This is a genomic window from Pseudomonas sp. NY15374, assembly GCF_048068255.1.
Taxonomy (GTDB): Bacteria; Pseudomonadota; Gammaproteobacteria; order Pseudomonadales; family Pseudomonadaceae; genus Aquipseudomonas; species Aquipseudomonas machongensis.
The window spans coordinates 668,403-781,536 of the sequence record NZ_JBLUPZ010000001.1; the positions used below are offsets into that span (position 1 = coordinate 668,403).

Consider the following 113,134-nt stretch of genomic DNA (forward strand, 5'->3'; position numbering starts at 1 on the left):
CAGGGTGGGGGTGCCGGCCCCGGCGTCAAAGTAGTAATAGCGATTTCGGTTGTGTTCGAAGAACGCCATGTTCCCTCCCGATTCATACCTCGTGCATATCAAGATAACTTAACGTTAAGATACTTGGAAGGTGCCGGGGGGCGGCAGGGATGTGGCCCTTGGGGAGTTCAGGGTGAACGGACGGTTATGCCAATGAAAGATCATGTCGATTTCGTCGTCGCGCAATGGGCGCAGGCGATGCCCTCCGTGGATGCTTCGTCCATGGAGGTCTTCGGGCGCATGGCGCGCCTGCAGAAACACCTCGAGCGCCGCCGTTGCGCGGTGCTCGAGCAGTACGGTTTCAAGGAGGGGGAGTTCGATGTCATGGCGACCTTGCGCCGCTCCGGTGCACCGTACCAGTTGACCCCGACCGAGCTGTACAACTCGTTGTTGATCACCTCCGGGGCGATGACCAATCGTCTGAGCCGCCTCAAGGAGGCGGGCATGGTCGAGCAGATCCACGACCCTGCCGACAAGCGCAGCTACAAGGTGGCGCTGACCGCAGCAGGTCTTGCGGCTATCGAGAAAGCGGTTTTCAGCCACACCGATCTGCAGAACCAGTTCCTCGCTCCGCTGCGGATCGAGGAACGCGAAGCTCTCGCGCAGATGCTCAAGTTGATGCTGGCCAAGCTTCCCGAAGACGTCGATCCCATCCCATGAACATGATGACCCAGGAGGGGCCTGCATGCTTCACAGCAATTATCTGAAGCAGCTGGACCTGCAAGACATCGTGGTGTTTCTCAACTTGCTGGAATATCGCAGTGCCAAGCGCACCGCCGAACTGATGAACGTCAGCCAGCCCACGGTGAGCTACTGCCTCAAACGCCTGCGCGGCTGTTTCGACGACACCCTGTTCGCCTCCTCGCAGGGTTTGTTGCAGCCAACCGCCAAGGCGGAAAAGATCGCACCCTACCTGCGCGTGGTGATCGAGTCGGTCAACCGCTGCGCCGAGGATGCCCCCTCCGGCGATGGCGTCGCTGCCCCGAGGATCTGGCGCCTGTGCGCGCCGGAATACTTCGAGCTGGCCTTTCTGCCCCAGGCCCTGGCGACCTTGTCGAGCAATCACCCCAATACCTCCCTGCACCTCGATCGGCTAAGCCGCGACTTGCCGGTGGACCGGCTGATTTCCGGCGATATCGACCTGGCCATCGGCTTCGGCCCGAGTTACCACCAATTGCACCCCGAGCTGCAATGGCAGCCGGTGCTCAGCGATGGTTTCGTCTGCCTGACCAGCCAGCGTGGGCTTGCGCTGGACGGGGCGATGAGCCTGGATGAGTTCTGTGCTTCGGCGCATGTCTTTCCTACGCCGTGGATCTCGGAGAAGAACATGGTCGATAGCTGGCTGGAGAAAATAGGCCGCACGCGCAATGTGCTGGTGCGGGCGAACGGCTACCAGGCCTGCGTCAACATCCTGGCCGCCGTTCCCTCGACCTTGGCCTTGCCGGCGCGCTTGCTGCCACACCTGCGTATCCCCGAGGGGGTGAGGGTGTGTCAGCCACCGATGGGGTTTCCGGTGTTCACGGTAGATATGATCTGGTCGCGTGATCGAGGGCTGGGTGCGGATGTCTCCAGTTTGCGCAGGTTGATCCAGGACGTGGCGGGGGACCTGCTCCGCGCAGGGTGACACAGGTTTTTGACACGGATTGCAGGCGCTCAGGATGAGTGAACATTCAGTGGTTACAGAGCCATTTGCGGCCTCTTCGCGCAAAGCCATGCCTATCGGCAGCGCTTGCTCGGGTGCGATGTTTCGTGCCCAGACAAACTTTCCCCCCTGTGCGTTCCGTCGCACGGCCGCACTTTTAATTTTTCATCACGGCTTTAGGTTTCTTAAAACCAGCACCTACGACATTTCCCCTAACGTGTTTTCGTCAGGCGGCGGACGGCCTGCCTGTCTGTAATCCATTTCCCAAGGAAGATGTCAGATGTTGGCCCACACTCAAGCTAAAGCTTTACCTTTCTATCGTCATCCCACGCCGTGCTACGGCTTCGAATGTGTCTATGCCGTCGAACCGGGACTGCGCGTCTTCGACTCGATGGACACTGCGGCGCTCTATGAAGACCTGGCCCATAGCGGCGCGGTGATCTACCGCGACTTCAGCGACTCGCTCGAAGACTTCAACGATTTCGTCAGCGCGCATTCCTCCCGGGTCACCTTCGATCCCGCGCGCAAGGCCGCCACGGCCAATACCGCCGAGATCGAAGCAGGCGTTCACGAGATGGGGCTGCACCGGGAGAACGGCAATTTGCCGTTCAACCCGGACCTGCAGTGGTTCTACTGCCTGGAAGCGGCGTCGGTCGGCTCCGAGACCACGTTGTGTGATGGCGAGCGAGTGCTGTTCGACCTCTCCCCGAAAACCCGTAAGAGCTTCGAATCCCGTGCCATCCGCTATGCGCGGCGCATTCCCTGGCACAACGTGCGGCGCTTCCTGAGCATCGAGCTGCAATTGCCGATCGACAGCGTCACCGACGAGCACTTGCAGCAGGTCAACGACCAGGTGGCCGGCCAGACCTACCGTCGCATCGACCAGAACCTGATCGCCTCCGAGTTGGTGATCAGCGCGGTGGAGACCAGCTGCTTCAGCGGTCGCAAGGCCTTCTGCAATTCGATGCTCGGCCCTAGCGTCAACTACGAGCCGCCACGCATCACCTGGGCCGACGGCGAGGAGATCGCCCTTGAAATCTGGGACGAGATCAAGGAAGTCACCGCCCGTAACACCTACAGCCACTTCTGGAAGAAGGGCGACATCGTGGTCATCGACAACACCCGCGTGATGCACGGTCGCCGTCGCCTCGACGATATCAGCCGACGCATCTTCGGTGCCCAGAGCTACCGCATCGGGGGTAACGGCCAATGATCAGCCAGAAAATGCAGCACTACCTGACCACCAGCACTGACCGCGTGGTGATCCGCGAAATGCACGGGCGCGACTACACCCTGCATGGCCTGCGCGATGACGTCGAACGCCTGGCCCAGGCCCTGCAGGCTCGGGTCGGCAACTGCGAGCGCAAGGTGTTCGGTATTGCGATGCGCTCATGCTACGAGTGGGTGTACACCCTGTTGGCAATCCAGAAGGTCGGTGGTGTGTTGCTGCCGGTGCCCATCGAGTTTTCCGACGATCAGATCGGTAGCCTGCTCGGCAAGGCCGCCGCCGTGTTCGTCAGCGATGAGCCGACCGCCCGGCGCCTGCACCGCATCCTGCCGGACAAGCCCAGCTTCATCCCCCGGCAACTGATGATCCAGTCCACTGACACGCCCTGGGCCCAGGACGACGAACTGATCCCCGCCGGTATCGTCTCGGTGATCCACACCTCGGGTACCACCTCCAAGCCCAAGGGCGTGATGATTCGCGACGCGGCCGTGGGGCTGCTGGTCGACAACGTGATGAAGCGCTTGCCGCAGCAGCCGCTGCACTACTTTTCGATCGTGCCGATGAGCCTGCTGATCGAGCAGGTGCTGGGCGTGTTCATTCCGATCCTGTCCGGTGGCACCCTGACCCTGATGCCCGAGGGCGTCACCGAGTACGGCGCGGCCAGTGGCAATGCCCGTCATTACCTGGAGTTGATCGCACCCAATCACCCCAACTTCCTCTACCTGCCGCCCAAGCTGCTGGAGGAGGCCAACCTGCTGCTTGAGCAGGGTGCGAGTGTCGAGGACCTGTTCGGCCCCGCCAATCCGCACATCATCACCGGCGGCGCGAAGATCCCGGCCACGGTGCTCCAGGCCCTGGATGCCAGCGGTGTGCAAGTGTTCGAGGCCTATGGGCTGAGCGAGAACTCCTCGATCATCTCGCTGAACTCGCCTGCAGAGCGGCGCATCGGCTCGGCCGGCAAGCTGCTCGACGGCATCGAGCCCAAGCTGGTCGACGGCGAGTTGCTGGTGAAGACGCCGACCCTCTGCGCGGGTTACTACAACGCCGACGACACGGCCTGCGACCTGTCCGACGGCTACCTGCACACCGGCGATATCGCCGAGTTCCGTGACGGTTTCCTGTACATCACCGGGCGCAAGAAGCACGTGATCATCCTCTCGACGGCACGCAACATTTCGCCTGAGTGGGTGGAGAACGTCTACAAGGAGAGCCCGCTGGTCGACGACATGATCGTCATGGGCGAAGGGCGCGACGAGCCGTGCGCCATCATCCTCAGCACTGCGAGCCCGGCCAGCGTGCAGGACGAGATGGCGCGCCTGGAGCACCGCCTTGCGGACTTCGCACGGGTGCGACGCATGCAGGTCGTCGGCGACATCGCAGGGTTTCGTGACCAGTTCTACACGGTCACCGGACGACCGCGGCGCGCCGAGATCGAAGCGCGGTTCATCGATCAACTGTACGCCTAGGACGGGACGTCGCCCATGTACATCGTGCGCAATTTCTACAAGGGTCGCCCCGGCTACCGCTGCCTGCAGGAGGCGGTACGGGGTCATTACCTCAAGCACTACGAGGCAACGCCCGTGCCGCAGCCTGACCTGTTCGTCTGCCTGACCGGCTCCACCGGCGGGGCGCCAGGCTACGCCTGTGCCGGCATCAGCTACGGCGACTCCGGCAAACTGTTCAGTGAGTACTACCTGGACCAAACGCTGGATGAACGCTACGCCATCGACCGCGCGCGTATCGCGGAGATTGGTGCTTTCGCCTCGTTCCAGAGCGGCAGCGGTGCTGGCAAGTACCTGCTCGACAACGTCATCCGCACCCTGGCCCTGCGCAACTTCGGCCTGGTGGTGCTGACCGCGACGCCGCAGGTCCAGCAACTGCTGGCAGCGATTGTCGACAACCTCGACGACCTGGGCCAGGCCGATCCACGCCGGGTCAAGGACCCCAGTGTCAACTGGGGGACCTACTACGACCAGGCACCGCGCGTACTGGTTTCGCGCCTGTCCTCGCCCAGTGCCTGGCTCAAGGCGCCGACACCTTCCATCCCGCCACCGCAGTTCGCCCACCAGGCGTCTGTCTGACCCATGTGCGTGCCGGGCGCTTCGCTGCCCGGCACGCCGGAGATCCTATGCACGCCAACACGCGTTATGAAAACTTCATCGTCTTCCTGGCCCCTCTGGTCAACAGCCTGGGGGGCATCGCCATCGACCTGTATGCGCCGAGCCTGCCGTCCATCGGGCGCGAACTCGGGGCGGGGCCTGCGCTGATGCAGAACACCATTACCATCACGCTGCTGTTCTATGCCCTGGGGCAGCTGTTCTTCGGCGTGATGGCCGACGCGCGCGGGCGGCGACCTGCCGTACTGCTGGGCCTGGGTGTGTTCGTGGTCGGCAGCCTGCTGGCGACCGCCGCGACGTCCATCGAGATGCTGCTGCTGGCGCGTGCGCTGCAGGGCTTTGCCATTGGCGCCTGCCAGGTCGTTGCCCGTGCTGTGCTGGTCGACGTCGTCAAAGGCCCGCGCTTCTACGTCGCGATCATCTACCTCAGCCTGGCGTTCGGCCTGGGGCCCGTCATCGCGCCCTATATCGGTGGGCTGATCGAGGTGCATTTCGGCTGGCGCTACAACTTCGTGCTGTATGCCGCCTATGCCGTCATGGTCCTGGCTTTCGTCGTTGCCGGGCTCAAGGAGTCGCTGCCGGCCAGTGCCCGCCGCGGCGCCTTGCAGACAGTGGTCGGCTATCGGTTCATTCTGGCCGACAGACGCTTCCGTGCTTCGGTGGTGGTACTCGGCGCGAGCTTTTCCGCGTTCTTGCTGTGGAACGTGTTCGGGCCGCATATCGTCCAGGATGTGCTCGGCCATGACGCGCATTACTTCGGCACCACGGCGCTGGGGGTGGGGTGCTGCTATCTGGTCGGCACGCTGACCAACCGTGCGCTGGTGCGCATCGTCTCACCCGATACCCTGATGTGGAGTGGGTTGGCGCTGTTTCTGCTCGGGGTGCTGTGCATCGCGGCGGCTGCCGACACCTTGAGCCTGGTGAACATTCTTGCTGGCATCATGCTGATCGCCTTCGGCCAGGGCTTTATCTTCTCCAATGCCATGGCCCGCTCGATGGCACTGTTTCCCGACCGCGCCGGGGTGGCTGCGAGCTTGCAGGGCTGCTTGATGCTGGTGTTCGGTTCGATTGCCTCGGCGACGGTCAGCGGCTTCGGGTTGGAGTCGAACCTGCCGATCGCCGGGGTGTTCGCGGTACTGATGCTGGTATCTTTTTCCGGGATGCTGGGGGCACGGGTGGCGCGCCAGGCGTCCTTGGCCTAGGGGCTTGCACGAGTCGTATAGCGCGCCCGATCAATCCAGTGGCCGGGCCAGCAGACGGTCCAGCTACTGGGCATAGGCCGCAAGCGCTGCCAGCCTCGCGCAACCGTCACCCCAGTGCTTCGTGCTCTTGCTTGTACAGTTGCAGGCCACGGGCCTGATAGTTGGCCAGAGCGGCGGGGTGGTCGAGGCTGCAGGTGTGCACCCAGACCCGCTGCGTGCCGGGCCACTCCCAGGCGCTGCGGATGGCTTGGCTGAGCAGCGGGCCGCCGAAGCCCTTGTCAAGAAACTGCGGGGCGAGGCCGAAGTAGCGGATCTCGGCGTTCTCGCCGTCGGGGCGGTGCAGTTCGTAGTAGCCGGCGATGGCGCCACGGTAGTAGGCGACCCAGGTGCGGTGGCAGTCCTGGCCGACAACCGCCAGCCACTGCTCGTCGCTCCAGCTGTTCAGGTCGTTCCAGCCCCAGGCCTTGCCCACCAGTTGGTAGAGGAAACGGTTGAGCTGCGGTTGGACGACTTCGCACTCGACGATCGTCAGGCCATCGGGGACAGGCTTGCTGCGCAGGGCGTGCGCAGAGGTCATTTCCAGGTAGTAGGTGGTCAGCGTGGTGGTCACCGGCGGGGCTCCAGGTCGGGGGCAAGCCCGCTAGCGTACCTGCCAGGACGTGAGGATCAAAGCCTGTCGGCCTTTACTCAAGCCGATGTAGGCGGGATATCGGCGGGTGTATCGATATCGCGCAGGATGCCGGGGTCGTCGAGATCCAGCACAAGACAGGCGTGAGGGTTGGCTTCGATGACCGGTCGCCCACCCTGGTCACCGTGCAGGCGGGTGAGGGCCGCCCAGAAATGGCGCCCGAAGATGACCGGATGGCCACGTCGGCCTTGGTAGCACGGCAGGAGGATACGCTCGGCAGCGAGGTGACCGAGCAGGTGTTCGAAGGTGCGTGGTGCGATCCACGGCATATCGCCAAGCAGCACGGCCACGGCCGGGGCATCGATGCTGGCCAGGGCCGTGATGCCGACCGCGAGGCTCGCTCCCATGCCATCAGCTGCCTGTGCGGCGCGTACGATGTGGACTTGCGCATCGATGCCCAGGGTTTGCGGATCATCGTCGCAGCGCACCACCACATACACCGGGTCGAAACAGGCTTGTACCTGTTTCAAGGTGCTGGCCAGTAGTCCCTGTCCGTCCGCGAGCACGGCCTTGCGCTTGTCGCTGCCAAAGCGCGTGCCGCGTCCGGCGGCGAGCACAAGGGCGGCGCAGCGAGCTCTGGCTTGGGGTTCGGTCATGGTGGGTTGTCCGAGTGTGACGGCATGGAAAGCTCGCAAGCATACCGCAGGGTCAGGTGGCAGGCAGTGTCTGTTCCCGCGCCTGCTTGGCCTTGGTGACGTTCACTGCACCAGGCAGTTCGACGCCGTTCTTGGCGGCGAGGATCTCGGCCATCACACTCACGGCAATTTCGGCTGGGGTCTTGCTGCCGATGTAGATGCCGATGGGGCCGTGCAGGCGCGCAAGGCTGGCATCGGACTCACCGAAGTGCTCGATCAGCCGCGCGCGACGCTGCTGGCTGTTGCGCCGCGAGCCGATGGCACCGATATAGAAAGCCGGGCCATGCAGCGCTTCGAGCAGGGCCAGGTCGTCGAGCTTGGGGTCGTGGCTGACCGCGACGATGCAGGTGCGCACGTCCGGGGCGAAGTCGCGCACGACATCGTCGGGCATGCCGACCAGGCACTCGACACCGGCCACGTTCCAGCCGTCGATGTACTCGGGCCGAGGGTCGCAGACCGAAACACGAAAACCATTGAACAGGGCCATGGTCGCCAGGTATTCGGCCAGGGCGCCCGCGCCGATCAGCAGCAGTCGATAACCTGGACCCAGGGTGCTTGCCATGTGCTCGCCATCAACGCTGAACTGCTCTGGGGCAGCACTGGGGAGGAGGGTGGCCGCGCCACTGTGCAGGTCGAGCTGACGGCGCACCAGTTGGCCGCTGTCGAGCTGCTCAAGCAGTTGGGCCAGCGACTGCCACGATGGCGAAAACTCCAGAATCAGCTCAAGCGTGCCGCCACAGGGCAGCCCGAAGCGATGGGCCTCGTCGGCGGTAACGCCGTAGCGCACCCGCTGTGGGGTGCTGTCAGGCAGGCCGGGGCCACCGTAGGCGGTGGTGTAGCGGTGGATCAGGTCGTCTTCGATGCAGCCGCCGGAGACGCTGCCGACCACACGCCCGTCGCTGCGCAAGGCCATCATCGAGCCGACCGGGCGTGGTGACGAACCCCAGGTACGGGCGACGGTGGCCAGTAGCACGCGGTGGCCGGCTTGCAGCCAGTCCCGAGCGGTACGCAGGACCAGCAGGTCGATACTTTCCATGGGCGCTCCTTCAACGCATATGCAGCACGATCGGGCTGCTGCTGGCAGGGTCGGTATGTTCACGCAGCTTGGCCACTGCCTTTGCATCGACCGCACCACCGGTATTACCCCAGGTCGTACGGACGAAGCTCAGCACTTCGGCGATTTCCTGGTCTGACATCTGTTCACGCAGCGCGGGCATGCGGTAGGCATCCGGCACCCCGGCGGCGACGATACGCTGCGAGCCGTTGAGGGTGATATTGATTGCCGAGGCGTTTTCCTTGGCCAGCATCGAGGTCGCGCCGGCCAGTGGCGGAATCCACTCGGCCTGGCCCTGGCCGTCAAGGCCATGGCACGACGCGCAGCGGGTCACGTAGCTGTGTGCGCCCGGGGCATCGAGGCGGGTAGCCGCCGACACGGCCTGATACTGCCAGGGGGCGCCGTCGCGCTGGGGGTCGCCCGGCAGCGACTTCAGGTAGCGGGCAATCGCGCCCAGGTCTTCGTCGCTCATGAACTGCGTGGAGTTGTTGAACGCCTCGGTCATCGAACCGTACACCACCGCATGTTTGTTGCGACCGGTCTTGAGGAACTGCACGATCTCGGGTTCGCTCCAGCGCCCAAGCCCGGTGTTGTGGTCCTGACGCAGGCTCGGCGCGTACCAGCCGTCGAGCAGGGCTCCGGCGAGAAACGCCTTGCCGGAGTCGTCCAGCGCCTTTTCGTTGAAGGCAAGGCCACGTGGCGTATGGCAACTGCCGCAGTGGCCTGGGCCCTGGACGATATAGGCGCCGCGGTTCCACAGGGGGTCTTCGGTGGGCTTTTCAGCGTAGGGCTTGTCGGCGGCGAACAGGCCGTTCCACAAGGCGATCGGCCAGCGCAGGTTCAGCGGCCAGGGAATATCGCTGGGGATATTGGCCTGGTCTGACGGCTGCACGCCCTTCATGAAGAAGGCATAGAGCGCCCTCATGTCGTCATCGCTGAGTTTGGCGTAGGACGGGTAGGGCATGGCCGGGTACAGCCGGCGCCCGCCCGGCGCAACGCCGTGGCGCACGGCGCGGTCGAAGTCGGCGAGGCTGTAGCTGCCGATACCGTTGTTGCGGTCCGGGGTGATGTTGGTGGCATGGATCGCGCCCAAGGGCGTAGCCATTTCCAGGCCGCCGGCGAACGGCGCCTTGCCCGGCAGGCTGTGGCACGCCACGCAGTCGCTCAGGCGCGCGACGTATTCGCCGCGGGCGATCAGCGCCTGGTCGGGGCTTGGGGTTTCCTGCTCGAAGGGCGAGGTGACCTCGCGGGTGACATACCAGGCCAGCAGGCCTGCCGCGACAAGGCACGGCAGCGCGAGCCAGCGGGTGGTGGTTACCAGTCGGCTGTTTTTCATGAGGGCTTCCGTGTCAGGCAAAGGTATGGCGGCTCAGGGGCAGGCTGCGCGCGCGTTGGCCGGTCAGCCGCGCCACGGCGTTGGCCACCGCTGGTGCCACCGCCGGCAGCGGCGGCTCGCCGATGCCACCCATCTTCGCCCCGCTCTCGACGATGCGCACATGCACCCGGGCCATGCGCGATGGCGGCAGGATCGGGTACAGGTCGTAATTGCGCGCACGCGGCATGCCGTTGACCCACACCGCTTCCTCCACCAGCGTCTGCGACAGGCCGAGCGCCACGGCGCCGTTGACCTGATGCTCGACGATCGCCGGGTTGACGATGCTGCCCGGGTCGATCGCCTGCCAGATGTCGTGCACCTTGACCTGGCCGTTCTCGATCGACACTTCGGCAATCACCGCCGCCTCCGAACCGAACGGCGAAGCCATGGCCACGCCGCGGGCACGCTTGGTGCCATCCTCGGCGGTAAATGGCCCGCGTTTCCAGCCACCGGACAATTCGCCGACCGCCTGCAGCAGGGTGGTCAGGCGTTGATTGTCGCGCAACAGGTGCAGGCGCAGCTCGAACGGGTCGTGCCCGCCTTTGTCGGCCAGTTCATCAAGGAACGACTCATAGAAGAAGTCGTTCAGCGAATTACCGACCGAACGCCAGTAGCCCAGCATGGCCGGGCCCTTGACATAGATTTGCGCGATGCGTTTGTTGGCAATGGCATAGGACTTGCCCGCCAGGCCTTCCACGGCAGTGGGGTCGATCTTCTCGCCCTGTTTGCCGGCGATTGCCTCGGTCGGGCCCTCGGTGGCGCTGACCGCTTCGATGGCAACCGGCAGGCCCTTCTCGTCGAGCCCGGCGCGGAACTTGACCACTGCCACGGGCCGCAGCACGTCACGTACGAACTCTTCCTCGCGGGTCCAGATCAGCTTGACCGGGCGCCCGACCGCCTTGGCCAGGGCAATGGCCTGTGGGTAGGGGTTGGCCGAGTCGTACAGGAAGTGGCGCCCGAAGAAGCCGCCCAGGAGCGGCGAATGCAGGATGATCTGCTCCTTGGCAAGGCCGGTGCGCTTGGCGATGTCGTCGCGGAACATGTCCGGGGCCTGGTTGGGCAGCCAGACTTCGAGCGATCCATCGGGATTGAAGCGCGCGAGCGCCGACGGTGGTTCGAGCTGGCCGTGGTTGAGGTACTGGTTGTGGTAGGTGGCTTCCACCTGGGTCTTGGCCCCCTTGAGCGCAGCCGCCACATCGCCTTCGTTCTCGTCATCGCGCGCCGGGCCGGTTTGCGCGGCCAGGTGATCGCGATAGGCATCGCTGGAGAAGTCGGCTGGCATCGTGCGCACCTTCGAATCGGCGCCCGGCTCCTGCCAGTCGACCTGTACCGCCTCCACGGCACGCTTGGCATGCCACCAGCGTTCGGCGACCACCGCCACGGCACCCGGCAGTACGTGCACCGAATGCACGCCCTTCATCGCCTTGACCTGCGCTTCGTTGCGCAGGCCGCCCACGGTCATGCCCAGCCGTGGCGCGTGCTGTACCGCCGCGTGGAGCATGTCGTCGACCTTGAGGTCGATACTGTACAGGGCCTTGCCGGTGGACTTGTCATAGGCATCGACACGGCGTACCGGCTTGCCGATCCAACGGAACTGGCTGGGATCGCGCAGCTTGATGCTGGCCGGATCCGGGACTGGCAGGTCCATGGCGCGCTCGGCCAGGTCGCCATAAGCGACCGAGCGGCCGGAGGCAGCATGCACCACCTTGCCCGGCTCGGTGCTCAGCTCACTGACCGGCACCTTCAGGGTGTCGGCACCGGCCTGCAGCAGCATCGCCCTGGCCAGCGCGCCAAGGCGGCGCATGGTCGGGTAGCTCATGCGCACCGACATGCTGCCGCCGGTGATGCGCAGGCCATTTTCCATCACCACGTAGGCTTCGCCGGGCGGAGCGGCATCGATCAGGAAGCTGGCCGGGTCCATATCCAGTTCTTCGCCGACGATCTGCGCCATAGCGGTGAATGTGCCCTGGCCACCTTCCATGAAGGGGCAGAGCAGGCGCACGGTGCCGTCAGGGCGGATTTCCAGGAATGCCGGCACCTGCGTGCCGCGTTCTGCGGCCACCGCGGTGGCGGCCTGCACCCGGGCCGAGCCAAGCGGCAAGCCAAAGCCGATCACCAGCGCACCGATGGCGCTACCCGCGAGAAAGCGCCGGCGCGAAAGATTGACTGGCTGATCCAGTTTCAGGTCGCGCAGTTCGGACGGGATGTCGAGGGGCGAGTTCATCAGACGCTCTCCTTGGCGGCAGGCTGGCCGGCGAGCTCATGCACCGCGGCGTGGATCGCGTTGTAGGTGCCGCAGCGACACAGGTTGACCATTGCGGCACTGATCTGCTCGTCGCTCGGCGCCGGCGTGTGCTTGAGCAGCGCGGTAGCGGCCATCACCTGGCCAGACTGGCAGTAACCACACTGGGCGACCTGATGCTCGACCCAGGCCGCGACCACTCGCTTGCCCACCGGGTCGGCCTCGATCGCTTCGATGGTGGTCACTTCACGGCCAACCACACCGGCCACCGGCGTGACACAGGCACGTACCACGTTGCCGTCCACCAGCACCGAGCAGGCGCCACATTGGGCCAGGCCGCAGCCATATTTCGTGCCGGTCATGCCCAGGTCATCGCGGATCACCCACAGCAGTGGGGTATCGGCGTCGGCGTCGACCTGATAGGTCTTCTGGTTGATGCGTAGTTCCATGGCGTTCACCCGCTGATCATCGGTTGGTGTTTCGTCGTTATAGGCAGGGCGGTGCGTCGAGGCAGTGCCCTGGGAGGAACGCCGCGCGCGCGCAGGGCGGGTTTCCGATCTGAAAACTCTAGACCTTGGCGGACAGCTTTCCTATCCATCGGGCAGCATGTTCAGAGAATCAGGCAAGAAATCAAGTGGATTGCGCTAGTGGCAGGATCGGGCGGGGGCGTCGCAGCGGAGCTGTCACGCCCACGCTGGAGGGAAAATGCCGGCATTGATATCGGATGTCGGCATCCAGGCCAGTTGAACCAGGGGTTGTTGATGAACCGCCCGCGTGGTTATCGGCGCGCCACGGCGTGCTGGACGCACTGTTCGTAGTAGGTCTGCTTGATGGCCTTCGGCGGCAGGCGTGAGCTGCTGTTGTAGGTTTGCTCGGTGATGCCGAACGCTGTCATGCGCATCCAGGGTTTGGCGAAGCGCCGCACTTGCAGCTTCTTGCGCGCTGCATAAAGCGTCACCCCGGAGAGCTTGGCGTGCTGCGCCTCCGAGGCGATCTGCGCGCCCCAGCCGCACACGCTGCGATCGTTCTGGCTCAGCGGCCTGGCCTGGGCGCCGAATGCGGTGGCCGCCAACACGCAGCTGGCCAGGGTTGCTAGAAATACCCGCATGTTGCTGTCCTAAGCGTCTGAAGGAAAAGGGAGTTTGCCTTCGCTTTCAGCGCCTGGGGGCCAGCAATTTGCCGTCAGGCGACGGGCAGCTTCGCCTGGCCCGAGACAGGCTGACGCAACGAGTACCACGCCAGCCCGGCTATCCAGAGCACCGCCACGCCGTAGTTGATTCGTTGATAGAGGCCGAAGAGCTGGCCTGTTTCGGCTGCCCTTGCCATCAACGCCACCGTGCCGATGGAGACCACCGCACAGAGCAGGGAGCCGCTGGCCAGCAGCCGTGAGTCAGTCATGCGCAATGCCAGCCAGACCCACAGCAGGCTGGCCAGGGTCAGCGACAGGAACATCAGCAGGCCGCTGAGGTTATGCATGTGCTGGGAGAACGACGGCTCGATGGGGGTGCAACCCGGATCGCAGGCGAATGCCCCAGTCCCAAGGCTCGCAACGCCGTGCAACAACACCAGCAGCGCACTCGCCAGGGCGACGTTCGAATGACGCCAACGGCGGGCCAGCCCCCAGGCGAACAAGGCAAACAGCAGTGCCAAAGGGAAGTTGTTGACCCAGGGCGAAAATGCCGCGGTCGGTGCGCCTGTCGCCCCGAGTTGGCTCATGGCCTGCTGCAGGTGCTGGTAACCGGGGTAAGCCTGGGCGGTAAACCAAACCCCCAGTAGCAACCAGGGTGGGATGAACAGGCCGGTGGTGAGTAGGGCTCGGTCGAGTGTCGTCATAGAATGCCTTCCTTGGGCCGTGCCGCGTCATCTGGCGGCACGTAAACCCGCACACTACAGGCCTCGACGGGCGATTCGCCACTCGTTTCGCATCAGAGGCCGGTCACCAGCATCACCACCAGCACGCAGGCCAGCAGTGCCAGATAGGCCCGCGCATGCAGGGTATCGCTCAGGCGGCCCAGCAGCGGCGCAGCCAGGTGCATGCCGAGCCAGGCGCCTGCGGCCATTGCCAGTGCCGCACGCAGATCGATATAGCCCAGCAGCCCGACACCCAGGTTCGCTCCTGGCGCCGGCACCAGGGCATACACCAGGGTGGCGGCCAGCGCCATGGGCAATGACAGCGGGTTGGCCATGGCGGTGGCGGTGCCCATGCTGGCGCCGCGCCTGCGCATCAGCGGCACGGTCATCACGCTGCCGCCGACCCCCAGCAGCGCTGCCAGTGCGCCGATCGGCAGGCCGACCAAGGCAGCCGCAGCCTTGCCCAGCGGCACCGGACCTTGGTTGCCAACGCGCATGAAACCTGGACGCAGCCACGCATCGAGCAGGCTCAGCAGCAAGTAGCCGATAAACAGCCAACGCAGCCAGGTGCTGTCCAGGTACAGGGCGGCCCAGGCGCCAGCCATTGCCCCGAGGGCGATGGCCGGAGCCAGTGGGCGCACCAGGTCCCAGCGCAACGTGCCGGCGCGCTGGTGCCGCCAGGTGGCCAGGGCGCTGCTGAAGATCATCAGCATGGCCGAGGTGGCCACAGCGATCTGCATGGCGTGCAGCGCCACCGGGGAGCCCGCCGCATGGCGGGTGAGCAGCAACGCATAGAGCAAGGGTACGGCGAAGAAACCGCCGCCGAAGCCGAACAGCAGCGTGGTGACGCCAGCACACAGGCCGAAGACACCGAGCAAGGGGTACAGCATGATCGCCAGCCTTTGTCAGGGGAGTGGAGATGCAGGGTAGGGAGACGAGGGCTGGCCAGCATTCGAGCATTGGCCAATAATCCGTGCGTTTCAGCCACGGAGATCCCCATGCGCAATGTGCCGCTGTGCCAGGTCGATGCCACGCCACGTCCGGTGCTGGCGATCGCTACCGATTATCCGCCTGGCACGCTATTGCCACGCCACGTGCACCGGCGTGCGCAGTTCCTCTATGGCATGAGCGGTTTGATGGAAGTACTGACTGACGATGGCGCCTGGGTCGTTCCACCCTACAGCGGTGTGTGGATTCCGTCGGGCAAGCCCCACCAGGTACTGATGCGAGGGGTGAGCACGCGCAGCTTGTACATCGAGGCCGTTGCGGCTCCGAGGTTGGGACAGGCCTGCGAGGCGCTGCTGGTCACGCCGCTGCTGCATCAGTTGCTGCTGGCCAGTGCCGAACTGCCCGCGTTGTATGACCCTCAAGGGCGCGACGGCCAACTGGTCGGCCTGATCCTGCATGAACTGCGCAGCGCCGAATGCCTGCCGCTGTTCGCGCCGATGCCAGGGGAGCCGCGCCTGGCGCTCTTGTGCCAGGCGTTTCTCGCGGCGCCTTCGATCAGTACGACGGCCGAGGCCTGGGCGATGCACCTGAACTGGAGCCCGCGGACATTCAGCCGGCGCTTTCGCGAACAGACCGGGTTGTCGTTCGGACAATGGCGTCAGCAAGCCTGCCTGATGGCAGCCGTCACGCGATTGGCAGCGGGTGAGGCGGTCACCCGGGTTGCCCTCGACTTGGGGTATGACAGCCCCAGTGCGTTTTCCAGCATGTACCGCAGGGTCATGGGCGAGGCGCCCTCGGCGGTTCGGCACAGGGCTTTGGCGGCGAGATGAAAACCCTGGCGGATGTATGTGATCGTACAACTGCATGAGCTATGATGACGGCTGTCTTTTCACGATGAAACGTACAGGGCATGACAGAGCAGCAGCTACAGGCACGGACCCGACGCAAACCGCGCAGTCTGGCGCAGGAACTGGTCACGGTGCTGACCGAACGTATTCGCAGCGGCCAACTCAAGCGTGGCGACAAACTGCCGACCGAATCGCAGATCATGGTCGAGGAGGGCGTCAGCCGCACGGTGGTGCGCGAGGCGATCTCGCGGCTGCAGGCCGCCGGCCAGGTGGAGACCCGCCACGGCATCGGCACCTTCGTGCTCGACGCGCCGAGCACCGGCGGTTTCCGTATCGACCCGGCGACCATCGTCACCCTGCGCGAGGTGCTGGCGGTGCTGGAGTTGCGCATCGCCCTGGAGATCGAGTCGGCCGGGCTCGCCGCCCAGCGCCGTAGCGACGAACAACTGACCGGCATGCGTGCTGCGCTCGACGAAATCAACGAAGGCGCCGCGCATGCCTCCGATGCGGTCTCGGCGGATTTCCAGTTCCACCTGCGCATCGCCCAGGCCAGCGGCAATCATTATTTCGCTGACATCATCAATCACCTGGGTACCAGCATCATTCCCCGCACCCGGCTCAATTCGGCGCGCCTGGCCCATGATGACCAGGCCCATTACATGAGCCGCCTGAGCCATGAGCACGAGGCCATCTATGAAGCCATTGCCCGACGCGACAGCGAAGGAGCGAAAATGGCCATGCGCCTGCACCTGAGCAACAGCCGCGAGCGGCTGCGCCAGGCGCATGAGGCGGCAGAAGCACAGGGCGTCTGACAGGCTTCAATACGCTAAACCCGCTCTCATCGGTGCGTTTGTGGGCGGGGAAAGGCTTACGACTGTTTCTTCGAGAGAAATAATCAATTGCCACCCGCAGTGATTCTAAGTGTCGGGCGAATGAGTAAGGATTGATACACCCTCACTCAACCGTTCAGGTGCCACCATGAACCAGCCTCCGTCGGACCTCAAGCCCTCTCCCTGGCACGACGGCGAGCTTACGCTGCAACGCAGCGTCGGTGCGGTCGAGCGCATGGTGGGGATTGGCAAGGTGCAGATGTCGCGTGACTTCATGCCCGACCAGCACCGCGAGTTCTATGCCCAACTGCTTTTCGTGGTGCTCGGCAGCGTCGACCCGCACGGCGATCCGTGGGCAACGCTGCGCACCGGCCAGCCCGGCTTCATGCAATCCCCCGATCCGCGCCGGCTGCTCCTGGACCTGCCCCGTGAGCCAGCCGATCCTGCGGATGCCGGGCTGGAGGACGGTGACGGCGTCGGCATGCTCGGCATCGAGTTGCACACCCGCCGACGCAATCGCCTGAACGGCTTCGTGCGCCGGGCAGACGACAGCGGTTTTACCATCGAGCCGACCCAGTCCTATGGCAACTGCCCGCGCTATATCAATCTGCGCCGCTATGTCTTCGATGACAGCGCGCCCGGCGAGCCCAGCGAGTCGAGCGAGCTGAACGCAGCGGACCGCGCGATGGTGGCCGCCGCCGACTCCTTCTACGTTGCCTCGTACGTGGTGCGCGATGGCGTGCGCCAGGTGGACGTCTCGCACCGTGGCGGCAAGCCTGGCTTCGTCCACATCGACGCCGACGGCACGCTGAGCGTGCCTGATTTCAATGGCAACCTGTTCTTCAATACTTTGGGCAACATGCTGCTCAACCCCCGTGCCGGGCTGGTGTTCGTCGACATGCGCAGCGGCGACCTGCTGCAGATGACCGGGCGCACCGAAGTGATCGTCGACGATCCACAGACACTCGCCTTCATCGGCGCCGAGCGCATGTGGCGGTTCTACCCCGAACGGATCGTGCGCCGACCGGGAGGGCTGGCGCTGCGCTGGGTCGACATGGATGACGGCATCTCGCCCAATGTGTTGATGACCGGCAGTTGGGAAGACATGCAGGCGCGCCTGAAGGCCGCGGCGTTGCAGCAAAGTTGGCGTCCGTACCGGGTAACGCAGATCGTCGACGAGAGCGAGCACATCCGTTCGTTCCACCTGGCGCCCGACGATGGCCTGGGCTTGCCGGTGCGCCAGGCGGGGCAGCACCTGCCGATCCGGGTACGGTTGCCTGGGGAGGAGGCGCCATTGGTGCGCACCTACACCCTGTCTGGCGCGCCGGCCGATGATGCACTGCGCATCAGCGTCAAGCGCGAAGGTGTGGTCTCTCGGCACCTGCATGAGCAGGTCAGGATCGGCGACCTGATCGAGGCGCGTGCGCCGGCCGGAGCCTTCACCCTCGATGCTACGGTGCGCCGTCCGGTAGTCTTGCTGGCCGCGGGCGTAGGGGTGACCCCCGTCTTGGCCATGGCCAGGCACCTGGTCAATGAGGGGCGGCGTACACGCTACGCCCGACCGGCCTGGGTGTTTCAATCGGCCTCGACCCGGGCGCAACTGGCCTTTGCCAGTGAATTTGCAGCGCTGGTGACTGCCTCCGAGGGCAAGCTCAGGCATGTGCGCCTGCTCAGCGACGCCAGCGGTGCGGTAGCAGGTGTGGATTACGAGCGCGAAGGGCGTCTGGGCGTCGACCTGTTGCGCGAGCTGCTGCCGTTCGACGACTACGACTTCTACCTGTGCGGGCCGCAGGGGTTCATGCAGCAGATGTACGACGGCCTGCGCGCACTGGATATCAACGATGCACGGATCCACGCCGAGGCCTTCGGCCCATCGAGCCTGCGCCGCACGCGCAGCGAACAGCAGGCAGCGCCGGCCTTGCCGGCGGTGGCCACTGAGTCGGTTGCGGTGATGTTCATGGACTCGGCGAAAGAGGCGCGCTGGAACCCGGGGGATGGCTCGCTGCTGGAACTGGCCGAGCAGCGTGGTCTCGAGCCTCCTTTTGGCTGCCGTGGCGGGTCATGCGGAAGTTGTCGGACCCGTGTGCTCAAGGGGGCGGTCACCTATGCCGAGGCACCGGAGTTCGCCGTGGCGCAGGACGAGGCGTTGATCTGCTGCGCCATGCCGGCTGACGGATCCGGGCCCTTGCACCTGGCGTTGTGATAGCAAACTGTCTCTTCGATTGGACTGCCCCCAAGAGGTTGGACACAAATCCAACCCTTGGGGGCAGTCCACCCTGTGGGAGCGGGCTTGCCCGCGAACACGGGCGTAGCCCGTGCCAGGCAGCGCGCTATCTTTTTCGCGGGCAAGCCCGCTCCTACAAGCGCGTCAGAGCGCGCGGTCGCTCCACTGACCATTGACCAGGCGTCGCAGCCCCAGTGGGTTACCGTCCTGCAGGGCCTTCGGCAGCAAGGCCTGCGGGTAGTTCTGGTAGCACACCGGACGCAGGAAGCGATCGATGGCCAGGGTGCCGACCGAAGTACCGCGGGCGTCGGAGGTGGCCGGGTAGGGGCCGCCGTGCACCATGGCATCGCTCACTTCCACACCGGTCGGGTAGCCGTTGACCAGAATCCGTCCGACTTTTTCTTCCAGCAGCGGCACCAGCCAGGCATAGGCCTCGAAGTCTTCAGGTTCGCCGATCAGGGTGGCCGTGAGCTGGCCGCGCAGGCCCAGCAGCGCGGCGCGCAATTGAGCATCGTCACTGACTTCGACGGCCACGGTGGTGGGGCCGAACACTTCTTCCTGCAGCAGCGGGTCGGCGTCCACCAGCAGGCGTGCGTCGGCCTTGAACAGCTGGGCACGGGCCTGGCTGCCTGCCTGCGCCTGGCCGGCCAGGTGCTCGATGCCGACGTGCGCTTGCAGGTGTTCCAGCCCGCTCACATAACTGCGCAGGCCGCCGGCATTGAGCAGGGTCTGCCCAGCCTGCTGCGCCAGGTGTTGGCCGAGGTCGGCGAGCAACTGGCTGAACGGCGCCGACTGCAGGCCGATCACCAGCCCTGGGTTGGTACAGAACTGACCGGCGCCCAGGCACACGGAGCCTGCCAGTTCACGGGCGATGGTCTCGCCGCGTTTGGCCAATGCGCCAGGCAGCACGATCACCGGGTTGATGCTCGACATCTCGGCGAATACCGGGATCGGCTGTGGACGTTCGGCGGCCATGCGGCACAGGGCGTCGCCGCCCTTGAGCGAGCCGGTGAAGCCGACCGCCTGGATGGCCGGATGCTTGACCAGCCACTCGCCCACGCCGCCGCCGAAAACCATGTTGAACACGCCTTTGGGCATGCCGGTGCGTTCGGCCGCACGGACGATGGCGCAACCCACCAGGTCGGCGGTGGCCATGTGGCCGCTGTGCGCCTTGAACACCACCGGGCAGCCGGCGGCCAGCGCAGCTGCGGTGTCGCCGCCTGCGGTGGAAAAGGCCAGCGGGAAGTTGCTGGCACCGAACACCGCCACCGGGCCTACGCCGATGCGCATCTGGCGCAGGTCGACCCGTGGCAGGGGTTGACGGTCCGGCAGCGCCAGGTCGATACGGGCACCGAGGAAATCACCCCGGCGCAGCACTTGGGCGAACAGACGCATTTGCCCGCTGGTACGGCCGCGCTCGCCCTGAATGCGGGCAGCGGGCAGCGCGGTTTCGCGGCAAACGATAGCGACGAAGCTGTCGTCCAGCTCATCCAGTTCGGCGGCAATCGCGTCGAGGAACTCGGCGCGACGGGTGGGTGGCAACTGGCGGAACTCGGCGAAAGCGGCGGCAGCGGCTTTGGCGGCTTGATCGACTTCGTCTTCGGTAGCTTGCATGAAGCTGTAGGGCAGGGCCTCGCCCGTGGTGGCGTCCAGGCTCTGCAGGCGCTGTTGGCCGGCGGCACTGCGCTGGCCGGCGATGAAGTTATGGCCGAGGATCTCAGGCATGGGGTGCTCCTGTAGTCGCTGAAGGAATAATGTTGTCTGGGCGGGTTCGCTTGCCCCCCAGTGGGAGCGGGTTCACCCGCGAAGCAGACGACTCGGTGTATGGCACCGGCGGCGCCGGTGTTCGCGGGTAAACCCGCTCCCACAGAGAGAACGCTGTCAGGTAATCGGTGCCGGGTTGAACAGGGTGATGTCGTTGTGCAGCTTGTGCCGCTCGGCCCAGGTCTGCTTGCGGCCGCTGGCAACGTCCAGGTAGTAGTGGAACAGCTCCCAGCCCAGCTCCTCGATGCTTGCTCGACCGCTGGCGATGCGCCCGGCATCGATGTCGATCAGGTCGGGCCAGCGCTGGGCCAGTTCGCTGCGGGTGCAGACCTTGACCACGGGGGCCATGGCCAGCCCGTAAGGTGTGCCGCGACCCGTGGTGAACACGTGCAGGTTCATGCCCGCTGCCAGTTGCAGGGTGCCGCAGACGAAGTCGCTGGCCGGCGTCGCGCAGAAGATCAGGCCTTTGCGTGCGACGCGCTCGCCTGGGCCGACCACGCCCTGGATCGCAGCGCTGCCGGACTTGACGATCGAGCCCAGGGACTTTTCGACGATGTTCGAGAGCCCGCCTTTCTTGTTGCCCGGCGTGGTGTTGGCGCTGCGGTCGGCTGCACCCTGTTGCAGGTAGCGGTCGTACCAGTCCATTTCGCGTACCAGCGCGTCGGCCACTTCCGGGGTTTCGGCGCGGGAGGTGAGCATGTAGATGGCGTCGCGGACCTCGGTGACCTCCGAGAACATCACCGTGGCACCGGCGCGCACCAGCAGGTCGGCGGCATAGCCCAGCGCCGGATTGGCGGTGATGCCGGAGAAAGCGTCGCTGCCGCCGCACTGCATGCCCAGGATCAGCTCACTGGCCGGCACCGTTTCGCGACGGCGCTGGTCGAGCTTCTTCAGGCGGGTTTCAGCCAGCTGCATGATCTGTTCGATCATCTCGACGAAACCCAGCGAAGCGTCCTGCAGGCGATACAGCCAGGGCTCGCTGAGGTCCACGGACGGGTCGTCTTCGTGCATCACCTGGCCGGCCTGCAGCTTTTCGCAACCCAGGCTGATGACCAGGGCTTCGCCGCCCAGGTTGGGGTTGCGCGCCAGGTTGCGCACGGTGCGGATGGGGATATAGGCGTCACGCGCGTTGATCGCCACGCCACAGCCGTAGCTGTGGGTGAGGGCGACCACGTCATCGACGTTGGGGTACTTGGGCAGCAGCTCGTCGCGGATGCGTTTGACCGCGTGGTCGAGCACGCCGGTCACGCATTGCACGGTAGTGGTGATGCCGAGGATGTTGCGGGTACCGACGGTGCCGTCGGCGTTGCGATAGCCTTCGAAGGTAAAGCCTTCAAGTGGTGGCAGGGCCGCGGGCACTGCGTCGCAGCGCGGCAGGCTGTCGAGTTCGGGGGCGGCGGGCATCGATAACTGGGTTTCCTGAACCCAACTGCCCTGACGCAGGTCTTGCAGGGCATAACCGATGATCTGTCCATAGCGGCGTACAGGCTCGCCCTGGTGGATATCGACGGTGGCGACCTTGTGGCTTTGCGGCACGCCCTCGACCAGGGTCAGGCCATCGGCGAAGCGCGCACCTTCGCCCAGGCCACCGTCATTGACCACCACCACGACATTGTCGTCATCGTGCAGGCGGACGTAGCGGGGCGACTCGGAATGTTCGATCAACTGCATGGTCAGGCCCTTCTTGTCATTTCTTTCAGGCTTTTATCCGGCTACCGACGCCCGCTGCGGGGCGTCGGCGTGCTTCAGGTCACTGGCGCGAGCCGGCCAGTTCGGCGTTCGGCGCCGCTTGCGGCCCGGCTTCTTCCTTGAGCTCGATGCGCTTGATCGGGCCGACGATCACCAGGTAGCTGAATACCGCTACCAGCGCATTGGCGCCCACGTACACCAGCGCCCATTTGAACGAGCCGGTGGCGCTGATGATGTAGCCGATGACGATCGGCGTGGTGATCGACGCGATGTTGCCGAAGGTGTTGAACAGGCCACCCGAGAGCCCCGCGATCTGTTTGGGCGAGGTGTCGGCGACCACGGCCCAGCCCAGGGCGCCGATGCCTTTGCCGAAGAAGGCCAGGGTCATGAAGCCGACCACCATCCACTCGGCGTCGACGTAGTTGCAGAAGACCATGGTGGTCGACAGCAACAGGCCGCAGACGATGGGCAGCTTGCGCGAGAAGGTCAGCGAGTTGCCGCGGCGCAGCAGCCAGTCCGACAGCACTCCGCCCAGCACCCCACCGATGAAGCCGCAGATGGCCGGCAAGGAGGCGATGAAGCCGGCCTTGAGGATGGTCATGCCGCGCTCCTGCACCAGGTACACCGGGAACCAGGTCAGGAAGAAGTAGGTGATGGCGTTGATGCAGTACTGGCCCAGGTACACGCCCAGCAGCATGCGACTGGTCAGCAGTTGCTTGATGTAGCCCCATTTCGGGCCGTCGTTGCTGCGTTTCTGGTCCATGTCCACCAGGCCGCCGTTTTGCTCGATGTGCTCGAGTTCGGCCTGGCTGATGCGTGGGTGCTGGCGAGGGTTGTAGATGGTCTTCATCCATACCATCGAGAACAGGATGCCAAGGGCGCCCATGACCACGAACACATGCTCCCAGCCGAAGGTGAACACGATCCAGCCCATCAGCGGTGCGAACAGCGCGGTGGCGAAGTACTGCGCCGAGTTGAAGATCGCCGAAGCCGTGCCGCGTTCGGCGGTGGGGAACCACGCCGCAACGATCCGGGCATTGCCCGGGAACGACGGGGCTTCGGCGAAACCGACCAGAAAGCGCAGGGTGAACAGGGTGACGACCGCCCAGGCCACCGGCAGGCCGCCGACGAAACCTTGCAGCAAGGTGAACAGCGACCAGGTGAAGATGCTGAATGCGTAGACGTTCTTCGAACCGAAGCGGTCGAGCAACCAGCCGCCGGGAATCTGCCCGGCCACGTAGGCCCAGCCGAAGGCGGAGAAGATGTAACCGAGGGTGACCGCGTCGATGCCCAGATCCTTCTGCAGGCTTGAACCGGCGATGGCGATGGTGGCGCGGTCGGCATAGTTGATCGTGGTCACCAGGAACAGCATGAACAGGATCAGGTAGCGTACATGCGTCTTTTTCGTCGCTTGCATGCTGGTGTTCTCCCACTATTTATTGTTGTGCGGGGCATTCGGGTTGTGGGCCGGAGCGCGGGTGGCACTCCGGCAGCGGCATTGGCAGGCCGCGGGGCTGCGCTTATTGCGGGCCCATCTTGTCCATCAGGGCGGCGAGCATTTCGTACTCTTCGCCGGTGAGGTCGGTCAGCGGGGTGCGTACCGGGCCTGCATCATAGCCAGCAAGCTTGGCGCCGGCCTTGACGATGCTCACGGCGTAACCGGCCTTGCGGTTGCGGATGTCCAGGTATGGCAGGAAGAAGTCATCGATCAACTTGCCGACCGTGGCGTGGTCGTCGCGGGCGATGGCGTTGTAGAAGTCCATTGCGGTCTTGGGGACGAAGTTGAACACGGCCGAGGAGTAGACCGGCACGCCCAGCGCCTTGTAAGCCGCAGCATACACCTCGGCGGTCGGCAGGCCACCCAGGTAGCTGAAGCGATCGCCCAGGCGGCGACGAATCGACACCATCAGCTCGATATCACCCAGGCCATCCTTGTAGCCGATCAGGTTCGGGCAGCGCTCAGCCAGTTTTTCGAGCTGCGCCGCGTTCAGGCGGCAGACGTTGCGGTTGTAGACCACCACACCGATCTTCACCGAATTGCACACGGCCTCAACGTGGGCGGCTACGCCGTCCTGGCTGGCTTCGGTGAGGTAGTGCGGCAGCAGCAGCAGACCTTTGGCTCCCAGGCGCTCGGCTTCCTGGGCGTACTCGATGGCCTGGCGGGTAGCACCGCCCACGCCAGCCAGGATGGGTACGGAGGTGGCGCAGGTATCGACGGCAGTCTTGATCACCTGGCTGTATTCGCTGGCAGCGAGGGAGAAGAATTCACCGGTGCCACCGGCGGCGAACAGTGCGCTGGCACCATAGGGGGCCAGCCATTCCAGGCGCTTGATGTAGCCGGCGGGGTTGAAGTCGCCCTGGGCGTTGAAGTCGGTGACAGGGAACGACAGCAGGCCGTGGGAGAGGATGGATTTCAGTTCTTGTGGATTCATTGTTGTAGGCATCCTGTGGGCGCTTGGGTAAGAAGGTGTACCAAGGTGAGAGGTAAGTTATCGTACAACTTGTCCGATGACTAGCCCTGCCCGAGAAATTTTTGCAGCGATGCCTATCCGCTGGGCCCTGTCGCGGTGCGTGGCAGCTGCCGGCGGATCACCTGGAACTGCGCTTTTGTGGGAGCGGGCTCGTCCCGCGATAGCGCCGCAACAGCCAACCGAAACGGCCGATCGTGCACTGCGGTCGATCAGTCATCGTATGTCTTCAGGAAAAAAAGATCGCGGAGACAGGCACAAGCCCGCCGCCCGCTTCCACGGGAGGTGTTCTGGGACCAGCAGAGGGTGACCGGGGAAGCGGGGGCGACCTTGCGCCGCCCCGCGATCAAAGCTGACGAAGAGGGGGTCAGGCCGCCTGGTGGCGTTTGCTGGCCTGGGACTTGCGGACCTGGGCGCGGCAGGCGTCGCCGAAGGCTTGGAACATCTTGATCGAATCCGGGTTCTTCGCCGCTTGCCACTCGGGGTGCCACTGCACCGCGAACAGGAAGGGCGAAATGCTCGGTGCATGAATGGCCTCGACCAGGCCATCTTCGGCGTGGGCGATCGGCTCGATGCCTTCACCCAGGTTGCGCAGACCCTGACCGTGCAGCGAGTTCACGCGGATCTCGTCGGTGCCCAGGGTTTCACGCAACCAACTGCCGGGTTTGATCTTCACCCCGTGGGAGGCGGCGTATTGCACGTCTACCGGGTCTTCAGGGTTTTCGCGATGGTCGTTGAAGCCTGGTTCGGCGTAGACCTTCTGGTAGATGTCACCACCCAGGGCCACGTTGATTTCCTGCATGCCGCGACAAATGCCGAAGATCGGTAGGCCGCGGGCGATGGCCAGTTGCACCAGGGGGATGTCGAACAGGTCGCGGTTCTTGTCCTGGGCCTTGCCGGGGGTTTCGTTCTCCTGGCCATAGAGGGCCGGATCGATATTGCTGCCGGCGCCGGTCAGGTAGATGCCGTCGGCCATGTCCAGGTACGCCTCGAGGGCGTCGGTGCCGCAGCAGGTCGGGACCAGGACCGGGATGCAGTCGGCGAAATCGACCAGGGGAGTGATGTATTTATGGGTCATGACCTGATAGTCGTGACCTTTGCGCTCTTGGCTGCCCATGGTCATCAGGACGACGGGCTTGCGCAGGGAGGGTTGCTTGTTGCCAATGTTGCTGTTGGACATATGTCACCTTGGGACAGGTTTTACCTGTCGTTGTTGTGCAGGTCCGCGGCCTTGGGCCCTTGATGCGTGACCTGTGGTCCCGAGCACTGCCGGCGCGGCTTGAAGGCTGCGGAACCGGTCGGAACATGCTTCATAGCTTGCCAGAGCCGTTTAATATGTCAAACGACTGACGCGTCGGCTTCATCGGGTAATCGGCCTGTTTTCGGGGGCTTTACCTGCTGCAAGCCTGAGCCGACAAGGCTTTGGCAGGGGCGTAGGTCAATAATATTTAACGATGCAGTCGGGTCTTTGCAGCGCTGCAATAAACCTGGCGTTTGCGGCGCTGGCCGGATTTGACAGCACACCCTCGCCGAGGGAAGAGTGGCAGGCAGTGCCCTGGGCCATCGCCATTTCAAATCCAATAAAGGGAGCTTCAGATGTCCGCACCGTCCACAGGTCCTGTCGTACGTGTTCCTCTTGCGCAGTTGCAGGAGCGGTTGCAGCAGATCTTCCAGCGTCATGGATGCAGCGACGCAGTGGCCGCAGTGCTGGCCGCCAACTGCGCCAGCGCCCAGCGCGATGGTGCGCACAGTCATGGTGTGTTCCGCATGCCGGGTTATGTCTCGACCCTGGCCAGCGGCTGGGTCGATGGCGCTGCGGTGCCCGAGGTCACGGATGTCGCTCCAGGCTTCGTGCGGGTCGATGCCAGGGGCGGTTTCGCCCAGCCAGCCCTGGCGGCGGCACGCACGCTGTTGGTGGAGAAGGTGCGGCAGGCGGGTATTGCCGTGCTGGCTATCCATAACTCCCACCATTTCGCGGCGCTCTGGCCAGATGTGGAACCCTTTGCCGAAGAGGGCCTGGTTGCATTGAGTGTGGTCAACAGCATGACCTGCGTGGTGCCCCATGGCGCACGCAAACCGTTGTTCGGCACCAATCCCATCGCCTTCGCGGCGCCGTGCCAGGGGCTCGCCCCGATCGTCTTCGACATGGCCACCAGTGCCATGGCCCATGGCGATTTACAGATCGCTGCGCGCCAGGGTGAGCAATTGCCGCCAGGTGTCGGCGTCGATGCCGAAGGTGAGCCGACCACCGATCCCAAGGCGATTCTCGAAGGCGGCGCCTTGCTGCCGTTCGGTGGGCACAAGGGCTCGGCGCTGTCGATGATGGTCGAACTACTCGCGGCGGCGCTGACGGGCGGGCATTTTTCCTGGGAGTTCGACTGGTCGCAACATCCAGGCGCCAAGACCCCCTGGACCGGGCAGTTGATCATTGTCATCGACCCGAGCAAGGCCGAAGGCGGGCGTTTTGCCGAGCGCAGTCGTGCATTGGTAGAGCAGATGCACACGGCGGGGTTGTCGCGTTTGCCGGGGGAGCGGCGGTTCAGGGAGCGGGCGGTTTCGCAGCGCGAAGGCGTGGCGGTCAGCGAGCAGGAGTGGCAGGGGCTAGAACGTTTGCTGGCGTCGGATCGACCGATGTAGCGTACCCATCCTTGCGAGCATCAAGCTGGCGCGCTCCCATAGGTGGCACGCCAGCATTCAGATGCTTTGCTCTGCGCGTAGTGCCGCGCTAGAACTTCACATCCATCGCCACCTCGAAGGTGCGCGGCGCGCCCATGTAGTACTGCTGCCCATAAGCCTGCTTGGCATACACCTCATCGGTGAGGTTGCGTACGCGACCGGTGAGGGTGGTGTGTTGGTCCAGGCGATAGCGGGCGAAGGCGCCGAACAGGGTGTAGGCGGGGGCCTTCAGGCTGTTGGCGTTGTCGGCGTAGACCGAGTCTACGTAGCGAGCATCCACGCCGGCCGACCAGTCTTGAGTGAAGGCATAGCTCAACCAAAGGTTTGCGACGTTGGCCGGCACGTTGACCGGCGCATTGCCTTTGCGAGATACCGACACGCCGCCCACCGCTTCGTTGAATTCATCGTATCGGGCATCGACATAGGCGTAGTTGGCCTCGGCCAACAGCTTGGGCGTGACCTGCAGGCGCCCGGACAGCTCGATACCGCGCGAGGTCTGCTGGCCCGCCTGCACCGTCAGGTTGGGATCGTTGGCGTCACGCACCGCGAAATCCTTGCGCACGATCTGGTAGACCGCCACGGTGGCGGCGCCGCGTCCGTCAAGGAAGTCGAACTTGCTGCCGGCCTCCCACTGTTCGCCCTTGGACAGGTCGAACAAGCCGACGTTGGAATAGGTCGCCGATGCCAGCGAACCGGCTGGCAGGTCGGCGGAGTTGCTGTACTGCAGATAGACACTGGCTGTCGGCGTCAGCTCGTAGGTCAGGCCGATGCGTCCGGACAGCGGCTCCCAGCGGCGCTCGAAGTAGGCCGGCGAGCTGGGGCTGACCGGGCCATAGTTGGTGACCTGCATGTCCAGGTAGTCGTAGCGCAGGGCCGTCAGCAGGGCCAGGCGGTCGGTCAGTTGCAGGCGGTTCTCGGCGAACAGCGCGCGATTGAGCACCTCGTTGCGTCGCTGTTTGGTCAGGCCGCGATTGACGCCCGGAATGTCGTAGAAGCTGCCGGGGTCGAAGTGATCCGGATCGACCACGTCGCTGTAGCTGCCCGAGGTCGGGTACAGGGTCTGGTGCATGCTCGACCAGTCCAGCCCCAGCGACCACTGGCTGCTCAGCCCGAACAGGCTGTTGTCGTGGCGCAGCTCGACGCGATCGCCGATCACGCTCTGCTGGTGGCGCTGCAGGTAGGGGCTGGAGCGCACCACGTTGCCGGCGCTGTTGTAACGGTAGCTTTCAAGATTGCGGTAATCACGCTGGGCATTGTAGTGGTAGAGGGTGTTCTGCACGCTGGTGCTGTCGCTCACCTGGTAATCGAGGATCGAGCGCAGCCAGCGCACTCGCTGCTCGTAGCGTCCGTCGGCGACGTTGTAGTTCTCGAAGCGGCGGCTCTTGTCGATCTTCATGGTGCTGCGCCCCGGCAGGATGGGCGAACCCCAGTAGGGGCTGTCCTCTTTGTCTTCCTGGTACTCCAGGGCCAGGGTGTGGGTGAGGTTGGGCGAGAGGTCGCTGAGCAACGAGAAGGCCAGGCTGTCGGTGTTGCGCTGGTTGCGGTCGATGTAGCCATTGCCCTGGCTGTGGCTGAAGTCCAGGCGCGCGAAATGGCGGGCATCGGCGGGGTTCTCGGCCAGGGCCTGGTTGATGCCGAAGGCGACTTCCGAGTCGTCGTAGCTGCCGTAGCGGATGCGCCCATCAAGGGTTTGCGCTTCGCGGCTGGCGAGCTTGGTGATGTAGTTGATCGAGCCACCCACGGCACCGGCGCCATGCAGGAACGACGACGGTCCGCCGATCAGCTCGACCCTATCCAGCACCCAGGCATCCACCGGACGGGTGGCGCTGCTGTAGCCCAGGTTGATGCCGTTGTAGAGCTGGGTCACCTGGTTCTGGGTGAAGCCACGGTAGGCGACGAAACCACCGTAGCCGGGGTTGGCCGAGGCGTTGACGCCGGTCATGGCGTTGATCACGTCTTGGCTGTCCTTGGCGTCACGCTGCTCGATCACCCGGCGGTCCGAGACGCTGACCGAAGCGGGTGTCTGCCGTGCGGTGAGGCCCAGGCGCGAGCCGGTACGGATCGGTTCGTCCAGTTGCACGCCGGAGGGCGCCTGCTGTTCGGCGTCGATGGTGGTGGCGTCGAGTTGCACGGGGGCGACGTCGGCCCAGGCACAGGTGCAGGTGCAGGTGGTGCCCATCAGGAGCACCAGAGAAGTGTTGCGGATCATGTTGTAGTGATTCCACGCAAAGGTCATGGCTGACCCGCGGGCACGGGCGTGCCCGCCTGGGGTCAGGCGAGGGGAGCTGCTGCGGGGAAATCGGAAGGGGATGCGCGGGGCGGGATGGCGGGGCGCAGGTAGCGCGGCGGCGGCTGCGCCCAACTGCGCACGATGATCGGCGAGGGGGCCCCGCTGTGTGCTGCAGGGAATGACCACAGGCTACCGGTCAGCGGCACGGCCAGTGCAAAGGAGGAGCATACCGGGCAATCGAGCTGGGCCATGTGCTGGTCGCTGCTGCTGTCGCCCAGGTCGATGGCCGGGCCTTTGCCGGTGCTGTCGAGGGCGCAGAAACCACCGTCCAGGCCCGACAGACGCAGGCCACTCATCTGGCCGTGGTGCAGGCCACAGAGCAACAGGCTGAACAGAACGCTGGCATAGAGCGTCCAGGCGGTCAGCGAACGTGTCCGACGGGTGGTTTTCATGGCCGCGAATCTACCATTCGGATGGCGGGGAGGGTGGCGGTGTTGGTGTGGTGGATTGTCGCAGCGCCGTGGCGAATATCGCGGTGCCGTTTTCGCGGGTAAGCCTGCTTGAAGCACTCTACAGCCACTGACGCAGCCCCTGGGCCCATAAGCACCGAAACCGGGCTCAAGGCCGCTCCGCGGTTGTGCGCGGCGCCCTATCCCGGAGCGGCGACCGAAAAATTTCATCTTCGTTCATCTGCGGAGTTGGCCCGCAACCTGCTATATCAGTTCAGCAATTCAGACAAGCGGTCATTGCGTACCCCATCGTAGGTAAACGCGACAGATCAGCCAATATTTAGCCACACCACGGATTTCAGGGGCTGCAGGATGTCGTCCGCGCAACAATTCGAACAATCTGAAGGCGATAGCGGCTGGAGTGCTCACCTGCAATTGCGCTTCGTCAAGCGCGGGGGCGTGACTCGCCTTGGTGCGCGCAAACATTACGGCCCTCTTTTGGTGCAGCGCCCGTTCTATCCTGAAGGCGCGCCGTGTCATGTCTACATCCTTCACCCGCCCGGCGGCATCGTCGCAGGTGACCGGCTCGAACTCGATATCCATCTGGAGCCTGGGAGCCACGCGCTGCTGACCATGCCGGGCGCGAGCAAGTTCTACCGCAGCATCGGTCCGACCGCGCAGCTGGCGCAACGCTTCCACCTGGCGGCTGACAGCACGCTGGAATGGCTGCCTCACGACAGCATCTTCTTCGACGGCGCCCGCGCCCGGCTCGACAGCCGTTTCACCCTTGAACCCGGCGCTCGCCTGCTGGCCTGGGAAACCTTGTGCCTGGGCCGTCCGGTGATGAACGAGCACTTCGATCATGGCGCCCTCGACAGCCGGCTGCAGGTCGAGCTGCCCCACGAGCCGGGGCTCCACGAGCGCCTGCGCATAGAGGGCGGGCATCTGGAAAAACTCGGCGGTTATCCGCTGGTCGCGACCTTCTGCGCCGCACCTGCCGATACGCACCTGCTCGAGCAGGTACGCCAGGTGCTCGACGACGTGGACACTCCGGCTGGCGCGACCCTGCTCGGGCCGTTGCTGGTGATTCGCCTGCTCGATAACGACAACCAACATGTGCAACGCACCCTGCAGCGCCTCTGGCATCTGTTGCGCCCGGCCGTCCTGGGCCTGGCGCCGAGCCCGCCGCGCATCTGGGCCACCTGAGAGAGCCTCCCATGGAGCTGACCCCGAGAGAGAAAGACAAACTGCTGCTGTTCACGGCCGCGCTGGTCGCCGAGCGCCGCCTGGCCCGTGGATTGAAGCTCAACTACCCGGAAGCTGTGGCACTGATCAGCGCCGCAGTGATGGAGGGCGCGCGTGACGGTCGCACGGTTGCCGAACTGATGAGCCTGGGCCGCGAGGTGCTCAGCCGTGACCAGGTCATGGAGGGCGTGCCGGAGCTGATCCCCGACGTCCAGGTGGAAGCGACCTTCCCCGATGGCACCAAGCTTGTGACGGTCCACGAGCCTATCGTCTGACGCTGCCCAGGAGGCATTCATGATTCCCGGAGAAATCCAGGTCGCCGCAGGCGACATCGAACTCAATGTCGGCCGTGAAACGGTCAGCGTCAGCGTTGCCAATCATGGCGACCGCCCGGTGCAGGTCGGCTCGCACTACCACTTCTACGAAGTCAACGATGCGCTGGTGTTCGAGCGCGAACCAGCCCGGGGTTTTCGCCTGGACATCCCCGCCGGCACCGCCGTGCGTTTCGAGCCTGGCCAGTCACGTACCGTGCAGTTGGTGGCCTACGCCGGCAAGCGTGAAGTGTATGGCTTCCAGGGCAAGGTGATGGGCGCGCTGGAGGGCAAGGCATGAGCCGTATTTCCCGTCGGGCCTACGCCGACATGTTCGGGCCCACCGTCGGCGACCGCGTGCGCCTGGCCGATACGGCGCTGTGGGTCGAAGTCGAGAAGGACTTCACGATCTATGGCGAGGAGGTCAAGTTCGGTGGTGGCAAGGTCATTCGCGATGGCATGGGGCAGGGCCAAATGCTGGCTGCCGAAGCTGTGGACCTGGTGCTGACCAATGCGCTGATCATCGATCACTGGGGGATCGTCAAGGCCGACATCGGCGTGCGCGGAGGGCGTATCGTCGCCATCGGCAAGGCGGGCAACCCGGACATTCAACCCGGCGTCACCATCCCGGTTGGCGCAGCAACGGAAGTGATCGCCGCCGAGGGCAAGATCGTCACCGCAGGCGGCATCGACACACACATCCACTTCATCTCCCCGCAGCAGGTGGATGAAGCCCTGACCAGCGGCGTCACTACCTTCATCGGCGGCGGCACCGGTCCGGCGACCGGTACCAACGCCACCACCTGTACGCCGGGGCCCTGGTACCTGGCGCGCATGCTCCAGGCTGCCGACAGCTTGCCGATCAACATCGGTTTTCTCGGCAAGGGCAACGTCTCCAAGCCCGAACCGCTGCGCGAGCAGATCGCCGCCGGCGCCATGGGCATGAAATTGCACGAAGACTGGGGTTCGACGCCGGCGGCCATCGATTGCTGCATGAGCGTGGCCGAAGAGATGGACATCCAGGTCGCGATCCACAGCGATACGCTCAACGAATCCGGCTGCATCGAGGACACCCTGGCAGCGATTGGCGATCGCACCATCCACACCTTCCACACCGAAGGGGCGGGCGGTGGTCATGCGCCGGACATCATTCGGGCGGCGGGGCAGGCCAACGTGCTGCCGTCCTCGACCAACCCGACGTTGCCCTACACCATCAACACCGTGGATGAGCACCTGGACATGCTCATGGTCTGCCACCACCTGGACCCGAGCATTGCCGAAGACGTGGCCTTTGCCGAGTCGCGTATCCGCCGCGAGACCATCGCCGCCGAGGACATCCTCCACGACATGGGCGCGTTCTCCATGACGTCGTCCGACTCCCAGGCCATGGGCCGGGTTGGCGAAGTGGTGCTGCGGACCTGGCAGGTGGCCCACCAGATGAAGGTGCGTCGTGGGCCCTTGGCGCCGGACAGCAGCTACAGCGACAACTTCCGGGTCAAGCGCTACATCGCCAAGTACACCATCAATCCGGCGCTGAGCCATGGCATCGCGCACGAGGTCGGTTCGGTGGAGGTGGGCAAGCTGGCCGACCTGGTGGTCTGGTCGCCAGCGTTCTTCGGTGTCAAGCCGTCGGCGGTGATCAAGGCCGGCCTGATCGTCACGGCGCCCATGGGCGATATCAACGGCTCGATCCCGACCCCGCAGCCGGTGCACTACCGTCCGATGTACGCAAGCTTCGGTGCAGCTCGCCACGCCACGCGCATGACTTTCCTGCCCCAGGCCGCCATGGACCGTGGGCTGGCCGAGGAGCTCGGGCTGCGCAGCCTGATCGGGGTCACCCGCGGCTGTCGCCGAGTGCGCAAGGCCGACATGGTGCATAACGGCCTGCAACCGTTGATCGAGGTCGATGCCCAGACTTACCAGGTGCGCGCCGATGGCCAGTTGCTGGTGTGCGAACCGGCCAGCGAACTGCCGCTGGCCCAGCGTTATTTCCTGTTCTGAAGGAGCAAGCATGATTGTCCTGACCCGCCGTGTCGCCGAGGCTGCTTCGGTCACCGGTACTGTCACCCTGGATGTGGACAGCCGAATCAAGAGCCGCCTGCGCGTGACCCTCGACGATGGCCGCGATGCCGGCCTGATGCTTGAGCGCGGCCATCTGCTGCGCGGTGGCGAACTGCTCGCCGATGCCGATGGCCAGCATCTGGTGCAGGTGCTGGCGGCACCGGAGCGTGTGTCCACGGTGCGCTGCGCCGATCCGTTGTTGCTGGCGCGTGCGGCCTATCACCTGGGCAATCGCCATGTGCCGTTGCAGATCGAGGCCGGCCTTTTGCGCTACCAGCATGATCATGTGCTGGACGAAATGGTGCGCGGCCTGGGCCTTGAGGTGCTGATCGAGCAGGCGCCGTTCGAGCCGGAGGCTGGCGCCTACCAGAGCGCCCCTCACGGCCACGCCCACGATCATCCCTTCGTTCGCCTGTAATCCTTCCGAATTGCTTTGGAGCACACAATGAAAAAAGCCCTTGCCCTGGCGTTACTGATGATTGCCTTGCCAGCCTTCGCCCACCCCGGCCACGACAACAACCCGCTGCAGGATGGCCTGCTGCACCCGCTGACAGGCCTGGACCACTTGCTCATGCTGCTGGGTACCGGCGTATTGGCCGCGCTGACCCGACGCAACCTGAGCTTGCCCCTGGCCACCCTCTCGGCGATGTTCGGCGGCGCGGTGCTGGGGCATCTGTTCGGTGACCTGGTCGGTGTCGAAACCATGATCTCCATTTCGCTGGTGGTGGCCGCCTGCGCCATGCTGCTGCCCAACCGCCAGGTGCTGCTGGCCCTGGCCATGCCGGTGTTCGCCCTGTTCCATGGCTGGGCCCACGGCGTGGAAGCGACGCCCAGCGCGTTCTGGATGTTCAGTGCAGGCTTCGTCACCGTCAGTGCGCTGCTGCTGGTGGTCGGGTTCGGCGTAGGCTGTCTGCTGCGCCGCCACAGCAAGCTGCAGAAGCTGTTCGGTGGTGGCTTGCTGGCCGGCGCCGCGTTCGTGCTGGCCGGCTGATGAGCAGCGACCTGGCGCTGTTGCGTCTGCTGCAACTGGCGAGCCCGGGCCTGCCGGTGGGTGGTTTCACCTACTCGCAAGGTCTGGAGTGGGCCGTCGAGGCCGGTTGGGTGCGTGACACGGCCGGCTTTTGTGCCTGGCAGCGTGAGCAGTTGCACGACACCCTGGGCTGTCTCGACTGGCCGTTGCTGGCGCGCCTCTACCGCGCATGCCAGGACGATGATGCCGAGGCCTTCGCACGCTGGACCCAGTTTCTGCTGGCCAACCGGGAGACGGCCGAGCTGCGGCTTGAAGAACGCCAGCGGGGCAGCGCCCTGGCGCGGCTGCTCGATGGCTGGCAACTGGCCCAGGCGCCGGCCTGGCGTGAGAGCATCGAGCTATCCCAGCTCGGTGGCATGGCCTGGCTGGGCGCGCACTGGTCGATCCCGCTGCGCGACCTGGCCCTCGGCCATGGCTTCGCCTGGCTGGAAGGCGCCGTCATGGCCGGGGTCAAGCTGGTGCCTTTCGGCCAGCAGGCGGCCCAGACCTTGCTGCGCGACTTGGGCGCCGAGTTGCCCGCCGTGCTCGACCAGGCCCTGACCCTTGGCGATGACGAACTGGGCGGTGGCCTGCCGCTGCTGGCCATTGCCTCGTCACGACACGAAACCCAATACACCCGTTTGTTCCGTTCCTGAGGACTGCCAACATGCAAAGCTATCAGCAACCCCTGCGCGTCGGTGTCGGTGGCCCGGTCGGCTCCGGCAAGACCGCGCTGCTCGAGGCCCTGTGCAAGGCCATGCGTGACCATTACCACATCGCCGTGGTGACCAACGATATCTACACCAAGGAGGACCAGCGCATCCTCACCGAGGCTGGGGCCCTGGAGCCTGAGCGTATCGTCGGTGTCGAGACCGGCGGCTGCCCGCACACCGCGATTCGCGAGGACGCCTCGATGAACCTGGCGGCGGTCGAGGCGCTGGCGCGCAAGTTCGGCAACCTGGAGGTGATCTTCGTGGAGAGTGGTGGCGATAACCTGAGCGCCACTTTCAGCCCGGAACTGGCCGACCTGACCATCTACGTGATCGACGTTGCCGAAGGCGAGAAGATCCCGCGCAAGGGCGGGCCGGGCATCACCAAGTCGGACTTCCTGGTGATCAACAAGACCGACCTTGCACCTTATGTCGGGGCTTCGCTGGAAGTGATGGAGCGCGACACCAACCGCATGCGCCCCGAGCGACCCTGGACGTTCAGCAACCTGAAGAAGGGTGACGGGTTGCAGGCGGTGATCGATTTCATCGTCGATCGCGGGATGCTGGGGGTGCGGGGGTAAGCCTTCTCTGAGCTTGACTGAGTCCCTGTGGCGGCGGCGGTTCGCCGCTCCCACAGGTCCTTTGTCAGGCCGCGATCTTCGACGGATCGGTCTGCAGCAACCAGCGACTGCGCTGCGATTGCAGCAGCCCTTCGAGCAGCGACACACCGCGATCGCGCTGGGCGATGCGGTCCTGCTCGAATGCATCCCTGAGCAGGTTCAGCACGTTGCGCGACTGGGTCACTGCCTTGGGCGTGGTCACGTCGCTTTTCAGGTCGCCATCGACATAGGTGAGGATCCGCTCTTTCTGGCTCGCCTGCTGGGTCGCGCTGGCTTCCACCAGTTGGCCTTTGTCATAGGCCAGGCGGGTGGTGCTGCTGGCCTGGTCGTCGATCAGGTGGTAGCTGTAGTTCTGCGACTCGCGGTCGCTGCCCAGCACCAGGTTGGTCAGCGGATTGAGGCCGCGGTGGAACGAGGCGGTGAGTTTGCTCTGCTGGTTCTGCTCCACCGACCGGTCCTGCAGGCCACGGTTCTTGACCGTGGTGCTCTGCGAGGTGCTGAAGGTGAAACTGTCGGTTTCGTCCAGGCGCATCGGGTTGCTTCTGCGTGTGGTTTCGCTGATCGAGGCGCTGAAGTCGGCCAGGCCGCTGAGCAGGGCACGGTCCTTGTCGTTCAGGGCCGTCGGGCTTTGCACCGCAGGTTGGCGATTGTCGTCGATGCTGTTGAGCTGGGTGAACGCGTTCTTGAACAGGTTCATCAGGTTCTCGTCGCCACGGCCACGGCGCTGGGCGGCGTCGAACTGGGTCAGGTAGTTGTCGATCGCCGCCTTGCGCTGCGCCGACTTGCCCAGCAGCTCGGCGTCCTGGGTGTCCAGGCTCAGTTGCACCTGGCCGGTCGGGCCCTGCAGGCTGAGGCTGCGCGCCTTGTCATCGAGGCTCAGGGAGAAGGTCTGCTCGCCGCTCAGGGACTCGAACTTGCTGCTCATCTGCAGGGCGCTGAACAGCTTCGGATCGAGCTTGACCAGTGCGCCGAGCTTGAGCTGGGGTGGCACCTCGTTGAGGCCATCGATGGTGGACTGGAAGGCGTCGGCGAGGTTGCCCAGGCCTTTGAGTTCTTCGCTGCTGAGCGAGCCGCCTTCGACTTCCGCGCTCACCGCCAGGCCCTTTTCGCTGCTGGCCAGCGACAAGCGAATGGTCGCGCCGGACGCGGTGGTCAGGCTGAAGGTGACGCCGCTGTCAGGATTCTCGCGCAGGCGCTGCTGCTGCAGCTTGAGCACGCCAGGGTCGATTGGAGAGTCGTCGCTGAAGGCGAACACCGACTGCGAGATGTTCTTTCCGCCGTTCTGTGCGAGCTGTTCGATCAAGGCCGCACCAATGCCTTTGAAGCGGCCCGCGCTGCTGGATGACTGGAAGGCGGTCTGCAGCGTGGTGGCGAGCTTGTCCTGGCTGTCCTTTTCCCAGACATAGCGGACCTGGCCTGGCAGCAGACCCTGGCGCGAGTAGGTCTCGGAATCGCTGATGGTGTTGCTCTGGCCGAGAACCACGCTGGTGCTCGGGACTGCCGAGACACTGGCGATGCCGGTCGGGTTGCTGGCGCTGGCCGGGGCCGGTTGCGGGGCAGTCAGGACCGGGGCCAGGCGCTGTGCAGCTGTTATCGGATTCATTAGCGTCCTGCCGAATAGAGATACGGGTACACCAGTGATATCGGCAGGCCAGCACTCAACATTAGAAAAAACGCGCAAACGAAACGGCCCGCCAGAAGGCGGGCCGTTCGTTACAGCAGGCGGCGATCAGCGGCGGCGGAACAGCGGCAGCGGCTCGTCGGTGGCACCCTGGTAGGTGACCGAGAAGTCCTTCAGGCTCTGCAACGCGTCTTCCGGGTCCTTGTCGGCACGGATGGCGAAGGCATCGAAGCCGCAGCGGGCCATGTAGAACAGTTGGTCGCGCAGTACGTCGCCAATGGCGCGCAGCTCGCCCTTGTACTGGTAGCGATCACGCAGCAGGCGCGCATTGGAGTAGTTGCGCCCGTCGGTGAAGGCCGGGAAGTTCAGGGCGATGACCTGGAAGTGCTGGACGTCCTCGCCGATTTCCTCGGCTTCTTCGTCACTGTCCAGCCACACGCCCAGGCCGCCGTCGCGGGCCTTGAGGGCATGGGCATGGTCGCGCCACAGCTGCAGTGGAACGATGTAGTCGTCGCAGTTGGTCAGCTCGTCGAACGAGGTTTCCTTGGGCAGCAGGTGCCAGGTTTCGTCGATGAGCTGGTTGTTCTTAATGATTCGCTGCATAGACGCGTTCCTTGAATGGGTCGATGCCGATACGCTGGTAGGTGTCGATGAAGCGCTCGTCTTCGTTGCGCTGCTCGACGTACACGTTGATCAGCTTCTCGATCACGTCAGCCATGTCGTCCTGGGCGAAGGAGGGGCCGAGAATTTTGCCCAGGCTCGCATCACGCGCGGCGTTGCCGCCCAGCGACACCTGGTAGAACTCCTCGCCTTTCTTGTCCACGCCGAGGATGCCGATGTGGCCCACGTGGTGGTGGCCGCAGGCGTTCATGCAGCCGGAAATGTTGAGGTCGAGCTCGCCGATGTCGAACAGGTAGTCCAGGTCGTCGAAGCGGCGCTGGATGGATTCGGCGATCGGGATCGACTTGGCATTGGCCAGCGAGCAGAAGTCGCCGCCTGGGCAGCAGATGATGTCGGTCAGCAGGCCGATGTTGGGCGTGGCGAAACCGCCTTCACGCAGTTCCAGCCACAGTGCGTGCAGCTGGCGCTGCTCGACGTCGGCGAGGATGATGTTCTGCTCGTGCGAGGTGCGCAGGAAGCCGAAACTGTAGCGCTCGGCGAGGTCGGCCACGGCATCGAGCTGCTTGTCGGTCAGGTCGCCTGGAGCCACGCCGGTAGGTTTGAGCGAGAGGGTCACGGCCACATAGCCAGGCTTTTTGTGCGCACGGGTGTTGCGCGAACGCCAGCGGGCGAACCCTGGGTGCTCCTGGTCCAGGGCGCTGTAGTCGACATTGTCGAGGGCCTGGTACTCGGGGTCGATGAAGTGACGCGAGACGCGCTGGACTTCTGCTTCGGTCAGGGTGCTGTTGCCGCCACGCAGGTGGGCCATTTCGGCCTCGACCTTCTCGGCGAACACTTCTGGCGTCAGGGCCTTGACCAGGATCTTGATCCGCGCCTTGTACTTGTTGTCACGACGGCCGTAACGGTTGTACACGCGCAGGATGGCGTCGAGGTAGCTGATCAGGTCCTGCCAGGGCAGGAACTCATTGATGAACGAACCGACCACCGGCGTGCGGCCCAGGCCGCCACCGACCAGCACGCGGAAGCCCAGCTCGCCGGCTGCGTTGCGCACAGGCTCAAGGCCGATGTCGTGCACTTCGATGGCCGCGCGGTCTTCCTTCGAACCGTTGATCGCAATCTTGAACTTGCGCGGCAGGTAGGCAAATTCCGGGTGGAAGGTGGTCCACTGGCGGACGATCTCACACCAGGGGCGTGGATCGATCAGCTCGTCGGCGGCAACGCCGGCAAACTGGTCGGTGGTGGTGTTGCGCAGGCAGTTGCCGCTGGTCTGGATCGCGTGCATCTGCACGGTGGCCAGTTCCGCCAGGATGTCCGGGATGTCTTCCAGCGCAGGCCAGTTGAACTGCACGTTCTGGCGGGTGGAGATGTGCGCGTAGCCCTTGTCGTAGTCGCGGGCAATCTTGGCCAGCATGCGGACCTGGCGCGCGTTCAACTGGCCGTAGGGCACGGCGACGCGCAGCATCGGGGCGAAACGTTGGATGTAGAGGCCGTTCTGCAGGCGCAGAGGGCGGAATTCTTCTTCGCTCAGCTCACCGGCCAGGTAGCGGCGGGTCTGATCACGGAACTGCTTGACGCGGTCCTCGATGATCCGCTGATCGTACTCGTCGTATACGTACATAAAAGTCCTGTCTCAGGCTGCATGCAGCTAATCGCGCGCACGGCCGCGCACTCCGGGTCGGAGCGGGGGAACGATAACAGGTTGTATTTATGCGCTAAAGTGATGTTTTTGCATATGAAAAGAACCATTTGGACTAAGTGAGACTGGCTGCTATTTATCCGTGATGGCCATGCGCCGTTATACTGTATCCTTTGCTTTTGCAGGGATGTCTCGCATGGTCATCAGGACGCTGTGCCGCAGCCTGTGCCTGGGTCTGCCGCTGGTGGCAAGCGCCCAAGCCGCTTCGGTGGTTTTTCTCAATCCCGGGTTGTCCGATGAGACGTTCTGGGTTGGCTATTCGCGTTTCATGCAAGCGGCGGCCGACGACCTGGGCATGGATCTGCGCGTGGAGTACGGCGAGCGCCAGGCCGAGCGGCTACTGGAGCAGGCGCGGGCGATCCTGCAGGGCGAGCACAAGCCCGACTACCTGGTGCTGGTCAACGAGCAGTATGTGGCGCCAGAGATCATGCGCCTGTCGCAGGGCAGCGGGGTCAAGCTGTTGTTGGTCAACAACGGCCTGACCGAGGGGCAGGCCGAGGCGATTCAGGCACAGCCGGGCAAGTACGCGCCGCTGCTCGGCTCACTGGTCGGCAATGACGAACAGGCGGGTTACCAGATGCTGCACGATCTGGTCGCCAGCCTGCCCCGAACAGGCGAACCGATCGAGCTGCTGGCGTTTGCCGGCATCAGCACCACGCCTGCTTCGCAACTGCGCGAGCAAGGCATGCGGCGGGCGTTGGCCGAGTTTCCGCACGTACGCTTGCGCCAGCTGGTGTATGGCGGCTGGAGCCGCCAACGGGCCTTCGAGCAGGCCAAGTTGCTGTTGCAGCGCTATCCGCAGGTGCGCCTGGTGTGGTCGGCGAACGACCAGATGGCGTTCGGTGCAATGCAGGCGTTCGAGGCGGCTGGCCTGGTGCCGGGACGCGATGTGTTGTTCAGCGCGGTCAACAGTTCGCCCGAGGCCTTGCAGGCGCGCGTGGATGGGCGGCTGAGCGTGCTCATGGGCGGGCATTTCAGCCTGGGCGGCTGGGCCATGGTGATGCTGCATGACGACGCCCGGGGCCTGGCGATGGACCGTGACGGGCAACACCTGTACCGCCTGCCGGTGCTGCAGGCCATCGATGCGGTGAAGGCGCAGCGCTGGCTGGAACTGAGCGCCCGCAAAGGCTATGGCATCGACTTTCGCCGCTACAGCGCAGAGGGGCGGGGCACCGACTATCGCTACCCGTTCCTGACGTCACCCGTCGATTATTGAAAGACCCTGCTTGAGCAAAGGGCATTGCTGGACTTAACTGCTGGTGTGACGTGCATTCCCATAACCACTACAAGAGGCAATGCAATGGGAAACCCGACCAAGCTCCGCAAGCCTGACAGCAGTGTCGACGCCTGGGCGATCCTGTGCCTGATCGTGCTGGTTGTCGTGACCGCTGTGTACTGGGTCAGCCATCAGTAACGCAAACTTCAGACCGTGAACTGCAACCTGAGCCGCCCGCGGGAGGGAATTCCGCGGGCGGGTGCGTTCTGGCTTGCGCACGCAAAAATGACTGTTTCACCGCCCCGTCAGATGCATCGCCAACTGCACCAGCCCCACCAGCACCAGGATGAACACGAGGGTGAACATCACCCCCATCACGATGAAGTGGCTGGCCTTGCCGTGGGTGAAGTCGCGCGCGCGGTTCTTGCCGCTCTGCACGCCGAAGGCGGCAGCCAGGATGCTGTGCAGCATCTGCCAGAAGGTGGGTGGCTTGCCTTGGCTGGAATCGTCCATGGTGGCTCCCGGAAATCAGAGGCAATCAGCGAAAGTGTAGGCAACAACGGCGCTCAGCGCCCGACCCGCTTGCCACGTTGCAAGCCAACCTCCAGTGCCTGCCCGTCGCGTTGCTTGCCTTGGCGCGCCAAACCTTCGAGCTGGGGAATGAGCATGCCCTCGGGCAGGTGGCGCCAGAAACGCCCCGGCATGTGCAGGCGTAGGGCATCAGGGTTCAGCCGCGCCGGGTTGAAGGTGGAGCGGTAGTAGGTACGCCACAGCTCGGCGCCGGGATCTTCGGCATGACGCGCCCAGTCGACCCATTCACGGGGACACTGCCGACGGTAGTCGAGCTCGCTGCCGTCGAAGCGTATGCCATCGGTGGGCGTTGCGATCAGCCAGCGCTGGCGCCCGAGGCGGTCGGCAAAATGGCCACTGGCGCTTTCGAGGATGTCATGGGCAGGTTCGTGGTAGGCCACCAGGTCCAGTTGCAGGCGCTCGGCGACCGCTTCCGGCAACGGCACGAAGCGCACGAAGGCGTGCAGGTGATGCGCCTCGCGGGAGACCTGCTTGATACGCCGCTGCAACTCGCTGCCCAGGCGGTCGCCGGCGAGCATTGCCGTGCGATCTCCATGGGCGACACGCCAGAGGACTTCGTACAGCAGGTTCCAGCGTTGTTCGCCGCGATAGCGAGCGGCCTGCTCGAGCTGTGCCAGCAAGGCCGCGGGCACCCGCGCACGGAAGGGGCCGGGCCCTTGTGGCAAAGGCGTGGGGATGGCCAGCAGGTCGTCCATCGGCCCCTGGCCCCAGGTCACCTCGGCCGGGTCGATGCCATGGCCGAGCAGCACCCGCGCCTGGTCGCGCCAGGTGCCGAACAGGTCGTCGCAATCCAGCGCGATCATGCCCATAGCCCCATCTGCACCGGTGCCTGCGGTTCGCGCAGGCGTTGGCGCAGCAAGCCGCTGCGCAGTTCGGCCTGGGCCGGACGGTAATCGCTGGTGACGATGAACGGCCGGGCTTTTTCCAGCACGCAGCGCAGTTGGATCAGATCGTCGTAGCGGATCCGCCGCTCGCGTCGCAGCGCCACCAGCCGCTGTACGCTGCGCAGGCCGATACCGGGAATACGGGCGAGCAGGGCGGGCTCGGCGCGGTTCAGGTCCAGCGGAAAGACCTCGCGGTTAGCCAGGGCCCAGGCCAGCTTGGGGTCGATGTCCAGCGCCAGGTTACCGGCCTGGCCGAGCAGCTCGCCGGCCTTGTAGCCGTAGCCGCGCATCAGGAAGTCGGCCTGGTACAGGCGGTGCTCGCGCAGCAGCGGCGGGGCGGCGAGCGGCACACTGTTCGGGCTGTCCGGGATCGGGCTGAAGGCGGAGTAGTACACGCGCTTGAGACCATAGCCCTGGTACAGCGATTCGGCGTTGCGCAGCAGGGTGCGGTCGTCGGTGGTATCGGCACCGACGATTACCTGGGTGCTCTGCCCGGCCGGTGTGAAACGCGGCGCTCGTGGTTCGCCGGCCACGGCCTGCTGGCCCTGGTGAATCACGCCCATGGCCTGGCGGATGGTGTGTGCCTGTTTTTCCGGCGCCAGGCGCTTGAGGCTGGCCTCGGTGGGCAGCTCGACGTTGACGCTCAGCCGGTCGGCCAGGCGCCCGGCTTCTTCGATCAGCAGCGGATCGGCGTCGGGAATGGTCTTGAGGTGGATGTAGCCTCGGAAACCGTGCTCCTCGCGCAGCAGCCTGGCAACGCGGTTCAACTGCTCCATGGTGTAGTCGGCCGAGCGGATGATGCCCGAGCTCAGGAACAGCCCGCTGATGCAGTTGCGCCGGTAGAAGTCGAGGGTCAGGCGCACCACTTCCTCGGGGCTGAAGCGTGCGCGAGGCACGTTGCTGGAGCGGCGATTGACGCAGTACTGGCAGTCGTACAGGCAAAAGTTGGTGAGCAGCACCTTGAGCAGCGACACGCAGCGCCCGTCAGGGGTATAGCTGTGGCAGATGCCCATGCCATCGGTGGCGCCAAGCCCGTCACGCCCCCGCGAGCTGCGCTTGGGCGCGCCGCTGCTGGCGCAGGATGCATCGTATTTGGCGGCGTCGGCGAGAATGCCGAGCTTGGCGATGAGTTGCATGGGGATGTCTCGAGATACTGGTTTTTCATACAGTATTTGCAGAGCGGTCGAGTTGCAAGAGGCTTCTTGAAGTTGCCTGACGGCTCGACCTCGGTTCCACCACCACAGCCTGAATGCGCGAGCGGCTAACCTGAGTGAATCACTCAGCTAAGCTTGCCTGGGATTTCGTACGCCACAGGCACGAACACTCGGACCAGGGGCAAGGCACATTCACGGATAGGATCGGGGCCAGCGGTGCCTCGACGGAGGGAGCACATGAACAGAGGAATCGCATTCAAACCGGCCCTGGCGGGCCTGGCCCTGGCCTTTGGCCTCACGGCCGTGCAGGCCGCCGAGGGCAAGCGGGTCGATGTGCTGCTGGTGGGCGGCGGGATCATGAGCTCCACGCTGGCCGTGTGGCTCAACGAGCTTGAGCCCGGTTGGTCGATGGAGATGATCGAGCGGCTGGACAAGGTCGCCGAGGAAAGCTCAAACGGTTGGAACAACGCCGGTACCGGGCATTCGGCGCTGGCCGAGCTGAACTACACCCCTGAAAAGGACGGCAAGATCGACATCAGCAAGGCGGTGGAGATCAACGAGTCGTTTCAGGTCACCCGGCAGTTTCTCGCCTGGCAGGTCAAGCAGGGGGTACTGAAGAACCCACGTTCGTTCATCAACGCCACACCGCACATGAGCTTTGTCTGGGGCGATGACAATATCCGTTTCCTGCGCAAGCGCTACGAGGCGCTGCAGGCCAGCCCGCTGTTCAAGCCCATGCAGTATTCGGAAGACAACGCACAGATCGCCAAGTGGGTGCCGTTGATGATGGAGGGGCGCGACCCGAACCAGAAGCTTGCGGTGACCTGGACGCCGATCGGCACAGACGTCAATTTCGGCGAGATCACCCGTCAGTACGTGACGTACCTGCAGACCCGCCCCAACTTCGACCTCAAGCTCTCCAGCGAAGTGCAGGACATCACCCGCAACGACGACGGCTCGTGGCATGTGGAGTACAAGAACCTCAAGGATGGCAGCACGTCGGCCACCGATGCCAAGTTCCTGTTCATCGGTGCCGGTGGCGCGGCGCTGCCTCTGTTGCAGAAGTCAGGCATCCCCGAGGCGAAGGAGTACGCAGGTTTCCCGGTGGGGGGATCGTTCCTGGTGACCGAGAACGCTGCCATTGCCGAGCGCCACATGGCCAAGGCTTATGGCATCGCCTCGACGGGGGCGCCGCCGATGTCGGTGCCGCATCTGGATACGCGGGTGCTCGACGGCAAGCGGGTGATCCTGTTCGGGCCGTTTGCAACCTTCTCGACCAAGTTTCTCAAGGAAGGCTCGCTGCTCGACCTGTTCGGCAGCATGACGCTACACAACAGTTGGCCGATGGTGCGTGTCGGGGTCCGCGAGTTCGACCTGGTGCAGTACCTGATCGGCCAGGTCATGCAATCGGACGACGACCGCTTCGCTGCGCTGCAGACCTACTTCCCCCATGCCAAGAAAGAAGACTGGCGCCTGTGGCAGGCTGGGCAGCGCGTACAGATCATCAAGAATGACCCTGAGCAGGGCGGGGTGCTCAAGCTTGGCACCGAGGTCGTAACCTCTGCCGACGGCTCCATTGCCGGCTTGTTGGGTGCCTCGCCGGGCGCCTCGACCGCGCCACCGATCATGCTCGACCTGTTGCGCAAGGTGTTCAAGGACAAGGTCGCTTCACCACCCTGGCAGGAGAAGCTGCACCAGATCATCCCAAGCTACGGGCTCAAGTTGAACGAGCATCCTGACAAGGTGCAGGAGGAGTGGGACTACACCAATGAAGTGCTGCAGCTGCAGCCTCTGACTTCGCCAGCGGGCTGAGCCCGGCGGTTGGCGGCCCTGGTGCGGGGCCGCCAGATGCGGAGCTATCGTCTCGAAAGCGTGCCGCCATGCCGCAGCTCGCTTTCGTGTTCGCTTGCTAAGATGCGTCCAATCTCAAGCACTGGACATCCTCAATGAGCGACCGCACTCCGATCATTCCCCCTTCGCAGCAGAAACTTGCCGAACGTGCCGGTTATCTGCCGGCCTTGAAGGTCGGTAATACGTTGTATCTGGCCGGTCAGGTGGGGCGTACGGCGGATCTGCAGGTCATTGCCGACCCGCGGCAGCAGTTTCACGCGGCGTGGGAAAACCTGAGGGACGTGCTGGCGGCTGCCGGTTGTGATTTCGCGGATGTGGTGGAACTGACCACTTATCATGTCGGCTTGCGCGAGCACATGGCGGTGTTTCGTGAGGTCAAGGACGCGCTGTTCCCGCGGGGTACCTGCCCCTGGACCTGTATTGGTGTCAGCGAACTGGCCCATGACGGGCTGCTGGTGGAGATCAAGTGCGTGGCGGTTGCGCGCCAGGGGTAAAATGCAGAAGGGGCGCCAACGGGCGCCCCTTCTTTTTGCTGCTTAGGCTTCAGCGTCCCATGGACGATCGCCTTTTTCATCCTTGACGCGGGTCGGCAGGCCCATCACGTCCAGCGCCTTGAGGAACGGCTCGGCGGGCAGTTCCTCGACGTTGACCATGCGCCCGGCATCCCACTCGCCGCGGGCGACCAGCAGGGCTGCGGCCACTGGCGGCACGCCAGCGGTGTAGGAGATGCCCTGGCTGTCGGTCTCGGCGTAGGCTTCTTCGTGGTCGGCGACGTTGTAGATGAACACTTCGCGTGCCTGGCCGTCCTTGGTGCCTTTGACCAGGTCGCCGATGCAGGTCTTGCCGGTGTAGCCCGGAGCCAGGGAAGCCGGATCGGGCAGTACGGCCTTGACCACTTTCAGCGGCACGACTTCAAGGCCTTCGGCGGTCTTGACCGGTTGCTCGGAGAGCAGGCCGAGGTTCTTCAGCACGGTGAACACGTTGATGTAGTGTTCGCCGAAGCTCATCCAGAAACGCACATTGGGTACGTTCAGGTTCTTCGAGATCGAATGTACTTCATCGTGACCGGTCAGGTAGAGGTTCTGCGAACCCACCACCGGGAGGTCGTCGGTGCGCTTGACCTCGAACATGGTGTTGCTGGTCCACTGGCTGTTCTGCCAGCTCCATACTTGCCCGGTGAACTCGCGGAAGTTGATTTCCGGGTCGAAGTTGGTGGCGAAGTACTTGCCGTGGGAACCGGCATTGACGTCGAGAATGTCGATCGAATCAATGCGGTCGAAGTACTGCTGCTGCGCGAGTTTTGCGTAGCTGTTCACCACACCCGGGTCGAAGCCGACACCGAGAATGGCGGTAATGTTCTTCTGCTGGCACTCCTCGAGATGCTTCCACTCGTAGTTGCCATACCAGGGCGGGGTTTCGCAGATCTTGCCCGGTTCTTCGTGAATCGCGGTATCGAGATAAGCGACACCGGTATCGATGCAGGCACGCAGCACCGACATGTTGAGGAAGGCGGAACCGACGTTGATCACGATCTGCGATTCGGTCTCGCGGATCAGTGCCTTGGTCGCCTCGACATCGAGGGCGTTGAGCGAGAAGGCCTGGATGTCTGCGGGTACCTTGAGGCTACCCTTGGCCTTGACGCTGTCGATGATGGCCTGGCATTTGGAGATGTTCCGTGACGCAATCGCAATACGACCGAGTTCGTCGTTATGCTGTGCGCACTTGTGGGCCACCACCTTGGCGACACCTCCTGCACCAATGATAAGAACGTTCTTCTTCAATTTATCCCGTGCTCCTTACTGAAAGCCGGTCTTACGACAGGCTGGAAACGTAGTCTTCGAAACCGAACTCGCGCTTGACCTCGACGCTGCCGTCGAGCTGTTTGACGACGATGGCCGGCATCTTCAGACCGTTGAACCAGTTCTTCTTCACCATCGTGTAACCCGCCGCGTCGATGAACGACAGGCGATCGCCGATGGCCAGAGGACGATCGAATTGGTATTCGCCGAAGATGTCGCCGGCCAGGCACGACTTGCCGCAGACCATGTAGGTGTGCTCGCCGTCGTTGGGGGCCATCTTGGCGTTGAGGCGGTAGATCAGCAGGTCGAGCATGTGCGCTTCGATGGAGCTGTCGACCACGGCCAGGTGCTTGCCGTTGTAGAGCGTGTCGAGCACGGTGACTTCCAGCGAGGCGCTGTTGGTGATCGCCGCTTCACCGGGCTCCAGGTAGACCTGCACGCCGTACTTCTCGGAGAAGCCTTTCAGGCGGGCGCAGAACGCGTTGAGTGCATAGCCTTCGCCGGTGAAGTGGATGCCGCCGCCGAGGCTGACCCACTGGACCTGGTGCAGCAAATGGCCGAAGCGCTCTTCGATGTGCGAGAGCATCTTGTCGAACAGGCTGAAGTCGCCGTTTTCGCAATTGTTGTGGAACATGAAGCCGGAGATCGTGCCGATCACCTTTTCGATCTTTTCCGGATCCCATTCGCCCAGGCGGCTGAACGGACGCGCCGGGTCGGCCAGCAGGTAGTCGGAGCTGCTCACCTGCGGGTTGACGCGCAGGCCGCGGGTCTTGCCTTCGGACTGTTCGGCGAAGCGCTGGAGCTGGCCGATGGAGTTGAAGATGATCTTGTCGCAGTTCTCCAGCATTTCCTCGACCTCATCGTCGGCCCAGGCCACGCTGTAGGCGTGGGTCTCGCCGGCGAACTTCTGGCGGCCGAGCTTGAGCTCGTAGAGCGAGGAGGAGGTGGTGCCGTCCATGTACTGCTCCATCAGGTCGAATACCGACCAGGTGGCGAAGCACTTGAGGGCGAGCAAGGCCTTGGCGCCGGAGTGTTCGCGCACGTAGGCGATCTTCTCCAGGTTGCCCAGCAGCTTGGTTTTGTCGATGAGGTAGTACGGCGTCTTGATCATTTCAAAGGCCCCCGGCCAGGCCGGCCAAAAAAAGGACACGCATTGTGCCTTCACTTGCCGCATATCGAAAGGGCGCGATGCGCATTTCGTCCGAGCTCGCAGGCTGCGGGCCGCGTGAGGGGAGTAGAGCAGGGGAATATGACTGTCTTAATCGTTGTGGAGGCAGATGGCCCTATCGCGGGACAAGTCGGGGCGCCGAACCGCCGCTCCCATAAGTGACACTGCAGTATTCAGCAGTTGCGGCGCTTTTATAGGAGCGGGCTTGTCCCGCGATAGGGCCATCTGCCTCCCTACATCACTGCGGCAACCGCGCCACCACCTTGATCTCGAAATCGAAGCCGTACAACCAGGTTACCCCGACAGCCGTCACCGTTGGGTAAGGTGCTGGCCCCCAGAATTCAGCGCGCACCAAGTCCCAGATGATCTGGAACTTGTCTTGTGGGTCGACGATGAACAGGGTCACGTCCTGCACGTCAGCGAAGCTGCAACCGGCGGCGGCGAGAATCGCCTGGAGGTTGGCGAAGGCCCGGCGCACCTGGTTTTCCAGGCTCGGCTCGGGTGAGCCGTCCTCGCGGCTGCCAACTTGCCCGGAGACGAACAGCAAGCCATTGCTGCGCACGGCGGGGGAGTAGTGATTGATGTCGTACAGGGCCTGACGGCCAGCAGGGAATACAACGTCGCGTTGGTTCATGGTGTTTTCTCCATCAAGGGGGTGATGGGGCGACTGTACGAGCCCAGAACTGTTCGATAAACGTGCGAGTCTGGTTATCATTGTTTGTTGATTCCAAACAATCGAGGCGCTGATGGACCGGTTCGACGCAATGCGTGCCTTTGCCCGGGTGGTAGAGGCGGGCAGCTTCACCAAGGCTGCAGAGACGCTGCACATGAGCCGCACCAGTGTGACCCAGCTGGTGCAGCAGTTGGAAACCCGCCTGCGCGTGCGCCTGCTCAACCGTACCACGCGCAAAGTGAGCGTGACCCGCGATGGCGAGCAGTTCTACCAGCGGGTGTTGCGCCTGTTGGCGGAGCTCGAGGATGCGGAGAGTAGCCTCAGCGGCGCTGCCGGCCTGCCGCGTGGCAAGTTGCGGGTCGATGTACCGAGCCCGTTGGCAAGCCTGGTGCTGGTGCCGGCGCTGCCGGACTTCCATGCCCGCTACCCGGACATCCAGATCGACATGGGCGTCAGCGATCGTATCGTCGACATCATTGGCGAGCATGTCGATTGCGTGGTGCGCGGAGGCGAACTGCTGGACCAGTCGCTGATGGCGCGCAAGGTTGCCGACCTGCAGTTGGGGGTGTATGCGGCGCCGGCTTACCTCGAACGCCTTGGCACCCCTGCCCACCCTTCGGACCTGGAGGGTTCTGACCACCGTACGGTAGGTTTTCTCTGGGCACGTACCGGCAAACCGCTGCCCTATGCCCTCGTTCGCGGCACCGAGCGGCTGCAGGTCCGCGGCACCCAGGTGCTGGCGGTGGACGATGGCAACGCCTACCTGGCGGCCGGGGTGGCTGGGCTTGGGGTGCTGTGGCTGCCGGACTACATGGCCCGGGCGCCACTGGCCAGTGGTGCGCTGGTGCGGGTGTTCGAAGATTGGCAGTTGGAGCCGATGCCGTTGTACGTCGCTTATCCGCCGAATCGGCATGTGGGCGCGCGGTTGCGGGTGTTCATCGACTGGGTGGTGGAGGTGATGGGGCGCTGATCAGAGCCTCACCCGACCGGATAAAGCGCGCGTTGGGCGTTGGGCAATACCGCCGGTCATGGAGAGGCTCAAGCACACCTCGCAGCCGTTTCATGGCTCATCACGCTGTCTACGAACCCCAGCGCCTCGAGGCCGGAGCCAGCCTGCCGGACATGGAGCGCGACGAGGTCTACGGAACCCTTGAGCGCACCGACCGGAATGTCACCAAGTCGGCACGCTTGCTGGGGCCGTCACGCGGCATGCTCCGCTACAAGATCGAAAAGCTGGGGTTGAGCAGGCCGGACAAGCGGCAGTGGTGACCGTCAGGGCTTGCCACTGCCGCCCTGGCTACCATTACCCTCCGAGCCGCTGCCGTCCATGCCGGGCAGGTCGCGGTTGTCGTTCTGCCGGGCCGGCGGGCTTTCCGGGTCATTGCCCTGAATCCGCGGGTCGGTATCGCGCGGCATGGGTTTCTCAACCGGGTTGAGGGTGCTGTCTACACCAGGCTGTGGCGCGGGGTTATGTGGATCGTCCGGGTAGGTGGTGCCGGTGCCAACCGCCATGGCCAGTGGTGAGCAGAGCAGGGCGGCGAGCAGGCAGGTACGGGGCAGGGATCGCTTCATGGGGCAAACTCCTTTGCGCAGGACAGGGGCATCTTCCTCTTGGGCCCCGTCCTGCTCAGCAAGGTGCCATCACCCCGACCGACGGTCACACCACCATCGACAACAGCATGATGAAGATGATGCCGACCACGGACAGGATGGTTTCCATCATGCTCCAGGTCTTGAAGGTCTCGGCCACGGTCATGTTGAAGTACTGCTTGACCAGCCAGAACCCGGCGTCGTTGACGTGGGACAGAATCAGCGAGCCAGCGCCGGTGGCCAGTACCAGCAGCTCACGGTTCACCCCCGGCACCAGTTCGATCACCGGCGCGACGATACCGGCGCCGGTGATGGTCGCCACGGTTGCCGAACCTGTAGCGATGCGAATCACCGCCGCCACCAGCCAGGCCAGCATGATGGGTGAAATTTGAGCCTGCACGGCCATCTGTCCGATCACGTTACCGACGCCGGTGTCCACCAGCATCTGCTTGAAGCCGCCGCCTGCACCGACGATCAGCACGATCGCCGCGGTGGGCGCCAGGCTCTGGTCGAGCATCTTCATGATCTGCTGACGGCTGAAACCGCGGGCCGAACCGAAGGTGTAGAACGCCAGGAGCAAGGCGGCGAGCAGCGCGGTGATGGGGTGGCCGATCAGGTCCATCCACTGACGCACGATGTGGTCAGTCGGGAGTACCACGTCGGCGAAGGTCTTGAGCAGCATGAGCGCCACTGGGAGCAGCACGGTGACCAGCGTGATGGTGAAGCTGGGCAGGTTTTTCTGGTCGGAGTCGCGGGCGATCTGGTCCATCAGCTCCTGTGACGGGTTGCCCGGAATGTAGCGGGAGATGAAGTTACCGAACAGCGGCCCGGCGATGACTGCAGTAGGCAGTGCCACCAGCAGGCCGTAGAAGATGGTCTTGCCGATATCGGCGTGGAAAATGCCGATCGCCAGCAATGGCCCAGGGTGCGGCGGCACCAGGCCATGCACCACCGAGAGCCCTGCCAGCAGCGGGATGCCGATCTTCACCAGCGACACCCCGGAGCGGCGTGCGACGATGAATACCAGCGGGATCAGCAGCACGAAGCCGATCTCGAAGAACAGTGGGATGCCCACCAGGAAAGCGGCGAACATCATCGCCCAATGCACTTTCTGCTTGCCGAAGGCTCGGATCAGCGTCTGTGCGATCTGGTCGGCGCCGCCGGAGTCGGCCATCAGCTTGCCGAGCATGGTCCCCAGCGCCAGGACGATGCCGACAAAGCCGAGCACGCCGCCGAAGCCGTCCTGGAACGATTTCATGACCTTGGCCACCGGCATGCCGGAGGTCAGGCCGAGAAAGCCTGCGGCCAGGGTCAGGGCGACGAAGGGGTGGACCTTGAAATGGGTGATCAGCAGGATGAGCCCGACGATGGTAACGAGCGCGTCGAGCAGCAGGTAGGTATCAGTAGCCAGTCCGAACATGGTGTCTATGCCTCGGTCTTGTCGTTGTTGTAATGGCGAAACGTGAGTGAACTTTTGACGCCCGCAGGCGTCGGGACAGCGCTGTCTTTGGTGAGCCGGAAAACCGCCGGATCAGGCAGTTCGCGCCAGGTGCCGGTCACCGCAGGGCTTTAGCCAGTCGTGCACGGATTCGGCAAGTGCTTCGATCGGACGCGTGGCGTCCAGCGCCAGCGTGAGCGGTTCGCCACGCGGCGATTCGAGGGTCGCGAACTGGCTGGTGATGAGGCTTGCCGGCATGAAGTGGCCGGGGCGGGCGAGCACGCGTTTCTCGGCCTCTTCAGGGCTCAATTCGAGAAAGACGAAGCCCAGGCCTGGCACGGCCTGGCGCAGGGTGTCGCGGTAGCGGCGCTTGAGCGCCGAGCAGGTGAGGATCGGGCGTTCACCGGCCTGGAGAATGGCCTGCAGCTCTTCGCCCAGGCGTACCAGCCAACCGGCACGGTCGTTGTCGTCCAGGGGAATGCCGGCGCTCATCTTCTGGATGTTTTCGGCAGGGTGGAAGGCGTCGCCCTCGATCAGGCGTCCGCCGCTACGTGCAGCAACGGCCTGGCCGACGCAGCTTTTGCCGCAGCCTGCCACGCCCATGACCACGATGGCGCAAGGGGAAAGATTCATCGGTACCTCCTGCGGGGTAAGACAGCGCTGTCTCACGCTCGACGAGCAGTGGTGCAAGCGCCACCCTCCCGGGTGTTATTGATCTTGTGATACGCAGTATGGATGCTGCGGCAATTATTACGTTGCCTGCGTCCTGAGACAGCGCTACCTTAGTGACCGTTCCCACTTCTTGCAAGTAGTAAAATTACAACATTCATGACCCGCACCGGCTCCCGCACCACAGGTCGTCCCACTCTGGCCGAAGTCGCCAGGCTTTCAGGGGTTTCTCCCATTACCGCTTCGCGCGCGCTGCGCGGCGTCAGCACGGTTGCACCGGAGTTGGTGGAAAAGGTCATTGCCGCCGCAGCGAGCCTGGGGTACGTGGCCAACCCGGCCGCCCGTGCCCTGGCATCGGCACGCAGCCAGTCGGTGGTGGTATTGATTCCATCGCTGTCCAACCAACTGTTCATCGACACGCTGGAGGCGATTCACGACGTGATGCGTCCTCGCGGGTTGGAGGTGCTGATCGGCAACTATCACTACGACAGCGCCGAGGAAGAGAACCTGATCCGCAACTACCTCGCCTACCAGCCCTGCGGCATCCTGCTGACCGGTTTCGAGCGCAGCGATGCTTCGCGGCAGATGCTCGCAGCCAGCGGCGTGCCCTGTGTCCACATGATGGAGCTTGGCGGGGAGCCGGGCGCCCTGTCGGTGGGGTTTTCGCAGCAGCAGGCGGGTCGCGCCGCCGCTCGCCACCTCATTGAGCGTGGCCGCAGGCGCCTGGGCTTCATCGCGGCGCAGCTCGATCCGCGGGTGATGCAGCGCGCCGAGGGGTTTCGCCAGGCGTTGACGGAGGCCGGCTTGCAGGCACCGGAGCTGGAGATGCTGGACCCACAACCCTCATCGATCGGCCTTGGTGGCGAGCTGTTCAGCCGTTTGCTGGCCAAGGCACCGGAGGTCGACGGACTGTTCTTCTGCAACGATGACCTGGCTCAGGGCGCGGTGCTCCAGGCATTGCGCCAAGGTGTCGAGGTTCCGCGGCAGGTGGCGATGGTCGGCTTCAACGACCTGCCGGCTTCGGCGCACATGGTGCCGCGCCTGACCTCGATCCGTACGCCAAGGGCCGCTGTGGGGCGCACTGCCGCGCAGGCGCTGTTGAGTCTGCTCGACGGCAAGCGGGACGTCGAGCAGCAGCAGGACATGGGCTTCGAGTTGGTGGTGCGGGAAAGTACCTGACAGGGTGCGGGTACGGTCGAATCTCCCTTCGAAACCGCCTAATCACAAGGTGATATCAGATCGCTTGCATGGCGGCGGGGCCCATCTATGCTCAGGAAACCCCTGCGCACACAAGGAGGCCCGGCGCATGTTCGAGTACCATCGCAAGTCCGACCTGATCGAGATTCAGCGTAGCCGCCAGGCACTGGCAGGCATGGAAGCCAAGTTGGCCGCGATCAGTCGCTCCATGGCGATGATCGAGTTCGCCCCGGATGGCACCATCCTCGACGCCAACGACCACTTCTGCGCAACGATGGGCTACAGCGCCGATGAGATCCGCGGCAAGCATCACCGTCTGTTCTGCGACCCAACCTATGCCAAGAGCGCCGAGTACCAGCAGCTATGGCATGAGCTGGGGCAGGGCAAGGCGATCAGCGGTACTTTCGAGCGTATCGACAAGTCCGGGCGCGAGGTGTGGCTGGAGGCGAGCTACATGCCAGTGCTCGATGATCAACAGCAGGTTACCAGCGTGATCAAGGTCGCGGCCGACATCACCCGCAGGGTCAACGAAGAGCATGAGAGCGAAAGCCTGCTCAAGGCCATCGGTCGCTCGATGGCGGTGATCGAGTTCACGCCCGAAGGGCGGGTGATCACGGCCAACCAGAACTTCCTCGACACCATGGGCTATCGCCTGGAGGAGGTCACGGGGCGTCATCACGGGTTGTTCTGCCTGCCCCATGAGCGTGAATCGCCCCAGTACCGGGAGTTCTGGGCATCGCTCAACCGGGGCGAGTATCACTCCCACCGCTTCGAACGGGTCAACAAGCAAGGCCAGACGGTATACCTGGAGGCTTCCTATAACCCGATCTTCGATGGCAAAGGCCGCCTGTACAAGGTGGTCAAGTTCGCCAGCGACATCACCAATCAGGTCAGCACCCAGCAGAGCGCGGCCGATGCGGCTCACGCAAGCTCCGTGCAGACCGACGCCTGCGCGCGCAAGGGAACCCAGGTGGTGCAGCAGACGGTGCAGGTGATCGAGCAGATTTCCGAGGAGCTCAACGACGCGGCGCGCAGCATCGATGCGGTGAGCAAGCAGTCGGAGCTGATCGGAAAGATCGTCCTGACCATTCGCGGGATTGCCGACCAGACCAACCTGTTGGCACTCAATGCCGCCATCGAGGCCGCGCGTGCCGGTGAGCACGGGCGCGGTTTCGCGGTTGTGGCTGACGAGGTGCGCAGCCTGGCGGCGCGGACCAGCAAAGCCACGCTGGAGATCGTCGAGGTGGTGCGACAGAATCACGACCTGTCACTGACGGCGGTGGCCAGCATGCAGTCGAGCCTGTCGCGCACGGGGTTGGGCGTGGAGCTGGCCAACGAGGCCGGTACCGTGATCATGGAGATCCAGCAAGGCTCACGTCACGTGGTCGATGCGATCAGCCAGATCAGTTCGACCCTGCAATTGCATTGAGCCCCTCGCGCAACTGATGCTCCAGGCCCTGGAGGTTTGCCTCCAGGCGTGCGAGCAATGCATCGCTGGGCGCTCCATCGGCCAGTGCCTGTTCCAGCGTTTCGCAATCGCGGACCACCCCCCTGACCTTGAGCATGCGCGCACCGCCTTTGATCCGGTGCACCAGCGTTTTCACCTGCGCTGATGTGTGGCCCGGCGCCAGTTCGCGCAGGGCCTGCAGGTCTTGCGCGGTGCTCTGGGCGAGTTGTTCGAGCAGGCGCCGAGTCAGCTCTACGTCGTCCTGGGTGAGATGGCGCAACTGAGCAATGTCGAAACCACTGTCCGGCGGTGCATCTTCCGGGGGCGTTGCCTCGGTAGTCGGCGCCTGGGGCAAGTGGGCCTTGAGGGTACGCAGGTCGATCGGTTTGAACAGGCACTCGTCCATGCCATCGGCCAGGCACTGTGCCTTGGCTTCGGCCTGGGCGTTGGCCGTGACGCCGAGGATTCGGCAGGGCTGGGCACCGCGTTCGCGTTCCAATGCGCGGATGCGTCGTGTCAGCTCGTGGCCATCCATCACGGGCATGCTGCAGTCGGTGATCACCAGGTCGAACGCTTCTGCCTGCCAGAGCGCCAGGGCCGTCTGGCCATTTTCAGCCAGGCGCACCTTGTGCCCGAGAGTGCATAGTTGCTTTTCGAGGAGCATGAGGTTGGCCGGGTAGTCATCCACGACCAGGACATGCAAAGGACCGGCCTGGGCAGTGTCGCCGAGTAGTTCGGGCAGGGGTTGCGCGACCAGGGGCTCGGCGCTCGGCAGCAACAGGCTTATATCGATTCGGGTGCCGACGCCCTGCAGGCTCTGCAGTTGCAGGACGCCGCCCATGAGCTGGCACAGTGTACGGCTGATGATCAGGCCCAGCCCGGCACCATGGCGTGCGCGCTGGCCGTCGAGTTGAGCGAAGGCCTGGAACAATTTGGTCTGATCGGCTTCGCTGATGCCGATGCCGCTGTCTTGCACCTGCAGTTCCACCTGCAGGACACCTTTGGTGTGCGCCTGCACGATCAGACCGACTTCGACCTGGCCTTGCTCGGTGAATTTGATCGCATTGCTGAGCAGGTTGGACACCACCTGGCGTAGCCTTACCGGATCGACAGAGGCCCAGATCGGCGACTCTGGGAGCCTGGTTTGAAGCGTCAGTCCCTTGACCTTGGCATTGGCTTCGAAGGCGCGTACGGTCGAGCGGACGAGCTCGACCAGGTCGGTGGCTACGGGCTGCAAGACCATGTGCCCGGACTCGATGCGCGAGATGTCGAGAATGTCGCCGATCAGGTCGAGCAGGCCGAGTGCGGCATCGTGTGCAGTCTGCAAGCCCTGCGGGTCGCTGTGGCCTTGACGGTTGTCTTCGAGTGCCAGTTCCAGCAGCCCGATCACCGCGTTCATGGGGGTGCGGATCTCATGGCTCATGATTGCCAGGAAGCTGCTTTTGGCCTGGCTGGCACGCTCGGCATCCTCCTTGGCCTGACGCAACTGTTCCAGCAGGCTGCGGCTGAGCGTGAGCTGCGCCTGCAGCGCCCGTTGTGCCTCGCTGCGCTGGTGGATCAACTTGCGCAGATAGCCGTTCCAGAACACCACGCCGGCCAGCAAAAATGCCGAAAGCACCAGCACCTGCAATGCCAGCGAGCGGTAGTTGCCCCACAGGCTATCGCTGACGATGGTGCTGGTGCGCCAACGGTTGATCAATTGGTCCAGTTCTTCCGGCGGGATACTCAGCAACGCCTTGTCCATGATCGACTGCAATTGCGGCAGATCCGGCGCCACGGCAAAAGCTATTGCTGTCTGGCTGTCGTCCTGCAAGCCGGCGATGCGCAACCTGTCCTTGAACACATGAGTCAGGTAGTAGGACGCGCTGATGTTGCTGATCAGCGCGACGTCGGCATTGCCCTTGGCCACCGACTCCATCATCGCCAACGTGTTGTTGGCCTCGACCACATGAGCCTGCGGATAACGCTGGCGCAGCGCGACCTCCTGGGACCCGTCACGCACCAGTGCGATGCGTTGTGCGTCCTGTGGGCCGGCCTGCGTGCTGGTGTGGCGCACGACCTGCACGTTGGGGCTGACCAGGTAGGGGCGGGTGAAACGCACGCGCGATGCGCGCGACGGGCTGTAATCCAGGGCTCCGACCATCTGTGCATCACCCCGTGCCACCTCATCGACCATGGCCGCTACGGAGTTGCGTTCAACGATGTCGAAACGCAGGCCGGTGCGCAAAGTGATCTGTTTGAGAACGTCCAGTGTAATGCCGTTGGGTTGCTGCTGGGTGTCGTTGAATGTGATTGGTGCAAAGCTTGGGTTGATCAGTACCCGTATCCTGGGGGCTCTGGCCAGCCAGCGCTGTTCTTCATCGGTGAGCGTGGAAAGGCGACGCTGCAGGAGCAGGCTGGTGTTGCCACTGGACCAGCGGCGCAGGATGTTCAGGCGCTCGCTGTCGGTAATCCTCTGTAACGCCTGGTCGACCAGGCTGAGTAGCCTGGTGTTGTGTTGGTCCAGTGCGAAGGCGAAAGCGCCTGCGGGTGCCTGGACGAAATGGTCGATGCGCACCAGGCCTTGATAGGCTCGTCCAATGGCGAAGTCCGAGCTGATGGCATCGCCGATGTAGGCATCGGCATCACCCTGCGCCACTGCGCTGAGGCCTGCGTAGGTCGAGCTGTAGAGGATCAGCTGCGCCTGGGGATACAGGGCTTGGACAGCCGTCTTGGGCAGGTAGTGATCGACCATGGCCAGGCGCAGGCCGGCCAGATCTTCACTGTGCAACTGGGGGCGGTCCTGACGTGTGACGATCACCGGAAGGTCGTCGGCATAGGTTTGGCTCAGGGACAACTTGGCATCGGCTGCTTCGAAGCCGTTGGAGCTGCCAAGCAGGTCGATCTGCCCCTGGTGCAGGGCTTCGATGGCCGCTGTGCGACTGGCAAAACGGCGTACTTCGATCGGCATGCCCAGTTGCTCGCCGATCAGGCCAGCATAGTCCGCACTCAACCCTTCGTAGTCGTTTGGGCTGACATTGATTTCAAAGGGGGGGTAGTCAGGACGCGAACTGCCCAGGACCAGCACCTTGCGCTCGCGCAGCCACTGGCGGTCGCTGTCGCTCAGCGGCAGCGCGACACTGGCACTGATCGAGCGAGCCAGCAAGTGTCGCGGTTCGCTTTCACCAATGACGGCGCCCGATACCAGCAGGGCCGCCGCTGCCAGTAGCAGGCCGCCAAGGGTGTGCCTCATGGTCGCGAGGCTCAGTTCACTTGGTTGCGTTTGGCCAGGTCGACCATTTCGACCAGCGACTCGGTCTTGAGTTTTTCTCCGATTCGACCGCGGTAGGTGCTGATGGTCTTGGCGCTGAGGTTCATGGCCGTCCCTATGTACTTGTTGTTCTCTCCCCGCGCGAGCCTGCGCAGGACTTCCATTTCCCGGTTCGACAGGCTGTTGAGCCTGTCCGTTTCCGATTCCAGGGTGCTGCTGTTCACCGACATCTGCGGAAAGGTCGAATAGCCTTTGACCAGTGCCTTGAGCGCGAACAACAGCGCATCGAGGTCTTCGTCCTTGTTGACGAAAGCCGAGATTCCGGCATCCAGGCAGCGACGGACGTAGAGATCAGAGGACTGCCCGGTGAGTACCATGATTTTTGGCGCAGGATCGAGCAATTGCAAACGCTTGATCACTTCCATGCCATCCAGGCCCGGTAACCCAATATCGAGAATCACCACTTTCGGCGCAAGCTGACGCGCCATCTGTACGGCCTCGATGCCATTGCCCGACTCACCGACAACCTCAAAGCGTTCCCGCTCGAGCAGAATGCGCACGGCGAGTCGGACGGTAGGGTGATCATCGACCATCAGTACGGTGGTCATTGGAAAACTCCTGTACGAAGTAATGTTCGTTCCTGACGTTATCCAGGAATGCGTCTGTAGGGCCAATCTGGCTGCGGGCACGATACGTCCATCAGAACGCTTTGATAATGGCGAGTATAGGCGTGTGGAAAAAGCCGCCATTTGCTGGTGAAAAGTCCTACAAAAGAAACTAGGGGCGAGGGGCGATGAGGCCCTCGCCGGCAGGCGTGGGGTGAGGGCGCTCAGGTCGGGCGCGCACAGGCGGGATGCGGTTTGTTCACACGATGCGTCGAAGCGGGATTGTTGAGCAGCGCGGTACCGAGCCGTGTCGGGCGTTGCAGCAATTGTCCCGCGCAATTGGGGCATTGTCCCTGCAGATGCTGTTCAGCGCAGCGGCGGCAGAAGGTGCACTCGAACGAGCAGATCAGCGCGTCCAGGGTGTCGGGGGGCAAATCGGCATCGCAACATTCGCAATTGGGGCGTAGCTCGAGCATGGCGCAACTCCGGTGCGGACAGAGATGCGCCAGTGTCGGTCGCTGGAAGCTGGCTGGCAATCCTCAGTCGGCGGGGCGATACAGATGGGCGTGGCCGGCGCGGTACAAGGCCGAGTCGGCAAACGGTGCATCGCCAAGAACGTGGCCGACGAGAATCAGTGCCGTGCGCCGGAAGCCTTTGTTGGCAACACCCTCGACGATATCGGCGAGACGGCCCCTGACCCAGTCCTGGTCCGGCCAGGTGGCGCGGTGGATCACTGCCACCGGGCAATCCGCCCCATAGTGCGGCAGCAGCTCCTCGACGATGCGCGGCAGATGGCGTACCCCCAAGTGAATGGCCAAGGTACTGCGGTGGCGCGCCAGGTCCGCCAGTTGCTCGCCTGCCGGCATCGGCGAGCGCTCGCCGTAGCGGGTCAGGATGACGGTCTGCGAGATGTCCGGCAGCGTCAGTTCGCAGCCGAGCAGGGCGGCGCTGGCGGCTGTGGCGGTGACGCCAGGAATGATCTGGTAGTCGATGCCCAGTTCGCGCAGGTGGCGAATCTGTTCGCCGATGGCGCCATACAGGCTCGGGTCCCCACTGTGTACACGGGCCACATCCAGACCCTTGTCATGGGCGTCACGGATTGCGCCGATGATCTGCTCCAGGTGCAGTTCGGCGCTGTTGATCAGGGTACTGGCGGTGTGGCCTTCGAGTACCGCGGGCGGTACCAGTGAGCCGGCGTAGATGATCACCGGGCATTGACGGATCAGGCGTTGGCCCTTGACCGTGATCAGCTCCGGATCGCCGGGGCCGGCACCGATGAAATAGACCGTCATGGCAAGTCCTTGAACGTGAAATGAAGTGCGATTATCCGTTGCTGGCCAGGGCCAGGGTAGCGTCACCGAGCACCTGTCGGGTGACTGTCAGGATCGGCGAGCGCTGACCCTCGCCCGCTGCCAGTGCCAGCGCCGCGCTTTCTGCCACTCCCCAACAGCCGGTGGTGTCGAAGGCCATTTCGGAGCGGTGGCTGAGCAAGGGCAGGAAGGGCTGCAGTTGCTGGGCGCTGTACAGCGTCAGCGGCAGGCCGAGCTGCTCGGCCAGTTGCCGCAGGCCGGGCTCCTGAGCCTTGAGATCGATGCTGGCGATACCTCGCAACGCGGCCAGCGTCAGGCCGTTGTTGGCCAGTGCAAGGTGCAGCAGGGTTTCCAGAACTGCCGCCGGGCAACCCCGGCGGCAGCCGAAACCGGCATAGAGCGCGACCATCAGGCCTGCGCGGAGCGGCGGTATAGCCAGGCGCTCAGCAGACCCAGTGCGACCCAGAAGGCTGCGTTGGTCAGCCAGGAGGCAATCTTGAACTGTGCTTCCAGCGCTTCGGGCGCCAGGCTTTCATGCACCGGTGGCTGAGGGGCGCCGATCAGGTGCGGTACCACCAGCAGCGCTGCGCCAAGCACTTTGAGCAGCCAGTGCCGCGCGAAGACCAGCAACGCCAGGCCCACAGCAGTGGCGGCAGCGGTGCCGATCCACCAGGTCTGGCGTTGACCCAGATCGGCTGCGGCGGTGCCAGGCAGTTCGGGTGGCAGGCCCAGGGTCGGTGCCAGGCAGAACACGGCGAAGCCGCCCAGCCCCCACAAGGCGCCAGTACTGACCCGACCGGGTTCGCGCAGGCTGTAGAGTGCGGCGAGGATCAGCGCGAAACCGACTGCCACCACCAGGTTACCGCCGGTGGTCGACAGCACGCGCTGCCAGCCGTCTTCCGGCGACCAGGCTTCTGCGCCGTGCTCATGGCCAGTGGCACTTTCACCGGCGTGCCCGTGCTGCTCGGTGGGGGCCGAGTTTTCATAGGTTTCGGCTTGAAGGATCAACGGGGCGACCCAGAAACTCTGCAACAGCGTCAGCAAAAGTGCGGCGAGCAGGCCACTGAAGCCTGCCGTGCGAGCGATACGCTTGATCATCATCGGGCACTCAGTGGCAAGGGAAGGCGGCGCTGTGACGGGTATCGTGGGCAGCGTTGTGCACAGCCTCCAGGTGCGAGAACCCGGCGAAGTACACCAGGCACAAGCCCAGCAGGCTGGCGCCGACCGCAACGACGAGGCGCTGGCTGAGGCTGACGGGGGTGGCGATGCTGTGTTTGGCGCTGGTGACGGACATGACGCATTCCTCTGCTTTTTTCATGGGCGACAGGAAGCGCGGCAACCCCAGGCGAGAACCGCCCAGGGACATGCAACAGCGCCCGCCCACCGCGGGGTGTGATCACAAGACGTTGGGCCGGTCTCCGGGCTGACGAGCAGGAGCCTGGCTCCTGGGGAGAGCGTCACCTTCCCATGCCGCACTGCAGGCACAGTGGATCAGACGCTCGCTCGCTTACCGTTGCGGGGGCAGCACCGGACTTGCCAGACCCATGAAGAGCCTGTGACGCACCGGTTTCCCGTTTCACCCCTGCAAAGGGGCACCCTACGTAATGTATTAGGAGATCACGGCCACGCTTTGGTCGTCAATTCTTGTTACGAAATGAGCAAATGGGCGGGCTGAAAATCCTCAGTCAGCCTTGAACGTCGCACTTTTTTACATTCTGGGGCTCTATGCATGGCCAGGCTGCGCCGATTCCCGGCCCGGCCGCTGACCCTGGACCCCGGTGCAAATGCCTGTTCCTGCCTTTCGCCGCCATGCCCGCCTGTCATTGGTGGGTGTCTTGATCGCCCTGTGCGGGTGCACCGGGCAGCAGGGGCATGACGTATTCACCCAGTTGGGTAACGGGCATCCTGGCGAGCTGTTCCAGACCAGTGTCGACCGCATGGCGACCTTGTCCATGCGCGACAACCTGCAGAGCCTGTATCTGCTGATGAACAAGCTCTACCTGCGCAACCCGAGTCAGTGGAAGCAGTCCGGATACCTGGATGCCGCCACTGCCGAGCGCCAGATCCGCCAGGCCATCGAGCAGCGCCAGTCGTTGCCGCAACTGGGCGAGCGCCGTGACCTGGCGGCGCTGAGCTATGCCTTGAGCCCGGAGTTTCGCGGTGATCGGGTCGGTGCGTTCATCTATGCGATCGGCAGCATGTTGATTACCGCCCACGGTGGGCGCACCGAGTTCTACATGACCGACGCCATTGACCCACTGTTCGTCAATAACGCCGCGCGCAACATCGAAAAGGCCACCTGGATGCTCGGTCAGCGCCAGGACGCCAATGGCGTGTTGCTGTTGTTTTCCAACGAGATCTCGGAGGAGGGCAGCAATCTGAGTTTTGCCGTCGAGTTCGGCAAGATCGTCGCACGCCTCGACCTGCTGGCGCAGATGCTCGATGAGCGCTACCGACGGATCGGCCTCAACTATGCGCAGAGCCTGCTGCTGATGAATTTCCTGCCCGTACAGTGATCATCGCCCCGGGCCTCAGAGCAAGGCTTCGATGGCGCGGCGATAGCGCTGGCCTGCCAGGCTCATGCTGTTGTTGTGGCTTGCCCCCGGCACCAGCAGCAAGGTCTTGGGCTGCTGCGCGGCCTCGAACAGCGCCTGGCTGAAGCGTGGCGGCACATAACGGTCGTCCAGGCCGTGCACCAGCAGCAGGGGTAAATCGATATCGGCGATCTTGCCCAGCGAGTCGAACTTCTGCGACAGCAGCCAGCGTACCGGCAGTGCCGTATCGGCCACTGATGCCGCCACGTCGCCAAGGGAGGTGAAGGTGGATTCGAGAATCAGGCCGCGCGCAGGTACGGGCTGGCCTTGCTGGCGTGCCTGGCGTGCGAGCTCCGACGCAAGCTCGACAGCGACCGCACCGCCCAGCGAATGGCCGAAGATCAGGCGCTTGCTTGGCAGCGGCTGCAACTGGGCGAAGCGCTCCCAGGCAATTCGGGCGTCCTCGTATACCGTGGCCTCGGACGGCAGGTCACCTTGGCTCTGGCCAAACCCGCGGTAGTCCACGGCCAGCACCGAATAGCCCATGGCGTGCAGCTGCTCGATGCGGAACAACTGGCCGGTGAGGTTCCAGCGTACGCCGTGCAGGTAGAGTATCGCTGGCGCGTTGGCGCGTTCGGACGGCCACCACCAGGCGTGCAGGCTCTGGCCGTCGGTGAAGTTGCGCGGGCGTAGGTCCAGTTCCTGTACGCCGGCCGGCAGGCCCCTGAACCAACTGGCCTGGCCCGGCTCGATACGAAACACCAGTTCGCGCTCCTTGTGCTGCAAGACCGCGCAACCCGCAGGCAGGCCCACCACCAGCAAGGCCATGGCCAGCCAGGTGAGCCAGCGGCGTTTGAAGTGAGTGAGCAGGGTGTCGGTCATGGGTGTCATCAGGCGTGCTGGAAGTCGTCGTTTTTAACAGAAGCCATGGCCTCGCTGCAGGCAATTTTTCCCGAGCGGTGCTGACACATGTTTGCAAGCTGTTTCCCCGGCGCCCTCGAGGGGTTCTGCACGCTTGCCGCAGCGGGCGCCGAGGGGTAGGTTTCCCTGACCCTGTCGATGGAAGACTTACCTTGGACTCGATTACCCAAGCCGTACTTGGCGCCGCCCTGCAAGGTACCGTGCTCGGCCGCATCCAGGGCCGCCGTTCGCTGTTGTACGGTGCCGCGCTGGCCACCTTGCCCGATCTCGATGTGGTGATCCGGTATGCGGACCCTGTTTCGCAGATGACCTATCACCGCGGTTTTTCCCATTCGATCTTCGTCCTTACCGGCCTGGCGCTGCTGCTGGCGTGGCTGGTGGCCTGGGTAGGGCAGAGGCGCTGGCCCGACAGAGGCTACCGTTGGCCCCGACTGTTCGTGGCGTTCTGGCTGGTGCTGGTCACCCATCCCCTGTTGGACGCCTTCACGGTCTATGGCACGCAATTGTTCTGGCCGCTGCCGTTCACTCCCGAAAGCTGGGCGGCAGTGTTCATCATCGACCCGATCTACACCGTGCCGCTGCTGGTCGCTGTGATCTACGCCGCGTGGCGGGGGCTGAGTGGCCGGGCGATACCCCTGATGGCGGCGGCTCTGCTGTTCAGTACGGCGTATCTGGGGTTCGGGCTGGCCGGGCGCATGGCGGTCGAGCAGCGTTTCCATGAGGCCCTGGGCCGCCAGGGCGTTGTTGTCGATCATGTGCGGGCAGTGCCCATGGCCTTCAACAGCCTGGTCTGGCGGGTGCTGGCCAAGACGGCGGATGGTCATTACTACGAGGGCGTGAGCAGCGTTTTCGACCGCGAACCACCCGAGATGCAGCGCCTGTCGCTGAACCTGGACGCCGCCAAGGTGCTCGAGGGCGTCGCGCTGCACGAGCGGCTGCGCTGGTTCACCGATGATTGGCTGCGTTATGACGTGGTCGGCGATGTGCTGGTGGTGACCGACCTGCGCATGGGCATTCCCGGTAACTACACCTTCCGTTTCCGCATGGCTCATCGCGACAGCCAGGGTCAGTGGGTGGTCGATACCCCAGCCAACTGGAGTGACGGTGCCGCGATGTTCAACGGCCATGACCTGGGGCTGATCTGGCGTCGGATCCTCCAACAGCAACCTCCGCTGCCCCTGGCGGCTTGGACCACACGCTACCTGAATCCCTCGCCGCAATCCGGGGTGGCGCCCTGAACGGCCGCTCGGCCGGGCTCGACCTGGTCAAGTGGACGGCGATCCTGAGCATGGTCGCCGATCATTTGCGCTACCTGTGGCCCAGTGCCGACGGGTTGTTCGTGGTCGGGCGCCTGGCGTTTCCACTGTTCTGCCTGGTGATCGCCTGTCATGTCTCACGCGCCCAGCCAGGCGCGCTGTACACGGCAGCCAACGCGCGCTACCTGAGCTGGATGTTGGCCTTCTCGGTACTTGCCGAGGGCCCGTACCGTTGGTTGGACAATGACTCGCAGACGCTCAATGTCATGCCCACCCTGACCCTTGGCCTGCTGGTCGCCTGGGGGGTGAAGCATCCACAGCCTGCTGCGCGCATTGTCGGCCTCGGTAGTGCCGGGCTGGCGCTGGTTTTCGGTGATCGACTGATGTATGGCCTGCCGGGAGTATTGCTGCCGGCGGCCTGCCTGATGCTGTGGTCGCGAGGTCGGCCCGGCTGGCTGGTGCCCTGTCTGCTGGCAATGGGCGCCAACCTGACCAACAGCTGGTTATGGGCACATCCCTGGCAGCCCTTTTCTTTGCTGGTGCTGGCCACCGCGGCAATGGCGCTGCCGTTGGGTTTGCGCATGCTGGCGTACCAGGGCGCCTCGATCGTGCCTGTGGGACGCTGGGCCTACGGGTTCTATCCGTTGCACCTGATGGCGATCAAGGCCTTGCAATACCTCGATCTGCCCCCATCCTAGGGAGCCTCGGATATCCAGGAACAGCTTCATGGAACCCAACCGCTTCGGCGACATCGCCGCCTTCGTCAGCGCCGTGAAGGTCGGCAGCTTCACCGCAGCCGCCGCGAGCCTGGGCCTGACCCGCTCGGCGGTGGGCAAGAGCATCGCGCGCCTCGAATCGCGCATGGCCGTGCGCCTGCTCAACCGCACCACGCGCAAACTGAGCCTGACCGATGAAGGCCAGGTCGCGTTCGAGCGTTGGCGGCAGATCCTCGACGACCTGGACGAAGTCGAGACCACGATGGCCCAGCGCCGTGGACGACCGACCGGCACTCTGCGTCTGACTGCGCCGCTGTCGTTCGGCCAGCGTCATGTGCTGCCGATCCTGGATGTCTACCTCAAGCAATGGCCGGAACTGCGCGCCGATATCCGCTTCACCGACCGTTTCGTCGATCTGGTGGAGGAGGGGGTGGACGTTGCCGTGCGCATCGGTGCTCCCAAGGAGGACTCGCAACTGCTGACACGCACCGTGGCGTGGCAGCAGTTCGTCACCTGCGCTGCACCCGAGTACTTGCAGCGTCATGGGGTGCCCCAGGTACCGGCAGACCTGTATGGGCACGACAAGATCGCTTTTCTGGCGGGCGAGAAGGCCAGCCCCTGGCGCTTCCACACCAATGAAGGGCTGCACCTGTGCGAAGAACCCGGGCGCTTGAACATCGACAGCTCCGAGGCCATGCTCGATGGCGCCCGCGCCGGGTTCGGGCTGATTCACCTGCCCACCTACATCACCGGCGACGACTTGCGCGCCGGAACGCTGGTCGAGGTGCTCGCGGATTACCGGCCGCCAGCGGACCCGATTCGTATCGTCTACCCCAGCAAGCGCCATTTGTCGCCACGGGTGCGAGGTTTCATCGACCTGCTGGTCGCCCGCTGGGAGCACGGAGTGCCCTGGGAACGCTGATTGGGGAATGCAGGGACCGTGTGTAGGGCCCGTTTGGCGGTTTATCACCCGAGCGTGGCCCTGGACACTGTGCAGTCATATCCGTCACGACTTATGGAGACGCCATGACTGCGTTGTCTGTCCTGGACCTGGTCATGATTGGCGAGGGCAAGACCCTGGCCGATGCGATCGAGGAATCCCGTCAACTGGCGCGCCATGTCGAGCAGCACGGCTACGCTCGATACTGGATCGCCGAACACCATGACATGCCCGGCATCGGCTCTGCCGCCACAGCGCTGGTAATCAACGAGATCGCCAATGCCACGCGGCATATTCGCGTGGGTGCCGGTGGCATCATGCTGCCCAATCATGCTCCGCTGGTGGTCGCCGAGCAGTTCGGCACGCTCGATGCCCTGCACCCGGGGCGCATCGACCTGGGGTTGGGGCGTGCCCCCGGCAGCTCCGGCCCGACCGTCCGTGCTTTGCGCGGCGTCGCGCCCGAGCGTGACTTTGCCCAGGACATCGCCGAGTTGCGCGACTACCTGGCCGACAACGGCCAGCGATCGGTGCGCGGGGTGCCGGGCAAGCACGACGTGCCGGTGTGGATATTGGGTTCCAGCCTGTTCGGCGCCGACCTTGCGGCACGGCTCGGCTTGCCCTACGCCTTTGCCTCCCATTTCGCCCCGCGCTACCTGCTGCAGGCCATCGCCCATTACCGCGCGAACTTCCAACCCTCGGCGCAACTGGCCAAGCCCTACGTCATGGTGGGCATGAATCTGTTCGCAGCAGCCAGCGATGCCGAAGCCGATTATCTCGCCAGCTCGCACCGCAAATGGATGCTCGATCTGCATGTCGGACGTCACGGCCTGCTGCCCCTGCCGCAGGAAGGGTATGTCGAGGGCTTGCCGGGCCATGAACGGGCGGTGCTGGAACAGGTGATGGCCTGTACCGTGGCCGGTGGGCCGCAGCGGGTGAGGGATGGGTTGCGCACACTGATCGAACAGACTGGCGCCGATGAGTTGATGATCGATTGCCGGATCCATGACCCCTTGGCGCGCTTGCGCTCCCACGCATATGCGGCCCAGGCCCTTGCCGACCTGGCCTGACTCGACCTGAGCGGCAGCCGCCAAGGCGCGGCCGCGGGCGACGGCCTGCCTTCAGTGCGTGTCTGTCCAGCCTCCCCCTAACGCGGCATAGAGGTTCACCTCTGCCAGCAATTGCGCCAGCCGGTCGTTGATCAAGCCCTGCTGGGCACTGAACAGCGAGCGCTGGGCGTCGAGAAAGGTCAGGCTGCTGTCCACGCCAATGCGGTAGCGGTTGCGGGCCAGGTCGTAGTAGCGCTGGGTGGAGGCCACCAGGTCGCGCTGGGCCACCAGTTGCCGCTGATAAGTGGCGCGCGCCGCGAGGCCGTCAGACACCTCCTGGAACGCACCCTGAATCGATTTCTCGTAGCGGGCCACCTCGATTTCCTTTTGCAGGCGCGCATAGTCCAGGCTGGCCCGCAGGCTACCGGCGGTGAACAGCGGCAGGTTGATCTGCGGCTGGAACAACCAGGTACCGCTGCCGCCGTCGAACAGCCCGGACAATTCGCGACTGCTGGTGCCTGCGTTGGCGGTCAGGCTGATGCTGGGAAAGAACGCTGCCCGTGCGGCACCGATGTCGGCATTGGCCGCACGCAGCTGGTATTCGGCTTCCAGGATGTCCGGGCGACGTTGCAGCAGTGCCGAGGGCAGGCCGGGCGGCAAGCCGACGATCTGCTGCGAGGCCAGCGGCAGGCTGGGCGTACGCTCATCGAGGGGCGCGCCGACCAGCAGGGTCAGCTGGTTGATATCCTGGGCAACCTGGCGCTGGTAGCGGGCTACTGCGGCACGAGCGGTGTCGACGCTGGTCTGCGCCTGGATCTGCTGCAATGCCGACGCGGTGCCAGCGCGACGCTGACCCTGGGTCAGGCGCAGGCTTTCCTGGTCGGCGATCAGGGTCTGGCGTGACAGTTCGAGCAGCTCCAGGTCAGCTCGCCAGGTCATGTAGCTGCTCGCCACGCTGGCCACCAACCCCAATTGCACACTGCGCCGGGCCTGTTCGCTGGCGAGATAGGTCAGCAAGGCCTTGTCACTCAGGCTGCGCAGGCGGCCGAACAGGTCAAGCTCATAGGCGCTCACCCCGAGCGTGGCGGCGTAGGTCTGGGTGATGGCTCCGTCGCCGGTCCTGGTCATGCGTCGCGGCAGGTACTGGCGCTGGCCCTTGGCGTCGGCGGAGACCTTGGGCAGCAACTCCGAGCGCTGGATACGAAACTGCGCGCGATAGGCTTCGACGTTGAGCGCTGCCACGCGCAGATCGCGGTTGTTGAGCAGTGCGTTGTCGATCAGTTGGCGCAGCAACGGATCCTGGAACACCTGGTGCCAGTCGTCGTGCTGGCGGCTGGGTGCCATGGCATCCAGGCTGGCTTCTCCCGGGAATCGAGGTGCGACAGGCAGGCCGGGGCGTTGATAGTCGGGGGCCAGGGTGCAGCCGGTCAGCAACACCGCCAACACGGCAGCAGGGTATCTGGGCATCGCGGGTTCTCTGGGGTCAGGCACCGGCCATCCATCTGGCCAGGCCGTGGCGGCCACTGACGCCAAGCTTGGCGGTGGCGCGTTTGAGGTAGGTTTCCACCGAACTGTTCTTCACGTTCAGGCGTTGGGCCATTTCCGGTACGGTGCCACCGGTGAGCAGCCCCAGGCAGACTTCCTGCTCACGGCTCGACAGTTGCACGGCTTCCTGGGCCAGGCGCTCGTCGAAGCCGTGGCGCAAGGTGTCGGGCGTCGCCGAACCTTCACCCTGCACGTGCACCTGGTGCTGCGCATGGTGTTCAAGCAGAGGCAGCAAGGTGTCGGAGAGGCATTTGAGCAGCGACAGTTCGCCGAGGGAAAAGGCCATCTGGCTGGGCAGGCGATGGAAGCAGATGACCCAACGGCGGTCGCCATTGCACGACACCAGGTTGCACTGGTGAGCACTGGATTGCGGGTTGCCGGTGACGTGAGGCGCCTTTACCTGAATGAGCAAGGGATCGTTCATCTGCAGGATGTTCTGCAGCAGCGGGTGGTTGGGCTGATCAGGTGGAGGAAACTCCTGGGCAAGCCCCGCGCCGCCCAGCACCTTGACCCGACTGACGCCGGTCTGTCGGGCATCCAGGGTCCACTCGCTCAGGTCGAGCCGGTGCACTGGCACCAGGCTGTCCACCAGCCGGAGCATGCGCTCGGCAAAATGATCCTCGCCGGTGCTGGCGATCAGCTCTCCCAGTTGCAGGTAGAGGCGCGCGTCGTGGTGATGTTCGAGGCTGCGGGTCAGCTTCATGTCCTATTCATCCTTGAATCGGGTACTGCGCAGGCGGGGTGGCGAATGGCCTTACGCCTTGGCCGGTCGAGGGTGGCGCTATTCAAGCCTGGGCCTGGCGCCTGCGTCTGTAGTGGAAACCGGGGACAGAAAATGGCATCAAATCGGACAAAGTGGGGGGATGATTCGGACAGACTAAATGCAGATGTTTCGGCAGTAGTCGGCAAATTGACGTCATAAAGCTGCTGTTGCCATCACGTTTGCCACGGTTGGCCCTGCGGGTAGGCTATCGAAGGGGTTGATATGTAGCTGATTTCCTACAGAAAAATCAGCGACCGAGGATGCGCGGGCGACTGTCCGGGTTTCCGGGGCCATACAGGGTAGGGAAGCGATGCTTGAATCCGCGGACGATCAACGGAGAAGGACCCTCCCAGCCCATGCCTGCCGCCGATACCTACCCCCTGACCAGCGCTCAACGGGACATCTGGCTCGACCAGTTGAGCAACGGCGATTCTCCGCTCTATACCATCGGCGGCTATGTCGAACTCACGGGCGACCTGCGGCCGGACACCCTGCGCCAAGCGTTGCAGCAACTGGTGGCGGCCAACCCGGTGTTGCGCACCGAGCTGCTGCCAGGTGCCGGGGCCGACGGTTTCCCTGTGCAGCGCTTCGCCGAGCATGCCACCTTGGCATTGCCCCTGCTGGACCTGTCGGCTGAAGCTGACCCGGCAGCGGCGGCCACGGCATTGATTCAGGCGCAAATGGGCCAGGGTTATCGCTTCGACGGCACGGCACTGCTGCGTTTTGCCCTGATTCGCCTGGGGCCGGAGCACCATTGGCTGGCAACCCAGGCCCATCACCTGATTCTCGACGGCTGGGGCTTCGGCCAGATGCTCAAGGCACTGGGCGAGCATTACACCGCGCTGCTCGAAGGCGGCGAGGCGCCACGGGCCCAGGCCGGTTATGCCGACTTCATCGACGAGGACCGCCAGTACCAGGGCTCGATTCGCCAGGCCCGCGATCGCGCATACTGGCTCAAGCGCTTCGCCAGCGTGCCGGAGCCGCTGCTGGCAGCGCGTCACCCTTACCGTCGAGCCACCGATGAAGCACCTTCGCGCACCTGGGTTCAGGCGTTCCCCGATGCGTTGCACGAGCGCATGAAACGCCTGGCCGAAGCTCACCAGGCCTCGGCGTTCCATGTACTGCTGGCTGCACTGCATGTGCTGTTCTCTCGCAGCGCACAACGCGAGGATTGGGTGGTGGGCTTGCCGCTGCTCAATCGTGGCGGCGCACGTTTCAAGGCTACGCTGGGTACCTTCGTGCAGGTCAGCGCGGTGCCCTTGGCGTTCTCTCCGGCACTGGGTTTCGCCGAACTGGTGGTCGCGATACGCGACACCCTGCGCCGCGATTTTCGCCATCAGCGGCTGGCCGTGAGCGAGCTGAACCGAGCACTGGGCCTGTTGCGCGAAGAGCGCGGGCAACTGTTCGAGGTGTCGGTCTCCTACGAGCAGGACGATCACGACTACCGTTACGGCGCGGCCAGCGCCCACACGGTGAAGGTCTCCAACAGCCACGAATCCACGCCCTTGGCCATCCACCTGCGCAGCAACCGCCATAACGACAAGGCCTGGTTGCACCTGGTGCATCACCGCGCCTGGCTGGCGAGCGACGAGGCCGAGGCGTTGGCACAGCGGCTGCTGCACGTGCTGGATCAAGGCTTGGCGACACCCGCGTTGGCGGTTGCCGATTTCGATCTGCCGACACCTGCCGAGCATCGCCAGATGCAGGCATGGAACGCGACGGGGCGTGCAGTTGGCGAGCCGCTCGTGCATCGCCGAATCGAGGCACACGCGGCGCTGATGCCAGAGGCCATCGCCGCCGTGCACGAAGAGCGCAGCCTGAGTTACGGCGAGCTGAATCAGCGCGCGAATGCACTGGCCCTGCGTCTGATCGAGCGAGGTGTGAGGCCCGAGCAGCGCGTTGCGGTGGTTGCCCGCCGTGGCCTGGATACCCTCGTGGGCCTGCTGGCGGTGCTCAAGGCGGGTGCGGCCTACGTACCGATCGACCCGGCACATCCGCGTGAGCGCATCGCATACCTGCTCGAAGACAGCGCCCCCGTGGCACTGCTGACACAGCAGGATCTGCTGGCGCGTCTGCCACGCCATGCACTGCCGTTGATCGAACTCGACGCCTGCCCGGCAGCCGCGGCCACCTTGGACAATCCTCGCGTGGCGGGGCTTGTGGCCGAGAGCCTGGTCTATGTGATCTACACCTCAGGCTCCACCGGCCAACCCAAGGGGGTGATGGTCGAACACCGCATGCTGGCCAACCTGGTCGACTGGCATTGCGAGGCTTTTGACCTAGGCGTCGGTGGACACACGTCGAGCCTCGCTGGTTTTGGTTTCGATGCCATGGCTTGGGAGGTCTGGCCAGCCTTGTGCGCGGGTGCGACGCTGCACCTGGCGCCTACCAGCGAAGGTGGCGAGGATATCGACAAGCTGCTGCGCTGGTGGCGTGCCCAGCCACTGCAGGTCAGTTTCCTGCCAACCCCGGTGGCCGAACATGCGTTCACCCAGCATGATCATCCGACCCTGCGCACCCTGCTGGTGGGGGGCGACCGGCTGCGCAGCCTGTCGCGTGAGCGGGCCTATGCGGTCATCAACAACTACGGCCCTACCGAAGCCACAGTGGTCGCCAGCTCCGGGCGGGTAATGGCGGGTGGAGTGCTGCATATCGGCACGCCTGTGGCCAATACACGGTTGTATGTGCTCGATGCGCAGCTCAAGCCATTGCCGGTCGGCGTACCGGGTGAGCTCTACGTAGCAGGCCTGGGTGTCGCTCGCGGCTACCTGAATCGCCCGCAGATGACCGCCGAGCGTTTCCTGGACGATCCGTTCAGTGACGAAGCCGGCGCACGGATGTACCGCACCGGCGACCGGGTGCGCTGGCTTGCCGACGGCACGCTTGAATACCTGGGGCGCAACGACGATCAGGTGAAGATCCGCGGTGTGCGTGTCGAACTCGGCGAAATCGAGGCTGCGCTGACCAGCCATGGACAGGTGCGTGAAGCAGTGGTACTGCTGCGCGATGGCCAACTGCAGGCCTGGTTCATTGGAGATGCGGTCACCCCTGGCGACCTGCATGAGCACCTGCGCGGCCTTCTGCCTGTAGCCCTGCTGCCGGTCGGCTACCAGCGCGTCGACCACTGGCCGCTGACCGCCAATGGCAAGCTCGACCGCCGCGCCTTGCCGGCCCTGGATGAAACCGCGTCGGTACGCCGCGCCCATGAAGCACCTCGCGGCGACGTGGAGGTACGCCTGGCGGCACTCTGGAGCGAGCTGCTGGGAGTGCAGCGCATTGGTCGTCACGATCACTTCTTCGAGTTGGGCGGCCACTCGTTGCTGGCAGTGCAACTGGTCGAGCGCATGCGCCAGCAGGGCCTGCAGGCTGACGTGCAGGTCCTGTTCGGCCAGCCGACCCTGGCAAGCCTTGCCGCGGCCAGCCAGCGTTCGCTCGCTCAGGTGGAAGACAACCGTGTGCCTGTTGATTGCAGCCACATCACGCCGTCGCTGCTCAGCCTGGCGTCGCTGACCCAGGGCGAGATCGACGCCATCGTCGCGGGGATACCGGGTGGTGCGGGCAATGTGCAGGAAATCTACCCCTTGGCGCCTTTGCAGCAGGGGCTGCTCTATCACCACCTGCGCGACAGCCATGATCCTTATCAGCAACAGGCGCTGTTCGCCTTTACCGACCAGACGGCATTCGAGGCATTCGCCCACGCGTTGCAACAGGTCGTCGAGCGTCACGACATCCTGCGCACCAGCCTGGCCTGGGAAGGGCTCGAACAACCGCAGCAGGTGGTCTGGCGTCAGGCGCAATTGCCCGTGGAGGTATTGCGGGCCGGGCCGGACGATACGGCGCAGGCGTTGGCTGCGCATTACTCTGCGGCGCAACGCCCGCTGGACCTGCGTCGTGCGCCGATGATGGCGCTGGCGGGCGCCGAAGACCGTGAGCACGGTCGTTGGTTGGGGCTGTTGCGTTTCCACCATCTGGTCAACGATGCCGTGTCGGTGCAGGTGTTGCTCGGTGAGCTGCGGGCCCTGATGAGCGATCAGGGTCATACGCTGCCGGCGCCTGTGCCTTATCGCAACTATGTCGCGCTCAGCGGCGCCGAGGCGCGGCAGCAAGGGCACGAGACGTTCCTGCGGGCATTGCTGGCAGGTGTCGAGGCACCGCCGACGTTGCCGGGCATGGTCGAGGATCAGGTGCAGGTGGGCGCGCTGGAGAGCCTTGCGCATGAGGTTCCGCTCGTGCTCACCGAGGCCTTGCGCCGCCTGGCCCGGCAGCAGGATGTCGGCCTGGCCAGCCTGTTCCACCTGGCTTGGGCGCAGGTGCTGGGGGCATTGGGCGGTCGTGACGACGTGGTGTTCGGCAGCGTGTTGCTGGGGCGGATGATGGCGGGTGAGGGGGCCGATCGGGCGTTGGGCATGTTCATCAACAGCCTGCCCCTGCGGGTGAGCCTGGCGGGCCGCAGCGTGGCGCAGGCACTGGCCGACACCCATGCCGGGCTTGCCGCGCTGTTGGGCCACGAAGATGCCCCCTTGCTGCTGGCTCAGCGTTGCAGCGGGCTGCCAGCGGGTGTGCCGCTGTTCAACAGCCTGATCAATTTCCGCCATGGGCTGGTGGCAGGGCAATCGACATTGCCAGGTGCCCGCTTGCTGGAAGCCAGCGAAGTACACAGCCATGCGCTGGTGCTGTCGGTGGATGATCAGGACGAGGCCTTGCACCTGAACGTTCGCGCGCCGCGAGCGTTGGGTGCAGCGCGTGTGCTGGCCTACCTCGAGCGTACCCTCGAGGGCCTGGTCGAGGCGCTGGAGCAGGGCGGTTCGGCACCGATCGAGCAGTTGTGCAGTGTGCCTGAGAACGAGCTGCAACGGCTGCTGCACGAACTCAATGCCACCGAGGAGCCCCACGAGTTGATGCGCCAGACCCTGCCGGCGCTGTTCCAGGCCCAGGTGCTGCGCACGCCGGACGCGGTGGCGCTGCAGACCGACCAGGCGGCGCTGAGCTACCGTGAGCTCGACGAGCAGGCCAACCGTCTGGCCCATCACCTGGTGGCCCTGGGCGTACAGCCTGACACACGTGTCGGCGTCTGCATCGAGCGCGGCCTGTCGCTGCTGGTCGGGCTGCTGGGCGTGCTCAAGGCCGGCGGTGCCTACGTGCCGTTGGATCCTGGTTACCCGGATGAACGCCTGCGCTACATGGTCGAGGACAGTACACCGCTGGCAGTGTTGGTCCATGGGGCGACACGTGGCCTGTTCGATCCGTTGGCGGTGCCGCTGGTGGATCTCGACCACGGAGGCTGGCAAGCGCAGCCTGCCGAGGCCCCTGAGGTGCCGGCGTTGACGCCTTCGAACCTTGCCTACGTGATGTACACCTCCGGCTCGACCGGCATGCCCAAAGGCGTGATGATCGAGCACCGCGGGCTGGGCAACCTCATGCACTGGGGCTCGCGCATCTGTCCGCCGCGTCCGGGTGACGCGCTGTTGCAGCGTGCGCCATTCAGCTTCGACGGTTCGGTCTGGGAGTTGTTCTGGCCGTTGTGCGCGGGTCTGCGCCTGGTGCTGGCTCGCCCCGACGGTCATCGCGATCCGGCTTACCTGGTGCAGCTGGTCCAGGCTCGCCAGGTGACCACGATCAAGTTCGTCCCAGCGTTGTTGCACCAGTTTCTCGAGCAGCCGGGCGTCGAACGCTGTACGAGCCTGACCGACATCTTCTGTGGCGGGGGTGAGTTGACCCTGGCGCTGGCTGCCAGCGTGCGCCGGTGCCTGCCGCAGGTGCGCTTGCACAATGTCTATGGGCCGACCGAGGCTACGGTCGACAGCACGGCCTGGACGCTCGAACCCGATCAGCCGCTGCCGCGCACGCCACCGGCGATCGGTCGGGCGATCGCCAATACCCGGCTCTACGTGCTCGATGCCCACGACCGGCCGGTGCCGCTGGGCGTGGCGGGAGAGCTGCACATCGGCGGTGTCGGAGTGGCGCGCGGCTATTTGGGGTTGCCGTCGCTGCAGGCCGAGCGCTTCATCGACAGCCCGTTCGTCGAGGGCGATCGGCTGTACCGTACCGGGGACCTGGTGCGCTATCGCGAGGATGGCGAGCTGGAGTTCCTCGGGCGCAACGATTTCCAGGTCAAGCTGCGCGGTTTGCGTGTCGAGCTCGGTGAAATCGAGGCACTGCTGGGTGGGCATCCCGCGCTGGGCCAGAGTGTGGTCCTGGTGCGCGACGAGCGCCTGGTCGCCTATTTCACCTGCCGAGAGGGGCAACCCGCTCCGGCGCTGGATACGTTGCGTAGCCACCTGTTGGCGCGACTGCCGGAGTACATGGTGCCCTCGGCCTTCGTCGCCCTGGCCGAAATGCCGCTGAGCCCCAACGGCAAGATCGACCGCAAGGCACTGCCCGAGCCCGGCGCGGAGTCGGTGATCAGCCGCGCCTACGTGGCGCCACGCAACGCGCTGGAGCAGACCCTGGCGCAGATCTGGAGCGAAGTGCTGAAAGTCGAGCAGGTTGGGCGCGACGACAACTTCTTCGAACTGGGCGGGCATTCACTGCTGGCGGTGAATCTGGTGGCGCGCATGCGCCAGGCGGGGTTGCAAGCCGACGCACGCACCTTGTTCCGTCAGCCAACGCTGGCAGGGCTGGCGGCCAGTACCGGGTGGGAAAAGCCGCAGGTCGAGATCGCAGCCACTACCATCCCGGGGCTGAAGGCACGACGCAGGATCTGAGGCGGGCAGGGGCTGCGTCGCAGCCCCGGACTCACTGTGCCGGCGAATGACCACGCCACTGTGCTTGACCGCATGGCGCCAGGGCGCAAGGCTACCGGAGTCCGCATGGAGAAAAACGATGGACCTTTCGAGCCTGTTGCTGTTCATCCCCGCCTGCTTCGCCCTCAATATGGCGCCGGGACCCAATAACCTGCTGTCGTTGCACAACGCCAGCCGCCACGGCTTGCGCACTGCCTGCCTGGCAGGAAGCGGGCGCATCCTCGCCTTCAGCGGCATGATCGCCTTGGCGGCGATGGGGCTGGCGGTGGTGCTGCATACCAGCGAATACCTGTTCTTGAGCATCAAGCTCGTGGGCGCGGCCTACCTGTTCTATATCGCCTGGCAGTTGTGGCGGGCGCCCGTGGCAGAGGCGCCCCATGCCGGCGGGCAGCCCCGCGGTATCTGGCGCCTGGCACGGCAGGAGTTCTGGGTGGCGGCGGGCAACCCGAAGGCGATTCTCATATTCACGGCCTTCCTGCCGCAGTTCGTGTCGATCGGCAGTCCCACTCCCGTGGGCGAGCAGTTCCTTTGGCTGGGGTTGTGGTTCCTGTTGCTGGAGTGGGCGGCGATCGCGATCTATGCGGCGCTGGGTGCCTACCTGCAGCGCTGGTTCAATCAGCCGCGGCCACGGCGGCTGTTCAATCGGATCAGCGCCTCGTTGCTGGGGTGTGCAGGGCTTGGCTTGCTGGCTGCACGGCGATAACCCCTCAGCTGGCCTTCTCGCAGGTATCGGCAGGCAACGGGGCTTGCTCGCGTAGCGCCGATGCCACGACGAACGCCAGGGCCACCAATGTCAGGACCGGCAGCATCGCCAGGCGCAAGCCATGATGCTCGCCGATGAAACCCAGCAAGGGCGGGCCGACCAGAAACGCCAGGTAGCCCGCCGTTGCCGCCAGCCTTACCCGCTGATCGCTGTGTGCACCGCTTTCCCCGGCTGCCGAGATCGCCAGGGGGAAACCCAGCGATGCGCCAATGCCCCAGAGCATCACCGCGGCTGCGGCGATCCATGGCACCTCGCAGAACACCACCAGCGCCAGGCTGCCTGCACCCAGCAGTGCGCTGGCACGCAAGGTGAGCGCCCGGCCAAAGCGGCGTACCACCGGCGCTCCGGCGAATCGACCCAGGGTCATGCCCATGGTGAACACCAGGTAGATCAGCGTGCCGGTGGTTTCTGCGAATCCGTGGCCGTCGATCATCAGCAGCGGCAGCCAGTCATTGGCTGCACCCTCGGCCAGCGCCATGGCCAGCACCACGAAACCGATCAGCAACAGGCGCCGGTCGCTGAGCAGGGCGCCCCAGGCAAACTCGGCTGCCTGCGTTGTCGGTTGGTTCGTTGCCCGTTCACTGGCCCGAGGGGCGTGGGGGACGAGGGCCAGGGTCACGCCGGCCGAAAGCAGTGCCGCGACGACCAGGTGCAGGTCCAGGGGGACCTGCAGCGCAGTCATGCCCATGCCGGCCAGCGCGCCCACCAGGGTACCGAGGCTGAAGAATCCGTGCAGGGTGGTCATGATCGGCGCATCGATTTCCCGCTCCACGGCGGCACCTTCGATGTTCACTGCGATGTCCGCCCAGCCCATGCCGATGCCGTAGATGAACAGCCCGGCAAAGGCGCACCAGGCACTGGCCAACTCGCTGCTGCCGGCGAGCACCAGCATGCCGGCGGACAGGCCGAGCAGGCCGATGCGCATCATTCGGTGCGCACCGAAGCGGGTGATCAGGCGTCCGGCACTGAGAATCCCGCACATCGCTCCGGCTGAAAATCCAAACAGGATCATCCCCATCTGTTCGGTGGAGGCCGACAGGCCGTCGCGCAGGGCTGGGGTGCGGGTGACCCAACTGGCGAGGGTCAGGCCAGGAAGCAGAAACAGCAGATACAAGGCGTAGCGGGCCAGGCGGTGGGTGGCAGGCATGGTACAGACTCGCTGGAATAATTTCGTACGGATGTACGAATAAATCGTACGGATGTCCGAAAAGGGCGTCAATCCCGTATTGAGTCGTGTGCGGGCTGATTGTTCAAACCTTTCCACAGGCAACCGGCGCCCGGCCGGTTGCCTTCAGGAGAACAGGTCGGCGCCGGTGGATCTAGAGATCGCGTCCAGCTTGGCTTGCAACTCGGCCACCCGGCGTTGGTGACGGGCGATGGCCGTGAGGTGTTCATCGATCTGCTGACGAATAGCTACCGGATCTTCGACTTTCCTCGAGAGCCGTTCGATCCGCCTGGACAAGCCGACCTTCTTGTCGGCCTCCAGGCGAGCCGGCTCGTCCATCTGGGCGATGAGCGCCTGCAGATCGTCCAGACAATGGACGTTGCAGAACAATCCCGCGGCCTGACGGTAAACCACCGACTTCCGGGCTCTGTCCAGCAGTTCGAAGACGTTGCTCAAGGTGCCGGGGCTTTTGCCGTCCCAGATCATCAGGCCGAAATCGGCTGCTTCGGCCATTTCCAGGTCCTTGGCGGTGTAGAACGCGCGACCCCTGGCATTGGCGGGTGGGCAGACAGCCACGAGTGGCCATGCTCCAAGGTTGTGGCGAGGCGTGTCACCGGTGCAGTACACCGTAACGGCGGCGTACTGGCGATTGGCGAAATACTGCTGCACGCATTGGTCCACGCCTGCGGCATCACCGACCAGAACCTCATGGCCGCTAGCAACGATATTGTCGAGTCGCGCCTCGACCTGGGAGTCGAGACGCTTGAGCGTGATCGAGCCGGAGATGAAAACCTTCGGCATCAATGCCTCCGTGTAAGGGTGACGACTGCAATTGAGCGGATGCTAGCGTATCCGCGCAAGGCGGTACAGGCGGCTTCCAGCGAGGCGCCAGTGTCGAACAGGTCGTCGATCAGCAGGATATTGCACGGGTGGAGTTTGTCGTGGGTGATAAAGCAACCTTGCAGCGCAGCGCAACGCTCCTCATAGGTCGCCAGGTCTTTCATTGCGACGGTGCTGCTGTGCTTGATCAGTGTCTGGTCGCAGTACTCGAGCTCCAGCAGCTGGGCTACCCGTTCTGCCACCGCGTGCACGGGCTGGCGAGTACGCTGGCGGCTGGCGGGCATGGGCAGCACGACATCCACCGGGACATTCTGTATCGCATGGGCGACAGATTCTGCGAGGAAGTCCACCAGGTCGTAGTCGTCGCGGTACTTGAGCTGGAACACAGCCTCGCCGATGGCGGTGCGGGTGGTGTCGAACTGCATGTAGCCTTGGGCGTTTTCGCCGACCGGCACGCTGTAGAGGACATGTTTGTCGAGGCTGATACCGTAATCCCAGGCGTCGTTGCCCGGCAGTTCGCGTATGTCCATGTGGGGCTTCCTTGTCGTTGATATGCCAGAGATGTTCGAACGGCTATCAATCAGCCGCGGTGGCAATGTTGCGACGGGGAAGTCCCAATTTCGACTTCTCGCTTTCCGTTTCTTGCGTAGGAAAATTCCGAGTTTTCCGTGTGTCGCCCTCGTCAGCTACCTGTGACGGGCCCGGCTAGACTGCTCAGGATCATCCACCGATCCGGGAGCGCGCCATGCCCAGCAAGAACACCATCTGTCTGTGGTTCGACAGCGATGCCGAGGCGGCGGCGCAGTTCTACGCCGACACTTTCCCCGACAGCCGTGTGGTGGCCGTGCACAAGGCGCCGGGTGACTATCCCTCGGGCAAGGAGGGTGATGTGCTTACGGTGGAGTTCATCGTGATGGGCATCCCGTGCCTGGGCCTCAATGGTGGGGCCGCGTTCAAGCATTCCGAGGCGTTTTCGTTCCAGGTGGCCACTGACGACCAGGCCGAGACCGATCGCTACTGGCACGCGATCATCGATAACGGTGGCCAGGCCAGCGTGTGCGGCTGGTGCAAGGATAAATGGGGGCTGTCGTGGCAGATCAGTCCGCGGGTGCTGACCGACGCGGTCGGCGGTAGCGACCGTGCGGCAGCCAAGCGGGCGTTCGAGGCGATGATGAAGATGGACAAGATCGACATCGCCACGATCGAGCGCGCGATCAGGGGCTGACAGGCCTGGCCCGCCAGCCCGCGAGGGTCAGAAGCTGTACTTGGCCGTCAGCATCAGGTTGCGTGGATCGCCGAAGGTGTCGCCGCCGTAGTCCACCGACTTCGAAATGGACGAGTAGTACTTCCTGTCGAAGATGTTGTTGGCGTTGAGCTGCAGGTCCAGATGCTGGTTGACCTGGTAGCCGGCCAACAGGTCGGTGACTGCGTAGCTACCTTGTACCAACCGATAGTTGCCGCCATTGACCGGGATGTCGTTGTACATACGGCTCTGCCAGGTGATGCCGCCGCCCACTCGCAGTTTTTCCAGTGGGCCCTGGAAGCGGTAGGTGGTGAACAGCTTGAACTGGTGTTCGGGTGTGTCGGAGTTGAGCGGCTTGTTGACGCTCGCGGGGTTCTTCTCGTCCTTGATGGTGTGCACGCGGGCGTAGGTGTAGCCGGTGCCGATCTGCCAATGGTCGGTCAGTGCGCCCTGGAGTTCGAAATCGATACCTTGGCTGCGTACCTCGCCCGAGGCTTCATAGCAGGTCATCTGCGGGCAGTTGGCCGCGCCGATCTGGACCTGACGGTTTTCCTGGTCGATACGGAACACCGCAAGGCTGGCGTTCAGGGCACCGTCGAAATATTCGCCCTTGATGCCGACTTCATAGTTCTTGCCGACGATCGGGATGATCGGCTTGCCGGAGACGTCCTTGCCGCTCTGCGGAGTGAAGATGTCGGTGTAGCTCACATACACCGAATGATGCTCGTCCAGGTCATAGATCAGGCCGCCGTAGCGAGTGACGTTGCGGGTCACCTTGTAGTCGCCGTCGTTGTTGTCTCGCTGGTCGTAGTCGTACCAGTCCAGGCGTCCGCCGAGAATCAGCTTGAGCGGGTCTGCCAGGCTCAGGCGGGTGGTGGCGTAGACGCCTTCCTGGTTGATCAGGTAGCGACTGTTGCCAGTGTGCAGGAAGTTCGGCTTGCCGCTATCGAGCGGATAGTCGGTGTCATAGGGGCTGTATTCGCGCTCGTTCATGTCGTAGATGCGCTTGCTGGCACCCAGCACCAATTCATGGCTGCGGCCCAGCAGCTCGAAGGGGCCACTGGCGAAGGCGTCGAGACCCAGTTGGTTCTCGTCGTGCGCGGACTGGTAGACCGTCCTGCTCAGGGTCTTGGCGGTGTTCCAGCGCGACAGATAAGAGCCGCGGAACAGCGCGTTCTGCTCGCTGTAGTTGGCGTTGACCTGCAGCTTCCAGTCATTGGCCAGGTGGTGGCGCACTTCGGCGAAGAGGGTGTTGATCTCCTGGTCCTTGTCTTCCCAGTCGGTGCCGGGGTTGTACGAACGCGACACATTCAGGTGATGGCCGCTGAGGTCGGTCGGGATGGCCCCCCAGAAGAAATTGGTCTTGTCCTTCTGGTGCGAAAAGCCCAGGGTCAAGGTGGTGTCGTCGCTCAGGTCGGCTTCGCTGATGGCATAGAACAGCCCATGATTTTCTTCCTGACCATCACGGAATCCGTTGGCGTCGCGGTAGGAGGTCACTATCCGGCCGCGCAGGGTGCCGCTGTCGTTGAGCGGGCTGGAGGCGTCGAGCTCGCCGCGGTAGTTGTCCCAACTGCCGGCCGCGCCGGTGACGGTGACTTTCTGTTCGGCCAGTGGGCGCTTGCGCACCAGGTTGATGGCCGCTGATGGTGTACCGGCGCCTGTGACCAGGCCGGTGGAGCCGCGAACCACTTCGACGCGGTCGAACATCGCCAGGTTGGGTTGGGCGCCAACCACCCAACCGGTATAGGCGCTTGGGATGCCGTCGTACATCAGGTTGCCGACGTCGAAGCCTCGGGCGGTGTAGCTCTGGCGGCCGGGGCCGCTGGACTGGTTGAGGAACAGCCCCGGGGTGTAGCGGGCCACGTCGTTGATGCTGGTCATGTTCTGGTCGTCCATGCGCTGACGGGTGATCACGGTGACCGCCTGCGGGGTCTCGCGCATGGTCAACGGCAGCTTGGTCGCGGTGTTCATGGCGCCGGTGGTGTAGGACGTGCTGCCTTCGGTGGTGCTGCCCAGCCGGTTGTCGCTGATCTCGGTGGCGCCCAGTTCCAGCGTTGCGGGTGGTTGCTGGTCGTCAGCCATGGCATGGGGCAGGGTGCTGACACAGACGGCCAGGGCCAGCAGGTTGAGCGCGAAACGACGAGGCGGAGCAGCAGGGGTCATGCCTGGATATCCTTGTTGCTAGTGCTTATGAGAATGATTGGCAATAAGTCTGTCAGTATTTGTCGCGCCCCGAAAGCGTGGTATGCCAAAAAATCGACAAATTTTTCACATCTGCCCGCGTGTTGCGGAATCGCCAGACGTCCCGGGGCTTGCGCAAAGCGGGTAGAATTCGCGCTTGATCAAGTGCGTGAGGTCCATGTGGAGCTGCAGCAGGGTTTTGTCCTGACCCGCCATTGGCATGACACCCCCGACGGCACGTGTGTGGAGTTCTGGCTCGCTACCGACCAGGGTCCCCGGCGTGTGCGCCTGGGCGCGCAGGTTTCGGTGGCGTTCGTGCCCGCGCAGCAGGCCGCACATGCACAACTGTTGCTCGGCGATGAGCCGGGCGCAGAGCTGCGCCCCCTTGAACTGCGCGACTTTCAGCAGCGGCCGGTGATGGGCCTTTACTGCCGCCAACACCGCCAACTGATGGCCTTGGACAAACGCTTGCGCACGGCCGGCGTCGAGGTGCTGGAAGCCGACATCCGACCGCCGGAGCGCTATCTGATGGAGCGCTTCATTACCGCGCCGGTCTTGTTCGGTGGTCGTATCGATGCCGAGGGAACGGTCGTGGATGCCCAGCTCAAGCCTCATCCGGACTACCGCCCGAGCCTGCGCCTGGTGTCTCTGGATATCGAGACCAGCGAACGGGGCGAGCTGTACAGCATCGCGCTGGAGGGATGCGGTCAGCGCCAGGTCTACATGCTCGGACCTCCCAACGGCCCAATGCAGGTGGAGGATTTCGACCTGCACTACTGCGCCGACCGTGGCCAGTTGCTCGAATGCCTCAACCGCTGGTTGGAGCGTCACGACCCGGACGCGATCATCGGCTGGAACCTGGTGCAGTTCGACCTGCGTATCCTCCATGATCACGCTCAGCAGTTGCAGGTGCCTCTGTGCCTGGGCCGCGATGGTGCGCCGATGACCCTGCGCGAGCATGGCAGCCGCACGCACTTCTTCGCCGATGCACCGGGGCGGCTATTGATCGACGGCATCGAAGCCCTGCGCTCGGCGACCTGGAGCTTCCCCTCGTTCAGCCTGGAAAACGTCGCCCAGACCCTGCTGGGGGAAGGCAAGGCCATCGACACTCCCTACCAGCGCATGGATGAGATCAACCGGATGTTCGCCGAGGACAAGCCGGCCCTGGCGCGCTACAACCTCAAGGATTGCGAGCTGGTCACCCGCATCTTCGAGCACACCCGGCTGCTCGACTTCCTTCTTGAGCGTGCCACGGTGACTGGCCTGCCGGTGGACCGCAGCGGTGGCTCGGTGGCGGCGTTCTGTCACCTTTACATCCCGGCCATGCACCGGCTGGGCTTCGTCGCGCCGAGCCTGGGCAGCCGCGAGGGCGAGGCCAGCCCAGGCGGGTTCGTCATGGACTCGCGGCCAGGCTTGTACGAATCGGTGCTGGTGCTGGACTACAAGAGCCTGTACCCGTCGATCATCCGTACCTTCCTGATCGACCCGGTGGGCCTGGTGGAAGGCTTGCGCGAGCCCGATCAGACAAGCTCGGTCGAGGGCTTTCGTGGCGCCCGCTTCTCGCGTACCCGCCACGCCTTGCCAGCCATCGTCGAGCGGGTCTGGCAGAATCGCGAAGCGGCGAAGAAAGCGGGTAACGCTCCGTTGTCCCAGGCCCTGAAGATCATCATGAATGCCTTCTACGGCGTGCTTGGCTCCAGCGGTTGTCGGTTCTTCGACCCGCGCCTGGCTTCGTCGATCACCCTGCGCGGGCATCAGATCATGCGCCAGACCCGGGCGCTGATCGAAGCACGTGGTTATGACGTGATCTATGGCGACACCGACTCCACCTTCGTCTGGCTCAAGGGGGCGCACGACGAGGAGCAGGCGGCGCGTATCGGGCGTGCACTGGTGGCTGAGGTCAACCAGTGGTGGCGCGAGCATTTGGATCAAGAGCTGGGGCTGCACAGTGCGCTGGAGCTGCAGTTCGAAACCCACTACCGGCGCTTCCTGATGCCGACCATCCGCGGCACCGAGGAGGGCAGCAAGAAGCGCTATGCCGGGTTGGTACAGCGCGCAGACGGCCAGGACGAGGTGGTGTACAAAGGGCTGGAGTCGGTACGCACCGACTGGTCGCCGCTGGCTCGGCAGTTCCAGCAGGAGCTGTATGGCCGGATCTTTCGGGGCCAACCCTACCGCGACTATGTGCGCGATTATGTACGACGCACGCTGTTGGGCGAACAGGATGAATTGCTGGTGTATCGCAAGCGGCTGCGTCGCCCTTTGCAGGACTACCAGCGCAACGTGCCTCCCCATGTGCGCGCCGCGCGCCTTGCCGATGAATACAACCTGCGCCTGGGTCGCCCGCTGCAATACCAGCGGGGAGGCTGGATCAGCTACCTCATCACCACGGCAGGCCCGGAGCCGCTGGAGAACCTGCAGTCGCCAGTCGATCACGAGCACTACCTGAGCCGGCAGTTGCAGCCGGTGGCGGATGCGATCCTGCCGTTCGTGGGGGATGATTTCGCCAGCCTGACCGATCGCCAGCTCCTGCTCTTCTGAGGGCCCCGCCGCACGCTCGGTGGGCCGCCGTCGGGGTGGCATCTATCTACTGCCCGAGCGGGGACCCTGCCACATAGCCTGCGCTTCTTTTTTCAAGGAGCGCGATGCCATGCCGACCCCCCGCGAACAGCGCGAAGAAGACGCCACGACCGTCCCCGATTTTCCGGCCTTGCATCAGGACGCCGTGATTGGGGAGCGTTTGCCGGACTGGCTGCGTCAGGCCTCCCCGGAACAGGTCAAGCAGTTGCACGAAGCGATGCAGCTCAGCGTGTACTTCCAGACGCGGGCTCAAGCCATCATGGGGCAGTTGGAACCCCTGGACAGCTTTGCCCAGGCTCGTCTGACCGAGGCCCTCAAGCCCCATGTCGACGAGCCTTTCGATGTCCGCACGTTGCAGTTTCGGCGTGGACACCGTGAGCCGGTGCTGACCTCGATACCCATCGGCTATCCGGTGACGGTGCCGGTGTACACGCAAATACCCCTGCTCGAGGCCGCGCTGGGCAACTTCCGCGAGGAGGAAACCGAGGACGGCGGGCAGTTACCCGGTAACCGGCTAGGCGATCCTGGCAATAGCTCTGCACGTCTGCCTAGCGCGCGTCATTTCGCTGTGCTGTGCCGGTCACTGGACCTGGGCGGTCAGTACCAGCGCCATTTGCACACGGTGCTGGAGCAGTACAGCGACTCGGAGGCTGGCGCCGACTCGGTGTTTGGCCGTGCCCATCGCTACGGCATGCTGGCCGATGCCTGTGTCGCTCGGCTGAAGGGCGTCCTGAGCGAGAACGAATATGTGCTGGTGAAGAATCTCTGCGCGCAGAAAGCCCCGTTGACCTTCGAAGGACGACCGGTGCAGTGCAAGCGCCTGAGCCTGTTGGCGTGCACCCTGGAGCAGATCGTGGTGCTGGATGTGCGCGATGAGACCTTCAGCCCCCTGTACAGCTCCAGCCACCGGGTGCTGGTCCATATTCCGGGCGATCCCGCGACTCCATGGAGCGCGTTCCCCAACCTGCGCTACTTTGCCAATGACCTGGGCAAGCGCTTGCGGCTGCCCGGGTATCAGCGTTTCTTCAGCCGCTTCGTGTTGCGCCGCGATGCGCAGTCGTTCTTTTCTGCTGTGGCTTCGGGCTACCAGGGCGTGTCGGACCTGGCGAACATTGCGTTGGAAGAGCACATGCATCCTTGGGAGATCAGCGACCAGGCCACCGCCAGTACCTTGGAGGGCTCGCTGTTCATTGCGCTGGGTCGTGCGCGCATCGCGCAGGTCAAGGCCGATGCGGCGATGATTGCCGTGCCCTCGGCTGCTGTGGATGAACAGGTCCGGCGTGAGCACGATCAGCGCTTGTCCGCAGAGGGCTGGGCTTTGCTCAGCATAGCGGGGCTTTTCGTGCCGGCCCTGGGCGCGGTGTTGCTCGCAGTGAGCGCATGGCAACTGCTGGGTGAGGTCTACCACGGTGTCGAGGCCTGGCACGAGGGTGACAGCAGCGAGGCACTCGATCACCTGCTCAACGTCGCCGGCGATGTCGCCATGATTGCGGTTACGGCGGCAGGTGCGCAGTTGGCGCGAGCGGCCTGGAGCCGTTCGGCACTCGTCGATAGCCTATTGCCGGTGCGGCTGGAGGACGGCAGCACGCGGCTGTGGAAAGAAGACCTCACACCCTTTCGCAGTGCGCCGCCTGCGGGGGCCGTGCGTGACGACCTGGGTGTATACCGGGCAGGTGAAGGCTGCTGGGTTGAAATGGATGGCCAGCACTATCGCGTTGCGCAGGGCAGCGATCAGCGCTGGCGCCTGCAGGGTGACGACAAGCATGCGCCGGTGCTCAGACACAATGGCGCGGGTAGCTGGCGGCTGTGGTGGGAGCAACCGCTGGAGTGGGATGACCCTCGGCGCTCTTTCCGGCGCCTGGGCCATGACTTTGCCGAGCTGGATGACGACCAGATCGATGAGATCCTGCTCGCCCACGACATACAGGCCCAGCATCTGCGAGCGGTACATGTCGAGGGGCGCGTGGCCCATGGCGAATGGCAGGACAGTGTCGTTCGGTATCGGCTGGACCTGCGCATCCGTCGAGTGGTCAGGCAATTGCGCGGCGGGGTCATGCCCACCGAAGAGGCCGTGCTTGATCAGGCGCGCTTACTGCCCGGCGCCGCTGGTGCTTCGGACCAGGCATTGGCGGAGTTGATCTGGTCCGAACGAAGGCGTCTGTTCGAGCAGCTGTATGCGTTGGAGCAGCCACCGGGGAACGCAGGCGTCCAGCGTCTGTGTCGGCAGTTCGCTTCATTGCACGGTCGAGCGGCTGCGCAACTGATGCGCGAAGCCAGTGTTGTGGATCGCCAGCGCTTGCTGGATGACGGCCGGGTTGCGATGGACCTTGCTTCAAAGGCGGGCGCTGCGGTGTGGCGTATCAGAGTGGCCCGAGTGTTCGAAGGGTTGTACCTGGACGCTAGCCAGAACGCCGACCTTGCCCGTGTTGCGCTGCAGGTGCTCGACACCCTGCCGGGTGCTTCGCACAACGTGGCCTGGCGCTTGTGCGAGGGCTCTGCGAACGGCCCGGTGCTGCTGTCGATAGACCGCACACAGGCCGTTCGCACACTGACACTGGTTCACACCGATGGGGACTTCCTATTGCTCGACGGGGCAACCGAGGCGGTGCTCGGGGAAGGGGAGTTGTTCGAGGTCCTGAGCAGTGCGATGGATGGCCCTCAGCGGGAGGCCCTGGGATTGGGCGAGCCCCTGGCCCACAACCTGCGTGTGACCCTGGCGCGCGCGACCGCGGCCCGTCGGGCGGACGTCCAGACGATGCTCGGCAGGCGGGCCTCCGCAGGCTGGTTCCGCGCGCCGCAACGTCTGGCGGATGGCCGGGTCGGTTACCCGTTGAGCGGTCGCGGAGGAGGACGGGGGCGAGGCCGGCCGTTGTTCGCCAGGGTGCGTAACCTCTACCCGAACCTGAGCGACAACGATGCACGGGCCTGGCTGGTGACGCTTGGCAACAGCGGCGGGAACATTCACACCGAGCTGAGTCGGCTTGAGGATGAGTTGGCCGTGCTGGAGACAGACCTGCAATTGTGGACCAATCAGCCCATGAGCCTGAGTGCCCGTGGCGAGAGGGTCTACATGCGTGACGCCTTGCTTGCGGCCTGGCGGCGCACGCTGCCCAGGGTGTACGACCAGAACGGGCGCGTGATCGGTCAACGCTTGAACCTGTGGACCGTGTCGCTGCAGTCGCTCCCGGAGCTTTCGCAACAGGTTCGCTTCGATCAAGTGGTGTCGTTGTCGTTGCGCGGCATTGGCCTGACCGAGATTTCCAGCACATTCATGCGGGCGTTCAGTCGCCTGGAAGTCCTTGAGTTACCCAACAACAGGCTTACCCGCCTGCCGCCCCGGTTACGTCACCTGTCGCGACTGCGTGAGCTGGACCTGACCGGCAATCAGATCATGCTGGACGATCGCCAGGCGACCACGCTGCTGCAACTGACGCACCTGAGGCTGCTGGATTTGTCGTACAACCCATTGGGGCGCAGTTTTTCCGTGGCGGGCATGCCGCACCTGAACTCCCTGCAACTGGCACACACCGGAATCAGCGAGTTGCCCGAGGGCTTGCTGAGTCGAGGCTCTTTGGTGGTCGCTGACCTGCGTCACAACGCAATTGTCGAACTTCCCGATCACTTCTTCAGTGCCCCGAGGTGGTACGCCCGCGCGGTGCTGTTGAGCGAGAACCCGCTGAGCGCCACGTCGACCCAGCGACTGCGCAGCTTCATGATTCGTCATCAACTGATAATTGAAGAGGAGCTGGAAGCCGAAAATGTCAGTGATCAAGCGGAGGAGGGTGCTGCTGCGCTCGACAGTGCCCGCAGTGCCTGGCAACACGTGATCGAAGCAGGCGCCACCGCACAGTTCGACGAGTACTGGAATGGGCTGGCCGAGGCGCCAGGCAGCGCCGACTTCATGGCCTTGTTGCGCCGCCTGCTGGAGACACTGGATTTTCGCAACCATGGCGCCGATCTCGGGCGGCGAGTGACCAGCATGATGCTTGCGATGCGCGAGCATGCCGAGTTGCGCGAGGAACTGTTCACCCAGGCGATGTTGCCCAGGACCTGCCAGGACAGTGTCATCGGTAACTTCAGCCGACTGGAAGTGCGCATGCTGGTCTGGAAGGCGCTGGTCGACGCCAAGGCGGGTGCCCAGGATGCGGCATTGGTTCGCCTGGGGCGGCAGCTGTGGCGCCTGGATGAAATCGAACGGATTGCCGTCGATGACATTGCCGCTCGTGTGGTCGCGGGGCGCGATCCCGATGAAGTCGAGGTGGAACTGGCCTACCGTGTCATGCTGCGCGATGACTTCGATCTGCCTGCACAACCGGCAGACATCGCCTATCAGCAGACTGCCGGCTTGACTCCCGAGCGTCTGGCAGCCGCCCGCCAGCGGCTGCGCGAGGGGGAAACCGAGCAGGCCATGGTCGAGTCGTTGTTCATGCGTGAATTCTGGACCGAGCATCTCAAGAACAGCCATCAAGCGGAGTTCGACGCCATCAAGAAGCCGTTCTTCGAGCGTATCGAGGTGGTTCAGGAGATGGCTGGCAATGATTCATCAGGCGCCCGATCCTATGACGACACCTTGCAAGCCCTGCGTGACGAGGTGCAGCGGCTGGAGGCGCAGTCCGGCCAACTGAGCCTTCAAGCCGACGGCCTGAGGGGGGACGCCCTGGAGGAGCATCAGCAGCGGCAGGCCGATATCGACCGGCAACTGCGCGAGCAGCTTGCCAGCCTTGAGATGCGCTTGGTCGATAGCGAATTCGCCGAGCGCATGCGCGCGCTTGGCACAGGCATGGATTCACAGACCTTTCGCCAGACGATGGACCTGCTGTCGACCGAGCACGATGCGGCGGTGCAGGCACGGATCATAGAACTGACCCGAGCCGCACTGGCGCAGAACCCATCCCAGCTGGAACCGGGTGCTTCCGAGCCGCAGCCTGGACCAAGCCGTGGCAGCGGCATGGGCTGAGCGGCGAAGGGGGCCGGCGTTCATTGTTGGGCTATGCTCTGCAGTGGGTGCCGGCCATTTCCGTACCTCCTGAGCGAAGGCCTGGACACCGGAAGTTACCTTTGCACAGCGCATGGTCCACCGCAGGTGGTTTAGGCTCCGTTTCGGATCTTTCTCTATGATCTGTAGTCATTGATATATCGAGAGAACAAGGAGATACACATGCTCGTCCGGTCACTGACCCTCGCCACCCTGCTTGCCGTCGCCGCCCCGCTATTGGCGGCCGACAGCGATGCGCCCCTGGCCAAGGAGCTGGGCAAGGCACGGCCACTGGTCGTGATCGCCCCCAGCAGCGCCGACCCGACCTTGCGCGGGCTGGAAGAGGCCATGAAGGATCCAGCTACCCAGGCCGGGTTCAAGGAGCGCAACCTGGTGCTGTTCAGCGTTGCCCAGATGATGGGCAAACGCGAAGACAAGAACCTCGAGCAGCAGACCACCATGGCCCTGATCCGCGAGCTCAAGCTTGGCGCGAGCAAAGGCACCAAGGTGATCCTGATCGGCAAGGATGGCGAGCGGCACATGCTCAAGGATGATGAAAGCGGTGAGAAGATCGACCCGCAGGCGATTTTCAAGGCGGTTGACGAATTGCCCGCCGCTGAGAAAGCCATCGCGACACCCGAGCCGGTAGCGGCCACCCCGGCCGCAGAGCCCAAAGCGAAAGAAACTGGCAAGGCCGCCAAACCAGCCAAGCCGGCAGCACCGCCCAAGCCACTGGACGACTGAAACCCCCGCGCCGGTCTTTGTAGACCGGCGTTTTTGTATCGCACTGTATCACCGGGCCCCGGTGACCGATTGCCATACAAATTCCGCCATTGCCCGATACACCAAGGACACACCATTGCGGCGAAATGAGCTGACCTTTCGACCGATGTGGAGCCTTGCCATGACCGCTATCTGCAATCTTCTCCCGCCGTTCTGCCGTTTCATTCGACAAATCTGACCTCTCGCCGGTTAGCGCGCGGGGCAAGCCATCTTCCATCGTTCAACGGAAGGCGGCTTGCCCCGCAGTCGTTTCCGGCCCCTGCGGAGACTTCTCTCATGCATTCCCAACCCTTGCTCACCGGCCTTGGTTTGCGCCGCGGCCTGCTTGCCGAACTGCTGAAACTGGAGCCAGGCACCGTGGACTTTCTCGAATGCGCCCCGGAGAACTGGATCAATGTCGGCGGCGCCTTTGGCCATGGCCTGGCGCAGCTCGCCGAACGTTTCGCAATCGCTTGCCATGGCCTGTCACTGTCGCTGGGCGGCCCCGAGGCGCTGGACCTGAAGCTGCTCGATAGCACCCGCCGTTTCATGGACCGATACCAGGTGAAGCTGTACAGCGAACACCTGAGTTATTGCAGCGATGATGGCCATCTCTACGACCTGATGCCTATTCCTTTCACCGACGAAGCTGTCCGCCATGTCTCTGCGCGTATCCGCCAGGCCCAGGATTGTCTGGGCCGGCGTATCGCGGTGGAAAACATCAGCTACTACGCCGCGCCTTACCAGGCGATGAGCGAGTTGTCGTTCATCCGCGCGGTGCTCGAGGAAGCCGACTGTGACCTGCTGCTGGACGTCAACAACGTCTTCGTCAATGCCTGCAACCATCGATACGACGCATTGGCCTTTCTCGAAGGGCTGCCGCGCGAACGGGTGGTTGGCATGCATGTGGCGGGGCACTACGACGAGGCGCCGGACTTGAAGGTCGATACCCACGGCGCTGCGGTGAAGGAAGACGTTTGGACGCTGTTCTCGATCGCTTGCCAGCGTTTCGGCAATCAGCCGACAGTGCTGGAGCGCGATTTCAACTACCCGCCCATGGCCGAGCTGCTGGCCGAGACGGCACGCATCCGGGCGCTGCAGCAGGCTGCCGGAGGGTTGCGCCATGACTGAGCTGCGCGAGCAACAATTCACCCTGGCCCGTCACCTGCGCGACCCGCAGCGCCATCCGGCGCCACCCGGTATCGAGGCGCGGCGGTTGAAGGTCTACCGCGAGCTGTTCTACGGTGCCATCGAGGGCTTGCTGGCCGGCAGTTTCCCGGTGATGCGCAGGACCTTGGGCGATCAGGTCTGGCATGCCCGGGTGCGCGACTTCTACGCCAACTATCGCAGCCAGACCCCGTTGTTCACCGAGATTGCCGAGTGCTTCATCGACTATCTGCAAGGTGTCGAGCTGGATACCCCCTGGCAACTGGAACTGGCGCATTACGAGTGGATCGAGGCGTACCTGAGCCTCACTGATGCGCAGGACCCGGCACACGATCCAGACGGCGACCTGCTCGACGGGGAGCCGCTGCTGTCCTGTGTGGCCCAGGTGCTGGCTTACCAATGGCCGGTGGAGCAAATCGGCCCAGGCTACCAGCCTGAACAGGCGCCAGAGATGCCGTCCCTGCTGCTGGTACACCGCGATGCAGGATTCAAGGTGCACTTTTCCCGCCTGGCGCCACTGGCGTGGCAGCTGTTGAACGCCTCGGGCAGTGGGCGTGAGCGTTTGCTGGCGCTGGGGGGCGAGGCGTCGCTCGAGGGCGGGAGAGCAATGCTCGAAAGGTTGCGCGCCCAGGGTGTGATCATTGGAACCCGGGCGCCCTGACGGGGCGCCTCAACCGGTGCCCGTATCAATCGTGCGGGCCCATCCACGGGTGTTTCCACTTCGCGAACAACACAAAGCCCACACCTGGTAACAGGCGTGGGCTTTGTGTTCTGCAGACCCTTGGTCAGCCGTGCTGCCAGCGGCGAGTCAGCCAATAATCCAGGCTCAGACGACCCGATCCCTTGAGCATCAGGGGCAGCAACGCCACCAGGTAGATCAGCGGAAGCTTGAAGTTGCCGAAGCCGCGGTCGGTAATGGTATAGCCCTGGGCCAGCTCAGCCAGCGAGGACCAATGTGCCGGCCAGTGCACGGAGGCGATCGCGACGACCGTCACGACGGCCAACACCGCCGAGGCCAGGCGTGTACCGAAGCCCAGCAGCAGGAGCAATGGACAGATCAGTTCGGCCCACATCGACACTTGCCAGTTGAACTCAGCGGGCAGCATGTTGAACGGGAAGGGGAAGTTGGCCTGCAAGTCGACGAACCAGTTGTTGCCATTGAACTTTTCAAGGCCCGACTCGAAGAACTCCCAGGCCAGGAACAGCCGCAGGGGCAGGTCCGCGCTCCAGTTGCCGGTGTTGTCGATACGTGCAAGGGTGCGATTGATCAGTGTTGTCATGGTGCAGGTCTCGCTTCAGCAGGAAAGGGCGGGTTTGGCGCGGCGCAGGTGTTGAGCGCGCTTTGCGGTGAGCTTGAGGACGATGGCGGCGAACATCAGGGCGAATGCCAGCGGGTACCAGCCGCCCATCGGGATGCGCTTGTAGAACGACAGGCAGAAGACCCCGGCCAGCACCCAGGTGCCGGTGCTGTGCAGGCCTCGCCACAGGCGACCGCCTAGCAGGCGCATGGCGCCTTTGAACGAGGTCAGGGTCAGCAGCAGGATGAACAGGTAGCCGACACTGCCGGGAATGTTGGCCACTGCGGTGCGGCCGGCCCAGAACAGCTCCGGGAAGCGTTGCGCATAGAGGTAGATCAGCACGCCATGAACCGTGTGGGAGAAGGCGAAGGCCAACCCGAGGAAACGTCGCTCACGCAGCACCTGGCGGCTGAAGGCGCCAGGCAACAGGGTCACCAGCGAGGAGGCCAGAAACGTCAGCAGGAACAGCGCGAAGGAGCTTCGCGCGGTGGCGCGGATGGCGGTGCGCAGGGCATCGGCAGAGCCGACGGGGTGCATCCACAGAGCCAGCCCGGTCATCAGCAGGGTCAGGGCGGCAAGGGCAGCGAACAGCTTCCAGCCGGAGGGTATCGCGAGGTTTTTCATGAGCAGCTCCCAGGTCGTCGACGGCGAATGCCGTCGCGTTGTTGTGGCTGGGAGTGTGTTGGGAAGGGGTATCTGCAGTGTGTCGGCGAGGCGCGGATTGTGTATCGGCGTGTACCGTTAGGCGGGTGTGCTACAGAACCGTACAAGACCCGAGGGTAGGAGGGCAGACCCCTCCTATAGGCAGGGTTATTCCTACAGGTGCGAGGGCGGCAGTTCTATCTGGGCGCACAGCCCACCGCTTTCACGATTGCTCAGGCTCAGTCGCCCACCCATGGCCTGGGTCAGTTGATGGGCAATTGCCAGCCCTAGCCCGGTCCCACCGGTACTGCGATTGCGTGAACCTTCGACCCGATAGAAGGGTTTGAGCACCTCGCCCAACTCCTGCTCGGGAATCCCCGGACCTTCGTCGAGCACCCGGATCAGGGTGTCGCCGGTACTCCGGTGGCTGACTTCCAGGCGCGCAGAGCCGGCGAACTTCAAGGCGTTGTCCAGCAGGTTGACCAGGACTCGGCGCAGGGCATGGGGACGGGTGTGCAGCACCGTGTCGGTGTCGCCGCAGCGTACGACCTGCGCACCGCTGTCCTGGTAATCGAATACCAGGCTGTCGAGAAACGCGTCGAGATTGACCTTGCATGGCTGTTCGGTGCTGCTGTCCATGCTGCGGGCGTAGGCTACCCCCTCGCGCACCAGATGCTCCATGGCGCTCAGGTCGCTCCACAGTTTGTCCTTCTCCAGCCCGTCGTCCATCACTTCCACGCGCAGCTTCATACGTGTGATCGGTGTCTGCAGGTCATGGGAGATGGCGGCCAACAATTGCATGCGCTCCTTGAGATAAGCGGCGATGCGTGCCTGCAGGGCGTTGAAGGCGACGGCCGCGTACTTCACCTCGCGCGGGCCGCTCTCATCCAGCTGTGGCCCCGGCTTGTCGGGGTCGAGGTGGTCGACGGCCTGGGCCAGGCGCGTCAGCGGGCCGATCGCCAGGCGTACCGCAAGCCAGGTGCACAGCAGCAGGATCGCCAGCTGGAACAACAGCACCACCGGTAGCCAGGTGGCCAGTGGCACCGGCGCCGGGGTGACGTCGATGGTCAGTGGCGCGCCGTCGGCGAACTTGAGGTGCGCCTGGAAGTGCGGGTTCGGCCCAGGGATATCCTGGAAGGTCAGGTGATAGTCCTTGCCGATCGCCTTGACGATCGACTCTGCTGCCATGGGCGGGTCGGCGCTGGGCATGCTCTGGCCGACAAGGCCTTGGTCGAGGCGGTAGCGGTAGTTGTGACGCTCCAGGCGCGCAAGCCACCCAGCACGTTCGGCGGCGGGCAGGCGATCGAGGATGGCCACCGAGGTGGCGACGTCCATTTCCAGGTTGCTCAGCATCATCGAGCGGCTGCTGACATAGCGCTCGTAGAACTGAAGGCCGAACGAGGAGCCGTAGGCCAGCACCAGCCCCGTCAGGAAGATCAGTGCCAGGCGCGAAGCGAGGGTGCCCGGCCACTTCATGTCGGCGACTCGATCAGCGAGACCGGCAGCGAGAACACATAGCCCTCGCTGCGCACGGTCTTGATGCAGGTCGGTTCGCGCGCGTCGTCGCCCAGGCGCTGGCGCAACCGGCTGACCAGCAAGTCGATGGAACGGTCGAAGATGTCGGCTTCGCGGCCCTGGGTGAGGTTGAGCAGTTGCTCGCGGCTGAGCACCCGCTGCGGATGGTCGAGGAATACCCGCAAAAGGCGATACTCGGCGCCGCTCAAGGCCACGAGGGTGCCTTCGTCGTCGAGCAGGTGACGGGCGGTGGTGTCCAGGCGCCATTGGCCGAAAGCGATCAGCCGGCTGCTTTCGCTGATGGTGAGGTTGGGCGGCAGCATGCGCGTGCGGCGCAGCACTGCATTGATCCGCGCCAGCAGCTCGCGGGCGGAGAACGGTTTGGTCAGATAGTCGTCGGCGCCCATTTCCAGGCCGATGATGCGGTCGGTTTCGTCGTTGCGTGCAGTGAGCATCAAGACTGGCGTGTTGCGGTGCTTGCCAGCGCGCAATTCGCGGCACAGCAACAGGCCGTCGTCGCCGGGCATCATGATGTCGAGCACGACCAGGTCGACGGAGTTGCCCTCGAGAAAGCTGCGCATCTGCCGACCGTCAGCGACGATGCTCGTGCGCAGACCGTTCTTCTTCAGGTAGTTGCCGACCAGCTCGCGAATTTCGCGGTCGTCGTCGACGATCAGGATGTGATCGACGTGTTCCATCATGGTGGTCCTGTAATGAGTGCGGTGGGCACAGTGTAACGAGGCTCGGCTCGCTTGCCTGCGGGTGTTTGTATTGCAGTGTATCTGTCTGCGACACAGATACAGAACGAAGCAGCACGCGCGTTTCTCGACACACAGGCGATACCTGGCGGGCTTCAAATGGCTCTCGACCGGGGAGTGAACTGCTCTCCACCTAAAGCCCCGCAGGAGATACACCATGAACTTCAAGACCCTTGCCAGTGCCAGCCTGTTCGCCGTACTCAGCTTCGGCGCCATCGCCGCCCAGGCCAGCACCCAACCGATGCCCGACAGCCAGGCCATGCAGTACCGCTACGGTGATCACCTGGACGTCAAGCGCGTACTGTCGGTGAAGAACGATCGCAGCAACGCCTGTGGCGTGGTCAATACCCGCATGGATTACCTGGACTCGCAGGGTCAGGCACAGAGCGTCGAGTACCGTACCTATGCCACCGGTGGTTGCCATGACAACTGATCGCAGCCAGGCTGAGCCAGGCAGCCCCTGGCGACGCCGCTGGCTCAAGGTCGGCGGTGTGGTCCTGGCGCTCGCAGGCCTGGGCCTGGCCGGGCACCTGCTGGCGCGCGACGACCTGGGGCCGATGCCTTCGCTGGCAGGTGCCCAGGCGTGGATCAACTCGCCGCCGTTGGATGCGCCTGCGCTCAAGGGCAAGGTCGTGCTGGTGGACTTCTGGACCTGGGACTGCATCAACTGCAAGCGCAGCATGCCGTACGTCAACCAGTGGGCCAAGCGCTATGCCGACCAGGGGTTGGTGGTGGTGGGCGTGCATACGCCGGAGTACGACTACGAGCATGATGTGGGCAATCTCAGGCAGAAGGTACGCTCGCTCGACATCGGCTATCCGGTGGCGGTCGACAACGATTACCGGATCTGGAATGCCTGGGGCAACCAGTTCTGGCCGGCGCATTACTTCGTCGATCGCAAGGGGCAAGTGCGCCATGTGCATTTCGGTGAAGGGGACTACGCTGGCCAGGAACAGGTGATCCGCGACCTGCTGGCCGAGCCGTCGACGTAGGCGCCGGCCAGCGCCGCTGCAGCGGGCCACTCAGCGCAAACTGGCAAAGTGCGCCTGCATCCGTATCGGGTCGGCCTTGCGACCGCTGAACAGCTCGAATGCCTTGACTGCCTGGAACACAGCCATGGTGCCGCCGTCGAGTGTCTGGCAGCCCAGCGCCCGGGCGTGGCGCAACAGCTCGGTTTCGAGTGGGAAGTAGATGATCTCGGCCACCCACAAGCGGCTGTGCAGCAGTTCGACCGGCAACGGCGTACCCGGCAGCTTGGCCATGCCCACCGGCGTGGTATTGACCAGCCCGTCGGCGGTCGCCAAGGTGTGGGCCAGGTTTTCGCCCAACTGCGCGCGGCCGGCCCCGAAGCGTGCGCTGAGGTTGTCCACCAGCGCTTGCCCGCGTGCGCGGTCTACTTCGAACAGCACCAGGCTCTCGACTTCCTCGGCCAGCAACGCATGAGCCACCGCAGCCCCCGCGCCGCCAGCGCCCATTTGCACGACCTGGCGCCGAGCAACGCCGGGCAGGCCTCGGCGCAGGCCTTCGGCGAAACCCAGGCAGTCGGTGTTGTGGCCGATGCGCCTGCCGTCCTTGAACACCACGGTGTTCACGGCGCCGATGCCGCGCGCCTCGTCCGATAGCTCATCGAGCAGCGGCAGGATCGCCTGCTTGAACGGGAAGGTGATGTTCAACCCGGTAAAACCAGTGTGCTGCGCCGCGTCGAGCAAGCGGGGCAGGGCGCTGTCGTCCACACCCAGCTGGTCGGCATCGATCAGCCGGTACAGGTAGCGCAAGGCCTGGGCGTCGCCTTCGTGCTCGTGCAGCGCAGGTGTGCGCGAGGCCTGGATGCCGCGCCCGATCAGGCCGGCGAGGATGCTGTGCGGGGTCATGCTGCGACCTCCTGCAGCAGTTGCTGGAAGTGGGCAAGCGCTGCGCGGTAGCCCTGGCTGCCCAACCCGCAGATCACCCCCACGGCCACCGCCGATACGAACGAGAGATGCCGGAACGGCTCGCGCTTGTAGACGTTGGACAGGTGCACCTCGATCACCGGCAGTTCACAGGCGACCAGCGCGTCACGGATGGCAACCGAGGTGTGGGTCCAGGCGCCGGGATTGATCAGGATGCCGGCGCAGCGGCCACGGGCGCCATGTATCCAGTCGATCAGTTCACCTTCGTGGTTGGTCTGGCGAAACTCGGTTTCCAGGCCCAGCTCACGGGCGCTGGCAGCGCACAGATTGGCAAGGTCGGCGAGGGTTTCCCGGCCGTAGTGATCAGGTTCGCGGGTGCCCAGCAGGTTGAGGTTGGGGCCGTTGAGTACGAGGATTGGGCATGGCATGGCGCAGCATCGCTTTTATTGTTGGTTGCAACAAGTTTTGTACTATCCGGTTAGTTTTGTAAATCAGCTGGCGCCGCTCGGTATGAAAATCGGGGGCGATAATCGCCCACCGTTCCGGCTGGATTACAGAATCGTAATCTTCACGCCACCGCCACGATAACCGCCGCGTCCTAGAGTCCCTCGCCAGCAATCGCCAGCCGTCGAGGACCCCAGACCGTGCCGTTCAAACCCTCCCGCTTCCTCGCCCTGATTTGCCTGCTGTCGGCCAGTGCTGTCGCCCAGGCAGGACAGGGCCTGACCCTGAACCAGGCGCTCGATGCGGCGTTTGCCGATAATCCGGACCTGGCTGCCGTGCGCCAGGCGCTCGGCATTGCCGAAGGCGAACGGCGCCAGGCGGGTCTGATACCCAACCCGGAGCTTTCCTGGGAGCGTGAAGACACTCGCCGCGATACCAGCACCACCACGGTCATGCTCAGCCAGGCGCTCGAGTTGGGTGGCAAGCGTGGCGCGCGTGTCGAGGTGGCCAAGGCCGGGCAGGATATCGCCCGATTGGAGCTCGAGCGCCAGGGCAATGGCCTGCGTGCCGATGTGACCCAGGCTTTCCATGCTGCACTGCGGGCGCAGACTGCGGTGGAGCTGGCCGAGCAGTCCAAGGCCTTGACCGAACGGGGCCTGCGGGTGGTAAAGGCGCGGGTTGCGGCGGGCCAGTCATCGCCGGTCGAGGCCACTCGCGCCGACGTGCAGTTGGCCCAGGCTCTGGCGCAACTGCGCCGTGCCGAAGCGGATCGCACGGTGGCCTGGCAGGCGCTGTCGCGCTTGATTGGCAGCGCCGATGTGGCGTTCACGCAGCTTGATGGCAACGGCTTGTTGCCTGGCCCGGCGCCACAGGCCGAGGTCTTGCTGGGCAAGGTCGAGCAGACCGTCGAGTGGCGCCTTGCGGCCGCGCAGATCGAGCGTGGAGACGCCGCGCTGGGTTCGGAAAAGGCCCAGCGGATCCCCAACCTCACGGTCAGCCTGGGCAGCCAGTACAGCCGCGAGGACCGTGAACGGGTCAACGTGGTCGGGCTGTCCATGCCGCTGCCGCTGTTCGACCGAAACCAGGGCAACGTGCTGGCGGCCTCGCGTCGCGCCGACCAGGCCCGCGACCTGCGCAACGCAGTGGAACTGCGCCTGCGCAGCGATACCCGCAGCGCACTGAGCCAGTGGGCCATGGCCATGGCCGAGGTCAACGCCTACGACCGCACCATCCTGCCCTCGGCACGCCAGGCGGTAGATACCGCTACGCGTGGCTTCGAGCGCGGCAAGTTCGCTTTCCTCGACGTTCTGGACGCCCAGCGCACGCTGATCGAGGCCCGCGGGCAGTACCTCGACGCCCTGGCGTCGGCAAGCGATGCCCGGGCACAGGTCGAGCGGATCTATGGCCAGCTGGATGCCGGGCGCTGAGGCGCGAATCGAGCGTTCTACCTTCTTCATTTGCAGCAGGAGCCCCCATGAACACCACCCGCAAGTTCGCCATCCTTGCCACTCTGGTCGCCGTGATCGGCGTCGGTGGGCTGGCCTGGACCGGCAATCTCGCACCCGCAAAGACCAGCGAATCAAACCATGACGAGCATGGCGATGACGGCCACGACCACGGCAGCGCGCCTGCTGCGTCCGGCGAGGAAGGTCACGATGAAGAGGGCGAGCTGCATCTTTCTGCAGCGCAGATCGAGGCGGCCGGGATCCAGTTGGTGACCGCCGGCCCGCGTGCCCTGGGTACGGCGATCAGTTTTCCTGGCGAGATTCGTTTCGATGAGGACCGTACCGCCCACGTGGTGCCGCGTGTTCCGGGTGTGGTCGAGTCGGTGCAGGCCGACCTCGGCCAGCCGGTCAAACGTGGCCAGGTGCTGGCGGTGATCGCCAGCCAACAGATCTCCGAGCTGCGCAGCGAGCAGCAGGCGGCGCAGCGGCGGGTCGAGCTGGCGCGGCTGACCTTCGAGCGTGAAAAGCAGCTATGGCAGGAGCGCATCAGCGCCGAGCAGGATTACCTGCAGGCTCGCCAGGTTTTGCAGGAAGCTGAGATCGCCTTGGCCAATGCCGGGCAGAAGGTTGCGGCCGTGGCCCCGGCGGGGGTGGGTAATCGCTACGAGCTGCGTGCACCGTTCGATGCGGTGGTGGTGGAAAAACACCTGACCGTCGGCGAAGTGGTGAGTGAGGCCAGCAATGCCTTCACCTTGTCCGATTTGAACCGAGTCTGGGCCACGTTCGCCGTGACCCCGCGCGATCTGGACAAGGTCACCAGCGGCCGCGCCGTGACCGTGAGTTCGCCGGACCTCGATGCGCAAGTCGAGGGCACCATCAACTATGTCGGCAACCTGCTCGGCGAGCAGAACCGCGCCGCCACTGCCCGCGCCACGCTGACCAATCCCAAGGGGGCGTGGCGCCCCGGGTTGTTCGTCAATATCGCGGTGACCGTCGAGCAAGCAGAGGCGGCAGTGGTGGTCCCACAGATGGCCCTGCAGACCCTCGAAGAGCGCAGCGTGGTGTTCGCTCGCACCCCTGATGGCTTCCAGGCGTTGCCAGTCAAGACTAGCCGCCGCGATGGCGGCTTCGTCGAAATCTCCGAAGGCCTGGCCCGCGGCACCCAGGTAGCGGCGGCAGGTAGCTTTGTCCTCAAGTCCGAGCTGGGCAAGGGCTCGGCCGAGCACAGTCACTGATCCGGGAAACCCTCATGTTCGAACGCCTGATTCAATTTGCCATCGAGCAACGCCTGGTGGTGATGCTCGCCGTGGTGCTGATGGCTGCGGTGGGCATCCACAGCTACCAGAAGCTGCCGATCGACGCGGTGCCCGATATCACCAACGTGCAGGTGCAGATCAATGCCGCTGCACCAGGCTATTCGCCGCTGGAAACCGAGCAGCGCATCACCTACGCCATCGAAACGGCCATGGCCGGCCTGCCCGGGCTCAAGCAGACCCGTTCGCTGTCGCGTTCGGGTTTGTCGCAGGTGACCGTGATCTTCGATGACGCCACCGATATCTTCTTCGCCCGGCAACTGGTCAACGAGCGCCTGCAAGTCGCCCGCGAGCAGTTGCCCGAGGGCATCGAAGCGGGCATGGGGCCCATCTCGACGGGCCTGGGGGAGATCTTCCTGTGGACGGTCGAGGCTCGGGACGGTGCACTCAAGGAGGACGGTACGCCCTATACCGCCACCGACCTGCGGGTGATCCAGGACTGGATCATCAAGCCCCAACTGCGCAATGTGCCGGGTGTGGCCGAGGTCAACAGCATCGGTGGACACGCCAAGCAGTATCTGATTGCACCGGATCCCAAGCGCCTGGCGGCCTACAAGCTCACGCTCGATGACCTGATCGCGGCGTTGCAGGGTAACAATGCCAACGTCGGCGCGGGTGCCATCGAACGCAACGGCGAGCAGTTGCTGGTGCGGGCGCCGGGGCAGGTGGCGTCGATCGAGGACATTGCCAACATCGTCATCTCCAGTGCCGATGGCGCGCCGATTCGTGTCAGCCATGTGGCCCAGGTCGGCCTGGGCGAAGAGCTGCGCTCCGGAGCTGCGACCGAAAATGGTCGCGAGGTGGTGTTGGGCACGGTGTTCATGCTGATTGGCGAGAACAGTCGCACGGTGTCCCAGGCCGTCGCGGCGAAGCTTGCAGAGATCAACCGCAGCCTGCCCGAGGGCGTGGTGGCGGTCACGGTGTACGACCGTACCAACCTGGTGGAAAAAGCCATCGCCACGGTGAAGAAGAACCTGGTCGAAGGCGCCATCCTGGTGGTCGCCGTGCTGTTCCTGTTCCTGGGCAACATCCGTGCAGCGTTGATCACGGCCATGGTCATTCCGCTGTCGATGCTGTTCACCTTCACCGGTATGTTCGCCAACAAGGTCAGCGCCAACCTGATGAGCCTGGGGGCGCTGGACTTCGGCATCATCGTCGACGGTGCGGTGGTGATCGTCGAGAACGCCATCCGTCGACTGGCCCATGCCCAGCACAAGCACGGGCGCATGCTGACCCGTGCCGAGCGGTTCCATGAAGTGTTCGCGGCTGCCCGTGAGGCACGCCGGCCCCTGATCTACGGGCAGTTGATCATCATGGTGGTGTATCTGCCGATCTTTGCCCTGACCGGTGTCGAAGGCAAGATGTTCCACCCCATGGCGTTCACCGTGGTCATGGCCTTGCTGGGGGCGATGATTCTTTCGGTGACCTTCGTGCCGGCGGCGATTGCGCTGTTCGTCACAGGCAAGGTCAAGGAGGAAGAGGGTGTGCTGATGCGCACGGCTCGCCAGCGTTACGCCCCGGTGCTCGCCTGGGTACTGCGTCGACGCGAGCTGGCCTTCGCTGCTGCCGCAAGCCTGGTACTGCTGTCGGGTGTATTGGCCAGTCGCATGGGCAGTGAGTTCATTCCCAGCCTCAGCGAGGGCGACTTCGCTCTGCAATCGCTGCGCGTGCCGGGCACCAGCCTGAGCCAATCGGTGGACATGCAGCAACGCCTGGAACGGGCGATCATCGCCCAGGTACCCGAAGTCGAGCGGGTGTTCGCCCGCACCGGGACCGCCGAGATCGCCTCGGACCCGATGCCGCCGAACATCTCCGATGCCTACGTGATGCTCAAACCGCGTGAGCAGTGGCGCGATCCAGGCAAACCGCGCGAAGCGCTGATTGCCGAGGTGCAGCAGGCTGCCGCCAGTGTGCCGGGCAGCAACCATGAACTGTCGCAACCCATCCAGCTGCGCTTCAACGAGCTGATTTCCGGGGTGCGCAGCGATGTGGCGGTGAAGGTCTTCGGCGACGACATGGACGTGCTCAACGCCACGGCGGCGAAAATTGCCACCACCTTGCAGCAGGTGCCGGGGGCATCGGAGGTGAAGGTCGAGCAGACCACCGGGCTGCCGGTACTGACCATCGATATCGACCGCGACAAGGCGGCACGCCACGGTCTGAACGTTGCCCAGGTGCAGGATGCGGTGGCCATCGCTGTCGGCGGGCGCAAGGCGGGGACGCTGTATGAAGGTGACCGGCGCTTCGACATGGTGGTGCGCCTGTCCGAGGCCCTGCGCACAGACGTCGACGGCCTGGCGAACCTGCTGATACCGGTGCCGGCCAGTGCTGGCGCCACTCAGATCGGCTTTATCCCGTTGTCGCAGTTGGCAAGCCTCAACCTGCAATTGGGGCCGAACCAGGTCAGCCGCGAGGATGGCAAGCGCGTGGTGGTGGTCAGTGCCAACGTGCGTGGCCGTGACCTGGGTTCGTTCGTCGAACAGGCCGAGCAGACCCTGATCGACCAGGTGCAGGTTCCGCCTGGGTACTGGACACGCTGGGGTGGGCAGTTCGAGCAGTTGCAGTCGGCTGCCGAGCGGCTGCGGGTGGTGGTGCCGGTTTCACTGCTGCTGGTGATGGCGTTGCTGCTGATGATGTTCAACAACCTGCGTGACGGCTTGCTGGTGTTCACAGGCATTCCCTTTGCCCTGACCGGAGGGGTGCTGGCCCTGTGGCTGCGGGATATTCCATTGTCGATTTCGGCAGGGGTCGGGTTCATCGCGCTGTCGGGGGTGGCGGTGCTCAACGGCCTGGTGATGATCGCCTTCATTCGCAGCCTGCGAGAAGAGGGGCGATCGCTGCGGGTGGCGGTCGAGGAGGGCGCGTTGACCCGTCTGCGGCCGGTACTGATGACCGCGCTGGTGGCGTCGCTGGGGTTCATCCCGATGGCGCTGGCCACCGGCACGGGCGCCGAGGTGCAGCGGCCGCTGGCGACAGTGGTGATTGGTGGGATCCTGTCGTCGACGGCCTTGACCTTGCTGGTGTTGCCCGCACTCTATCGCTGGGCGTACCGGCGGGAGGAAGATTGAGAGGGCTACCAGCCGGCTCGGGTGATGTCAGACCGAGGCTGGCTGGCTCCCCAGCGATTCCTCATGCAGGGAGATGCGTGAAGTCTCCGGTAGCGCCAGCCCGCCAACCAGCGCCACCAGGGCGATAACCACCAGGTAGAAGGCCGGCGCCAGGCTGCTGCCGGTCTGGCCGATAAGCCAGGTCGCCACCAGCGGCGCGGTGCCGCCGAAAAGTGTATAGGCGACGTTGTAGGTGATGGCCGAGGCGGTGTAGCGGGTGCGGGTCGGGAAGCTCTCCGACAACAAGGCCGCGGTGACCACCCCGCTCGACAAAGCGCCTACCGCCAGCAGGATCACCCCCAGCAACGCGCCCGCCATCGAGCCGGAGCTTGCCAGCCAGTAAGCCGGGAACACGCAGACCATCACCCAGAGGCATGTGAAGCCAATGGTCCGGCGGCGTCCGATCCAGTCGGAAAAGGCACCTGCCAGCGGGCAGCCAGCCGCTGCGAACAGCAGCGCCACGGTGGTGACCAGTAGCGACTGGGCGCGGCTGAGGTTGCCGACCAGTTGCAGGTAGGTGGCGAAGTAGGTGGTGAACATGTAGAACGACAACGCCGTCAGTGAGATGAAGGCGCCCAGGTTGCGGATCGCCCGGCCATGGTGGCGCAGCGTTTCCTTGAGTGGCGAATGTTCGTGCTCGCGGCCCTCGGCGATGGCTTCGCGGAAGGCCGGTGTTTCCTCCATGCGCCAGCGCAGGTAGAGCCCGACCAGACCCAGCGGCGCGGCGATCAGGAAGGGCACGCGCCAGCCCCAGGTGTTCATGGCGTCCGGCGTCAGGCTGGCTTCAAGGGCATAGGCAATGACCGCCGCGCAGGCGAATGCCGAGAAGGTCGAGACCGGCACGAAGCTACCGTAGAACGCACGTTTTTCCCGAGGCGCATGCTCCATCAGGTAAGCGCAGGCCCCGGCGTATTCGCCACCGGCGGAAAAACCTTGCAGGCAGCGCGCCAGGGTCAGCAGTACGGGCGCGGCGATGCCGATGCTGGCGTAGGTCGGCAGCAGCCCGATGAGCGTGGTGGAGCCCGCCATGAGCAGGATGGTAAGCGACAGGATGCGCTTGCGTCCCAGGCGATCGCCCAATGCGCCGAACACGATGCCGCCCAGCGGACGCAGGGCGAAGGCCACGGCGAAGACGGCAAAGGTCTTGAGCAGGGCGACACTGGCGTCCTGGCTGGCGAAGAACTGGCTCGCGATCAGCGTGGCGAGAAAACCGTATACCGCGAAATCGAACCACTCGACGAAGTTGCCGATGGCCGAGGCGGCAATCACCCGACGCAGGGTGGCGGGGGATACTTCATGGGATACAGACATGCGAATGCTCTCCGGTTGTCATAGGCAGCCTGGCGGGGGTGGACACGGTCGAGCCGTGTCGTCTCATTGTCAGGGCCAGTAGAGCGGAGGGCGGGGGTCGGTGCATCCTTGAGGGCGACACCGGGATATCTGTTTCAACCGGTAATCCGTCGCGCACGGCAGTCCTCGCTCAGACGGCGAATACCACCCCGGTACGCGAGGCAGCGTTGCGGATATGCTCCTGCATCGCTCGCTGCGCCCCGGCTTGCGACCTGCGCTCGAGGGCCTTGAGGATCTTGCGATGTTCCTGCCAGGTCTCCATGGCCCGCTCAGGGCGAATGAACGGCAGCTTCTGGCTCTCCAGGAAAATTTCCTGGCTGGTGGTGATCACCTGCAGCATCGCCTGGTTGCCACAGGCCTGCAGCAGCAACTGATGGAACTCGAAATCGAGCCGCGCCGCCTGCTCGAAGCGCCCGTTGCGCAGCTCCTGGCGCATGGCCTCGACGTTGGCCTGGAGCCTGTCGATGTGATCGGCGGTCAGTGCCAGCGCAGCCTGCCCGGCGGCGAAACCCTCCAGCGCATAGCGCAGTTGGAAGGTATCAGCCGCCGACACCTGTTCGGCATAGGGCCAGGAAAATCCGCTGGGTGTCGGGCTCAGCACGAAGACGCCTTTGCCCGGCTGCACGCTCACCAGCCCCAGTGCACTGAGCGACGACAGCGCCTCGCGCAGTGAGGCGCGGCTGACACCAAGCCGTTCGGCCAGGTCGCGTTGCGAGGGCAGGGCATCACCCGGCTGGTAACCGCCTTCATCGATAAGCTTGCGGATGGCCTGCAGTGCCAGTTCCGGGACGGCGCGGGGGAGGGTGTCGAGCATGCTGTTCAGACCAGTCAGAGGGCTATGACGCTGACGTTTTACGGTGAACGGACCGTGCTGGCAAGCGTTGCGCCAACCTGGCGCAGCCCCTCAAGGCCCTGCACGAAAGCGGGGCGCATTGCGGTGCAGAGGATGACCATGCGCTGCAACTGTTCAGACCAGTAAGACCTTGCAGTCACGGGCCTGGCAGCGTTTCGCAAAGGGGTGGGGCGCAGACTGGCATGCCCCCTGCAATGGCCAGGTCAGTCCCATCACCCGAGTTCCTGCGAGGCCTACCCATGACGTTCCGCTCCCTGCTCCTGGCAACCCTGTTCTGTGGCACCTCCTTGGCCCTGCCGTTGGCTCAGGCCGACGCGCTGGCCGATATCAGTGCCCGTGGCGTGCTCAAGGTGGCCGTGCCCCAGGACTTCCCCCCGTTCGGTTCGGTCGGCCCGGACATGAAGCCCCGTGGCCTGGATATCGATACCGCGCAACTGCTGGCCGACAAGCTCGGTGTGAAGCTGGCCCTGACCCCGGTCAACAGCACCAACCGCATCCCGTTCCTGACCACGGGCAAGGTCGACCTGGTGATCTCGAGCCTGGGCAAGAACCCTGAGCGTGAGGCCGTGATCGACTTCTCGCAGCCCTACGCGCCGTTCTACCTGGCCGTGTTCGGTCCGGCCGAAACGAAGATCGATGACATCGGCGCGGTCGCCGGCAAGACCATCAGCGTCACCCGCGGTTCGATCGAAGACATGGCCCTGACCGCCGTGGCACCCAAGGATGCGGTGATCAAGCGCTTCGAAGACAACAACTCGACCATCGCCGCCTACCTTTCCGGGCAGGTCCAGCTGATTGCCAGCGGCAGCGTGGTGATGTCGGCCATCGCCGAGAAGAACCCGGCCAAGGTGCCGGTGGTGAAGGTCAAGCTGAAGGACTCGCCGGTCTACGTAGGGGTGGCCAAGAACGAGGCGGCGCTGCTGGAGAAGGTCAATAGCAGCCTGGCCGCGGCGAAGGCCGACGGTAGCCTGAACCGCAATGCCGAGAAATGGCTCAAGCAACCTCTCCCTGCCGATCTTTGAGCGGCAGCGGATACCTCTAGCCATGGCTTATCAATTCGACTTCGCCCCCGTGCTCGCCCAGGGTGACCTGCTGCTCAAGGGGGCCTTGTTCACCCTGCAGCTGACCGCCATCGGCACCGTGCTCGGCCTTGCCATCGGCGTGATCGGTGCCGGTGTGCGGGCCTGGCGCCTGCGCCCGTTCGACCTGCTGTTCGGCCTGTATGTGGAACTGATCCGCAACACGCCGTTCATTGTGCAGCTGTTCTTCATCTTCTTCGGCCTGCCCGCATTGGGCGTGCGGCTGAGCGAATGGGAGGCGGCAGTGCTGGCGATGGTGATCAACCTGGGGGCCTATTCCACCGAGATCATTCGCGCCGGCATTCAGGCGATTCCCCGGGGGCAACTGGAAGCCGCAGCGGCCCTGGCCATGAGCCGGTTCGAGGCGTTCCGCCACGTGGTCCTGCGGCCTGCGCTGGCCAAGGTCTGGCCGGCACTGACCAGCCAGATCGTGATCGTCATGCTCGGCTCCGCAGTATGCTCGCAGATTGCCACCGAGGAACTGTCGTTCGCCGCCAACTTCATCCAGTCGCGCAACTTCCGTGCGTTCGAGACCTACCTGCTGACCACCGTCCTGTACCTGCTGATGGCCATCCTCGTGCGCCAGTTGCTGAGCTGGATCGGGCAGCGCCTGCTGATGGGGAAACGCTGAATGGACTTCACCTTCTGGGACATCCTGCGCAACTTGCTGACGGGCCTTCAATGGACACTGGCCTTGTCGCTGGTGGCATTCGCCTGTGGCGGCCTGGCCGGGTTGCTGGTACTGATCGGGCGCATTTCCGAGCGGGCACTGCCAAGGCGCCTGGCCCGTGGCTACATCGAGCTGTTTCAGGGCACACCGCTATTGATGCAGTTGTTCATGGTGTTCTTTGGCATTGCGCTGTTCGGCATCGACGTCTCGGCATGGATGGCGGCGGCGATCTCCCTGACCTTGTTCACCAGTGCGTTTCTCGCCGAGATCTGGCGGGGGTGCGTGGAGTCGATTCCACGTGGCCAGTGGGAGGCCTCCGGCAGCCTGGCGCTCAGCCGTATGGAGCAGTTGCGCCACGTCATCCTGCCCCAGGCACTGCGCATCGCCATCGCGCCGACCGTGGGCTTTTCGGTGCAGGTGGTCAAGGGCACGGCGGTGACCTCGATCATCGGCTTCACCGAACTGACCAAGACTGGCGGCATGATCGCCAACGCCACCTTCGAACCCTTCATGGTCTATGGCCTGGTCGCGCTGGGCTATTTCATCCTCTGTTATCCGCTCTCGCTGAGCGCCCGTTATCTGGAAAGGAGGCTGCATGCCCCTGCTTAGAGTATCCGCGCTGCACAAGTACTACGGCGACAATCACGTTCTCAAGGGCGTCGACCTGAGCATCGAAGAGGGCGAAGTGGTCGCGATCATCGGCCGCAGTGGCTCGGGCAAGAGTACCTTCCTGCGCACGCTGAACGGCCTTGAGTCGATCAGCGACGGGGTGATCGAGGTGGACGGTGAATACCTCGACGCCAGCCGTGCCGACTTGCGCGCCTTGCGGCAGAAGGTCGGGATGGTGTTCCAGCAGTTCAATCTGTTCCCGCACCTGACCGTGGGCGAGAACGTGATGCTGGCGCCGCAAGTGGTGAAGAACACCGGCAAGGCGCAGGCGCGTGAGTTGGCCGAGCGCATGCTGGCCAGGGTGGGGCTGGCGGAGAAGTTCGACGCCTACCCGGATCGCCTCTCGGGCGGGCAGCAGCAGCGGGTGGCGATCGCCCGCGCGCTGGCGATGTCGCCCAAGGTCTTGCTGTGCGACGAGATCACCTCGGCGCTGGATCCGGAGCTGGTCAACGAGGTGCTGGGTGTGGTGCGGCAACTGGCCAGCGAAGGCATGACCCTGATCATGGTCACCCACGAGATGCGCTTCGCCCGTGAGGTGGGCGACAAGCTAGTGTTCATGCATCAGGGCAAGGTGCATGAGGTGGGCGATCCCGGCGAGCTGTTCGCCGCTCCGCGTACCGCGGAGCTGGCGAACTTCATTGGCATGACGGTACCGACCTGAAGGCCTCGGGACCAGACACAGCCTAATCACGGCCGACTTTCCAGGGCGCGTACTCGAGCAGCCCGTTACCGGCGAAATTGCCATGCGCGTCTGGCGCGAACCCTGGCATCTGCCCCAGGTCGAGGTTCAGGCACTGCCGGTTGAGCCGGGCCTGGAGGGCTCCGTCCATGCGAAACGCGTCCTTGCGCACCGGGTGCGGAGCAAGCTCAACCAGGCAGCCTGTTACCCGGCCTGCGGCATCTGCCTGGTAGCGGATCAGGGCCAGGCCTACGCTGTCGACTGGTTCATCGCGCATCAGCGTCCGCCACAGAAACTGATTATCGGCATGCTGCTGGCGTCGTTGCTGCTCACGCTCCGACACATAGGGCGGCCTGAGCAGGACCAACGGCGCGACCAGTTGCACCTCTCCCTTGTCACCCTGCATCCCGGCGGGCACTTTGGGGTAGACAGTTTTCCAGCACTGGCTCTGGACGGTACTGGCCAAGAGTTTGCGGTCGGTGGCGGTCATGTCTTGAGGGAACTGCACGGCCAGGCTCGCCTTGGCACGATGGGTACTGCAGGCGATCGGGCGGCTGTCGCGATCCAGGGTGACTTCCAGGTTGAGCACTCCAGCCATCTGGCCGCCGGTGGCAGCCAGCATGTCGTGGTGCAGCATGCCCATGGTCTGCTCGATGAAGGCCTGGCGAGCCTTGGGGTCGACAGGTGGCGCAGCGTCGGCCTTGGGCCCGCTCTGGCAGCCACCGAGCAGCAGGATAGTGGCAAGGCCGAGCAATGCAAGGGACAAGCGTGGATCTGGCACGAACACATCCTTGATAGCAGGACGGAACCGTCATGGTCCGTTTTGGAGGGGCAGCATATCGAACGGACGAGCTGAGGCAAAATTCAGGGTTGGCGAAGATTTTTCAGGGTGTTGCGGGCCCTTCCGAGCCCGCAGCCACGAGAGTCATGGCACAACCATCAATCTTTTGGGCTTTCAACGATCCTGCAAGTCGTGCAGCAGATCCTTCAGCACGCCACGACCCTGCTCATCCAGCCCGAACACTGGCCGCCGCGGCTCGCCCACTGCCAGCCCGGTCATGCCCAGGCCGGCCTTGATGGTGGCCGGCAGACCGCCTTTGAGAATGAAGTCAAGCAGCGGCAACTGACGATAGAACAAGGCTTTCGCCTGCTCGAGATCGGCATTGCGCACGGCTTGGTAAAGTTGCTGGTTCAATCCTGGAATCAGGTTGGCCGCAGCGGTGCACCAGCCCTTGGCTCCGGCCACGAAGGCCTCCAGCGCCAGCGGATTGCAGCCGTTGTAGAACGGCACCTGGCCTTCACCGAGCAGTTGCAGCCTGTGCATGCGCTGGATGTCGCCGGTGCTTTCCTTGACCATGGTCACGTTGTCCACCTCGCTCACGATACGCAGGATCAGCTCAACCGGCATGTCGGTGCCGCTGGTGGCGGGGTTGTTGTAGAGCATGATCGGAAGGTCGATGGCGGTACCGATGCTGCGGTAGTGCTCGAGGATCTCGCTTGGGCTGAGCTTCCAGTAGGCCGACGGCAGCACCATCACCGCATCGGCACCGTGCTGCTGGGCGAAGCGGGCGCGGCGGATCGCGCCAGCGGTGGTCAGGTCGGAGACGCTGACGATGCTGGGCACGCGCTTGGCAATGCGTTCGAGGCTGTATTGAGCGACTTGATGCCATTCGCCGTCGCTCAGGTAGGCGCCTTCACCGGTGCTGCCCAGTGGGGCGATTGCGTGTACGCCGCTGTCGATGAGGCGATCGATGGACTGGCCCAGGGCAGGCAGGTCGAGCTGTTCGCCGTCCTGGCTGAATGGGGTGATGGTGTAGCCGATGATGCCGTGGAATTCTGTGGTCATGATGGGTGGCTCCGCAAGCAAGGCATTCAGGGGTCAGTCAAGGCAGTTGGCGTGTTTGCGCAGGCTCTGCCGGGCGAAGTAGTTGAACGAGGCGCCGTGGCGCTTGGGGCGGTCGATCCAGTCGTGGGCTTCACGACCAAGCTGCGGGTCGATGGGTTTGATGCTGCCGGCGGACATCGCCAGCAACTGCAGGCGCGCAGCACGTTCGATCAATTGGGCATAGACGCAAGCCTGCTCGATACTGGTGCCGGTGGACAGCTGGCCGTGGTGCGAAAGCAGGATGGCGCGCTTGTCACCCAGGGCCTGGCTGATGATCTCGCCTTCTTCGTTGCCCACCGGTACGCCAGGCCAGGCGCCGAGGAACGCGCAATCGTCGTACAGCGGGCAGAGGTCCATGTGCGAGACCTGCAGCGGCACCTCCAGCATCGACAGGGCGGCAACGTGGGTGGGATGGGTGTGGATGATGCAGTTCACATCTGGCCGGGCGCGGTACACCCAGCTG

At 64.3% G+C, this 113,134-nt stretch carries 99 protein-coding genes, 3 pseudogenes and 1 riboswitch (2 of these 103 only partly in view); of the genes and pseudogenes, 48 read left to right on the plus strand and 54 right to left on the minus strand.

Going from position 1 to position 113,134, the window contains the following annotated elements:
- Positions 1–69: the 5' end (the start) of an alpha/beta fold hydrolase gene (locus tag ACNFHO_RS03255; RefSeq protein ID WP_054890787.1), read on the minus strand. 744 nt of this gene lie to the left of the window's left edge; 69 of the gene's 813 nt are visible here — the first part of the coding sequence; the start codon lies at positions 67–69; its stop codon lies off the left edge, out of view.
- A gap of 123 nt (positions 70–192) precedes the next feature.
- Here ACNFHO_RS03255 and ACNFHO_RS03260 point away from each other — a divergent pair, with 123 nt between their 5' ends.
- The 6 genes from ACNFHO_RS03260 (at position 193) to ACNFHO_RS03285 (ending at position 6,228) form a co-directional block, all read left to right on the plus strand.
- On the plus strand, positions 193–699 hold the full coding sequence (locus ACNFHO_RS03260; RefSeq protein ID WP_063545064.1) for a MarR family winged helix-turn-helix transcriptional regulator: 507 nt from the start codon (positions 193–195) through the stop codon (positions 697–699).
- 25 nt (positions 700–724) lie between these two features.
- On the plus strand, positions 725–1,663 hold the full coding sequence (locus ACNFHO_RS03265; protein ID WP_063545063.1) for a LysR family transcriptional regulator: 939 nt from the start codon (positions 725–727) through the stop codon (positions 1,661–1,663).
- A gap of 298 nt (positions 1,664–1,961) precedes the next feature.
- On the plus strand, positions 1,962–2,894 hold the full coding sequence (locus ACNFHO_RS03270; protein ID WP_063545062.1) for a TauD/TfdA family dioxygenase: 933 nt from the start codon (positions 1,962–1,964) through the stop codon (positions 2,892–2,894).
- Positions 2,891–4,375 (plus strand): AMP-binding protein, encoded by a 1,485-nt coding sequence (locus tag ACNFHO_RS03275; RefSeq protein ID WP_063545061.1) that lies wholly within the window; start codon positions 2,891–2,893, stop codon positions 4,373–4,375. Before ACNFHO_RS03270 ends, ACNFHO_RS03275 begins: the two co-directional genes overlap by 4 nt.
- Positions 4,376–4,390: 15 nt before the next feature.
- Positions 4,391–4,990: a thermostable hemolysin gene (locus ACNFHO_RS03280; protein WP_054890782.1), complete on the plus strand. Its 600-nt coding sequence runs from the start codon at positions 4,391–4,393 to the stop codon at positions 4,988–4,990.
- A gap of 47 nt (positions 4,991–5,037) precedes the next feature.
- A complete protein-coding gene (locus tag ACNFHO_RS03285) occupies positions 5,038–6,228 on the plus strand; it encodes a multidrug effflux MFS transporter (protein ID WP_054890781.1) in 1,191 nt (396 codons plus the stop codon).
- A 106-nt stretch (positions 6,229–6,334) separates the two neighbouring features.
- Here the strand turns inward: ACNFHO_RS03285 and ACNFHO_RS03290 are convergent, their stop codons facing one another.
- The 9 genes from ACNFHO_RS03290 to ACNFHO_RS03330 all read right to left on the minus strand — a co-directional run bounded on the left by ACNFHO_RS03290 (position 6,335) and on the right by ACNFHO_RS03330 (position 14,963).
- On the minus strand, positions 6,335–6,838 hold the full coding sequence (locus tag ACNFHO_RS03290; RefSeq protein ID WP_141687472.1) for a GNAT family N-acetyltransferase: 504 nt from the start codon (positions 6,836–6,838) through the stop codon (positions 6,335–6,337).
- 77 nt (positions 6,839–6,915) lie between these two features.
- Positions 6,916–7,512 carry a nucleotidyltransferase family protein gene (locus tag ACNFHO_RS03295; protein WP_416765205.1) on the minus strand — a complete coding sequence of 199 codons (597 nt, stop codon included), beginning with the start codon at positions 7,510–7,512 and terminating at the stop codon, positions 6,916–6,918.
- A gap of 52 nt (positions 7,513–7,564) precedes the next feature.
- Positions 7,565–8,587 (minus strand): XdhC family protein, encoded by a 1,023-nt coding sequence (locus ACNFHO_RS03300; protein WP_063545059.1) that lies wholly within the window; start codon positions 8,585–8,587, stop codon positions 7,565–7,567.
- 10 nt (positions 8,588–8,597) lie between these two features.
- Positions 8,598–9,941 (minus strand): c-type cytochrome, encoded by a 1,344-nt coding sequence (locus ACNFHO_RS03305; RefSeq protein ID WP_416765208.1) that lies wholly within the window; start codon positions 9,939–9,941, stop codon positions 8,598–8,600.
- 13 nt (positions 9,942–9,954) lie between these two features.
- Positions 9,955–12,204: a molybdopterin cofactor-binding domain-containing protein gene (locus tag ACNFHO_RS03310; RefSeq protein ID WP_416765209.1), complete on the minus strand. Its 2,250-nt coding sequence runs from the start codon at positions 12,202–12,204 to the stop codon at positions 9,955–9,957.
- Positions 12,204–12,671: a (2Fe-2S)-binding protein gene (locus ACNFHO_RS03315; protein WP_063546745.1), complete on the minus strand. Its 468-nt coding sequence runs from the start codon at positions 12,669–12,671 to the stop codon at positions 12,204–12,206. The genes ACNFHO_RS03310 and ACNFHO_RS03315 overlap by 1 nt, the downstream gene beginning before the upstream one ends.
- A gap of 329 nt (positions 12,672–13,000) precedes the next feature.
- Positions 13,001–13,330, minus strand: coding sequence for a hypothetical protein (locus ACNFHO_RS03320; RefSeq protein WP_054890776.1), 330 nt, complete (start codon positions 13,328–13,330; stop codon positions 13,001–13,003).
- A 74-nt stretch (positions 13,331–13,404) separates the two neighbouring features.
- The gene (locus tag ACNFHO_RS03325; protein ID WP_416765212.1) at positions 13,405–14,055 is read right to left on the minus strand and encodes a DUF998 domain-containing protein; all 651 of its coding nucleotides are present in this window, start codon (positions 14,053–14,055) and stop codon (positions 13,405–13,407) included.
- Positions 14,056–14,147: 92 nt separating this feature from the next.
- The gene (locus ACNFHO_RS03330) at positions 14,148–14,963 is read right to left on the minus strand and encodes a sulfite exporter TauE/SafE family protein (RefSeq protein WP_416765213.1); all 816 of its coding nucleotides are present in this window, start codon (positions 14,961–14,963) and stop codon (positions 14,148–14,150) included.
- A gap of 108 nt (positions 14,964–15,071) precedes the next feature.
- Between ACNFHO_RS03330 and ACNFHO_RS03335 the strand changes: the two genes are divergently transcribed.
- From ACNFHO_RS03335 to ACNFHO_RS03345, 3 genes are all read left to right on the plus strand, one after another.
- Positions 15,072–15,851, plus strand: a complete 780-nt coding sequence (locus ACNFHO_RS03335) for an AraC family transcriptional regulator (protein WP_063545055.1) — start codon at positions 15,072–15,074, stop codon at positions 15,849–15,851.
- 80 nt (positions 15,852–15,931) lie between these two features.
- Positions 15,932–16,681 carry a FadR/GntR family transcriptional regulator gene (locus tag ACNFHO_RS03340; RefSeq protein WP_054890774.1) on the plus strand — a complete coding sequence of 250 codons (750 nt, stop codon included), beginning with the start codon at positions 15,932–15,934 and terminating at the stop codon, positions 16,679–16,681.
- 166 nt (positions 16,682–16,847) lie between these two features.
- Positions 16,848–18,902 (plus strand): pyridoxamine 5'-phosphate oxidase family protein, encoded by a 2,055-nt coding sequence (locus ACNFHO_RS03345; protein WP_416765214.1) that lies wholly within the window; start codon positions 16,848–16,850, stop codon positions 18,900–18,902.
- 165 nt (positions 18,903–19,067) lie between these two features.
- Here ACNFHO_RS03345 and ACNFHO_RS03350 read toward each other — a convergent pair whose 3' ends face one another.
- From ACNFHO_RS03350 to ACNFHO_RS03370, 5 genes are all read right to left on the minus strand, one after another.
- Positions 19,068–20,648: an aldehyde dehydrogenase (NADP(+)) gene (locus tag ACNFHO_RS03350; protein WP_112898385.1), complete on the minus strand. Its 1,581-nt coding sequence runs from the start codon at positions 20,646–20,648 to the stop codon at positions 19,068–19,070.
- Positions 20,649–20,804: 156 nt separating this feature from the next.
- The gene (gene garD / locus ACNFHO_RS03355; protein ID WP_151924565.1) at positions 20,805–22,358 is read right to left on the minus strand and encodes a galactarate dehydratase; all 1,554 of its coding nucleotides are present in this window, start codon (positions 22,356–22,358) and stop codon (positions 20,805–20,807) included.
- Positions 22,359–22,437: 79 nt separating this feature from the next.
- On the minus strand, positions 22,438–23,793 hold the full coding sequence (locus ACNFHO_RS03360; protein WP_054890770.1) for an MFS transporter: 1,356 nt from the start codon (positions 23,791–23,793) through the stop codon (positions 22,438–22,440).
- A 103-nt stretch (positions 23,794–23,896) separates the two neighbouring features.
- Positions 23,897–24,808 carry a 5-dehydro-4-deoxyglucarate dehydratase gene (gene kdgD, locus ACNFHO_RS03365; RefSeq protein WP_054890769.1) on the minus strand — a complete coding sequence of 304 codons (912 nt, stop codon included), beginning with the start codon at positions 24,806–24,808 and terminating at the stop codon, positions 23,897–23,899.
- A 403-nt stretch (positions 24,809–25,211) separates the two neighbouring features.
- Entirely contained in the window at positions 25,212–26,024 is an 813-nt protein-coding gene (locus tag ACNFHO_RS03370; protein ID WP_063545051.1) for a gamma-glutamyl-gamma-aminobutyrate hydrolase family protein, read from the minus strand.
- A 416-nt stretch (positions 26,025–26,440) separates the two neighbouring features.
- Here ACNFHO_RS03370 and ACNFHO_RS03375 point away from each other — a divergent pair, with 416 nt between their 5' ends.
- Positions 26,441–27,481 carry an Ldh family oxidoreductase gene (locus ACNFHO_RS03375; RefSeq protein WP_414155543.1) on the plus strand — a complete coding sequence of 347 codons (1,041 nt, stop codon included), beginning with the start codon at positions 26,441–26,443 and terminating at the stop codon, positions 27,479–27,481.
- 88 nt (positions 27,482–27,569) lie between these two features.
- Here the strand turns inward: ACNFHO_RS03375 and ACNFHO_RS03380 are convergent, their stop codons facing one another.
- Positions 27,570–29,729, minus strand: a complete 2,160-nt coding sequence (locus ACNFHO_RS03380) for a TonB-dependent receptor (RefSeq protein WP_416765218.1) — start codon at positions 29,727–29,729, stop codon at positions 27,570–27,572.
- A 62-nt stretch (positions 29,730–29,791) separates the two neighbouring features.
- Complete coding sequence (locus ACNFHO_RS03385; protein ID WP_112898382.1) at positions 29,792–30,202, minus strand: DUF2946 domain-containing protein; 411 nt, start codon at positions 30,200–30,202, stop codon at positions 29,792–29,794.
- Positions 30,203–30,571: 369 nt separating this feature from the next.
- Here ACNFHO_RS03385 and ACNFHO_RS03390 point away from each other — a divergent pair, with 369 nt between their 5' ends.
- From ACNFHO_RS03390 to ureG, 8 genes are read left to right on the plus strand one after another with little or no spacing between them, the layout of a single operon-like run.
- Complete coding sequence (locus ACNFHO_RS03390) at positions 30,572–31,405, plus strand: urease accessory protein UreD (protein ID WP_416765221.1); 834 nt, start codon at positions 30,572–30,574, stop codon at positions 31,403–31,405.
- Between the two features lie 11 nt (positions 31,406–31,416).
- On the plus strand, positions 31,417–31,719 hold the full coding sequence (locus ACNFHO_RS03395; protein WP_054890764.1) for an urease subunit gamma: 303 nt from the start codon (positions 31,417–31,419) through the stop codon (positions 31,717–31,719).
- Positions 31,720–31,738: 19 nt separating this feature from the next.
- Positions 31,739–32,056 (plus strand): urease subunit beta, encoded by a 318-nt coding sequence (locus tag ACNFHO_RS03400; protein WP_054890763.1) that lies wholly within the window; start codon positions 31,739–31,741, stop codon positions 32,054–32,056.
- A complete protein-coding gene (gene ureC, locus ACNFHO_RS03405; protein WP_416765222.1) occupies positions 32,053–33,756 on the plus strand; it encodes an urease subunit alpha in 1,704 nt (567 codons plus the stop codon). The genes ACNFHO_RS03400 and ureC overlap by 4 nt, the downstream gene beginning before the upstream one ends.
- Positions 33,757–33,766: 10 nt before the next feature.
- Entirely contained in the window at positions 33,767–34,234 is a 468-nt protein-coding gene (gene ureE / locus ACNFHO_RS03410; RefSeq protein WP_112898380.1) for an urease accessory protein UreE, read from the plus strand.
- A 27-nt stretch (positions 34,235–34,261) separates the two neighbouring features.
- Positions 34,262–34,807 (plus strand): HupE/UreJ family protein, encoded by a 546-nt coding sequence (locus tag ACNFHO_RS03415; RefSeq protein WP_063545045.1) that lies wholly within the window; start codon positions 34,262–34,264, stop codon positions 34,805–34,807.
- A complete protein-coding gene (locus tag ACNFHO_RS03420; RefSeq protein WP_054890759.1) occupies positions 34,807–35,481 on the plus strand; it encodes an urease accessory protein UreF in 675 nt (224 codons plus the stop codon). Before ACNFHO_RS03415 ends, ACNFHO_RS03420 begins: the two co-directional genes overlap by 1 nt.
- Before the next feature lie 11 nt (positions 35,482–35,492).
- Positions 35,493–36,116 (plus strand): urease accessory protein UreG, encoded by a 624-nt coding sequence (ureG, locus tag ACNFHO_RS03425; protein WP_054890758.1) that lies wholly within the window; start codon positions 35,493–35,495, stop codon positions 36,114–36,116.
- A gap of 64 nt (positions 36,117–36,180) precedes the next feature.
- On the opposite strand, the gene ACNFHO_RS03430 is transcribed toward ureG, so the two are convergent.
- The 3 genes from ACNFHO_RS03430 to ACNFHO_RS03440 form a co-directional block, all read right to left on the minus strand.
- Positions 36,181–37,758: a hypothetical protein gene (locus ACNFHO_RS03430; RefSeq protein ID WP_416765225.1), complete on the minus strand. Its 1,578-nt coding sequence runs from the start codon at positions 37,756–37,758 to the stop codon at positions 36,181–36,183.
- Positions 37,759–37,884: 126 nt separating this feature from the next.
- Positions 37,885–38,379 carry a DUF934 domain-containing protein gene (locus ACNFHO_RS03435; RefSeq protein ID WP_054890756.1) on the minus strand — a complete coding sequence of 165 codons (495 nt, stop codon included), beginning with the start codon at positions 38,377–38,379 and terminating at the stop codon, positions 37,885–37,887.
- The gene (locus ACNFHO_RS03440; RefSeq protein ID WP_063545044.1) at positions 38,363–40,015 is read right to left on the minus strand and encodes a nitrite/sulfite reductase; all 1,653 of its coding nucleotides are present in this window, start codon (positions 40,013–40,015) and stop codon (positions 38,363–38,365) included. Before ACNFHO_RS03440 ends, ACNFHO_RS03435 begins: the two co-directional genes overlap by 17 nt.
- 214 nt (positions 40,016–40,229) lie before the next feature.
- Here ACNFHO_RS03440 and ACNFHO_RS03445 point away from each other — a divergent pair, with 214 nt between their 5' ends.
- Positions 40,230–41,309, plus strand: a complete 1,080-nt coding sequence (locus tag ACNFHO_RS03445; protein ID WP_416765228.1) for an ABC transporter substrate-binding protein — start codon at positions 40,230–40,232, stop codon at positions 41,307–41,309.
- Between the two features lie 294 nt (positions 41,310–41,603).
- On the opposite strand, the gene ACNFHO_RS03450 is transcribed toward ACNFHO_RS03445, so the two are convergent.
- Genes ACNFHO_RS03450 through ACNFHO_RS03460 form a run of 3 tightly spaced genes read right to left on the minus strand, consistent with a single transcriptional unit; the run spans position 41,604 to position 43,920 of the window.
- Positions 41,604–41,822: a DUF2970 domain-containing protein gene (locus ACNFHO_RS03450; RefSeq protein ID WP_054890753.1), complete on the minus strand. Its 219-nt coding sequence runs from the start codon at positions 41,820–41,822 to the stop codon at positions 41,604–41,606.
- Between the two features lie 53 nt (positions 41,823–41,875).
- Positions 41,876–42,709: a TIGR03915 family putative DNA repair protein gene (locus ACNFHO_RS03455; RefSeq protein WP_054890752.1), complete on the minus strand. Its 834-nt coding sequence runs from the start codon at positions 42,707–42,709 to the stop codon at positions 41,876–41,878.
- On the minus strand, positions 42,700–43,920 hold the full coding sequence (locus ACNFHO_RS03460) for a putative DNA modification/repair radical SAM protein (RefSeq protein ID WP_153773757.1): 1,221 nt from the start codon (positions 43,918–43,920) through the stop codon (positions 42,700–42,702). Before ACNFHO_RS03460 ends, ACNFHO_RS03455 begins: the two co-directional genes overlap by 10 nt.
- A gap of 255 nt (positions 43,921–44,175) precedes the next feature.
- Here ACNFHO_RS03460 and mqo point away from each other — a divergent pair, with 255 nt between their 5' ends.
- Complete coding sequence (mqo, locus tag ACNFHO_RS03465) at positions 44,176–45,750, plus strand: malate dehydrogenase (quinone) (RefSeq protein ID WP_416765230.1); 1,575 nt, start codon at positions 44,176–44,178, stop codon at positions 45,748–45,750.
- A 134-nt stretch (positions 45,751–45,884) separates the two neighbouring features.
- A complete protein-coding gene (locus ACNFHO_RS03470; protein WP_416765232.1) occupies positions 45,885–46,283 on the plus strand; it encodes a RidA family protein in 399 nt (132 codons plus the stop codon).
- 42 nt (positions 46,284–46,325) lie between these two features.
- Here the strand turns inward: ACNFHO_RS03470 and ACNFHO_RS03475 are convergent, their stop codons facing one another.
- The 3 genes from ACNFHO_RS03475 to ACNFHO_RS03485 form a co-directional block, all read right to left on the minus strand.
- A complete protein-coding gene (locus tag ACNFHO_RS03475; RefSeq protein WP_063545038.1) occupies positions 46,326–47,570 on the minus strand; it encodes a saccharopine dehydrogenase family protein in 1,245 nt (414 codons plus the stop codon).
- A gap of 31 nt (positions 47,571–47,601) precedes the next feature.
- The gene (locus tag ACNFHO_RS03480; RefSeq protein WP_416765234.1) at positions 47,602–48,699 is read right to left on the minus strand and encodes a carboxynorspermidine decarboxylase; all 1,098 of its coding nucleotides are present in this window, start codon (positions 48,697–48,699) and stop codon (positions 47,602–47,604) included.
- A gap of 295 nt (positions 48,700–48,994) precedes the next feature.
- Positions 48,995–49,390 carry a RidA family protein gene (locus tag ACNFHO_RS03485; RefSeq protein WP_416765236.1) on the minus strand — a complete coding sequence of 132 codons (396 nt, stop codon included), beginning with the start codon at positions 49,388–49,390 and terminating at the stop codon, positions 48,995–48,997.
- A gap of 112 nt (positions 49,391–49,502) precedes the next feature.
- Here ACNFHO_RS03485 and ACNFHO_RS03490 point away from each other — a divergent pair, with 112 nt between their 5' ends.
- Positions 49,503–50,399 carry a LysR substrate-binding domain-containing protein gene (locus tag ACNFHO_RS03490; protein WP_323454788.1) on the plus strand — a complete coding sequence of 299 codons (897 nt, stop codon included), beginning with the start codon at positions 49,503–49,505 and terminating at the stop codon, positions 50,397–50,399.
- Between the two features lie 128 nt (positions 50,400–50,527).
- Positions 50,528–50,698 (plus strand): annotated as a pseudogene (locus tag ACNFHO_RS03495) (helix-turn-helix domain-containing protein); the annotation flags it as partial.
- A gap of 3 nt (positions 50,699–50,701) precedes the next feature.
- Here the strand turns inward: ACNFHO_RS03495 and ACNFHO_RS03500 are convergent.
- The 3 genes from ACNFHO_RS03500 to ACNFHO_RS03510 all read right to left on the minus strand — a co-directional run bounded on the left by ACNFHO_RS03500 (position 50,702) and on the right by ACNFHO_RS03510 (position 53,090).
- On the minus strand, positions 50,702–50,989 hold the full coding sequence (locus ACNFHO_RS03500) for a hypothetical protein (RefSeq protein ID WP_186665431.1): 288 nt from the start codon (positions 50,987–50,989) through the stop codon (positions 50,702–50,704).
- A 97-nt stretch (positions 50,990–51,086) separates the two neighbouring features.
- On the minus strand, positions 51,087–52,439 hold the full coding sequence (locus ACNFHO_RS03505) for a GntP family permease (RefSeq protein ID WP_054890743.1): 1,353 nt from the start codon (positions 52,437–52,439) through the stop codon (positions 51,087–51,089).
- Positions 52,440–52,550: 111 nt separating this feature from the next.
- A complete protein-coding gene (locus tag ACNFHO_RS03510) occupies positions 52,551–53,090 on the minus strand; it encodes a gluconokinase (RefSeq protein WP_054890742.1) in 540 nt (179 codons plus the stop codon).
- Between the two features lie 195 nt (positions 53,091–53,285).
- Here ACNFHO_RS03510 and ACNFHO_RS03515 point away from each other — a divergent pair, with 195 nt between their 5' ends.
- From ACNFHO_RS03515 to ACNFHO_RS03525, 3 genes and pseudogenes are all read left to right on the plus strand, one after another.
- Entirely contained in the window at positions 53,286–54,305 is a 1,020-nt protein-coding gene (locus ACNFHO_RS03515) for a LacI family DNA-binding transcriptional regulator (RefSeq protein WP_416765238.1), read from the plus strand.
- Between the two features lie 193 nt (positions 54,306–54,498).
- Positions 54,499–55,215, plus strand: a pseudogene (locus ACNFHO_RS03520) (PAS domain-containing protein); the annotation flags it as partial.
- Between the two features lie 102 nt (positions 55,216–55,317).
- Positions 55,318–55,752, plus strand: a pseudogene (locus tag ACNFHO_RS03525) (methyl-accepting chemotaxis protein); the annotation flags it as partial.
- Here ACNFHO_RS03525 and ACNFHO_RS03530 read toward each other — a convergent pair.
- From ACNFHO_RS03530 to ACNFHO_RS03560, 7 genes are all read right to left on the minus strand, one after another.
- Entirely contained in the window at positions 55,727–59,002 is a 3,276-nt protein-coding gene (locus ACNFHO_RS03530) for a transporter substrate-binding domain-containing protein (RefSeq protein ID WP_416765240.1), read from the minus strand. The pseudogene ACNFHO_RS03525 and the gene ACNFHO_RS03530 sit on opposite strands and share 26 nt — an antisense overlap.
- An 11-nt stretch (positions 59,003–59,013) precedes the next feature.
- Positions 59,014–59,628 (minus strand): response regulator transcription factor, encoded by a 615-nt coding sequence (locus ACNFHO_RS03535; RefSeq protein WP_063545031.1) that lies wholly within the window; start codon positions 59,626–59,628, stop codon positions 59,014–59,016.
- A 221-nt stretch (positions 59,629–59,849) separates the two neighbouring features.
- Entirely contained in the window at positions 59,850–60,101 is a 252-nt protein-coding gene (locus ACNFHO_RS03540; protein WP_081255245.1) for a DUF1272 domain-containing protein, read from the minus strand.
- A gap of 63 nt (positions 60,102–60,164) precedes the next feature.
- Positions 60,165–60,917 carry a precorrin-4 C(11)-methyltransferase gene (cobM, locus tag ACNFHO_RS03545; RefSeq protein WP_151924585.1) on the minus strand — a complete coding sequence of 251 codons (753 nt, stop codon included), beginning with the start codon at positions 60,915–60,917 and terminating at the stop codon, positions 60,165–60,167.
- Between the two features lie 31 nt (positions 60,918–60,948).
- Complete coding sequence (locus tag ACNFHO_RS03550) at positions 60,949–61,344, minus strand: cobalamin biosynthesis protein (RefSeq protein WP_416765243.1); 396 nt, start codon at positions 61,342–61,344, stop codon at positions 60,949–60,951.
- Positions 61,344–62,033 carry a CbtA family protein gene (locus ACNFHO_RS03555; RefSeq protein WP_416765410.1) on the minus strand — a complete coding sequence of 230 codons (690 nt, stop codon included), beginning with the start codon at positions 62,031–62,033 and terminating at the stop codon, positions 61,344–61,346. The genes ACNFHO_RS03550 and ACNFHO_RS03555 overlap by 1 nt, the downstream gene beginning before the upstream one ends.
- A 10-nt stretch (positions 62,034–62,043) precedes the next feature.
- Positions 62,044–62,229, minus strand: a complete 186-nt coding sequence (locus ACNFHO_RS03560; RefSeq protein WP_063545029.1) for a CbtB domain-containing protein — start codon at positions 62,227–62,229, stop codon at positions 62,044–62,046.
- Positions 62,230–62,326: 97 nt separating this feature from the next.
- A riboswitch (cobalamin riboswitch) is annotated at positions 62,327–62,550 on the minus strand.
- 169 nt (positions 62,551–62,719) lie between these two features.
- On the opposite strand from ACNFHO_RS03560, the gene ACNFHO_RS03565 reads away from it, so the two are divergent.
- Complete coding sequence (locus ACNFHO_RS03565) at positions 62,720–63,451, plus strand: hypothetical protein (RefSeq protein ID WP_054890733.1); 732 nt, start codon at positions 62,720–62,722, stop codon at positions 63,449–63,451.
- Positions 63,452–63,466: 15 nt separating this feature from the next.
- Here the strand turns inward: ACNFHO_RS03565 and ACNFHO_RS03570 are convergent, their stop codons facing one another.
- Positions 63,467–64,351 carry an alpha/beta hydrolase gene (locus ACNFHO_RS03570; protein ID WP_063545028.1) on the minus strand — a complete coding sequence of 295 codons (885 nt, stop codon included), beginning with the start codon at positions 64,349–64,351 and terminating at the stop codon, positions 63,467–63,469.
- 191 nt (positions 64,352–64,542) lie between these two features.
- Between ACNFHO_RS03570 and ACNFHO_RS03575 the strand changes: the two genes are divergently transcribed.
- From ACNFHO_RS03575 to ACNFHO_RS03590, 4 genes are all read left to right on the plus strand, one after another.
- Positions 64,543–65,628: a metal-dependent hydrolase gene (locus ACNFHO_RS03575; protein ID WP_414155531.1), complete on the plus strand. Its 1,086-nt coding sequence runs from the start codon at positions 64,543–64,545 to the stop codon at positions 65,626–65,628.
- Entirely contained in the window at positions 65,577–66,344 is a 768-nt protein-coding gene (locus tag ACNFHO_RS03580; RefSeq protein WP_416765245.1) for a TraX family protein, read from the plus strand. The genes ACNFHO_RS03575 and ACNFHO_RS03580 overlap by 52 nt, the downstream gene beginning before the upstream one ends.
- A 28-nt stretch (positions 66,345–66,372) precedes the next feature.
- Positions 66,373–67,284: a LysR substrate-binding domain-containing protein gene (locus tag ACNFHO_RS03585; protein ID WP_416765247.1), complete on the plus strand. Its 912-nt coding sequence runs from the start codon at positions 66,373–66,375 to the stop codon at positions 67,282–67,284.
- 104 nt (positions 67,285–67,388) lie between these two features.
- The gene (locus ACNFHO_RS03590; protein ID WP_416765249.1) at positions 67,389–68,369 is read left to right on the plus strand and encodes an LLM class flavin-dependent oxidoreductase; all 981 of its coding nucleotides are present in this window, start codon (positions 67,389–67,391) and stop codon (positions 68,367–68,369) included.
- 51 nt (positions 68,370–68,420) lie between these two features.
- Here ACNFHO_RS03590 and ACNFHO_RS03595 read toward each other — a convergent pair whose 3' ends face one another.
- Positions 68,421–69,815, minus strand: coding sequence for an efflux transporter outer membrane subunit (locus ACNFHO_RS03595; protein WP_416765250.1), 1,395 nt, complete (start codon positions 69,813–69,815; stop codon positions 68,421–68,423).
- 16 nt (positions 69,816–69,831) lie between these two features.
- Positions 69,832–70,596, minus strand: coding sequence for a helix-turn-helix transcriptional regulator (locus tag ACNFHO_RS03600; RefSeq protein ID WP_063545022.1), 765 nt, complete (start codon positions 70,594–70,596; stop codon positions 69,832–69,834).
- Positions 70,597–71,012: 416 nt separating this feature from the next.
- Here ACNFHO_RS03600 and ACNFHO_RS03605 point away from each other — a divergent pair, with 416 nt between their 5' ends.
- Together ACNFHO_RS03605 and ACNFHO_RS03610 are read left to right on the plus strand one after the other, a co-directional pair.
- Positions 71,013–77,360, plus strand: coding sequence for an amino acid adenylation domain-containing protein (locus tag ACNFHO_RS03605; protein ID WP_416765252.1), 6,348 nt, complete (start codon positions 71,013–71,015; stop codon positions 77,358–77,360).
- A gap of 118 nt (positions 77,361–77,478) precedes the next feature.
- Positions 77,479–78,102: a LysE family translocator gene (locus ACNFHO_RS03610; protein WP_112898357.1), complete on the plus strand. Its 624-nt coding sequence runs from the start codon at positions 77,479–77,481 to the stop codon at positions 78,100–78,102.
- A gap of 4 nt (positions 78,103–78,106) precedes the next feature.
- Here ACNFHO_RS03610 and ACNFHO_RS03615 read toward each other — a convergent pair whose 3' ends face one another.
- The 3 genes from ACNFHO_RS03615 to ACNFHO_RS03625 form a co-directional block, all read right to left on the minus strand.
- Entirely contained in the window at positions 78,107–79,309 is a 1,203-nt protein-coding gene (locus tag ACNFHO_RS03615; protein WP_054890723.1) for an MFS transporter, read from the minus strand.
- 144 nt (positions 79,310–79,453) lie between these two features.
- Positions 79,454–80,128: a hypothetical protein gene (locus ACNFHO_RS03620; protein WP_416765254.1), complete on the minus strand. Its 675-nt coding sequence runs from the start codon at positions 80,126–80,128 to the stop codon at positions 79,454–79,456.
- On the minus strand, positions 80,128–80,697 hold the full coding sequence (locus ACNFHO_RS03625; protein ID WP_063545019.1) for a ComF family protein: 570 nt from the start codon (positions 80,695–80,697) through the stop codon (positions 80,128–80,130). Before ACNFHO_RS03625 ends, ACNFHO_RS03620 begins: the two co-directional genes overlap by 1 nt.
- 215 nt (positions 80,698–80,912) lie before the next feature.
- On the opposite strand from ACNFHO_RS03625, the gene ACNFHO_RS03630 reads away from it, so the two are divergent.
- Positions 80,913–81,392 carry a VOC family protein gene (locus tag ACNFHO_RS03630; protein ID WP_063545018.1) on the plus strand — a complete coding sequence of 160 codons (480 nt, stop codon included), beginning with the start codon at positions 80,913–80,915 and terminating at the stop codon, positions 81,390–81,392.
- 27 nt (positions 81,393–81,419) lie between these two features.
- On the opposite strand, the gene ACNFHO_RS03635 is transcribed toward ACNFHO_RS03630, so the two are convergent.
- Positions 81,420–83,573, minus strand: a complete 2,154-nt coding sequence (locus ACNFHO_RS03635; RefSeq protein WP_416765256.1) for a TonB-dependent siderophore receptor — start codon at positions 83,571–83,573, stop codon at positions 81,420–81,422.
- A 198-nt stretch (positions 83,574–83,771) separates the two neighbouring features.
- On the opposite strand from ACNFHO_RS03635, the gene ACNFHO_RS03640 reads away from it, so the two are divergent.
- The 5 genes from ACNFHO_RS03640 (at position 83,772) to ACNFHO_RS03660 (ending at position 93,736) form a co-directional block, all read left to right on the plus strand.
- Positions 83,772–86,132: a DNA polymerase II gene (locus ACNFHO_RS03640; RefSeq protein ID WP_416765411.1), complete on the plus strand. Its 2,361-nt coding sequence runs from the start codon at positions 83,772–83,774 to the stop codon at positions 86,130–86,132.
- A gap of 109 nt (positions 86,133–86,241) precedes the next feature.
- Positions 86,242–91,128 (plus strand): NEL-type E3 ubiquitin ligase domain-containing protein, encoded by a 4,887-nt coding sequence (locus ACNFHO_RS03645; RefSeq protein ID WP_416765257.1) that lies wholly within the window; start codon positions 86,242–86,244, stop codon positions 91,126–91,128.
- A gap of 201 nt (positions 91,129–91,329) precedes the next feature.
- The gene (locus ACNFHO_RS03650) at positions 91,330–91,890 is read left to right on the plus strand and encodes a DUF4174 domain-containing protein (protein ID WP_151924602.1); all 561 of its coding nucleotides are present in this window, start codon (positions 91,330–91,332) and stop codon (positions 91,888–91,890) included.
- A gap of 315 nt (positions 91,891–92,205) precedes the next feature.
- Entirely contained in the window at positions 92,206–93,039 is an 834-nt protein-coding gene (locus ACNFHO_RS03655) for a DUF692 domain-containing protein (protein WP_063545013.1), read from the plus strand.
- On the plus strand, positions 93,032–93,736 hold the full coding sequence (locus ACNFHO_RS03660) for a DNA-binding domain-containing protein (RefSeq protein ID WP_416765258.1): 705 nt from the start codon (positions 93,032–93,034) through the stop codon (positions 93,734–93,736). Before ACNFHO_RS03655 ends, ACNFHO_RS03660 begins: the two co-directional genes overlap by 8 nt.
- Positions 93,737–93,860: 124 nt before the next feature.
- Here ACNFHO_RS03660 and ACNFHO_RS03665 read toward each other — a convergent pair whose 3' ends face one another.
- From ACNFHO_RS03665 to ACNFHO_RS03680, 4 genes are all read right to left on the minus strand, one after another.
- A complete protein-coding gene (locus ACNFHO_RS03665; protein WP_063545011.1) occupies positions 93,861–94,355 on the minus strand; it encodes a DoxX family protein in 495 nt (164 codons plus the stop codon).
- A gap of 15 nt (positions 94,356–94,370) precedes the next feature.
- On the minus strand, positions 94,371–94,997 hold the full coding sequence (locus tag ACNFHO_RS03670; protein WP_416765260.1) for a ferric reductase-like transmembrane domain-containing protein: 627 nt from the start codon (positions 94,995–94,997) through the stop codon (positions 94,371–94,373).
- Positions 94,998–95,189: 192 nt separating this feature from the next.
- Positions 95,190–96,491: a sensor histidine kinase gene (locus tag ACNFHO_RS03675; protein WP_063545009.1), complete on the minus strand. Its 1,302-nt coding sequence runs from the start codon at positions 96,489–96,491 to the stop codon at positions 95,190–95,192.
- Positions 96,488–97,228 (minus strand): response regulator, encoded by a 741-nt coding sequence (locus ACNFHO_RS03680; RefSeq protein WP_054890710.1) that lies wholly within the window; start codon positions 97,226–97,228, stop codon positions 96,488–96,490. Before ACNFHO_RS03680 ends, ACNFHO_RS03675 begins: the two co-directional genes overlap by 4 nt.
- Positions 97,229–97,445: 217 nt before the next feature.
- On the opposite strand from ACNFHO_RS03680, the gene ACNFHO_RS03685 reads away from it, so the two are divergent.
- Together ACNFHO_RS03685 and ACNFHO_RS03690 are read left to right on the plus strand one after the other, a co-directional pair.
- Positions 97,446–97,721, plus strand: coding sequence for a DUF2790 domain-containing protein (locus ACNFHO_RS03685; RefSeq protein ID WP_063545007.1), 276 nt, complete (start codon positions 97,446–97,448; stop codon positions 97,719–97,721).
- Positions 97,711–98,280, plus strand: coding sequence for a thioredoxin family protein (locus ACNFHO_RS03690; protein WP_416765263.1), 570 nt, complete (start codon positions 97,711–97,713; stop codon positions 98,278–98,280). The genes ACNFHO_RS03685 and ACNFHO_RS03690 overlap by 11 nt, the downstream gene beginning before the upstream one ends.
- A 30-nt stretch (positions 98,281–98,310) precedes the next feature.
- On the opposite strand, the gene ACNFHO_RS03695 is transcribed toward ACNFHO_RS03690, so the two are convergent.
- Positions 98,311–99,159 (minus strand): shikimate dehydrogenase, encoded by an 849-nt coding sequence (locus ACNFHO_RS03695; protein WP_416765264.1) that lies wholly within the window; start codon positions 99,157–99,159, stop codon positions 98,311–98,313.
- Entirely contained in the window at positions 99,156–99,605 is a 450-nt protein-coding gene (aroQ, locus tag ACNFHO_RS03700) for a type II 3-dehydroquinate dehydratase (RefSeq protein ID WP_063545004.1), read from the minus strand. Before aroQ ends, ACNFHO_RS03695 begins: the two co-directional genes overlap by 4 nt.
- A 216-nt stretch (positions 99,606–99,821) precedes the next feature.
- Here aroQ and ACNFHO_RS03705 point away from each other — a divergent pair, with 216 nt between their 5' ends.
- From ACNFHO_RS03705 to ACNFHO_RS03715, 3 genes are read left to right on the plus strand one after another with little or no spacing between them, the layout of a single operon-like run.
- Positions 99,822–101,048 carry a TolC family protein gene (locus ACNFHO_RS03705; protein ID WP_416765265.1) on the plus strand — a complete coding sequence of 409 codons (1,227 nt, stop codon included), beginning with the start codon at positions 99,822–99,824 and terminating at the stop codon, positions 101,046–101,048.
- A 47-nt stretch (positions 101,049–101,095) separates the two neighbouring features.
- Positions 101,096–102,301: an efflux RND transporter periplasmic adaptor subunit gene (locus tag ACNFHO_RS03710; protein ID WP_416765266.1), complete on the plus strand. Its 1,206-nt coding sequence runs from the start codon at positions 101,096–101,098 to the stop codon at positions 102,299–102,301.
- 14 nt (positions 102,302–102,315) lie between these two features.
- On the plus strand, positions 102,316–105,447 hold the full coding sequence (locus ACNFHO_RS03715; protein WP_416765267.1) for an efflux RND transporter permease subunit: 3,132 nt from the start codon (positions 102,316–102,318) through the stop codon (positions 105,445–105,447).
- 27 nt (positions 105,448–105,474) lie between these two features.
- Here ACNFHO_RS03715 and ACNFHO_RS03720 read toward each other — a convergent pair whose 3' ends face one another.
- Both ACNFHO_RS03720 and ACNFHO_RS03725 read right to left on the minus strand, forming a co-directional pair.
- A complete protein-coding gene (locus ACNFHO_RS03720) occupies positions 105,475–106,797 on the minus strand; it encodes an MFS transporter (RefSeq protein WP_063545000.1) in 1,323 nt (440 codons plus the stop codon).
- A gap of 169 nt (positions 106,798–106,966) precedes the next feature.
- Complete coding sequence (locus ACNFHO_RS03725) at positions 106,967–107,650, minus strand: FadR/GntR family transcriptional regulator (protein WP_416765269.1); 684 nt, start codon at positions 107,648–107,650, stop codon at positions 106,967–106,969.
- Between the two features lie 278 nt (positions 107,651–107,928).
- On the opposite strand from ACNFHO_RS03725, the gene ACNFHO_RS03730 reads away from it, so the two are divergent.
- From ACNFHO_RS03730 to ACNFHO_RS03745, 4 genes are read left to right on the plus strand one after another with little or no spacing between them, the layout of a single operon-like run.
- Entirely contained in the window at positions 107,929–108,711 is a 783-nt protein-coding gene (locus ACNFHO_RS03730) for a transporter substrate-binding domain-containing protein (RefSeq protein ID WP_063544998.1), read from the plus strand.
- A gap of 22 nt (positions 108,712–108,733) precedes the next feature.
- Entirely contained in the window at positions 108,734–109,399 is a 666-nt protein-coding gene (locus ACNFHO_RS03735) for an amino acid ABC transporter permease (protein ID WP_054890699.1), read from the plus strand.
- Positions 109,400–110,047, plus strand: coding sequence for an amino acid ABC transporter permease (locus ACNFHO_RS03740; protein ID WP_054890698.1), 648 nt, complete (start codon positions 109,400–109,402; stop codon positions 110,045–110,047).
- Positions 110,034–110,768 carry an amino acid ABC transporter ATP-binding protein gene (locus ACNFHO_RS03745; RefSeq protein ID WP_112898343.1) on the plus strand — a complete coding sequence of 245 codons (735 nt, stop codon included), beginning with the start codon at positions 110,034–110,036 and terminating at the stop codon, positions 110,766–110,768. The genes ACNFHO_RS03740 and ACNFHO_RS03745 overlap by 14 nt, the downstream gene beginning before the upstream one ends.
- 22 nt (positions 110,769–110,790) lie before the next feature.
- On the opposite strand, the gene ACNFHO_RS03750 is transcribed toward ACNFHO_RS03745, so the two are convergent.
- The 3 genes from ACNFHO_RS03750 to ACNFHO_RS03760 form a co-directional block, all read right to left on the minus strand.
- Complete coding sequence (locus tag ACNFHO_RS03750; protein WP_151924613.1) at positions 110,791–111,567, minus strand: hypothetical protein; 777 nt, start codon at positions 111,565–111,567, stop codon at positions 110,791–110,793.
- Positions 111,568–111,741: 174 nt separating this feature from the next.
- A complete protein-coding gene (locus tag ACNFHO_RS03755) occupies positions 111,742–112,632 on the minus strand; it encodes a dihydrodipicolinate synthase family protein (RefSeq protein ID WP_416765272.1) in 891 nt (296 codons plus the stop codon).
- Positions 112,633–112,665: 33 nt separating this feature from the next.
- Positions 112,666–113,134, minus strand: the 3' portion of a protein-coding gene (locus tag ACNFHO_RS03760) for an aldolase (protein WP_054890694.1). Its footprint extends 314 nt past the window's final position; 469 of the gene's 783 nt are visible here — the last part of the coding sequence; its start codon lies off the right edge, out of view; its stop codon occupies positions 112,666–112,668.

Coding starts and splice junctions, on each gene's coding strand:
- ACNFHO_RS03260 (WP_063545064.1), top strand. CDS start 193: ATGAAAGATCATGTCGATTTCGTCGTCGCGCAATGGGCGCAGGCGATG.
- ACNFHO_RS03265 (WP_063545063.1), top strand. CDS start 725: ATGCTTCACAGCAATTATCTGAAGCAGCTGGACCTGCAAGACATCGTG.
- ACNFHO_RS03270 (WP_063545062.1), top strand. CDS start 1,962: ATGTTGGCCCACACTCAAGCTAAAGCTTTACCTTTCTATCGTCATCCC.
- ACNFHO_RS03275 (WP_063545061.1), top strand. CDS start 2,891: ATGATCAGCCAGAAAATGCAGCACTACCTGACCACCAGCACTGACCGC.
- ACNFHO_RS03280 (WP_054890782.1), top strand. CDS start 4,391: ATGTACATCGTGCGCAATTTCTACAAGGGTCGCCCCGGCTACCGCTGC.
- ACNFHO_RS03285 (WP_054890781.1), top strand. CDS start 5,038: ATGCACGCCAACACGCGTTATGAAAACTTCATCGTCTTCCTGGCCCCT.
- ACNFHO_RS03295 (WP_416765205.1), bottom strand. CDS start 7,512: ATGACCGAACCCCAAGCCAGAGCTCGCTGCGCCGCCCTTGTGCTCGCC.
- ACNFHO_RS03300 (WP_063545059.1), bottom strand. CDS start 8,587: ATGGAAAGTATCGACCTGCTGGTCCTGCGTACCGCTCGGGACTGGCTG.
- ACNFHO_RS03305 (WP_416765208.1), bottom strand. CDS start 9,941: ATGAAAAACAGCCGACTGGTAACCACCACCCGCTGGCTCGCGCTGCCG.
- ACNFHO_RS03310 (WP_416765209.1), bottom strand. CDS start 12,204: ATGAACTCGCCCCTCGACATCCCGTCCGAACTGCGCGACCTGAAACTG.
- ACNFHO_RS03315 (WP_063546745.1), bottom strand. CDS start 12,671: ATGGAACTACGCATCAACCAGAAGACCTATCAGGTCGACGCCGACGCC.
- ACNFHO_RS03320 (WP_054890776.1), bottom strand. CDS start 13,330: ATGCGGGTATTTCTAGCAACCCTGGCCAGCTGCGTGTTGGCGGCCACC.
- ACNFHO_RS03325 (WP_416765212.1), bottom strand. CDS start 14,055: ATGACGACACTCGACCGAGCCCTACTCACCACCGGCCTGTTCATCCCA.
- ACNFHO_RS03330 (WP_416765213.1), bottom strand. CDS start 14,963: ATGCTGTACCCCTTGCTCGGTGTCTTCGGCCTGTGTGCTGGCGTCACC.
- ACNFHO_RS03335 (WP_063545055.1), top strand. CDS start 15,072: ATGCGCAATGTGCCGCTGTGCCAGGTCGATGCCACGCCACGTCCGGTG.
- ACNFHO_RS03340 (WP_054890774.1), top strand. CDS start 15,932: ATGACAGAGCAGCAGCTACAGGCACGGACCCGACGCAAACCGCGCAGT.
- ACNFHO_RS03345 (WP_416765214.1), top strand. CDS start 16,848: ATGAACCAGCCTCCGTCGGACCTCAAGCCCTCTCCCTGGCACGACGGC.
- ACNFHO_RS03350 (WP_112898385.1), bottom strand. CDS start 20,648: ATGCCTGAGATCCTCGGCCATAACTTCATCGCCGGCCAGCGCAGTGCC.
- garD (WP_151924565.1), bottom strand. CDS start 22,358: ATGCAGTTGATCGAACATTCCGAGTCGCCCCGCTACGTCCGCCTGCAC.
- ACNFHO_RS03360 (WP_054890770.1), bottom strand. CDS start 23,793: ATGCAAGCGACGAAAAAGACGCATGTACGCTACCTGATCCTGTTCATG.
- kdgD (WP_054890769.1), bottom strand. CDS start 24,808: ATGAATCCACAAGAACTGAAATCCATCCTCTCCCACGGCCTGCTGTCG.
- ACNFHO_RS03370 (WP_063545051.1), bottom strand. CDS start 26,024: ATGTCCAACAGCAACATTGGCAACAAGCAACCCTCCCTGCGCAAGCCC.
- ACNFHO_RS03375 (WP_414155543.1), top strand. CDS start 26,441: ATGTCCGCACCGTCCACAGGTCCTGTCGTACGTGTTCCTCTTGCGCAG.
- ACNFHO_RS03380 (WP_416765218.1), bottom strand. CDS start 29,729: ATGATCCGCAACACTTCTCTGGTGCTCCTGATGGGCACCACCTGCACC.
- ACNFHO_RS03385 (WP_112898382.1), bottom strand. CDS start 30,202: ATGAAAACCACCCGTCGGACACGTTCGCTGACCGCCTGGACGCTCTAT.
- ACNFHO_RS03390 (WP_416765221.1), top strand. CDS start 30,572: ATGTCGTCCGCGCAACAATTCGAACAATCTGAAGGCGATAGCGGCTGG.
- ACNFHO_RS03395 (WP_054890764.1), top strand. CDS start 31,417: ATGGAGCTGACCCCGAGAGAGAAAGACAAACTGCTGCTGTTCACGGCC.
- ACNFHO_RS03400 (WP_054890763.1), top strand. CDS start 31,739: ATGATTCCCGGAGAAATCCAGGTCGCCGCAGGCGACATCGAACTCAAT.
- ureC (WP_416765222.1), top strand. CDS start 32,053: ATGAGCCGTATTTCCCGTCGGGCCTACGCCGACATGTTCGGGCCCACC.
- ureE (WP_112898380.1), top strand. CDS start 33,767: ATGATTGTCCTGACCCGCCGTGTCGCCGAGGCTGCTTCGGTCACCGGT.
- ACNFHO_RS03415 (WP_063545045.1), top strand. CDS start 34,262: ATGAAAAAAGCCCTTGCCCTGGCGTTACTGATGATTGCCTTGCCAGCC.
- ACNFHO_RS03420 (WP_054890759.1), top strand. CDS start 34,807: ATGAGCAGCGACCTGGCGCTGTTGCGTCTGCTGCAACTGGCGAGCCCG.
- ureG (WP_054890758.1), top strand. CDS start 35,493: ATGCAAAGCTATCAGCAACCCCTGCGCGTCGGTGTCGGTGGCCCGGTC.
- ACNFHO_RS03430 (WP_416765225.1), bottom strand. CDS start 37,758: ATGAATCCGATAACAGCTGCACAGCGCCTGGCCCCGGTCCTGACTGCC.
- ACNFHO_RS03435 (WP_054890756.1), bottom strand. CDS start 38,379: ATGCAGCGAATCATTAAGAACAACCAGCTCATCGACGAAACCTGGCAC.
- ACNFHO_RS03440 (WP_063545044.1), bottom strand. CDS start 40,015: ATGTACGTATACGACGAGTACGATCAGCGGATCATCGAGGACCGCGTC.
- ACNFHO_RS03445 (WP_416765228.1), top strand. CDS start 40,230: ATGGTCATCAGGACGCTGTGCCGCAGCCTGTGCCTGGGTCTGCCGCTG.
- ACNFHO_RS03450 (WP_054890753.1), bottom strand. CDS start 41,822: ATGGACGATTCCAGCCAAGGCAAGCCACCCACCTTCTGGCAGATGCTG.
- ACNFHO_RS03455 (WP_054890752.1), bottom strand. CDS start 42,709: ATGGGCATGATCGCGCTGGATTGCGACGACCTGTTCGGCACCTGGCGC.
- ACNFHO_RS03460 (WP_153773757.1), bottom strand. CDS start 43,920: ATGCAACTCATCGCCAAGCTCGGCATTCTCGCCGACGCCGCCAAATAC.
- mqo (WP_416765230.1), top strand. CDS start 44,176: ATGAACAGAGGAATCGCATTCAAACCGGCCCTGGCGGGCCTGGCCCTG.
- ACNFHO_RS03470 (WP_416765232.1), top strand. CDS start 45,885: ATGAGCGACCGCACTCCGATCATTCCCCCTTCGCAGCAGAAACTTGCC.
- ACNFHO_RS03480 (WP_416765234.1), bottom strand. CDS start 48,699: ATGATCAAGACGCCGTACTACCTCATCGACAAAACCAAGCTGCTGGGC.
- ACNFHO_RS03485 (WP_416765236.1), bottom strand. CDS start 49,390: ATGAACCAACGCGACGTTGTATTCCCTGCTGGCCGTCAGGCCCTGTAC.
- ACNFHO_RS03490 (WP_323454788.1), top strand. CDS start 49,503: ATGGACCGGTTCGACGCAATGCGTGCCTTTGCCCGGGTGGTAGAGGCG.
- ACNFHO_RS03505 (WP_054890743.1), bottom strand. CDS start 52,439: ATGTTCGGACTGGCTACTGATACCTACCTGCTGCTCGACGCGCTCGTT.
- ACNFHO_RS03510 (WP_054890742.1), bottom strand. CDS start 53,090: ATGAATCTTTCCCCTTGCGCCATCGTGGTCATGGGCGTGGCAGGCTGC.
- ACNFHO_RS03515 (WP_416765238.1), top strand. CDS start 53,286: ATGACCCGCACCGGCTCCCGCACCACAGGTCGTCCCACTCTGGCCGAA.
- ACNFHO_RS03530 (WP_416765240.1), bottom strand. CDS start 59,002: ATGAGGCACACCCTTGGCGGCCTGCTACTGGCAGCGGCGGCCCTGCTG.
- ACNFHO_RS03535 (WP_063545031.1), bottom strand. CDS start 59,628: ATGACCACCGTACTGATGGTCGATGATCACCCTACCGTCCGACTCGCC.
- ACNFHO_RS03540 (WP_081255245.1), bottom strand. CDS start 60,101: ATGCTCGAGCTACGCCCCAATTGCGAATGTTGCGATGCCGATTTGCCC.
- cobM (WP_151924585.1), bottom strand. CDS start 60,917: ATGACGGTCTATTTCATCGGTGCCGGCCCCGGCGATCCGGAGCTGATC.
- ACNFHO_RS03550 (WP_416765243.1), bottom strand. CDS start 61,344: ATGGTCGCGCTCTATGCCGGTTTCGGCTGCCGCCGGGGTTGCCCGGCG.
- ACNFHO_RS03555 (WP_416765410.1), bottom strand. CDS start 62,033: ATGATCAAGCGTATCGCTCGCACGGCAGGCTTCAGTGGCCTGCTCGCC.
- ACNFHO_RS03560 (WP_063545029.1), bottom strand. CDS start 62,229: ATGTCCGTCACCAGCGCCAAACACAGCATCGCCACCCCCGTCAGCCTC.
- ACNFHO_RS03565 (WP_054890733.1), top strand. CDS start 62,720: ATGCCTGTTCCTGCCTTTCGCCGCCATGCCCGCCTGTCATTGGTGGGT.
- ACNFHO_RS03570 (WP_063545028.1), bottom strand. CDS start 64,351: ATGACCGACACCCTGCTCACTCACTTCAAACGCCGCTGGCTCACCTGG.
- ACNFHO_RS03585 (WP_416765247.1), top strand. CDS start 66,373: ATGGAACCCAACCGCTTCGGCGACATCGCCGCCTTCGTCAGCGCCGTG.
- ACNFHO_RS03590 (WP_416765249.1), top strand. CDS start 67,389: ATGACTGCGTTGTCTGTCCTGGACCTGGTCATGATTGGCGAGGGCAAG.
- ACNFHO_RS03595 (WP_416765250.1), bottom strand. CDS start 69,815: ATGCCCAGATACCCTGCTGCCGTGTTGGCGGTGTTGCTGACCGGCTGC.
- ACNFHO_RS03600 (WP_063545022.1), bottom strand. CDS start 70,596: ATGAAGCTGACCCGCAGCCTCGAACATCACCACGACGCGCGCCTCTAC.
- ACNFHO_RS03605 (WP_416765252.1), top strand. CDS start 71,013: ATGCCTGCCGCCGATACCTACCCCCTGACCAGCGCTCAACGGGACATC.
- ACNFHO_RS03610 (WP_112898357.1), top strand. CDS start 77,479: ATGGACCTTTCGAGCCTGTTGCTGTTCATCCCCGCCTGCTTCGCCCTC.
- ACNFHO_RS03615 (WP_054890723.1), bottom strand. CDS start 79,309: ATGCCTGCCACCCACCGCCTGGCCCGCTACGCCTTGTATCTGCTGTTT.
- ACNFHO_RS03620 (WP_416765254.1), bottom strand. CDS start 80,128: ATGCCGAAGGTTTTCATCTCCGGCTCGATCACGCTCAAGCGTCTCGAC.
- ACNFHO_RS03625 (WP_063545019.1), bottom strand. CDS start 80,697: ATGGACATACGCGAACTGCCGGGCAACGACGCCTGGGATTACGGTATC.
- ACNFHO_RS03630 (WP_063545018.1), top strand. CDS start 80,913: ATGCCCAGCAAGAACACCATCTGTCTGTGGTTCGACAGCGATGCCGAG.
- ACNFHO_RS03635 (WP_416765256.1), bottom strand. CDS start 83,573: ATGACCCCTGCTGCTCCGCCTCGTCGTTTCGCGCTCAACCTGCTGGCC.
- ACNFHO_RS03645 (WP_416765257.1), top strand. CDS start 86,242: ATGCCGACCCCCCGCGAACAGCGCGAAGAAGACGCCACGACCGTCCCC.
- ACNFHO_RS03650 (WP_151924602.1), top strand. CDS start 91,330: ATGCTCGTCCGGTCACTGACCCTCGCCACCCTGCTTGCCGTCGCCGCC.
- ACNFHO_RS03655 (WP_063545013.1), top strand. CDS start 92,206: ATGCATTCCCAACCCTTGCTCACCGGCCTTGGTTTGCGCCGCGGCCTG.
- ACNFHO_RS03660 (WP_416765258.1), top strand. CDS start 93,032: ATGACTGAGCTGCGCGAGCAACAATTCACCCTGGCCCGTCACCTGCGC.
- ACNFHO_RS03665 (WP_063545011.1), bottom strand. CDS start 94,355: ATGACAACACTGATCAATCGCACCCTTGCACGTATCGACAACACCGGC.
- ACNFHO_RS03670 (WP_416765260.1), bottom strand. CDS start 94,997: ATGAAAAACCTCGCGATACCCTCCGGCTGGAAGCTGTTCGCTGCCCTT.
- ACNFHO_RS03675 (WP_063545009.1), bottom strand. CDS start 96,491: ATGAAGTGGCCGGGCACCCTCGCTTCGCGCCTGGCACTGATCTTCCTG.
- ACNFHO_RS03680 (WP_054890710.1), bottom strand. CDS start 97,228: ATGGAACACGTCGATCACATCCTGATCGTCGACGACGACCGCGAAATT.
- ACNFHO_RS03685 (WP_063545007.1), top strand. CDS start 97,446: ATGAACTTCAAGACCCTTGCCAGTGCCAGCCTGTTCGCCGTACTCAGC.
- ACNFHO_RS03690 (WP_416765263.1), top strand. CDS start 97,711: ATGACAACTGATCGCAGCCAGGCTGAGCCAGGCAGCCCCTGGCGACGC.
- ACNFHO_RS03695 (WP_416765264.1), bottom strand. CDS start 99,159: ATGACCCCGCACAGCATCCTCGCCGGCCTGATCGGGCGCGGCATCCAG.
- aroQ (WP_063545004.1), bottom strand. CDS start 99,605: ATGCCATGCCCAATCCTCGTACTCAACGGCCCCAACCTCAACCTGCTG.
- ACNFHO_RS03710 (WP_416765266.1), top strand. CDS start 101,096: ATGAACACCACCCGCAAGTTCGCCATCCTTGCCACTCTGGTCGCCGTG.
- ACNFHO_RS03715 (WP_416765267.1), top strand. CDS start 102,316: ATGTTCGAACGCCTGATTCAATTTGCCATCGAGCAACGCCTGGTGGTG.
- ACNFHO_RS03720 (WP_063545000.1), bottom strand. CDS start 106,797: ATGTCTGTATCCCATGAAGTATCCCCCGCCACCCTGCGTCGGGTGATT.
- ACNFHO_RS03725 (WP_416765269.1), bottom strand. CDS start 107,650: ATGCTCGACACCCTCCCCCGCGCCGTCCCGGAACTGGCACTGCAGGCC.
- ACNFHO_RS03730 (WP_063544998.1), top strand. CDS start 107,929: ATGACGTTCCGCTCCCTGCTCCTGGCAACCCTGTTCTGTGGCACCTCC.
- ACNFHO_RS03735 (WP_054890699.1), top strand. CDS start 108,734: ATGGCTTATCAATTCGACTTCGCCCCCGTGCTCGCCCAGGGTGACCTG.
- ACNFHO_RS03740 (WP_054890698.1), top strand. CDS start 109,400: ATGGACTTCACCTTCTGGGACATCCTGCGCAACTTGCTGACGGGCCTT.
- ACNFHO_RS03745 (WP_112898343.1), top strand. CDS start 110,034: ATGCCCCTGCTTAGAGTATCCGCGCTGCACAAGTACTACGGCGACAAT.
- ACNFHO_RS03755 (WP_416765272.1), bottom strand. CDS start 112,632: ATGACCACAGAATTCCACGGCATCATCGGCTACACCATCACCCCATTC.